Source organism: Bacillus sp. UNC322MFChir4.1 (assembly GCF_000746135.1).
Classification (GTDB): domain Bacteria; phylum Bacillota; class Bacilli; order Bacillales; family Bacillaceae_G; genus Bacillus_A.
This window is the reverse complement of record NZ_KN050812.1, coordinates 9338-124680: the sequence shown is the minus strand read 5'-3', so window position 1 is coordinate 124680 and position 115343 is coordinate 9338. Positions and strand designations below refer to the sequence as shown.

Sequence of the window (115343 nt, the reverse complement as noted above, 5' to 3'; positions counted from 1 at the left end):
ATTAAAATAGCAAAGCATACCTTTAGAGCATTTAATCTTAATAATCAAGTTATTTCTAGGTTGGACGACCCAACCAAAGTCGTATTTCCAATGGTGGAATTTGATCTATCCCATGAATATGATCCAACAACATCTACGTTTGTTCCTTCTGCTAACGGGGTATATTCCATTTGTGCTGGTCTATACATTGACCCACTTTCAGTAACTCAACCTCTTGATATGGCTATTCGGATTAATGGCGTATTAAAAACGTTTCTTTTTGGAGAACCTTCTGTAGAACCAGGAACTATAGTAATGGGGTGTAACATAGTGCGACTTTCCGCTGGAGATACAGTTGATATAATTATAGGTCATGGTTCGGACATCACTTTAGGCGGAGGTAATGATAGATTTTATTTCACAGCTTCTTTGTTTTAAAAATCCTATAAGGGGTAGAGATAGCATCCGGCGATTACGATATTATTCCCCAGTAAATGGTGAAATGACTTGAGAACCTAAGTGATGTCTCAAGTCATTTCACGTTATGTATGGTTTTATGCAATGTAAAAGCGGCAATGGTTTTAACTACCTTGCTGCTTTATTTTCCTTTTAGCTTGTTCTATTTTCCAAAGAACGAACTACAATATTAATAGACAGGCAGCAATGAGGAGGAGAAATCATGCGAAAAGTGATGAGTTGGACACTTTTTTTGTACGCTCTATTTGCATTATTTATATATTGGTACTTATTTGGATGGAGTCATGAGATCATACCGGAAGCGTATAAAGGAACGAGTGCAGATCCAGCAACATTTATGAATGCAAGGGAGCTAACGCTTAGTCAAGATTACTCGCGGGTAAAGGATTTATTATTTTTTTTAGCAACGCCGCTGCAATGGATTGTTTTATTATTTGTACTCATTTTCGGTGTATCAAAGCGGTTTGAACAATGGGCGAAAGATACAACGAAATTCCGCGTACTACAAATTGCGATTTATTTGTTTTATTTATCGCTTGTGACAACGGTGCTCGCATTGCCGCTGCAATGGATTGGTCATCAAATATCTGTTGATTACGGCATTTCAACACAATCAACAGCAAATTGGATAAAGGAGCATATACTTGATTTTTGGATCAATTTTTTGCTTATGTTTCTGATCGTGACGGTGCTATTATGGCTCATTAAAAAATATCCGAAACGCTGGTGGCTGTACGGCTGGGCGCTTTCTGTTCCATTCACGATCTTTTTAACATTCATTCAACCAGTAGTCATTGATCCGCTCTATAATGATTTTTCAACGCTGCATAATAAGGAGCTTGAGAAAAAGATTTTAACATTAGCGGACAAAGCGAATATTCCAACAGAGCATGTGTATGAAGTGGATATGTCAAAGAAAACAAATGCGTTAAATGCATACGTAACGGGAATTGGCTCAAATTCTCGCATCGTTTTATGGAATACGACGCTCGAGCAGTTAAAAGATAAAGAGATATTATTTATTATGGCGCATGAAATGGGTCATTACGTGATGAAACATATATACTGGGGTGTTGGAAGTTATATCGTTTTAACTTTCGTTGGTATGTACCTCATTAGCCGTATTATTCAAGCGTGTATTCGTAAATGGGGCGATACACTGCATATTTCTAAAATTGCTAGTTTCTCAGTTTTACCACTATTTTTCCTTGTCTCTTCGGTGCTTTCCTTTGCGGTAAGTCCTGCCACAAATTACGTATCGCGCGTTGAAGAAAGGGCAGCCGATCAATACGCATTAGACATGACAAAGGATAGTAAGTCGGGAGTTAAAACATTTCAATATTTATCGAAGACGAGCTTAAGTCAAGTGAACCCGCCGGCTCTGGTGAAATTATTCATGTACACACATCCGCCAATTTTTGAAAGAATTCTCACGTTTGAAGAATATAAGAAGAAATAGTCGTTAAGAACAAGAATTGTGTAAAAATGAAAAGAACAAGTAATTTTCTAGTATAAAGACTAGGAAGTTACTTGTTCTTTTTATATATCTATGGAGAATACAACATGCTTACTTTACCCCTTTTGTTTTAAACCTAGCATATGGCAGGAAAGGACCCTGACCGTTCCTATGCGCGGCCAGATGCTCTGGTCTCCTTCCTAAAGAAAGAGGTTTTTTAATAAGTATATAGTTTACAATGTAAATTTAGTATCTTGATCAGTTAGGTCATTATCAAATACATTAGCGGTACTAACCCCATTAAAGACTTTCAGTTCCTTTGCTGCATTTGATGATCCAGAACCATGATATTCTTTATTACGGAATTCAGGAGCTACATTGTATTTGTCTCCTAAATTTACAATCCCATTAATTCTTGAAATGACAATGCTGTCCACAATTGCAGGCATATTCTTCACCTCTTTTTTATTTTTAGTGTATGCTGCTTATTTTGAAAAAAAGATTGTTTATAAAAATTCCTTTCATTTTGCGAAAAATATTTTTTAACCCCCATAAAACTTATTTTTTCTCCGAATATGTATAGTGAAGAAAGCAAATGGAGGAAAAATGAGATGAAAAAGATACTATTAAAAGGAACTATGGTAACAATGATGGCATGCAGTCCATTTTTAATGGGAACGGCGGCGTATGCTAGCAGCAGCACAGACGCAGTAAAAACAACAGAGTCAGAAAAGCCGACTCTAGTGCAAGGAGATTTCTTCTATTTCGTAAAAACGATGGTCGAAGATATAAAAATGGCGCTTGCGAACAATGATTTAGCTAAGGCAAAGTTACTATCTGAACAAGCTAAGGAGCGAATTGCTGAAGCAGGCGTATTAATGCAAAAAGGGAAAGATGATTTTACAAAAGATACATTAGAGAAAGCAGCAGAAAACTTAGAAAAAGCGGACAAGCTTTCAGGAGAAACGAAACCGGAAGTAGAAAAGACTGCTGAAGCAAAGAAAGAAGAAGCAGAAAAAACTGCTGAAGCAAAGAAAAAAGAAGCAGAAAAGACTGCTGAAGCAAAGAAAGAAGAAGCAGAAAAAACTGCTGAAGCAAAGAAAGAAGAAGCAGAAAAAACTGCTGAAGTAAAAAAAGAAGAAGCAGAAAAAGCTGCTAAAGCAAAGAAAGAAGAAGCAGAAAAGGCTGCTAAAGCAAAGAAAGAAGAAGCAGAAAAGGCTGCTAAAACAAAAAAAGAAGAAACAAAGAAGCCAGCTCATAAAGAAAAAACAGAAGCAGAAAAAGTAAAAGTGAATATAGGAAACAATATCGAAGCATTAGCAAAAGCGCTTGATAAAGTGAAAAATCCGAAAGCAAAAGCTGCAATTATCAAAAATATAGAGAAGAGTTTTGCAAAAATTGCTGCTAAAATAGAGAAAGTGCAAGAAAAGCAAGCGCGTGCTGTTGCAAAGGAAAACAAGCCAGCAGAGCCAGCACAACCAGCACAACCAGCACAACCGGCACAACCAGCAGAGCCAGCACAACCGGCAAAGCCAGCAGAGCCAGCACAACCAGCACAACCAGCACAACCAGCACAACCAGCACAACCGGCACAACCGGCACAACCAGCAGAGCCAGCACAACCGGCAAAGCCAGCAGAGCCGGCACAACCAGCACATAAAGCTGTTGTTTCTCATGAGAATCATGGACAATCCAAGCAAAAGGAAAATCATGAAGATAACGGTAAAAAAGTTGGTCATGAAAAACATGAAGATAACGGTAAAAAAGTCGGTCACGAAAAACATGAAGAAAATCATGAAGATAACGGTAAAAAAGTTGGTCACGAAAAACATTAAGAAAAACAAGGGAATACTGTGGTAAAATGGTCACTTCATTAGTGACCGTTTTGTTATTTATAGCAGAGGGGAGGAGAGGGACTACCTGTGTTAAGTTTATTGATGAAAGTCGTAAAAAAAGCGGCAATAGAAGATGTAGTATTAAATATACAAAAAAATGAAGAGGATAAGGAAGCTTTTATCGCTCAGTATCGGCCTTTTATTCTAAAATCGATTTCGGCAGTCTGTCGCCGTTATATTACAGAACAGGACGATGAATATAGCATTGGACTGTTTGCATTTCATCAAGCCATTGAACAATATTCATATAAAAAAGGGAAATCTTTTCTTTCGTTTGCTGAGCTTCTTATAAAAAGAGATGTAATTGATTATATACGTAAGGAGTCTAGGCATAACCTCGTCTTTTTAAAAGAAGACCAGCAAGAGGAAACAATAGAAACGCAGACGGCGCTTACGGAATATATGAAAGAGATAGAGAACAGCAACCGGAAGGAAGAAATTCTTCATTTTCAACGTGTGCTATCTGAGTTTAAAATTTCGTTTACTGAGCTTGTGAAGGAGTCTCCGAAGCATCGTGATACGCGGGAGCATTTAATGGGAATTGTAAAGATTATTATAAAAGAGGAGAAAATGATAGAAGAGCTATTCCGAAAGAAAAAGTTACCTCTTAAACAAATTGAACCATATGTTAGAACAAGTCGCAAAACGCTAGAAAGACATAGGAAATACATCATTGCAATGTGCATTGTTTTTGTAAACAACTACATATATATTCAAGAATATATAAGAGGTGGGCAGGGGAATGAATAAAGGAATTGTGATGGATATAAAAAAACACAGCATAACTGTGTTGACACCGGACGGAGAATTTATTAATTGTAAGAAGAAATTAAACTCTTATATAATCGGACAGGAAATTGTATTTCATGAACAAGAAAAAAGAAAAATGCCTTTTTCAGTTCCTTCAATATTAAAACCGGCATCGCTTATGTTAGCTTGTTTTCTATGTGTTTTTTTATTTTTATTTAATCAGCCGAAAGAACAAGCGCTTGCCTATGTTTCTATCGATATTAACCCAAGCATAGAAGCGAGTGTGACAAAGGATCTTCGTGTTACGGAATTACGAGCTTGCAATGATGATGGCAAGCGAATTTTAAAAGAAATAAAAGGGTGGAAAAATGAGCATTTGCAAGACGTAGTGCGTACGATTGTAAAACAAAGCAAAGAAGATGGGTACTTAACGAGTGATAAGCAAGTTATGCTAACATCTGTTGCGAAAGAAAAGTCACTAGAGTCGCAGTTGCAGAAGGCTATGAAAGAGTTAAAAAGTGAGTATGACGCAAAACACGTTACAGTCATATATCAGGAAAGTACTATGCAGATCAGGGAGAATGCCCAAAAAGCAGGAGTCAGCACAGGGATTTATTTGAAACAGGAAAATGAGAAGAAGAAATCGTCTGTCTCGCCGGCATCGCCGCAAGTGCAGGAGGAACAACCTTCTGAAGTACATTCACAGCCGGAGTCATCAACTCATTCTGATTCGCCATCGAATTCCTCTTCTTCTGTGCAACAAGAAAGAAATGAGCCGAAAAGGCAACAAGAAAAAGAACGAGAACCAGCTCACGTGCAGCCGCCGCAGGAAAGAAATAACGGCCATAGAGAAGAAAATAATAAAGAACAAAAAAAGGAATATAAGGAACAGAAAAAAGAGGACATAGAGCAAAAAAAGGAACAGAAAAAAGAATATCACGAACAGAAAAAAGAACAAAAAGAGTATGAAAAAGGGCAGAAAGAACAACAAAAAGAAGATAAGCATGGAAATTCTTCAAAGCATGAAGAAAAAGAAAAGGGAAAACATAATCAGTAAAAAGGTATCTTTGTATACGAAGTAATTCCGTTCTCATAACACGGTAATTCATATTATAAATCCTATGCCTAATAAAAAAGCAACGCTTAGAAATCTATCATTCTGAGCGTTGCTTTTTTTGCGTCCCCGTTAGTTTAGTAAACTATTTTCATTTCAGGAAATACCTCTATTAAGTTATTACATCACCACGCAGCCGGATAGTACTCCTACTCAGGACTTTGTAGTTCGTCTTTTACAGGAATATGAAAAGTGCATATAAACCAATTTTGTAATATTGTTAAAAAATTCTAAAAAGTCCTTCCTTTTTGTTTTTTTTTGTTATATAATATAAACATAAAAACCAAAACTGTTATAAAACAGTTTGTAAAAAGGAGAGGCTAATATGTCGACGCAAACTTCGCGGGTTACACTCGTTGGAGAAGTATTACCGGCGTATTTGGAGATTTTGACACCAGAAGCACTCACATTTATTAAAGAGTTGCATGAGAACTTTAACGGACGCCGCAAGGAATTACTGCAGAAACGAGTGGAAAAACAAAAGAGAATTGATGCAGGAGAGTTGTTGCATTTTTTAGAGGAAACTGCAAATGTTCGGGCAGATGATTGGACGATTGCACCGCTTCCGAATGATTTACAAGATCGGCGCGTAGAAATTACCGGGCCAGTTGACCGTAAAATGGTTATTAATGCTCTTAATTCAGGAGCGCATGTCTTTATGGCGGACTTTGAAGATTCAAATGCGCCGACATGGCAAAATGCAATGGAAGGCCAAATAAATTTACGAGATGCAGTTAAGAGAACGATTTCATATACAAATGAAAATGGTAAGGAATATCGTCTCAATGAACGAACAGCTGTATTAATGGTGCGGCCTCGCGGATGGCATTTACAAGAAAAGCATGTGTTAGTAGATGGTGAAGAAGTATCAGCTAGTTTATTAGATTTTGGATTGTTCTTTTTTCATAACGCAAAGGAGTTAATGAAAAAGGGGAGTGGCCCATACTTTTACTTACCGAAAATGGAAAGTTACTTAGAAGCTAGGTTATGGAATGATGTGTTCGTATTTGCGCAAAAATACATTGGCATTCCAAATGGAACAATTAAAGCGACGGCACTGCTCGAGACGATTCACGCTTCATTTGAGATGGATGAGATGTTGTATGAGCTTCGTGATCATTCAGCAGGGTTAAACTGCGGACGCTGGGATTACATTTTTAGTTTCATAAAAACGTTTCGCAATCATGACCAGTTTTTACTTCCGGACCGGGCACAGGTGACGATGAGTGTTCCGTTTATGCGCGCGTATTGTTTACGCGTCATTCAGACGTGTCATCGCAGGGGGGCACCAGCAATTGGCGGAATGGCAGCGCAAATTCCAATTAAGAACAATCCGGAAGCAAATGAAGCAGCATTTGAGAAAGTGCGTGCCGATAAAGAGCGCGAGGCTTGTGATGGACATGACGGGACTTGGGTTGCCCACCCGGGACTTGTTCCTGTAGCGATGGAAGTATTTGATCGCATCATGACAACGCCAAACCAAATTTATCGAAAACGAGAAGAAATTTGTATAACAGAACAAAAATTATTAGAAGTTCCGGCGGGAACGATTACAGAAACGGGCCTACGTACAAATATTAGCGTCGGTATTCAATATATTGCATCGTGGTTAAGCGGCAGGGGAGCTGCACCTATTTATCATTTAATGGAAGATGCGGCAACTGCAGAGATTTCAAGGGCACAAGTGTGGCAATGGATTCGTCATAAGGAAGGGAAGCTTGAGGATGGAAGAAAGGTTACACTTGCATTAGTAGAGCAATTTAAAGCAGAGGAACTAGCCAAAATAGAGCAAGAGATTGGTAGTGATCGTTTTGAAAAAGGACGATTTGTCGAAGCTACGAAACTATTTACGAATCTAGTTCGAAATGATGATTTTGTATCATTTTTAACGTTACCGGGGTATGAAATTTTATAAAGGAGATGGAAAAAATGGGAAATGAAAGAATCGAACAATTACAAGAGAGCTGGGAAATGGATACACGCTGGCAAGGAGTAACACGTCCGTATTCTGCAGAGGATGTTATTCGTCTTCGCGGATCGGTTGATATTGAATATACGTTAGCACGTCGCGGTTCAGAAAAACTTTGGAATTCTCTTCATAGTGAAGACTACGTTCATGCGTTAGGGGCATTAACTGGAAATCAAGCAATGCAGCAAGTAAAGGCTGGGTTAAAAGCAATTTATTTAAGCGGCTGGCAAGTAGCGGCCGATGCGAATTTATCAGGTCATATGTATCCAGACCAAAGTTTGTATCCAGCAAATAGTGTACCGGCAGTTGTAAAACGGATAAATCAAACGCTGCAGCGTGCGGATCAAATTCAGCATATGGAAGGAAGCGGCGATGTTGATTACTTCGTGCCAATTGTTGCTGATGCAGAGGCGGGATTTGGCGGACAACTAAATGTATTTGAGCTGATGAAAGGAATGATCGAGGCAGGAGCATCTGGTGTTCACTTTGAAGATCAACTTTCTTCTGAAAAGAAATGTGGTCATTTAGGCGGAAAGGTATTGTTGCCAACACAAACGGCAGTGCGTAATTTAATATCAGCACGTCTTGCAGCAGATGTAATGGGAGTACCAACGCTCATTATTGCTAGAACAGATGCTGACGCAGCTGATTTAATTACAAGTGATATCGACCCTGTTGATCAACCATTTATTACGGGAGAAAGAACACCAGAAGGCTTCTTCCGAACGAAAGCTGGACTGGATCAAGCAATTGCGCGCGGCTTAGCGTATGCTCCGTATGCCGACCTTGTCTGGTGTGAAACATCAGAACCGAATTTAGAAGATGCAAAACGCTTTGCAGAAGCAATCCATGAAAAGTTCCCAGGAAAACTATTAGCTTATAACTGTTCACCGTCCTTTAACTGGAAGAAAAAATTAGATGATAAAACAATTGCAAACTTCCAAAAAGAAATTGCATCTTATGGATATAAATTCCAATTTGTAACACTTGCTGGCTTCCATGCTTTAAATTATGGCATGTTTGAGCTAGCACGCGGTTATAAAGAACGCGGTATGGCTGCGTACTCAGAGCTGCAGCAAGCAGAATTTGCAGCAGAACAGTACGGTTACTCAGCAACACGTCATCAACGTGAAGTTGGTACAGGATATTTTGATGAAGTAGCACAAGTCATTACGGGCGGAACTTCGTCAACGACAGCATTGAAAGGATCGACAGAGGCAGAGCAGTTTACACGATGATAAAAGAGAGGGGCAGCTTTCAAGGGCCACTCAAAAAATCCATTAAAAATAAGAAGATAACTCCTATTGTATATAGGGGGTTATCTTCTTTTTGATTTCTGTATATTGATAAAGCAGGCAATTTTTCATGTGTACTTTCACTATAGAATCAAACCAATGAAAGACTTTTGTAACATTTATGAAAGAGAAATGAAAGGTATTTAAACTAAAATAAATGTATCGGAATTGATTTTAGTTTAATTCGTAGTAAAAATCACATGTGACTTGCATTATAATTTCATGTTGCTAAAGAAGAATTGCTGTATGAGGAAAAGGGCACTGTCGGAAGGCATTGCTTTTTTAATATTAATATAATCTAAATATAAGGAGATAACGAATAATGAATAAAAACATCGTAGACATATCAAAATATAATGACAATATTAATTGGGACGTAGCTGCTCCGAATCTTGATTTAGCAATTTGTCGTGTGCAATATGGTTCAAATAAAGTAGATCATCTATATAAACAGCATGTGGAAAATTTAGAAGCACGTGGCATTCCTCACGCTGCATATGCATATGGTTGTTATGTATCTGTGGAAGATGCAATTGTAGAAGCAAAAGACTTTATGGCTCGCGTTAGTCCTAACGCTAAATTTCTAGTACTAGATGTTGAAGATGACACTTTAGCTAGTTGCGGTTCTACTAATCTAGCAAAAGCGTCACAAGCGTTCATTAATACTTGCAAAGCTGCAGGATGGAAAGTAGGTTTCTATGTATCTCATCATATGTATAAATCATATGGATTACAAAATGTAAAAGCTGATTTCCTTTGGATTCCTCGTTATGGAGCAAAACCTGCATATGCATGTGACTTATGGCAATATGCTGATAATGCAACAGGTGGTTATGTTGAAGGGATTGGGAATTGCGATGTAAACCGTTTAAATGGGGACAAGTCTCTAGAGTGGTTTACTGGTAAGGGAAGTAACAACAGTGCAGGAGATAATAAAGATGTTGTTTTACCTCCAGATTGGCAAACAAACAACTTGGGCGGTATCACTGTAACAGCGGATGTTGCGAATGTGCGAGAAAATGCATCTGCTAATGCAAAAGTTATGCGTCAAGTACAAAAAGGAAGCGGTCATGTTTACCTTGATTGGCATTATGATGGCTCTTACTTCTGGTACAAAATCGCGAATAATAACTGGTTACGTGCTGATGTTTGTAAAATCAACAAAGATGGAAAAAATAAAGGTGTCGTTTGGGTAAATGGTACTGATATCAACCTTAGAAAAGGTGCAAGTACTGGTGATGCTGTTGTTGAGAAGATTAATAAATCTGGAGCATATGATGTACATTATCGCCATGAAAATTGGATTTTCGTAAATGGTGGTGGATTGAAAACTGGCGGTTGGATGTATTTTGATGAGTCTTATGTAAGCTGGATTAGATAAATGAAGAAAGCCGCCCATTTTTAGTTGGGCGGCTTGTTCGTTAAGCTTGTGATGAAGGAAGATTAGCATGACTATAAGTGTTCCCACCCACTTCATTGAGCGCAGCTGCAATAAATGTAGTAATTAAGTCAGCTTTCGAGCTGGCTCTCTCTTTTATTACAAATATTTCAAAATAAAAAAATTGAAATTGTATATAAGATAATTTTATTTTTTATAGGAAGAGTATGTAGTTTCATTCTGTTATTCATACAGACGTATAAAAAGAAATTTTAATTTATTACTAATTAATTGTAAAAAAATTGAAAATATCAGGTATTTTACGTATAAAATGGTACAATTATCCATGTAGATAATTGCATGAAATTATCCAAATTTGACAAAGGAGAGGAAGAAAATGACTGGTAAAGTCGAAAGGTACACACCGCAGTACATTGTGAATTCAAAAACGATTGCACTGCTTCCAATCGTTTTAAATGATAAACGTATTGTAACGCGTGTGATTGAAGAAAATGATGAATTTTTTGTGTATCAAAAGCCACTTGAGATTGTGGAACAAAGTTGTCGTCAATATGGAGCTAGCTTTGGCGGACGAAAAGATGGTACAAAAGAATACACAGGCTTTACGCATAAAGCACCGATTGCAATTAGTCCTACAGATTATATCTATTTCTTCCCTACATTTTCTTACTCCCGCAAAGAATGTGCCTGGTTGTCGCATTTTCATATTGAAAATATAACAAAACTTCCACATGGAAATATTCTAATTGAATTCATTAATGGTCAAACAATTAAGCTAGAAGTATCTAAAAACAGCTTTGAAAATCAACGAAATCGAACAGCACAACTTCGAGCAGAATTTGAAGATAGAAAAAGAAAACAGGCGGCGACAAAATTTTTACTAGTGAATCAAAATGAGGTTTTAGAGTTAACGCCTGCATACGAAAAAATGTATCTTTTTAAAAAAGAAGATTGATAATATGAAGTGAAAATGAGCCAAAAGGCAAATAAGTGCCTTTTGGCTCATTACTTTTTTCCGTTATTGACAATATATCGGTACTTTTCACGATATATCGACCACTTTTTAGAATATATCGACGCTTTTCACAATATATCGGCGATTCGACACGATTTAAAGACCCTTCGACGGCATTCGACACAAAAGTAGTCGATCTGCCGAGCTGAAACAGATCCTGATCGGCTTTCCCCTCTAAAAAGAATTTTTTCCTTTATTAGCAGAACTTTTTTTCTGTTTTAAACAGTCATTATGTGAGATAATTTAAATATATATAAATCCATTTTAATTTTTCGACATCTCACTTTATGCGCGGCTAGATGGCTCGTCCATCTAAAAAGAAAAAGTGTTTTTATGTCATTTTTTAATTTGTATTTATATAGATGAGTCCCCAAAGCATATCTATTATCGTATAGTGTGCGTTCTACTATTTCTCAATCTCCCTAATAAAAATTTAACTGGGGCTTTATATATATTCATTTTAATTTGTCGACATGCTTGCTTTCTCCTTTTGTTTTAAATATTGCGTATGGTAGAAATGCGCGGCTAGATGCTCTCGTCTCCCCCCGAAAAAAGGAGATTTTTATGTTGGTTTTTTAACTTGTATATATAGTTATTTGTTCTACATAAATTAAACAAGATTTTTTGAAGGTGATGAAAAATGAAACCTATTAAACTGCTATTTTCTGTAACTGTAGCATCTATTACGTTATTAACCTCGGTTAATAGTGCGTTTGCTAATAGTACACTTATTATTCCAGAGTTACCTAAGGAACCATACCGCAATGGTATAGGCATGTACGAAGGAGTTATAGCACATTCAACTGCTACTCCTGAGGTACCGGCAATTAACATTCAACGTTTTCAGTCTCGTACATGGTCAAACGCTTTTGTTCATTATGTTGTGGATTGGGATGAGACGATTCAGACTGCGAGTACAAAATATCGTGCGTGGGGGGCAGGGCCAACTGCGAATGAAAGATTTGTTCAAGTTGAATTAAGTGAGACGAAAAATCCAGTAAAGTTTAAACGCTCGTACGATCGTTATGTAAGGCTGCTAGCGGAGATTTTACGTAACCGACATATTCATCCGTCTAAAGGGTTATTGACCCATAAAGATGTTACATATAAGTTCGGTGGTACTGATCATGAAGATCCATTAGCTTACTTAGCTAGTCACGGCGTATCGGAAGCGAAATTTCGTGCGGATGTGTTAAAAGCATATAATGGGAATGCTCTTTCAGGCGGGGCGAAAGTGCAGCAAATGAATAAGGCACAAGGTACGGTATATGTTAATAGAAATAATGTGAATTTACGTTCCGGCCCATCAACGAGTAATAGTATTATTCGGAAAGTGCAAAAGGGAGAAGTATATAAAGTGTCCGGGAAATCAGGAAACTGGTTAAATGTTGGCGGGAATCAGTGGATTTACAATGATGCATCGTACATTCGATACACGAAAAAATAATCGTTCTTTACATGTATTTGAACTCTTTTTTTCATAATGTAAGTTCTTAAAATAAAAGAATCGGCGCTCAATAAGCATCGATTTTTTTATTTTTATAAATTATGTTGTACATTCTTTTTTCAATATGGTATAGTCAATATATAGTTGAATACTTAAATCAAGCAATCCATATATTATCAAGTGCCGTGAAACTAGCGAGAAAAATTATGTATGTATTCTGTTTCGCATTTGGTAATGTGTGGATTCTTTTTTTATGTTGTGAAAACTAAACAATATATTTATTTTTAGGAGGAAGTTATTATGAAAACAGGTCAAGTAAAATGGTTTAACAATGAAAAAGGTTTCGGTTTCATCGAAGTTCCAGGCGAAAACGATGTATTCGTACATTTCTCTGCTATTACAACTGAAGGTTTCAAATCTTTAGAAGAAGGCGAAAAAGTTAGCTTTGAAGTAGAAGAAGGTAACCGTGGACCTCAAGCTAAAAACGTTGTAAAACTATAATCTTATAGATCATAGTAAAAAAGGATGGCATTTGCCATCCTTTTTTTTATTTGTAAAAGGATTTTTTCTAAGGAATATGGAAAATAAATATATATTTAGTTGTCAGATAGATTATTTCCCCTAATTGTTCAATAATGGTAAAGTATAACAAGAAAAAGTAAACGATCAATTTTTGTAACTACTCAGTCACTCTATGAAAAAAAGACAGAAAAGCAATTTTTTTAATGGCCTGGGAGGGACTGGCAATGCACCGGAGTTTCCTGCCACGTGCAAAGTTTTAAAACAAAGAAAGGCAATTATAATTCATTAGAGCAAGGTAAAGGGGTACATAGTAGAATGGATTTTCAAACAATTAAAGAATATTTCACAATAGAAAATATGGAACATTTGTTAAAGAGCTATCAAGCATTTGGTCCGTTAATTGGCATTGGACTTCCGATGATTGAAGCGTTTATTCCAGCTTTGCCACTCTTTTTATTTGTGATGGCAAATGCAGTTGCCTTTGGTTTATGGCTTGGCTTTTTTTATTCATGGCTCGGTTCATGTATAGGGGCAATGCTTGTGTTTTTTATCATTCGTCGTTTTGGGAGAAGTCGCTTTTTTGCTTTTGTAAATAGACATCCACGAGTTCGCAGTGCGATGACATGGATTGAGCGAAAAGGATTTGCACCCATTTTCCTTTTATTTTGTTTTCCGTTTACCCCGTCAGCGCTGATTAATGTAGTAGCGGGTTTGTCGCGTATTAGTAAGCGGCAGTTTATTTTAGCACTTTCACTTGGCAAACTTGTGATGATTTTCGTGTTAAGTTACGTTGGCCATGATCTTGCATCTTTTATGCATAAGCCGGTAAAAACAACAATCGTACTAGGTATCATTTTTGTTTTATGGTATGTCGGAAAGAAAATTGAAGTAAAGCTTGAACTGAGCAGAGACTAAACTTCGTAAGTGAGCGCACCCCTGTTATTGAAAAGAGAAAGGGATGTGGCATGATGAAGCGAAAGTGGAAAAAAGAAAGTATAGAGTGGATGAGAGTCATTTTAATAGGTGTTTTATTAGCTGTATTTTTTCGCACTTTTTTCTTTGCAACGTATGTTGTCGAAGGTAAGTCGATGATGCCTACGCTCCAAGATGGTAATATGCTGATCGTGAATAAAGTTGGCTATCAGTTTGGTGAATTGCACCGCTTTGATGTTGTTGTTTTTCATGCAAATGAACAGGAAGATTATGTGAAACGAATTATCGGACTTCCAGGTGACAAAATTGCCTACAAACATGATAAACTATATATTAACGGACAATTTATTGAAGAGCCGTATTTAGATGCATACAAAAAGCAAATTCATGGTAGACAGTTAACAGGAGATTTTACCCTAGAAGAGTTAACAGACGAACAGGTTGTTCCGCAAGGGTTTATCTTTGTTATTGGAGATAATCGTTTAGGAAGCTGGGATAGTCGTCACTTCGGATTTGTAAAAATAGAACAAGTTGTTGGAAAAGTTGATTTACGCTATTGGCCAATCAATGAAGTACAAACAAATTTCTCTAAAGGGTAATTCGAAATTTCGAATTACCTTCTTTTTCGGATAGATCTTGATTGATCGACGTTTACTTATAGAAAGGCGGGTTTACATGTCACTTCGATTTATAATAGGACGAGCTGGAAGTGGAAAGAGTACGATGTGTTTGCAAGAAGTGCAGCAAGAGCTGCAGCATCGTCCAAAAGGTGAAACGATTTTATATCTTGTGCCAGAGCAAATGACATTCCAAACGCAGCAAGCATTAATTAATGGAGACGTAAGCGGCTCGATTCGTGCACAAGTGTTTAGTTTTTCGCGGTTAGCGTGGAAGGTGCTTCAAGAAGTAGGCGGAGCAAGCCGCCTTCATATTGATGAATCTGGTGTGCATATGTTGCTTCGTAAAATTGTCGAGGCGCGTAAAGAAGAATTATATGTTTTTCAGAAAGCAGCAGAGCAAAACGGATTTTTTGAACAACTGGGCAGTATGATTACGGAATTTAAACGACACAATTTAACGCCGTCAAATGTGTATGCGATGTGGCAGGAATTAGAGGCTCATAGCAATGGCAATGAACAGAAACTGTTAGCGAACAAAATGTATGATTTGCAGCTTCTATATGATGATTTTGAACGAGCGTTAATTGGAAAATATTTAGATTCTGAAGATTATATGCAGCTTTTATTTGAAAAGCTTCCCTATTCAGAGTATGTGAAGGATAGCATCATTTATATTGATGGATTTCATACATTTTCACCGCAAGAGTTAGAAATTGTAAGGCAACTACTGCGATGCGGAGCAAAGATGACAATTGCACTCACGATTGATGAGCAGACGTTATCACAGCAAGTAGATGAACTGGATTTATTTTATCAAACGCTGGTTACGTATGAAAAAATCAAACAAGTAGCAAGTGAAGAGAAAATTGTTATTGAAAATACGATTTTCATGCGAGAAGAGCCGCGTTTTATGTCACCAGCACTTGCGCATTTAGAGGCGCATTTTGATTCTCGTCCGTATGCAGAGTTTCAAGGTGAGTCACACATTACACTATATGCTGCGGCTAATTTGCGGGCAGAAGTGGAAGGTGTTGCGCGCGAAATTCGCAGATTAGTAGCAGAAGAAGGGTATCGTTACCGTGATATCGCAGTGCTTCTTCGTAACGGAGAAAGCTATTACGATATGATGAAGACATTGTTTACTGATTATAATATTCCGTTCTTTATTGATGAAAAACGCCCTATGCTTCACCATCCATTAATTGAGTTTATTCGCTCTGCGTTAGAAGTTATTAGTGGGAATTGGCGTTATGACGCGGTATTTCGTTGTATAAAAACCGAACTGTTGTACCCGTTAGATGGAAATAAAGCGAAAATCCGTGATGAAATGGACGAATTTGAAAATTACTGTTTAGCGTATGGCGTGCGAGGGAAACGATGGACTTCGGAAGAGCCGTGGACATATCGCCGTTACCGTTCATTAGATGGTGTACATGGCGGTCAAACAGATAGCGAACGAGAAATGGAAGAAAAGATTAATCGTCTTCGTGAGATTGTTCGCACACCGATTATTCGTTTGCAAAAGCGATTAAAACGGGCAAGAGCGACAATGAGTATGTGTGAAGCAGTTTACTTATTTTTAGAAGAGCTAGACGTTCCGAAAAAATTAGAAGCGTTACGCCTGCAAGCAGAAGAGGAAGGGAATTTCTTATTTGCTAATGATCATGATCAAGTATGGGAACAAGTCATCACGCTGCTAGATACGTGCGTTGAAATGCTAGGAGACGAGAAGATGTCTCTGTCTATGTTTGTAAATGTGATGACAACAGGTTTAGAGTCGCTCCAGTTCGCGAATATTCCACCGTCTTTAGATCAAGTGTTAATTGCAAATATTGACCGTTCGCGTCTTTCAAATATTCGAGCAGCATTTGTAATTGGAGCAAATGAAGGGATTATTCCAGCGGCGCCATCAGATGATGGAGTATTATCTGATGAAGAACGAGAAGTACTTGTTTCAGCAGGAATCGAACTGGCACCAACAGCGCGGCAAAAGTTACTCGATGAACAATTTGTCATTTATCAAACAGTGACAAGGGCAGCAGAGAAGTTATATATTTCTTGTCCACTTGCAGATGAAGAAGGGAAGACGCTATTAACATCTAGCTTCATAAAGAAAGTGAAAAGAATGTTCCCATCTGCTGCTGAAATCTTTTTAACGAATGATGTCAATGATTTGTCTCATAGTGAGCAAATTTCATACGTTGCGACGCCAGAAGTGACACTTTCTTATTTAACGCAGCAACTCCAAAATTGGAAACGATACGGTTTTGAAGGGAATCTTTCTTTCTGGTGGGATGTATACAATTTTTATGTTACAACGCCGGAATGGAAACAAAAGAGCATTCGTGTGTTATCCAGTTTGTTTTACCGAAACCGGGCTCGTAAATTAAGCAACGCCGTAAGCGAGGAGTTATACGGTGACAAAATTAAAGGCAGCGTATCACGTATGGAGCTCTTTAATCGCTGTGCGTATGCTCATTTTGCGCAGCATGGCTTATCTTTAAAAGAACGTGATATTTTTAAATTAGATGCACCAGATATCGGGGAACTGTTCCATGCCGCTTTGAAAAAAATTGCTGATAAATTATTGAAAGAAAAGCGGACTTGGGCTGATTTAACAGTAAAAGAGTGTGAATATCTTTCCGTTACAGTGATTGAAGAATTAGCGCCGCTTTTGCAACGCCAAATTTTATTAAGTTCCAACAGACATCATTATTTAAAACATAAATTGCAGCAAATCATTTTCCGTACGTCACTTGTGTTACGAGAGCATGCAAAGTCGAGTGGATTTGTACCTGTTGATTTAGAAGTCGGATTTGGTATGGGCGGAACAAACTCGTTGCCAGCTATGAAATTTGGATTACCAAATGGTGTGGAAATGGAAGTGGTTGGGCGAATTGACCGCGTTGATAAAGCGGAAGATGAAACGGGCACGTTTTTACGTATTATCGATTATAAATCGAGTGCGAAAAAATTAGATTTAACGGAAGTGTATTACGGCCTAGCACTGCAGATGCTAACATATTTAGATGTTGTCACAACAAACGCAAGCAAATGGATGGAGCGTGGCGGAAATGTAAATCCTGCCGGAGTCCTGTATTTCCATATTCATAATCCAATTGTTGAAATGAAAGGCGACGTGTCAGAGGCTGAAATAGAACAAGAAATTTTAAAGAAATTTAAAATGAAAGGGCTTGTCCTTGGAGACGCTGATGTCGTGCGCTTAATGGATAACACATTAACGACAGGAAGCTCGAACATCATTTCAGCGGGTCTTAAAAAAGATGGCAGCTTTAGTGCTCGTTCTGATATTGCGAGTGAACAAGAATTTGATGTACTGCAAAAATACGTACATCGTACATTTGAAAACATCGGAACAGATATAACAGAAGGTGTCATCGATATCGCGCCGTATAAAATGGGGAACAAAACAGCATGTACGTTTTGTAATTTCCGCTCTGTTTGTCAATTTGACGAGTCGTTAGAAGATAACAAATACAGAGCACTGCAAGATATGAAAGATAGTGAAGCATTAGAGAAGATGAGAGAGGAGACCCAGTCATGATTCGAACTTGGCCAGCAAAACCAGAAGGAAGTCAGTGGACCGAGGATCAGTGGAAAGCAATCGTTGCGGATGGCCGTGATATTTTAGTTGCAGCTGCAGCTGGGTCGGGAAAAACAGCGGTACTTGTTGAACGTATTATTCGGAAAATGATTCGAGAGGACAATCCAGTTGATGTCGATCGATTGCTTGTCGTAACGTTTACGAATGCAGCGGCGCAAGAGATGAAAAACCGAATTGGAGAAGCGCTAGAAAAAGTATTGACCCTTGATCCAGTTTCGCCGCACATTCGCAAACAGCTGAGTCTTCTAAACAGAGCATCGATTTCGACAATTCATTCTTTCTGTTTACAAGTGATTCGAACGTATTATTATATGCTCGATGTTGATCCGCGTTTTCGCATTGCGAATGAAACGGAGAATGAATTGTTAAAAGAAGAAGTTCTCGATGACATATTAGAAGCAGAGTACGGCATGGAGAATAATGAGTTGTTTTTTGAACTTGTCGATCGTTACACGAGCGACCGCACTGACGATGATCTGCAGCGGATGATTTTGGCGCTTCATACTGAGTCAAGAGCGCATCCGGATCCGAACGGCTGGCTTGATAAATTAGTTGATGCATATAACGTCGAAGGAAAAACAATTGCAGATTTACAGTACGCTTCGTATTTATTAGAGGATGTAAAGGTGCAGTTGGAAACGGCAAAGCAATATATTGAAAAAGCGATTGAGCTTGCGATGTTACCAGACGGCCCAGCACCGCGCGTTGAAACGCTGCAGGCGGATCTTTTGTTACTTCAGAACTTGTCCGAAGCAGCTTACGGTTCTTGGACAAGCACATATGAAGCGATGCAAACTGCTTCTTGGCAAACGTTAAAGCGTATTAAAAAGAGTGATTATAATGAAGAGATTGTGAAGCAAGTTGATGGTTTGCGGAATAAAGCGAAAGATGAAGTAAAGAAACTGCATGAAGAATTATTTAGCCGTAGTCCAGAAAGTTTTTTACGCGATTTTCAAGATATGCACCCTGTGCTGCAAAAGCTTGTTAATCTTGTAAAAGTATTTACAGAACAGTTCCAAGCGATTAAGCGCGATAAAGGGATGGTTGATTTTACAGATTTAGAGCATTTTTGCTTACAAATTTTAAGTGAGCGTACAAATGAGGGAGAACTGCGTCCATCACCAGTTGCGTGGCAGTACCGTCAAAAGTTTACAGAAGTGCTTGTTGATGAATATCAAGATACAAATTTTGTGCAAGAATCGATTATTAAGCTTGTAACGAAAGATTCGGAGCAAGATGGTAATTTATTTATGGTCGGCGATGTGAAGCAAAGTATTTATCGCTTCCGTTTAGCAGAGCCAGGACTATTTTTAGGGAAATATAAACGTTTTACATCTGAAGGCATCGATGGTGGCATGAAAATTGATTTAGCGAAAAACTTCCGCAGTCGTCATGAAGTACTCGCAGGGACAAACTATATTTTTAAACAAATTATGGGCGAAGCTGTCGGAGAAATTGATTATGATGAAGACGCTGAGTTAAAGCTTGGAGCGAGCTATCCGGAAGGGGAGGATACAGCAGCAGAATTGCTGTTTATCCATCAATCTGATAGCGAAGCAACGGATGAAGAGGAAGGCGTTGAATTAGAAAAGGCGCAATTAGAAGCGCGCCTCATTGCCCAAAGAATAAAAGCAATGGTCGATTCTGGTTATGAAATATATGACCGAAAAACAAACGGCATGCGCCCTGTTACGTATCGTGATTTTGTTATTTTACTGCGCTCGATGCCGTGGGCGCCGCAAATTATGGAAGAGTTAAAACAGCAAGGTATTCCTGTGTATGCAGAGCTTGCGACAGGTTATTTTGAAGCGACAGAAGTGAATGTAATGATGAACTTGTTTCGCGTCATTGATAATCCGGCGCAAGATATTCCGTTAGCAGCTGTGCTTCGTTCGCCAATTGTTGGATTAACAGACGAAGAACTGGCGACGCTGCGTTCTCATGGGAAAAAGGGCTCCTTTTATGAAGTAATGCGCTCGTTTTTGCAAGGCGCACCTTTAGAGGAAGAGAAAGAATTGCATGAGAAAATATCATGGTTTTACGAGCATTTACAAGAGTGGCGTGAATTTGCGCATCAGCAGTCGCTTTCTGATTTAATTTGGAAAGTGTATCGTGAAACAGGTTATTATGACTTTGTGGGTGGTCTTCCCGCTGGTAAGCAACGCCAGGCAAACCTTCGCGTCTTATATGACCGTGCTCGTCAATATGAATCGACTTCATTCCGTGGTTTATTCCGCTTCTTGCGTTTTATTGAGCGGATACTAGAACGCGGTGATGATATGGGAACAGCACGTGCACTTGGTGAACAAGAAGATGTTGTGCGCATTATGACCATTCATAAAAGTAAGGGACTAGAGTTTCCAGTTGTATTTGTCGCAGGGCTTGGCAGACGTTTTAATACACAAGATTTAATGAAACGTTTCTTGCTGCATAAAGATTACGGATTTGGTTCGCAGTTTATTGATCCGAAAAAGCGTATTAAATATACGACATTATCGCAGCTTGCGATTAAGCGCAAAATGAAAATGGAGCTGATTGCCGAAGAAATGCGCGTTTTATATGTAGCGTTAACACGTGCGAAAGAAAAGCTCATTTTAATTGGAACTGTAAAAGATAAAGAAAAAGAAATCCAGAAATGGTTAGATGCCCGCGAACATACCGAATGGTTATTGCCGGATTATGTACGTGCCGGGGCGACTTGTTATTTAGATTGGATTGTACCATCATTATGCAGACATAAAGATAGCGACATGCTTTTGCAGATGGGACAAGGAAGTATTCCAGCTGATTTATACGAATATGATGCAAACTGGAAAGTAGAAGCGGTTGACGCGGCAGAGTTGCAAGCACCGGAGCCAATGAAAGAAGAAAAACAAGAGTTATTAGAAGCGCTCAGGGAGCAGAAAGCAGTTTCTCTTTGCAGTGAAAAGCAAGAGGAAGTGTATAAAAGGTTAACATGGCAGTACAGATTCGAAGATGCAGCAACGCACCGCGCCAAGCAATCTGTTACGGAAATTAAACGAAACTACCAATCGCAAGAGGGTAGTGATACGTCGTTTATTAAACGAGTTCGTGCACCAATTGAAACGCGTCCGCGTTTTATGGAGAAAAAAGGACTTACGTATGCAGAACGCGGGACGGCCGTTCATACGGTTATGCAGCATGTAAACTTAGCGAAAGCAATAACGATTGAAGTAATTCAAGAACAAATTGCGGAAATGGTAAATAAAGAGCTGTTAACATTTGAACAAGCAGAAGAAATAGCACCGGAAAAAATTGTTGCATTTTTTGAAACAGAACTCGGAAAACGATTATTAGCTGCAAAGCATGTAGAGCGCGAAGTACCGTTTACAATGATGTTATCAGCAGATGAAGCATATCAAGATTGGACAGATGAACAAGACGAATCTATCCTTGTTCAAGGGGTTATCGATTGTATGATTGAGGAAGAAGATGGCATCGTTTTAATTGATTTTAAAACAGATACAATTGAAGGGCGATTCCCAGGTGGATTCGAACAAGCGCGGCCAATATTAGAAGAACGGTACAAAACACAGCTTGCCCTTTATCGCAAGGCGTTAGAGAAAAGTCTACATCAATCTGTAAAAGAAACATATTTATATTTCTTTGATGGTAGTCACGTATTGCAAGTAGATTGATGGAAAATGAGAAAACGGAGGGAATCCCTCCGTTTTTTTGTTTTCCGCGCTATGCTGTTCCGATTTGATCTTGATCAGCTACATCGGAATCAAATGTATTTGTACCACTTACACCGTTAAATGTATTTAAAACAAATGCAACATTTGATGAACCGGATCCGTTGTAAGCTTTCGTATTTTCTTTTGGAGATACATTATAGAAATCTCCTAAGTTAAAAGAACCGTTACTATTTTGAACGACTAAATTTCCGACAAGAGACGGCATGTTTTCACCTACTTCAAATTCCTTTTATGGTACTATATGCGTTCTTGGTGAAAAGGTTCTTTTGTAACAAAGTGGCGAATTTGTAAAATGCGTGAGTTTGCAAATACGTAATCAATAGATCCAATATGAAGACAAGAGGCGTTTAGCATACTTTGAATGGTAATGCAGTCTACCTCGATAAAGGGATTTGTATTAATGACTGTCATTCGCACTTCGTTGACACGAGTTGGAATTGTAATTTTATCGTCGACAAATATTTTATATGCTTCCATGTCTCCTTCTTTAGAAATAAAGTTAGCAATTTCACGCTGGACGATAATCGCTCTAGTTTTTAATTCTGCATGATTTGAATCACCAACTTGAACAACAGAACTGAGTCCTAGCGTCATGACATCGGACTGATGAACAACGGAAATATGTCGAAACAAAACGAGCCCTCCTTATCGAGGAGTGGTAGGTACAGCGGTTACGAGTGGTACAAATGGTCCGCCTGTAACCGATTCAAACGGTGTATCTAAAATAGAAGATGAAATAATAAGGTTTGCATCGCCGACTAAGAATAAAGCAGACGAAGATATCCCAAGAGATCGAATATTTCCGACTTTGATTTCATGATTAATGACAGTAAAATTCATATGCACTTACTCCTTTCGGAAGTTACGTGGTATATGCTGAATAAAGGAAAGAAATGCTTTATCAATATCTTGTTTCATTGCTCGAATAATGACATCTTTCATATACTGCGGATTCGATGTAATTTCGGGATGCGGCTGTACTTGAGATAAATAGTACGGGAGACGATGTTCCATTTGTTGTTTTATATCATCAATCATCATTTGACGGTACATATCATCAAGAGGTGTTCGTTCTTCTTGCTCAAAATGAAGAATCCGGGTATACGCTTCTTCGTCTAGATAGCGATGCATTTCTTGAATGATGTCTTGATAAAAATCGGGATTTACTTGAGTTTCAGGATTTACTTTTAATGTTTCAGTCTCCACATCAAAGTCTTCAATTATTTCGCCCTTGCTCGTAAAAGGATTTAAACCAATATTTAATGTACCACTTAAAGTTTCGACTTTTAGTTGATCAAATTTATATTCGACTTTCCCAATTGAAGAAGATGGGCGCTGTTTTAGTTCTGCTATTTCCTCCGTTATTTGCGTTAGCTTTGTTTCTAAAATATTTATTCTTTCTTGTTGTTGTTGAATTACTTGTTGTAATTGTTGTAAATAAGTATACAGATCTTGATTCACTGCTAGAAGCCTCCTTTTTGATCTGGAGGGTATATTGGTATATGTCTATGATATTAGTCCGTTAAGAAGAACTAGGAGGGGGAGGGGAAACAGAAATAATTTGTCCCTGAGCTGTTAGCGGAGGGGTTGGTTGTGTAAATCCACCTGTATTCGAGAACTTTGATAATGTTTTTATACTACCTGCGCTTCCAATTTGAAAGACAGCTGAAGTTGTAAGGTTCTCTATTCTTATGTTTTTAATAATAATACTTTGGTGTACATACAGTTTCAATTTTTTTCCCTCCTTTAATAAGTAGCAGTGATTGGTTGATCGATTACATCATTATCGTTTACATTTGTTATGTTTTCGTAATTGTATATGGCTACCTGTTCTCCGACATTAAAAGAACCCGCTCCTGCAAATGCACGGGAATAACTAATGGGGCGAATGGCAAAAACATCTCCAATGTGAAATACACCACTTGATCCGACGTTAACAATATTAACGTGTCCAACCATTGCAGGCATAGAAAACACCTTTCATGTTAAAAGTTTTTGTATTTGTCCCTTTTTCATCTGAATGTCTATGATGGGAGTTTTACTCTATTATTGTATGGGCGTTTGTGCAAATATGTGTCTGTTATTTTCTAAATAAAAAACGCACACTCATTGGGAGTGCACGTCTGTATGTTGAGTTGGCATATCATCTATTTGTATGAGTAATATAACATTTAAGAGCCTGTCCAGCTCTTGACTACAACTAACCGTTTTTTGAGATGTCATTCCGTATCGTTTGGCCAAGTATTTCATCTTTTCGCGTTTTTTTTCAATTGCTTGCTCAAACATAGAATCGGCTCCGTCTCCTTATAAATTTTAGGTGTGTCTGTAGTACATATTATACAAACTTTCCATAAAAAAGAAACGTATTCGCTAAAAGAAGAAGGAATTCTACATATTTTGTCAAAAAAATTTTTCGAATATGTGAACATTAGAAAGAATATTGTAAATTAAAAATATTTTCGGGAGGATTTTTGTTAATAGGTGCGAATACAATTACAGTATGAATTTGAAGATGGGATGTGGAAATGTGCGGTTTGTGACAGCAAAAACAGATGAAAAAGTGTTTGTTGGTGTTATAGACGAAACATCACAAACGGTGTTGCATGTAAGAGAAGCGCAACGGAAAAAAGAGGAAAAGGTTACGATTCCTATTACGATGTTAGAATGCATTGACCGAGGAGAATCCTTTATTACAAAAGTAATTGAGATTGTCGAATGGGCGAAAGAACATTGCCAGGATGCTTATTATCCATTATCGGAAGTTAAGTTATTAGCTCCGATTCCAAGGCCAAGAAAAAATATTCTTTGTGTTGGGAAAAACTATTATGAACATGTAATCGAAATGGACAAAGAGGGAACCATTCCAGAAAATATTATTATTTTTACAAAGGCCCCGACAACTGTAATTGGCGAGGGGGATCAAATTTATAGTCATCCGCATGCGACAAATGAGCTTGATTATGAAGGTGAGCTTGCAATTGTGATTGGAAAGCGTGGAAAGGCAATTCCGAAAGAAGAAGCCTTGCATCACGTGTTTGGTTATACGATTGTAAATGATGTGACAGCCAGGGATATTCAAAAGAAGCATAAGCAATTTTTTCTTGGGAAAAGTTTTGATACATTTTGTCCAATGGGACCATCTATCGTACACCACTCAATGATTCATAATCCGAATGCGCTTCATATTGAAACGAAGGTGAACGGGGAAGTACGTCAATCTTCTACAACGGCAAATATGATGTTTTCCATTGAAGAAATTATCTCAATTATAAGTAAAGGTATGACGTTAGAGCCAGGTGATATTATTGCGACCGGAACACCAGCCGGAGTTGGAAAAGGATTTCAACCACCTCGATTTCTACATGCTGGCGATGAGGTTGCTATCACTGTAGAAAATGTCGGAACGCTTCGTAATGCTGTTAAATAATCCGACGCGTTCGCTGTATTTCTGGTTTATCCCCATTATTTTTGCATTGCATAATGCAGAGGAGTATTATTTTTTTCCGGAAATAAAGTATTTCCGCCCGGTTCAAATGGAAGAGAACATGCTACAATCCAAGCATTTTTTCCTAGCGATACTTATACTAACTGTTTTTGTGTGTGCGGTGGTATTAATACACAATCTGTTTTTGAAGAAGGTTACGTTATATGTGATCCTGTTTACACAGGCTATGATTTTTATGAATGGGATTGTTCATCTTGTTGGTGCGATTTTGAAGAGAGGATATGTACCTGGTCTCGGTACAGCTCTCTTTTTAGTCATTCCATTTTCATTGTTTTTGTTTTGGAGAGGAAATGTAGTTGGCTGGTGGAAATGGAAGCATGTTTGGATATCCTGTATCATCGGTATTTTACTCATGTTTCCTATTTTAGTTAGTCTGTTGTATATAATTAGAACCATTGTATAGCACAAAGAAGGTTGCCTTTTAACGGGCAACCTTCTTTATTATTAAGATAATACTTCTTTAATTTTTTCGAATGCCCATTGTAAATCTTCTTCAGAAATAACAAGAGGCGGAGCAATGCGGATTACATTTTCATGTGTTTCTTTACATAGTAAACCGGATGCTTTTAATTGTTCACAGTAAGGGCGTGCAGGTTCATTTAATTCGATACCGATAAATAATCCTCTTCCGCGCACGTCTGTAATCATTGGATTGTCAATTTCACGTAATTGATTTACTAGCTTTTCGCCTAATTGTAAAGAGCGTTCAGTTAATTTTTCTTCTAATAGTACCTCTAGAGAAGCAAGAGAAACTGCACAAGCTAGCGGATTACCACCGAATGTAGAACCGTGAGAGCCTGGCTCAAATACGCCTAAAACTTCGCGGCTTGCAGCAACGCAAGAAATTGGGAATACACCGCCGCCTAACGCTTTTCCAAGGATGTACATGTCAGGAATCACATTGTCCCAATCACATGCAAATAATTTTCCAGTACGGCCTAAGCCTGTTTGGATTTCATCTGCGATAAATAATACATTTTCTTCTTTACATACATTGTATGCTTCTTTTAAGAAACCTGCTGGTGGAATATTAATACCAGCTTCGCCTTGGATTGGCTCTAAAATAAATGCGGCTGTATTTGGTGTGATTGCTTCTTTTAATGCTTCGATGTCGCCGTAAGGAATCACAACAATACCTGGAAGCATTGGTCCAAATCCGCGTTTATATTCTTCATTAGATGACATAGATACAGCGCCCATTGTACGGCCATGGAAGTTATCTACGCACACAATAATTTCAGCTTTATTTTCTTCTACTTTTTTCACATCATATGCCCAGCGTCTTGCCGTTTTGATAGCAGTTTCGACAGCTTCAGCACCTGTATTCATTGGTAAAATCATTTCTTTATTAGTTAATTTTGCAACTTTTTCATACCAAGGGCCTAATTGATCACTGTGGAATGCACGTGATGTTAATGTTACACGCCCTGCTTGGTCAATAAGCGCTTGAATAATTTTTGGATGACGATGACCTTGGTTTACAGCAGAATATGCACTGAGCATGTCCATATAACGGTTGCCTTCTGGATCTTCTACCCAAACACCTTCAGCTTTCGCAATTACAATCGGAAGTGGATGGTAGTTAGTTGCTCCGTATGTTTCTGTTAATTCGATAATGTCTTTTGTTTGAATCATGCTAGTTCCCCCTTTTGTTTTTACAAGAAGTTTGTAAATACTCTAAATATTATATCATTTAAGTAAGGAAAAAGCTAAATATTTCCTCAAAAGAAATGAACGTGGTATCATGTAAAGTGAAAAAGTTTGTAAAAAAGAGGAGGAGATTGATATGGTACATATGCACATTACGGCATGGGCGCTTGGGGTTATTTTGTTTTTCGTGGCATATTCGATGTATACGAGTGGAAAACAGGCAAAAGGCCTGCACATGGTAGTTCGCTTGCTGTACATCTTAATTATTGCATCAGGGTTATTAGTTTACAAAAACGTGAACTGGATGCCGATGTTATATGGAATTAAAATGCTTGTTGGCATCTGGGTAATTGCTTCAATGGAAATGGTTCTTGTGAAAGCAAGTAAACAGAAAGCAACAGGGGCGTTTTGGACTCAATTTGTTATTGCGTTTGTAGTAGTATTATATCTTGGTTTACGATTACCGATAGGGTTTTCGCCATTTGCTTAATAGAAAAAATGAGGATGTTATCCCTTTGGTAACATCCTCATTTTTATTATTATGTTAATTTTGTAAATGTAACTCATTCCCATCCGTGTTTGTAAATTTAAATAAATCCTTATTATTTGTTGTGTAACGGACATAATGGTGATGGAGGGCACAAATCATTTCTTCATTATCAAATAAGAGAATGTTAACGCCTTCGCATGAATGTTCTCTAGGCTGGAAAGATAAAAAGTTGTGAGCATAGATGCAATCGTAAAGAGAGTAGCCCAGTGATTGTAATGCCTCCATGACAAGTGAAAAGGATGAATCTGAAAGCTCTTCGATCCATTCATGATAGCTTGTCAGTAACTTTTTTCGAATGCGAATTGTCTCACCGTTTTGCAGCGGATGATGTTCATTTGCTACTTGCAAAATGTTATGTTCATAAAAACGAGCGGGTAACCAATTATTGTTATATAAAATCTCAAATCCATCTTCAATCATATCTTCTAATAAAGAAGCTTCATCGCTTTCTTCGTCAAAAAATACCCATTCTTCGTTTATATATTCAACATTTCCAACTGTATGAGCACGCGGTTGACTATACAAAATATGTTTACGCTGTTTCATTCGTGTTCGCTCCTTTTTTAATAGAAGTTTCTGTTCTTGTTATAGACATTTCGGTCTTTCTTTATAACTAATGCACATACAATTAAAATTGGGCATAGAATAAGGTGAAACTTCCGTCAATGGTGGGCTTTATCTACCACTGATAGTTATCGGGCTTTTACGAGCAGTTGATCTCCGCTTATCTTCTTCGTTTCTCTTTTAATCTTTAAGTGGGGGTCTTATTGCCCACAAATAGCGGGGGAAAAACAGACTGCAGATATGAGATGAGAAAGGGTGATCGCAATGTGCGGTATTACAGGGTGGGTTGATTATACAAAAGTGTTATTGCAAGAAAAAGAAGCAGTAACGAAGATGGCAGAAACGCTCGCAAAAAGAGGCCCGGATGACACGAACGTTTGGCTTCAAAATCATGTTGCTTTTGGCCATAAACGGTTAATAGTTGTCGACCCAGAAGGCGGTAGACAACCGATGATGCGGGAGAAAAAAGAAGAACGATACGCCATTTGTTATAACGGCGAACTATATAATACAGAAGATATTCGGAAAGAATTGCTGCAAAGAGGTTATACATTTAAGGGACATTCTGATACAGAAGTGTTGCTCGCTTCTTATGTGGAATGGAAAGAACAGTGCGTCAATCATTTAAATGGTATTTATGCATTTGCTGTATGGGATGAACAGGAAGAAAAAGTCTTTATTGCGCGTGACCGATTAGGGGTAAAGCCGCTATTTTATAAACATGATTTTGGGCGATTATTATTTGGTTCAGAATTAAAAGCGATTTTAGCTCATCCTGATGTGAAGGCGGAGATTACGACAGAGGGATTAGCAGAAGTATTTGGATTAGGTCCGTCTCGAACTCCGGGGCATGGTATATTTGCTGGAATTGATGAATTACGCCCAGGTCATGCACTTACATTTTCGAAAGATGGTTTAAAAATTTGGCGCTACTGGAATGTTGTGAGCGAAGAGCACACACATAATTTTGAAGAAACGGTAGAACAAGTGCGGTTTTTATTGCAAGATGCCATTACAAGGCAGTTAGTATCAGATGTTCCGCTCTGTACATTTTTATCGGGCGGCGTCGATTCCAGCGCGATTACCGCATTTGCAGCGATGGCGTATGAACGAGAAGGGAAAGGGAAGCTTCATACGTATTCGATTGATTATGAAGATAACGAAAAATATTTTAAATCCAATGCGTTTCAGCCGAATTCAGATGCTCCGTATATTACGTTAATGACAGATACATTTGATACGATCCATCATCGCTGCGTGATTTCTAACGAACATTTAGCAAAATATTTAACTGAAGCGGTCATTGTTCGTGACTTGCCAGGGATGGCAGATATCGATTCTTCCTTACTATGGTTTTGCCGAGAAATTAAACAAGATTTTGTCGTAAGTTTATCAGGGGAATGCGCTGATGAAATTTTTGGTGGTTATCCGTGGTTTTACCGCGAAGATGATTTACAATCTAGTGCGTTTCCGTGGATGCGATCAACAGAGGCTCGTGAACAATTGTTAAAAACAGACTGGCGTAAAAAACTAAATTTGCAAGAGTATGTTCAGTATCGCTATGAAGAATCGGTGCGTGAAACCCCGTTGTTAGAAGGGGAAAGCATACTGGATACAAAAAGAAGGCAACTATTTTATTTAAATATGATTTGGTTTATGACAACACTGCTTGACCGAAAAGACCGAATGAGTATGGGCGCTAGCTTAGAAGTGCGTGTGCCGTTTGCTGATCATCGCCTTGTCGAATATGCGTGGAATATTCCTTGGGAAATGAAAATGTATAAAAACCGCGAAAAAGGTCTATTGCGCAAGGCGTTAGAAGGTGTCTTGCCAAATGATGTCTTATATAGAAAGAAAAGTCCATACCCGAAAACCCATAATCCATACTACACGAAGGCTGTCACTTCATGGCTACAAGAGCTATTAACGGATAAACAGTCCATTCTCCATGAATTATTTGATTACGACCAGTTGCATGGATTAATTGAAACAGGCGGCAGTGCATTTCAAACGCCGTGGTTTGGGCAGCTTATGACAGGCCCGCAACTGTTGGCGCATTTAGGGCAAATTCATGTTTGGTTTAAGGAATATGGGATAAATATTAAAGAGTAATAATGAATTGGAAAAATATGATAAAATATTCATAAGGTAGGCATCGCAACTATTTATAAAGTGAAACTTTAATCAGTGGGGGTTTTCTTCATCCCCCACTGATTATCAGCCCTCACCAATCGGGCTTTTACGGGCAGTTTATCTCCCACCTAACTTCTTAAGAAAAGCGGAAGCGGCTCGCTCAGAATCGCAGGACGCCCACGCCCCTGACAGAGAGGCGTTTTTTGCCTCGTCCGAGGGGGCGAAACGGCCGGAGATTCTAGCCGCTAGAGCTAGACTTTGCTTTCGCTGAATTTTGAGGTGGGAGTATTACTGCCCACGAATAGCGGGATAAACTTTGAAAACTCTTACCTTATTTTTCGAAATATATGAAAAGAGAGGTGCCGAAATATGAATAAAAATTATGTGTGGTTGGCGTTGCTTTTAAGTTTTTTAGTGGTAAAGCCATTTAGGTGGTTTTTCCTCACTCATTCATTATTCTTAGATATAATCTATACGTTAACGGAATTCGCTTTGTATTTCTTAGTAATACTACTAATACTTCGCTTGCTGCAATATGTAAAAGATAAATCAAGCAATGAAAAACAAATAATTGAACTACTGAAAGAAATTAAGAATGACATAGAACGTAAAAAGAAAGAAACAGAGAGCTAATTCTCTGTTTCTTTCTTTTTGTTCAAACAAAACCTACCTTGGTGAATTGTAATCCCTTATTACATTTGATATTTCTATATAATCGAAATGCGTTAGTATACGAGAGGAATATAAATTGTTATACTTTTCTTATAATTAGAAAACTTGGGGGAAGCGATGTGAAGAGGGAGTTAGGGAAATATTTTCTATGTTTCATATGTCTTTTGTTTGTATTTCAATTACCCATTCATGTGTCGGCGAAGGAAACGAGGCTGTGGGAAGATGAAATTGTGTATTCTATTATGATTGATCGTTTTAATAATGGTGATTCTAGAAATGACAAAGAGGTTGATACGAGTAATTTAGAAGCATATCAAGGAGGAGATATCCAGGGGATTATAAAGCGACTTGATTATATAAAAGAGATGGGCTTTACTGCCGTTTTGTTGTCGCCGCCAACTGCGAGTAGTAGTTATGATGGGTATCATCCAACTGATATAACAAAAATGAATGAACATTTTGGTGTGATGAAGGACATGCAGCAGCTCGTCCAAGAAGCGCACAAACGAGATATGAAAGTCATGTTTGAATTTGTAATGGATCATAAAGATGAAACGGGTACTATTAAATGTGCGAAACAGTGGATTAAGGAAACGGATGTAGATGGTTATCATTTCATACATAACGAAAATATTACGAAGGCATTTTTGAGTGAAGTGATTGCAGCTGTGCAGAGTATAAAACAAGACTTTTTTATAATAACGGACACGCAAATACAAGGAGGAAAAGGCGTATTTAATCAAGCTTATCAGCAGCGCATTACAGACGTGTTTACAAAGCCGAATCTTTCTATAAAGCCATTGTATGATGTGACAAAAAGCGGCGGTGCTAGTTTGGAAGGAACGTTTGTAGATAATAGCCAAACGGAGCGTTTTGTTAGAACGGCAAAAGAAAATAAACATTTTCCGCCGGCTCGTTTGAAATTAGCACTTGCCTATTTATATACATCACCGGGCATTCCGTTTGTATACTATGGCACTGAAATTGCGTTAGATGGAGGGAAAGTACCTGATAATCGTCGTTTAATGGATTTTAAAGTGGATGATAAGTTTTTGCAGTATATAGAGAAATTAGGAGACCTTCGCAAAACATTACCATCTCTTCGTTACGGAACATTTGAACTATTATATGATCAAGATGGTATGAGTGTAATGAAGCGCACGTATAAAGATGAGACAACGCTTATCGCGATTAATAACAGGACAGAATCAAAAAAGGTGGAACTTGCTGCAAATGAATTTGGGAAAGACCATGAGCTGCGCGGATTGTTAGAAGATGATCGGGTGCGAGAAGAGAACGGAAAATACTACATTGTGCTGAAAAGAGAAACTGCCAATGTATATGCACTTGCAGGGAAATCAGGGTGGAACTGGTCGTTTATTGCTGCTTTAGTAGGCGTGAATGTGTTATTTATCATCTTTCTTGTATTGGTAAAGAAACGAAAAGGAACTGAATCGTATTGAAATAGAGAAGAAGCTGACCAAAAAAATAAATTTTGGCCAGCTTCTTTTTATCCCGCTATTCATGGGCAGTAATACTCCCACCTCAAAATTCAGCGAAAGCATTGTCCAGCTCTAGCGGCTAGAATCTCCGGCCGCTTCCGCTTTTCTTAAGAAATAAGGTGGGAGAGAAACTGCTGACATGCGCCCGATTGGTGAGGGCTGATAATCAGTGGGGGAAGAACGCCCTGCTGATTAAAGTTTCACTTTATGTACGACTATCGGTAGTTAAGAAATTGTACGTCGATTGTTAAATCAGCTCCGCGTACAGCTGCGATAACTGCTTGTAGGTCATCACGGCTTTTTCCTGTTACACGAACTTGGTCATCTTGTACTTGTGTTTTTACTTTTAATTTTAATTCTTTAATAATGTTATTAATTTTTTTCGCATTTTCTTTATCAATGCCTTGTTGTAATTTTGCGCGTTGACGCACTGTACCGCCAGATGCGCTTTCAACTTTGCCGTAATCTAAGTTTTTGATTGGAACTTCACGCTTAATTAATTTTGAAATCAAAACGTCTTTTACTTGATCAAGTTTATACTCATCATCAGAAGTTAAAACGATTTCCTCTTTTTCTAATTTAATATCACTTTTGCTTCCTTTAAAGTCATAACGATTTTGAATTTCTTTTAATGCGATGTTAATCGCGTTTGTTACTTCTGGAAACTCTACTTTTGAAACGATATCAAAAGAACTATCTTTTGCCATAATAAGCACCTCCAAATTAAATTCCACTTCTACCCCGCCTTAACGGGCTGTAATATCCCGCTTAAAGTATAGCGGAAAATACATTCGTTGGAAAGGCGGGATAAACAGCCCATAAAGGCCCGATTGGTTCGACTAATAATCATTGAAGAAGACCACCTCAATGATTAAAGTCTCACTTTATTATAGAGAATTTTAGCGAGTTGGACAAATAAAGGAAAAAACGTGTATAATGAAACTTTGTTTGGAATGATAAAAAATGAACGAAAGCTATTATCGGTGCGGATGTTTTTACAGTGAGAAACAATGAAAATATCACCCGTTAGAATAAGATAAATTATATAGAAGGGAATTAATAACATGAAGTTACAACCAGGAGCGATTGAAGAAGTAACTGTTTTACGTGAAACAGAAATTGGATACATGGTCGGTTATGAAGAAGATGAAGTGTTTTTACATAAAAATGAAGTCGCTGGAGAGATTGAAGAAGGCGACATGATTGATGTGTTTTTATATCATGATCATCAAGAACGTTTAGCCGCGACGATGAAAACACCGCTTATTACAACGGAAGACTGGAATTGGGTAAAAGTTGTGGAAGTGAAGCCTCGTTTAGGTGTGTTTGTTGATATCGGTGTTTCGAAAGATATATTAATCCCGGCTGATGAATTTCCAATTTATACACCAGTATGGCCAGAAGAAGGCGATGAGTTATATTGTACATTAAAATTAACAAATCGCGGCCGTTTAATTGGTCTTCCAGCAAGAGATGCGGATATGCAAGAAATTGTCGTAGAAGCGACGCCATCTATGCGCAATAAAAATGTAAATGGTCGTGTGTACCGTTCGTTACAAGTAGGATCGTTTGTTTTAACAGATGAACATTTCCGTGCATTCTTGCACTGTTCTGAGCGCAAAGAGCAAGTGCGTATTGGAGAACGTGTAACAGGCCGTATTATTGATGTGAAAGAAGATGGAACAATTAATATTTCTCTTCTTCCTCGTAAAGAAGAAGGAATGGAAGATGATGCAGCGGTTGTTTATGAGTATATGGAAAGCCGCGGCGGCGCAATGCCATTTTGGGATAAGAGCCATCCAGAAGATATTCAGGAGCGTTTTCAGATGAGTAAAGCAGCTTTCAAGCGTGCTCTTGGTAAACTGATGAAAGAAGAAAAGGTTTATCAAGAAGAAGGTTGGACGTATTTTAAAAAGTAATATAAAAAGGAGCTGGCCAAAAGCGAAACTTTTGGCTAGCTCCTTTCATTTTTCGGTATGATTCAGCTCGGTGAATCGATTATTTTATGTCGAATATCGTCGAAGTGTCTTTATTTTGTGTCGAAGCGCCGATATATTTTAAAAAGCGCTGATATATTCGAAAAAGTGCTCGATATATCGGAAAAAGCGCCGATAAATTGCAAAGGAAGGTCCTTTTTTATGATTGCCCTAAACGAGTGAAGGTATCTTTTAAGTCATCGTCTTTTACTTTAATATTTTCTTTCTTTAGTTCGTCTAATAATACTTTTTGACGCCACGTATTATCTTGTATACGTTCGGCTTCAAGTGTTTTGCGAATGGAATCTTTTACGTCGTCGTATGGTTTTAAGTCTTTTTTGTCTGTTAATTTAATAATATGGTAGCCTTTTGCTGATTTGACAGGTTCACTTATTTCGCCGACATGTAATTTATAAGCAGCAGTTTCAAATTCAGGTACCATTTTCCCAGGGCCGAAGTAACCTAAATCTCCACCATTTTCTTTTGAAGCCGTATCTTCTGAATATTTTTTTGCTAATTCTTCAAATGATGCACCGCCATTTAGTTGTCTTTTTATATCGTTAGCTGTTTGTTCGTCGTTTACTAAAATTTGGCTAGCTTTAATTTCTGGTTTATACCTGGCTTTTATGTCTTTTTCAGTTATCGTTTGCTTGATCGCTTTGTCGATGGCTAAGCTAGAACGAATTTGTTTTTTTAAATCGTCTTCGTTTTTCATTCGATTACTTTCAAGGAACATTTTAAAATTATCGCCGGCTTGGTCTTTTACTTTTTTAAATTCCTTATCAACATCATCATCAGACACTTTATATTTTTTAATCATAATATCTTGTGCCATCATTTCGTAGAGCATATCTTTTCCGAAGCGCTCTTTTAACGCCTTATCAAATTCGCTTTTTGTTATCGTGCTCGTAGCAGAAGTAGCGATGGGATCGGAACCTTCTTTTGGATCGCAGGCGGCTAACATTAATGTGCCGAGCGTCGCTGCTGCAATGAATAATTGTCTTCGTTTCATGTACACACCTCATCCGAAAATTGTTATCTCTATTGTAGAAAAAGGAAGTGAACATGATGTGAATTTGAGATGACTTTTGTCGAAAGAAAAAGTACATCAACAAAAATGTTGATGTACAAAGAGGGCTTGTTCTTATGAAATAGAGGATTCGAGTTTAGAGTATAAGTGAAAAATGGTCTTTATAGATGATCCGTCTTTTTGGAGTAAGCGCGTTTTCCTTGCGCTATATTTTTTTGTTCTTCTTCATTTTTTTGCGTACGCTTTGCGTTGTTATCACGCGCTTTTTTGTCGTTGTCACTTGTATGAGGCATATGGTTCAACTCCCTTCATAACAGGTTGTACGTTTATCATTTCCGTTTTCGTTAAGACTATGTATAATGTATACGATGGAATTTATATAAAGGTGGGCTGGGAGATATGGACTTAAAACTGAACTATGCTGAGCTTACAAAAAAATTAGTCGTTGTTATCATTGCCGGTTTGTTAAATGCGATTGGAATGAACTTATTTTTAACACCAGCGAAAGTGTACGCTAGCGGTTTTGCAGGATTGTCGCAATTGCTTTCGCAAGTGTTAGGAGATTTTCTATCAATACATATTTCAACGGGAGTTCTTTTTAGCTTGTTTAATATTCCGGTTGTTATTTTAGCTTGGAAAAAAGTAGGGAAGTCATTTACATTCTTTAGTTTTTTAAGTGTCGTGTTTATGACGATATTTTTAGAAATAGTGCCAGTAAAAGCGGTATCTCATGATATTATTTTAAATGCCATTTTTGGAGGGTTAATTTCTGCGGTAGGTGTAGGGCTGGCTTTAAAATTTGGAGCTTCAACAGGTGGTTTAGATATCATTGCGATGATTTTATCTAGAGTGAAAGATAAGCCGGTTGGAACATATTTCTTCTTATTTAACGCGATTATTATTATCGCAGCCGGTTATTTATATGGCTGGGAAAAGGCACTTTATACGTTAGTGACTTTATATGTATCTTCGCGCATTATTGATGCCATACATACGCGTCATGTGAAAATTACGGCATTTATTGTAACGAAAAATGGAGCCGAGGTAAGCAAGGCAATTCATGAACGATTAGTTCGAGGGATTACTACAATTCCAGCAACAGGTGCGTTTACGAAGGAAAATAAAGAGATGTTAATGATCGTTATTACTCGTTATGAGTTATATGAATTAGAAAGAATAGTAAAAAAAGTAGATCCAGGTGCATTCACAAACGTTCTCGAAACGGTTGGGGTGTTTGGACAGTTCCGGAAAGATTAAGAAAAGAGGACCGCGTTTGGTCCTCTTTTTGTTTGTTCCTTTAGTCACAGCTCGTCGGTTGTGGAAATGTTTTGCAATTCCTCTTGCATTTCGCGCAATTGTACTTTTTCAGCAGTAGAAGAGTTTGTATAAGCAGACAGCAATGCATTTTTTGCTTGACTAACAAGTGCTTGCTGCTCGCTGTCATTAGAACAAGATACAGCTTGTGAGACGGCATCTCGTGCTTGTTGGAATAGTAAATTACCCATTAGAACCCTCCGAGTGAAGAGTTATTTCGTTCTTTTTCTGCTTCAGCTAATGTACCACGGTATGGGAATCTTGCGTCGTGTTTCATAACAGAATCTGATCCTTGTTGTACGAAACGTTTTGATTTGTTCTTTTTACCCATTCGTAATGCCCCCTTTTAGCAGAAAAGCATGGACACATTTGCTGTGTCTCCTATAGTATGTGCGCTTGGCGCGATACTATAAGCAGGGAATTTTCACCTTACAATCCAAGTGCCTCCTCTAAATAAAGAGCAATGCCGTCTTCTTCGTTTGATAATGTTATGTGATTTGCTAATGATTTTAATTCTGGAATGGCGTTCCCCATGGCAATTCCATGTCCGGCAAATTCAATCATTTCAAAGTCGTTATCTTCATCACCGAACGCGATGATACGTTCTTTTGGGATATTGTAGTGACTTGAAATTCTTTGTAAGCCAATTGCTTTATTTAACCCGCTTTTCACAATTTCAATAATCGGCCAAGGAGCTCCCCATTTGCGGTGATCGATTACTTCTGCATGTATATCCGTTAAATGTTGACGAATAGAATTTGACTTTGACTCATGTGCATCAATTAATAAACACGTTGGATGATCTTGTAAAATATTGAGTAAATCACCTGTGAAAATTTTTGGTGATCCGAACTCAAAAATATGTCTTTTGTCTTCATCAAGTTGTTTCATATACACATCATCAATTACTTCTGCGTAAATATTTTCTACTCCAAATTCCATACACGTACGAACGATTTCCTGCGCGGTAGCAAGTTCAAGTGGCGAGTGATGTGTTCCCCAGTTCATATCAAGTGGATGATGGACGTATGCACCGTTAAAATTTACAATCGGTGTATTTAAGCCAAGTTCTTTATAATATGCGTGACTCGCACGATATGGACGGCCCGTTGAGATCACAACGATGTGACCTTGTTCTTTTGCTTTGGCAATGGTCTGCTTTGTACGAGCTGAAATGATTTTTTGATCTGTAAGTAAAGTACCATCTAAATCTAATGCAATTAAATGTTGTTTTTTCATGCGTCTCACACCTTTTATAAAAAGTTTTTGTGTATATTCATCTTAATTCCTCTATGATTGCGCTGTCTACTATTTGTCATTGGTAATGAGAAAAGTCAAGTTTTTTTCTGAAAGTTCGAATATTGTTCCTTTCCATTTGTACAAATTGTGAAAGGGGTTACAATGTAGTGATAATCATGTTTATAATGAGAATGTAATCTTCTCGTATAAGTTGTTTGACTCTCCTTTGATGCTGGTCTTTATGGCCAGTTTTTTTTTGTTTCTACATATACTAATGTATCTCCTGCTAAAATGTGTAATTTCATTATATGAGCATGGTTTCCTAAACATAACAGTAAAGGTTTTGTAAAATGGGACATACTAAAGATGTAATGACGGAATGGAAGGAGAATGAATATGGGACAAAGTCATCGATTCCGAGCTGGTCAAAAAGCACCTAATGATGGTATCTATGTTGAAATTGGTGAAACAGGAAGCATGGTTAAAGATCCAAAAATGGTAAAGCTCTCTGCTGGAGATAAATTTCCAGGAGTTACAAATCAAAATAGACAATGGACATATAAACGAAGACCATAAGAAATCCCGCAGTTATAAGCTGCGGGATTTGTTGTGGTGAATAAGTAAAAAAAGGCAGGAAAGCATTTTTTTAAATGGTCTGGGAGGGACTGGCTATGTATAGGAGCAGTCAGGGCCTGTTTCTGCCACATGCAATGTTTTAAAACAAATAGAGGCAACGAGGTGTATTGCCATTTTTATCTTCGTAGCAGCAATCTATATGTTGGGAAATGAAGAGGAATTTTCGTAACTACTCAGTCACTCTATGAGAAAAAGGCAGAAAAGCATTTTTTTAAATGGTCTGGGCCTGTTCCTGCCACATGCAATGTTTTAAAACAAATAGAGGCAACGAGGTGTATTGCCATTTTTATCTTTGTAGCAGCAATCTATATGCTGAAAAATGAAAATGATTTTCTATAGGTAAGTGTATTTCTACTTACATCATCCCCCTTACCAAATTTCTAAATGAAATGTATGGCTGAGTCGTTATAAAAAAATAAGATCTCACAAAGTCTTCTCCGTTGAATAAAATAGGTGATTTATCGTATAATCAACTCAAAGGTCAAAAAAAGTCAAACTATAAAGGAGTTGTAGGTGCGATGGACTTAAATAGAATGACGACAAAAACACAAGAAGCGATTATGGGCGCACAATCAATTGCTACTAAGCATCATCATCAAGAAATTGATATTGTACATCTTTTAGCTTCGCTTCTTCAGCAGCAAGATGGATTAGCAATTCGTATTTTTCAAAAAATGAATGTAAATATAGATCAGCTCATGCAAGGGGTGGAACGATTATTAAAGCGAAAGCCATCGGTTACAGGTGGCGGCGCAGAAGCAGGGAAAGTGTATATTACAAGTGCGCTTCAGCAGCTGCTTGTGCGAGCTGAAGAAGAAGCAAAGCATTTACAAGATGATTATATTTCAGTGGAACATATTCTTCTTGCGTTATGCAATGAGAAGAATGTGAATGATATACGTGAATTATTTACATCGGTTCATATTACGAAAGAAGCGTTATTGCAAGCATTAACAGCAGTTAGGGGGAATCAAAGAGTGACGAGTCAAAATCCAGAAGTAACATACGAAGCTTTAGAAAAATATGGCCGTGATTTAGTAGCGGAAGTACGGCAAGGAAAAATTGATCCAGTCATCGGCCGTGATAGTGAAATTAGACGTGTGATTCGCATTTTATCGCGCAAAACAAAAAATAATCCGGTATTAATTGGTGAGCCTGGTGTTGGGAAAACAGCAATCGTTGAGGGATTAGCGCAGCGTATTGTCCGTAAAGATGTACCGGAAGGACTAAAAGATAAAACGATTTTTGCGCTTGATATGAGCGCGCTTGTTGCAGGGGCGAAATTTCGCGGTGAATTTGAAGAGCGTCTGCAAGCAGTATTAAATGAAATTAAAAAAAGTGAAGGAAATATTTTATTATTTATCGACGAGCTGCATACCATTGTTGGTGCTGGTAAAACAGAAGGGGCAATGGATGCTGGGAATATGTTAAAACCAATGTTAGCGCGCGGCGAGCTGCATTGTATCGGAGCGACAACGCTTGATGAATATCGCAAATATATTGAGAAAGACCCGGCATTAGAGCGCCGTTTCCAACAAGTATTAGCAGAAGAGCCGACAGTTGAAGATACGATTTCTATTTTGCGCGGTTTAAAAGAACGATTTGAAATTTACCATAGTGTGAATATTCATGACCGTGCTCTTGTCGCAGCTGCGACGTTATCGGATCGCTATATTTCTGATCGTTTCTTACCAGATAAAGCAATCGATTTAGTTGACGAAGCATGTGCAACGATCCGGACAGAAATTGATTCGCTGCCAACAGAGCTAGATGAAATAACACGCCGTATTATGCAGTTAGAAATTGAAGAGGCTGCGCTTAGTAAAGAAACGGACCATGCAAGTAGAGAGCGCCTGCAAACATTGCAGCGTGAGTTGTCGGATTTAAAAGAAAAAGCGAGTGGAATGCGGGCGCAGTGGCAAAAAGAGAAGGAAGAAATTCATAAAGTACGTGATTTGCGCGAAAGCCTAGAACGTTTGCGAAGAGAGCTAGAAGAAGCGGAAGGAAATTACGATTTAAATAAAGCAGCAGAGCTTCGTCACGGCAAAATTCCAGCTGTAGAAAAAGAATTGAAAGAAGCGGAAGAAGCAAGTGCAAATAAACAGCAAGATAACCGTCTTCTTCGTGAAGAAGTAAGTGAAGAAGAAATTGCGAATATCGTATCGCGCTGGACTGGTATTCCGATTGCAAAGCTCGTAGAAGGAGAACGTGAGAAGTTGCTTCGTTTAGAGCAAATTTTATCAGAGCGTGTTATTGGACAAGAAGAAGCGGTCGGTCTTGTGGCGGATGCGGTGTTGCGCGCTCGTGCGGGAATTAAAGATCCAAATCGTCCGATTGGTTCGTTCATTTTCTTAGGACCGACAGGTGTTGGGAAAACGGAACTTGCGAAAACATTGGCACAGTCATTATTTGATAGCGAAGAACAAATCATTCGAATTGATATGTCAGAGTATATGGAAAAGCATGCTGTATCTCGTTTAATCGGAGCGCCTCCTGGGTATGTCGGATATGAAGAAGGCGGACAATTAACAGAAGCTGTGCGCCGTAAACCGTATTCTGTCATTTTATTAGATGAAATAGAAAAAGCGCATCCGGAAGTGTTTAATATTTTACTGCAAATGTTAGATGATGGGCGTATTACAGATTCACAGGGGCGTACAGTTGATTTCAAAAATACAGTCATTATTATGACGTCCAATATCGGATCGCAATATTTACTAGAAGGATTAGGAGAAGATGGTTCGATTCAAGAAGAAGCAAGAAACCTTGTCATGGGCCAACTCCGTGGTCATTTCCGCCCAGAGTTTTTAAATCGAGTGGACGAAATTATTCTCTTTAAACCACTTACAACAAATGAAATAAAAGGTATTGTTGATAAAATTGTGAAAGAGCTGCAAAATCGTTTAACAGATCGCCATATTACAGTGGAACTTACAGATGCTGCAAAAGAGTTTGTTGTAGAGTCTGGGTTTGATCCAATGTACGGTGCGCGTCCTCTAAAACGCTACGTACAGCGGCAAATTGAAACGAAGTTAGCGCGTGCGCTCATTGCGGGCACGATTACCGATCATAGTCATGTATTGATTGAGGTAGTGAATAACGAGTTAGTTGTTAGAGTTCAATAAAAAAGAGTCCGGGTATCCGGACTCTTTTTTTTATTAATGCTGCTCTGCAGGTTCGTTTGGAATTAATGCTCCAAGTGCGATTACTAGTACAGTAATAACTACAGAAAAGATAGACGCTTGCCCAAAATCGTATGTAACACCTGGCGTCATTGCGCTAACTACGTAACTCATCATTTGCACAAGCAAGAACGACCAGAAAAAGGCCCAAATTACACGCATCTTTTTACACCTCTATTCGTTCAGTTTGTCTTTATTGTATCATAACTCGAAAAAGAATATAGAAAAAATATTTGTCGTTTTTGCAAAGCAAATTGCTCTTCATATCATACATTATAAAAGAGTGAAATTGATGTTGTCATATAAGGCGGGAGAAGAATGAGTATTACGGAACGTTTTTTCTTTTTAGAACAAGAGGCATGTGTAATTCATTTACCGGAAAAGCCGAATGGATTTGGGATATTGTTATTAGGTGACTATAATTACTTTATCGAGAATGGTACAAGTTTATGGCTGCAACACGCTGGGCGGTTACAGCTTTTAAACGAATTGCGGAAGAATGGCTATACAGTTTTTTCCTCTAATTTATACGGTAGACATTGGGGGAATGAACAGGCAGTTCGTTTAGCGAAGCGGTTGTATCATGTTGTTATGAAAAAGGAAATTTTGAACGGAAAGATTCATATCATAGCAGAGGGAATGGGTGCGCTTGTTGCTTTGCAAATGATGGCGCAATATCCAGAATGTGTGCGCTCTGTTCTTATGTTTAATCCGTGTCTTCATTTACCGGCACACGTTGAAATTGAAAAAGAGCACAAATTTTTTTATAAGCGGTTAATTCGTGAATTGATGCAAGCATATAATGCAACAGAAGTCGGATTACAACAGAAAATTGAGAAGAAAGCATTTCCGTATTTAGTATCTTCCGTTCCGGTCAAAATATTCGTATCTGCTCAAGAAAAAAAGGAACGAAAACAGTTACTCCGGGAATATGAAAAGAAACGTTTACAAGAGAATTCTCCAACTGCATTATCCTTTCATTTACAAGATGTAAAATATAAAATGGCGCAAAATGCATGTCAATTTTTTAAGTGGTATGAAGGTTTATAAAGCTCCTATACATAAGGAGCTTTTTATGTATGTGGGGAGGGAGATAAATTGAAACGAGTAGTTATCATTGGAGCGTTAACATTTGTAGGTTACCATCTTGTGCAGAAGTTTCTTAAAGAAGAAGTTGAGGTATATGCATTTGATTTTGATAATATGAGCAGTATGTCCAAGGTGAACGAGGAAAAATTATGTTTAATTGGTCGAAATGCATTGTTTATATACTCTTCACTACGAGATCGTGAAGGGTGGGAAGCGTTAGAGGAACACGAGATTGACGTTGTGTATTTTTGTTTATGTGAGCCAAATCAGCAAAGAGCTTTTCGGAATGAGCGTCTTATACTGCGATATGTAAAGAGTGTTGAAAGTTTGTGTAAACGAAAAGAAATAAATTGTATTATGCTCTCTTCCAAAAAGGTGAATCAAATTGATAGCAATGACAAAAACGGTTTGTTCTTTCAAACAATTGAAGGAGAAATAAAAAAAGGCGGAGCGGATTATTGTATACTACGTGTTCCGGCAGTATATGGACCGTGGCAACCGTCATTTATGGCATATCACCATATCATTCTAGCTCAATTAAAACAGCGAACGATTTCTCTTCCTATAGAAGAATGTACATGTGATCTATTGTATGTTGAAGATGTTGCGAACTATTTATATACGATTGGTCAAGAGAAGATGGAAATGAACATATATACTCTTTGCAGCGAAGAAAAAAATCGGTGGCAAAAAGGAATTGATATATTACAAAAAAGAGGAAGAGTTCAAGTGCAGAAGAAGGAGTGCCTAAAAGGTGATGAGGAAAAAAAGATAGTTGTTCCAAGTGAGTTTTCTTTAGAAAAGGGGATGCTGCGTCAAATTTCTCATATAAAACAATATAGGGAGTTATACGAGGCAAGTAACACGTGGTAAACTAGAAAAGAGAGTTTTGATGTGGAAAGGAAGATGAAAAATGAACGAAAAAAATATGCAGTTTTTACAAATCGCAATGAAATACTTACCAGAAGCAAAGGCGATTTTAGATGATAACGGCGTGGCGTTGGATATGGCTAAGGCACAGCCTGTGTTGGAGTTATTGATGAAGGTTATGGGCGAGGCGTATGAACTTGGGAAAGCGGATGTGAAAGAGTAGAATAAATATGAATTGAACAACAGACATAAAAACCGCCTTTTTTAGGTGGGCGAGAGGATCTGGCCGTGCATAGGTGCGGTCAGGGCCTATTTCTGCCCCGTGCGAGGTTTAAAACAAAGGGAGAAAGCAAGTAGCGTTCATGTTGTGTTCTGCATAACAGTGATTATTGCCGCTTTAAAATAAAGATTGATTAAATGCATATTCTTTATAATAAAGTTTGATTATTTCTACTTAAACTAGCGCCCTCTATTATTTAAGTGCTTTTTTTACTCATAAAATGGATTCCCATTTAATAAAATTCATCATACTCTGAACAAAAACTTTCTATTTGCTTATTTGATAGTTTAAAGAATGTATTCTGAGATACTTCTAAGACTAATGCTTGATCTTTTGTTAAACCTTGATATACACCTCTTATTATTCTTCCGGTAAGTCCATGTGACATCACTATCACTTTTTCTTTATTCTGTATAGAATGCAGCCATCCTGATACTCTCTTTACAACTGAATCATAGCTTTCTCCACCAGGGGAATTAAAATACCAATTGTAATTGTTCGTATTTTTCATAAGTTTTGGCCAAGATTCTTCAATTTCTTTTGTGGTTAGACCAGCCCATTTACCGACAGAGACCTCTTTTAATCGTTTGTCCATTATAACTTTGCTTTTATCGTAACCTATAACTTCACATATTATATCAGTACTTTGTTGCGCTCTTCCTAATGGACTGGAAATAAACTCCCACTCTCTAGGGTTGTCTATAAGTACTTTTAGCAATTTTGTATTTTTTTTAACTTGTTCAACGCCATCAGACGTTAGTGTTGAATCAAGTTCTCCCTGATATCGGCCTTTTACATTTAATTCAGTTTCTCCATGTCTAAGTAAGTAAATGATTTGTTTCAAATGCATCCCCTCCAAAGATTTAAAATCTAATACCTATTCTTCATTAAGTTAAACAACTTCTAACTTAATCTTAAACTAACCAGCCAGCTTGGAAAATTAAAATTTTCTCAATCACCCGTTTTTGTGAAGATTGAATGTTCGAAACTAAAATAAGTAGGGAGACGGTGCAGTGAGCGAAATAGATAAACAAAACAGATTAAGTAAAGAACCTTTTGCTTATCAAATAACGAAAAAAGGAACGGTAATAATCTATTACGGGGGTAAACAAATTAAAATTGTAAAGGGTAGGGAGGCAGAGCGTCTTATAGCAAAAATCAAAGAGGGTGACGATAATATAACAGCAGTACAGTTATTGTTAGCTAAAATTACGGGTAATTTTAAACGTGGTAATGAGAAATTAGGTAAAAATAAAAGAGAATAAACTAAGCCTTTACTTTGTAGTTCGCAAACAATGTTGGATGGTTTAACAATCGGGCACGATTATGGAACAACATATAAAGAGACCTTTCCGTTTTGATGGAAAGGTCTCGCTTTTTATTTGGCCACTTTATTTTTTCGTTTGAATTTACTTACTACTTCATACACAATTGGTACGATTAGTAATGTTAATAGGGTAGAGCTTGTTAGTCCTCCGATTACTGTGACGCCAAGGCCTTTTGAGATAAGGCCGCTTCCTTCGAATCCTAATGCAAGTGGAAGTAAGGCGCCGATTGTTGCGATAGCTGTCATTAAGATTGGTCGTAATCTTGTTGCACCAGCTTCTAATAATGCATCGCGCGTTGTAAAACCTTCGCGTTCTTTATGGATAACGCGGTCAATTAATACGATGGCGTTCGTAACAACGATACCGATTAACATAAGGGCACCAATCATTGCGGAGATGCTTAATGTTTCACCGGAAATGAGTAAGGCAACAACGCCGCCAATTATCGTAAATGGAAGTGAGAATAAAATCGCAAATGGCGCCAGTGCTCCGCCGAATGTTATAACAAGAACGAAGTATACAATCGCAATGGCAGCTAACATCGCTAAGCCAAGTTGTGTAAATGATTCTTGGATATCTTTCGATACACCGCCCATTGATACATCAATGCCAGATGGTAAGTTCAGTTTATCTACTTCTTTTTGAATGTTGCGAGTAGCTTTTGCAATATCGTCTGTCGTTGGTTTTGCGGTTACTGCTGCATATACGCGGCCGTCACGTCTTGTTACGGTATTAGACGTTTCTCCTTCTTTTACCGTCATAATATCTTTTACAGCCACTTCTGTACCTAGCGGCGTTTGTACTTTTCGATTTGTTAAATCATCGACGTTTTCGTAGTTTTGTTTGTTTACTTCAACATACACATTCATTTCTTTGCTGTCTTTTTTAACTGTTGTTAAGACAGGGCGGTCGTGAGAGTCGGAAAGTCCCATGCCAACTTGCGCAGCAGTTAGACCGAGTTTACTTAACTTCTCTTGATCTGCCACTAATGTGTATTCATCGTATGTTTTTGAAAGGCTTGAGTCGACATCTTTTAACGTTTTATCTTTTTTCATGATATTTTGAATGTCTTTTACGACAGGTTTAATTTCTTCTATATTATCGCCGTAAACGTATAACTTCATTTCATTGTTGCCCCCGCCAGATGAGAAGTCTTGGTTTTTCCATTCTCCTTTGTCCGTCATCTTTTGCAGGTCCTTCACAACTTTTTCTTTTTCTTTCTCAAAGTTCTTTGTATCGTTTTTGTATTGAACGAAGAATAATGCTTGGTTCGATTTACCTGGGCTCATCGGATTTTCTCCGCCAAGTGAGAACTGAATTGTATTTACATCTTTATTTTTCTTAAAATAATCTTCTGCTTTTGTTGCAATATTTTCAACATCTTGCATTGTTTGTCCAGGTTCTGGATTATAAGAGGCGATGACTGTTTTCTCTTCTTCAGATGGTAAGAAACTTACACCGACAATCGGAAGAAGTGCAATGCTACCTATTAATAATAAAACCGCAATGCTAGACGTAATTACTTTATGGTTTAATACCCACTCTAAAAGACGTTTATATCCATTAGCAAGTTTACTTGGCTTCTCTTCATGGTTATGTTGTTTTTCTTTCATGCTTTCTTTTTTAAATAAAGAATGTGCCATCATTGGAACAATTGTAACAGCTACAAGAAGAGATGCTAATAAGGCGAAAACAATTGTTAAAGCAAACGGTAAGAATAGTTCACCGATCATTCCTTTCACCAAACCGAGCGGTAAAAAGACCGCGATGGTTACGATTGTTGATGACATAATAGGAACGAACATTTCTTTCGTTGCTTCGCGAATTAAGTCTTTTCCTTTTAATTTTTCACCAGATAAAGCCATGCGCCGATAAATATTTTCAATAACAACGATGGAATCGTCGACAACGCGGCCGATAGCGACAGTCATTGCCCCGAGCGTCATGATATTTAATGTAATATCCATTTCTTTTAATACTAAAACGGCAATTAATAAAGAAAGTGGAATGGAAATAACCGAAATAAGTGTTGTTCGAATGTTACGCAAGAACAACATAATGATAATAACAGCGAAAATGGCACCGAAAATAGCTTTGTTTAACATTGTGCTAACTGATTTTTCGATTGGTTCACCTTGGTCAAATGTTGAAGTGATTTCGATGTTATCAAATTTCTTTTCAAAGTCATTTGCCTTGTTTTTTACAGCATTTACTACGTCAACTGTATTCGCATCAGCAGCTTTTACAACTTGCAGACTGATCGCTTCTTTTCCGTTTGTACGCGAGATGGATTCTGCCTTTCCAACTTGTTTAATATCGGCAATATCTTGCAGTGATACAGTTGGAATACCTAATGCTAGTCCCGCTGCAGCTGGATTCATACTAGGCTGCTGCGCCTGAGCTGGTCCATGCGAACTTCCTTGATTTGCAGAAGGGATAAGCGGAATCTTCATTTCTTTTAAAGCGTTCAACGTTGTAATATTGCCATCTACAACAACGGATTTTTCTTTATCTTTAAATGTATACATTCCTAGCGGCATCGAAACGTTAGAACCTTTAATCATATTCTTGACTGTCTCTTCGCTAAGGTTTAATTCTTTCATTTTCTCTTTGTTGAAGACGAGTTGTACTTCTTCTACTTGTTGACCGGAAATTTGCACATCGGCAACGCCGTCTAATCCTTGTAAGCCTGGAACGATATCTTTTTCTACTCGCTTTGTTAGCTGGGCAAGGGATTCATTTTTATTTGTGACACTTAATGAAATAACTGGAAAAGCATTGATGCTCAGACGAGAAATTTTTGGCTCTTTTACGCCTTCCGGTAAAGGGAAGTTAGCGAGAGCCTCTTTTACTTCTGTCTCTGCTTTTTCCATATTTTTATCAAAGTTATACTCTACTTGAATAGAAGACGCGTTTTGATAAGAAGAGGAGCTGACAACATTTACTCCGCTTAAATTTTGCAGCCTTTGTTCGATTGGTTTAGAAATCTTTTCTGCTACTTCAGTCGGAGTGGCGCCAGGATACACAGTTGTGACTGTCACAAGTGGTGTTGTGATGTCCGGGATTGTTTCCAACTTCATACGAAGACCAGAATAGATTCCGGCAATCGTAATAATAATCGTTAATAGCCAGACGGCAAACTTATTGTTTAACGAAAAGTTAATAATTTTGTTCATTTCTACTCTCCTTTTTATAAAAACTGACTAATCGGTCATAACAACCAAAGTATAAATGACCGATCGGTCAATAGTCAACGAAAAGGTAAAATACTGTGAACTACTTGCAATTTTTGACTGATGAGTCATAATTCTGATAAGAGTGTTTTTTTAGGAGAGAAAAATGATGAAGGAAAAAGAACGGTTAATTATTGAGGCAGCAATTAAATTATTTGCGATGAAGGGCGTGAATGCAACGTCTATTCAAGAAATTGCAACAGAATGCGGCATTTCAAAAGGTGCTTTTTATTTGCATTTTAAATCGAAAGATAACTTAGTATTGGCAGCGCTAGAGTATTACTACGATCAGATTCAAAATAAATTGATGGATTTCGAAAAAGAACCATTACTTCCGCGTGAGAGATTTGAAAAGCAATTGTACTGTCAGTTTTACGAATTACAACAAAAAAAAGAATTTATTATTATGTGTATGAGAGAAAATGTAATTCCTTTTAATAAGGAAGTAGAAGTGTTTATGAAGAGGATGAAATTAGAATCACATACTTTTTATCGAAACAATTTACTTTCTCTTTACGGGGAAGAGATTACCCCTCATCTTGTTGACTTAATTATCATACTAGAAGGAATATCAAATGCATATTTAGAGTTAATTATCTTTAATACGGTAAATTTAGATATACCGTATACGGCGAAGTTTATCTTAAAGAGAATCGATGATATCGTAGCGGGACTGCAACGTTCAAATGAAAAACCGGTTATTTTAGAACGAGAACTCAATCATTTTTTGTGTAATACGAATGTAATGAACGGACGTAAGGAAGAATTATTTATAAATGAAATTCTTCAGTTAAAACGTACGCTGGTAGATCAATTAGGAAATGAAGAATTAATTGTTACACTAGATGTACTAGAATCAGAAATGAAAACGGAGCATCCGCGCGTTCCGGTTGTTCAAGGGATGTTGTCTAATTTAAAACTGTATCCAGATTTGCGTGATTTTCGGGAAAGACTTGCGATGTACTATAGAATAACAAATTAATAATATATAGACAAAAGAGAATTTATCATTTAAAATTAGTACCAAGTCATAAGAATTGATATAAATCGGAGGGTTGCCCTGTGAATGTAGGCATTTTAGGGATCGGAAGATATGTGCCAGAAAAAGTTGTCACAAACCACGACTTAGAGAAAATAATGGATACATCTGATGAATGGATTCGAACAAGAACAGGAATTGAAGAAAGACGAATTGCTGATGATACAATAGATACTTCACATATGGCCGCGGAAGCTGCAAAAAAAGCACTTGAAGATGCAGGAATGAGCGGAGAAGAAATTGATCTTATTTTAGTTGCAACAGTAACACCAGACCGTTCGTTTCCAGCGGTTGCTTGTGTAGTTCAAGAAGAAATCGGAGCAAAGCATGCAGCAGCGATGGATTTAGGTGCAGCGTGTGCTGGTTTTATGTATGGAATGATTACAGCACAACAATTTATTCAAACTGGAACTTATAAAAATATATTAGTAGTTGGTAGCGATAAATTATCTAAAATTGTAGATTGGAATGACCGAAATACAGCGGTTCTATTTGGAGATGGAGCAGGCGCTGTTGTTATGGGGGCTGTTTCAGAAGGAAAAGGTATTCTTTCGTTTGAATTAGGAGCGGATGGAAGTGGTGGCAAGCACCTTTATCTAGATGAATATGTTATGATGAATGGCAGAGAAGTCTTTAAGTTTGCTGTTCGTCAACTTGGTGATTCATGTCTTCGCGTTTTAGAAAAAGTGAATCTTACGAAAGAAGATGTGGACTTTTTAGTGCCTCATCAAGCGAATATTCGTATTATGGAATCAGCGAGAGAACGGCTAAATTTACCGCAAGAAAAAATGAGCATGACAATTTCCAAGTTTGGGAATACGTCAGCTTCTTCAATTCCGATTGCGATGGTAGAAGAATTGCAAAACGGACGCATTCAAGATGGTGATCTCATCATATTAGTTGGTTTTGGCGGCGGATTAACATGGGGAGCAGTTGCTCTTCGTTGGGGTAAATAAGGACTGAGAGAAAAGGAGTGTATTTTGTATGGAAAAAAAGCGTGTTGTAGTTACAGGAGTAGGAGCAGTTACTCCAGTAGGAACGGATGTAAAAACTGCTTGGGAAAATATTAAAAATGGTGTATCTGGAATCGGACGTCTTACACGCTTAGATGCAGATCAATTTCCTGTGAAAGTTGCAGCGGAAATTAATGACTTTGATGTTGAAAAATATATTGATAAAAAAGAAGCGCGTCGTATGGACCGTTTTACACATTATGCATTAGCAGCATCAAAAATGGCTGTGGAAGATGCAAAGCTAGAAATTACAGAAGAAAACGGACCGCGTATTGGTGTGTGGATTGGTTCTGGAATCGGCGGTATGGAAACATATGAAGAGCAGTTCAAAATCTTTAATGAAAAAGGCGCACGCCGCGTTAGTCCATTTTTCGTACCAATGATGATTCCTGACATGGCTGCAGGCCAAGTGTCCATCGCATTAGGTGCAAAAGGGATTAATACATGTACAGTAACAGCTTGTGCATCTGGTGCACATTCTATTGGTGATGCATTTAAAGTGATTCAGCGCGGAGATGCAGATGCGATGATTACAGGCGGAGCGGAAGCACCGTTAACAAATATGGCGGTTGCTGGATTTTGTTCAGCGAAAGCATTAACATTTAGTGAAGATCCAGCAACTGCTTGTCGTCCGTTTGATAAAAATCGAAGCGGCTTCGTAATGGGAGAAGGAGCAGGAATTCTTGTATTAGAAGAATTAGAGCATGCGTTAGCGCGCGGTGCTCATATTTATGCTGAAATCGTTGGATACGGAGCGACAGGTGATGCATTCCATATTACGAGTCCAGCTCCTGGCGGTGAAGGCGGCGTCCGTGCGATGCGTCAAGCATTAGAAGAAGCGGGTCTACAGCCAGAAGATATTGATTATATTAATGCGCACGGTACAAGTACAGAATTGAATGAAAGATATGAAACGATGGCAATTAAAGAAGTATTTGGCGAGCAAGCATATAAAGTAGCGGTAAGCTCAACAAAATCAATGACAGGACACTTATTAGGTGCAGCTGGTGCGGTAGAAGCAATTATATCTGTGAAAACAATTGAAGATGGCATTGTTCCACCAACAATTAACTATGAAACACCAGATCCAGAGTGTGATTTAGATTGTGTACCAAATCAAGCAAGACAACAAAAAGTACGTGCTGTATTAAGTAACTCATTAGGTTTCGGTGGCCATAACGCAGCATTAGTATTTAAAGAGTATAAATAATAAATACAAATTGAAAAACCTTCTTTTTAGATGGTTGAGAGCACCTGGCCGTTCGTAGAAGCGGTCAGGGCCTTTTTCTACCACCCGCGAAGTTCAAACAAAGAGAGGGAAACGAGTGTAGACCACTTTTTGTTTTGCCTGGCGGCGATTTGTATGTTGAAAAACAAAATGGATTTATATAATAGAAATTCCATTAAATATATAGAATTTGAAAGGAAGATAACCGTCCATATAGTAGATGGTTATCTTCTTTTTTTATGGGCTTTTTCAATGACTTTGATGAAAATCTGCATTTTTTTATGCTTTCTTTCGTTTTTTTGCATATGTATGGAACAAAAGGAGAGTGGGAGAGATGGGAGTGGTCCAAACGGCAGAGTGGATGCGTACGCATTATCAAGAGCCGGAAAAAATTTGTGAGAAGTTTACAAAGTATATTCCGCTCCAGAAAGAAGAGGTGTATAGATTTCTTGTGTCAAAAGGAATGTTTCGCCCGGTAGCAGGTGGTGAGAAAGAAATAGACATATTGCAAAAAGAACGAGTATGGGAGCGATTGGCAGTAGAATATAAAAAACTACAGGAATGGTTAAACGGGCCTAATATACCGGTATTTACGCTGTTATCAAATCCGTATAATCGAACGATTCAACAAGAGTATAACGGTAAAACGGGATTAGCGATGCGAAATGCTTTGTTTTTATTTGTAAGTTCACAAAATTCAATTGCTGAGCTTAAGGCATTGCTTACTCATGAATATCACCATATATGCCGCATTCATGCAAGTGAGAAGAAAGAAGAAGCGTATACCATTTTAGATACAATGGTAATGGAAGGATTAGCGGAACATGCGGTGTATGAACGGCACGGAGAAAGTTACTATGCGCCGTGGGTGTCTTATTACAACAAAGAAGACGCGATTATGTTTTGGCGCCGATATATACAAGACAGGTGGGACATACAACGAGGATCGAGTGAGCATGATATATTGCTAAATGGACGAGGGTTATTCTATCCGAAAATGCTTGGGTATGCTATAGGGTTTTATATTGTAAAAGATTGTGCGTGGCGTAAGAAATGGGATACAACTTCTTTATTAGGAATGGATGCGAAAGCTATTTTAGAAGAGGCGTTGTCTTTTTATAATGCATGACCCAGCACTTCAAAATTCCAAGAGAACAATCAGTAGAGGATGAAGAAAAAATCCACTAAATAAGCATGAAAGATAGAGGATAATGAAGAAATTAATTAAGGAGAATATATTTCCTCTCTTGGAATAAATTTTACGAAATATGACCATAATGAGATTTACAAACAGTTGTGAAGTGAGGGGTAAGCAATGTTATATCTACATGATGTATGGGTAAATTGGTTTGAAGGTGAAGAAAATGGGTATAACGTCTGTCATTTTTATGAATGGCGCAAGGATGATACGATCGAATTGTTAGATCAAGTACCATTAGTAAAGGTAGATTCCACATTATATCATTACATCGAGAACGAATTACTAGAACTTCCGCAAAGACTAATGGAAGACGTACATCATAAGGCGTATATTCGAAAAAATCATGAACGGCTGCAGCAGGAGTATTGTTTTGTTGTATCAGATGGCAAAGGAATAATTGCAATTGATACAATTGGATACAACATTCCAATCCGAAAAAGTAGGTTGATTCCAAGACAAGAGCAAATGGTGTATGAAATGGTAGAAAACGTACAAGCAGAAACATATGATTTTGAAATGGAATCACCACAAAAGGAACATCATATTTTATCACCTTCCCCACATATGATGAATGGGTTAACACGGAAAGAACGACAATTAAAACAACTGCTCTTTATGGCGCTAGATCAACTACATACAACGAAAAATCCAGCGGAGATTCGCTATTGGTTTACAGAATGGGATCCAGCAGCATATCCAGCTGTGCAACATCTGCCATTCGAAGAAGTATGGAACCGCTTATATGAAGAAGCAAAGCACGGATGGTCAGATAAACATGAACAGCTCTGTGAACGACTAGTAAGAGGACAACCATTCTTCGAAAAGTTGTGGGAAATGGAAAATGAACAAAAGGTAAATTAAAAGGAATGATCCAAAAGGCACGGATGTGCCTTTTCGGATCATTCCTTTTTTGGTGACCACAGATATATCGGCGGAAATGATGTATGTATCGGCGCTATTTGAGATATATCGGCGGAAATGATACATTTATCGGCGCTTCGACACGATATAAAGACACCTCGACAAATTTCGGCATGAGAATGAACGATCTAGCTCCGGCGGCTAGAATCTCCGGTCGTTTCGCTCCCTCCCATTCTAAGCGAGCCGCTTCCGCTTTTTGATGATGTCTAGCTCCGCCTCCTAGCCCTTCCTGTCTAAGAACCTTCCGCACGAGAAAGTAAAAATCACTTTCTGTGCGAAAGAACCTTAGCCAACAGGGCTAAACAGTCGGCTCCGCTTTTCTTCTTATCTTCGTTTTCTACTTAATCCCATTGCGTTTTCAACTTTACGTAGTTGTTTCATTGCGACGCGGTTTGCTTTTTCAGCTCCTTGATCAAGGATTTCGTCTAGTTCAGGAGAGTTGATCAGTTCGTTATATTTCTCTTGAATTGGACGGATCGCTTCTACAACAACTTGTGCTAAGTCGCCTTTGAAGTCGCCGTATCCTTTACCCTCGTACGCAGCTTCTAATTCTTCTACTGTTTTTCCTGAGAAAGAGGAGTAGATTGTTAATAAGTTTGAAACACCTGGTTTATTTTCTTTATCGAATTTTACGATGCCGTCTGAATCGGTTACAGCACTTTTAATTTTCTTTTCGATCGTTTTTGGATCGTCAAGTAAACTAATCATCGATTTTGGATTTGGATCAGATTTACTCATTTTTTTCGTCGGCTCTGTTAATGACATTACTCGTGCGCCTACTTTTGGAACGCGAACTTCTGGAATTGTAAACACCTCGCGATAACGCTTGTTAAAACGTTCTGCTAAATCGCGTGTTAACTCCATATGTTGTTTTTGGTCCTCTCCAACTGGAACAATTTCTGTATTATATAGTAGAATGTCAGCTGCCATTAACGGCGGGTATGTTAATAAAGCGGCTGGAACAGACTCTCTTCCTTTTGCTTTATCTTTATATTGCGTCATACGCTCTAATTCACCGACATACGCAGTACACTGCATAATCCATCCAAGCTGAGCGTGTGCTGGAACTTCTGATTGTACAAACAACGTAGCTTTCTTAGGATCGATGCCGCATGCTACGTATAATGCAGCTAGACTACGAATATTTTTACGAAGCTGTACTTGGTCTTGCGGTACAGTAATTGCATGTTGGTTTACAATGCAGAAGTAGCAATCGTGTTCATTTTGCAGTTCTGTAAACTGCTTCATTGCTCCTAAATAGTTCCCAAGTGTAATGGTTCCGCTTGGTTGAATGCCTGAAAAGATAACTGACATATCATTTCCTCCTTGAAAAGATGTATTGTTTTTAATTTTTTATATTTCCGTCTAGAATCCGAACGTCTTGTGGTTTTGAACGAGCCGCTTCCGCTTTTCTTTGTCTAGCTCCGCCTCCTAGCCCTTCCTGTCTAAGAACCTTCCGCACGAGAAAGTAAAAATCACTTTCTGTGCGAAAGAACCTTAGCCAACAGGGCTAGACAGTCGGCTCCGCTTTTCGAGATGTCCAGCTTCAGCGGCTAGAATGGTCGGTGGCTTCGCGCCTTCCTGCGAGGTAAGAAGCACCTCTACGTCAGGAGCTCCATCCTCCTCCCATTCTGAGCGAGCCGCTTGCGCTTTTCGAATACAAAAAAGCCCATTCATCCCTGAAAATAGGGACGAATGGACCGCGGTACCACCCTAATTATTTTGCGAACGCAAAATCTCTTTATCCATTGTAACGTTGGATGTGACGCCAAAGCCTACTCCTGAAACGTTTCGGTTTGGTGCTCAAAAGCCCATTCCATATTGGACAATTACTTGTTCGCACCAAACACAAGCTCTCTGAAATTGCTTCAATATGTACTCTTCTTTCTCATTGCATACGTATAAAATTTTTGTACTATTATAACACATAATAAATAGTTTGCAAATTACTTAAGAACGGTGTAACTAATAATTGTTGATAATGTTCCTAATATGATACCAGTAATCACGATAGGGTATGTCCATACAAAGGAATAAGTTCGATATAATAGTTCTTTCGGATCGCGTTTTTCTTCTTCTTCAATTAAAGATTCAAACTTTTTATTGGACCGACCTAATTTTTTAAAAGCATATATTGTTACATTGAAAAAGCCGCGTTGAAATAGAAATACAAATCCTCCGATAATAATGAAGAGTAAAGCGATATAAAACATCATATTGACAAAATTTAATAAAAAAGAATTAGAAAATATAACAGCATATGCGCCAGAAATCGCAATTGTACTTCCTGTTAATATACTAATACGTGAAAAAAATGTATTCAAATGCTTCCCCTCCGCAAAAATATTACTAGAATTATTATACTATAAAAGTTATAATATGTACTATAAAGAATTTTTAGAAAAAAAATACGATTGCGCATTTTCCTTTAATTAGATAACTTCAATGTTAAGTCTTGTCTTTACAAAAAATATATAAAATACACTGTAAATTAAAAATTTTAACAAAAAAACAAAAAATTATATTCACAATCGTCTCATTCTATGTATAATGAAAATTGTAGAAACTTGGAGATTATTCTTTTAATTCTAAATCTTTACAGGTGAAGCTACATAATGCGCAATTGGAGAATTTCAAGATTTAATCTCATAAGTAAATAGTTTTTAGTAATAATGTGATTTATTCCATCGGTTTCAAGGGTATATGCCTATGATGGGCGTATGCTCTTATTTTTAAAGATAATAGTAAGAATATTTAAAACTATCTTATTGCTTTTGAAAAAATGGGGAGGTGCTATTTATGGGACGTTATACACTACAACGTTTCGTGTACATGGTCATTACATTATTTTTAATCACAACTTTAACATTCTTTTTAATGAAGTTGTTGCCGGGTTCTCCGCTTAAAAATCAGGAGAAGTTATCACCAGCACAAAAAGAAATCATTTTAGACAAATATGGATTAAATGATCCGCTACCAGTGCAATATGCACGCTACATGGGGAATTTAGCTAAAGGGGACTTAGGGGTATCATTTCAGTATGATAACCGTCCAGTAACAGAGATGATTGTTGACCGCATTGGTCCATCTGCACAATTAGGCTTTCAAGCAATTGTTTTAGGAACTTTTATTGGATTATTACTAGGTATTGTTGCAGCGTTACGTACGAATACATGGGCCGATTACGGGGCGACCTTTATATCGGTACTCGGGATGTCGGTACCAGGATTCGTTTTTGCGGCACTACTACAATATTATGTAGCGGTAAAATTAGGTTGGTTACCAGTAGCATTCTGGAAAGGATTTGAATACACAATCCTACCAACGATTGCATTATCAGTAGGTGTAACAGCAACAATTGCTCGTTTTGCACGTACAGAATTAATTGAGGTTATGCAAGCAGATTACATTTTAACAGCAAAAGCAAAAGGGATTAGTCAAAGTGTAATTATTGTAAAACATGCATTGCGAAATGCTCTTATTCCAATCATTACGGTTTTAGGTCCGATGGTCGCTGGTATAATGACAGGAACCCTTGTTATTGAGCAAGTATTTGCTGTACCAGGTTTAGGGGAACAGTTCGTTAAGTCTATTCCATTAAACGACTATACAATTATCATGGGTACAACAATGTTCTATAGTGCAATTTTCATTCTTGTTATCTTTATAGTCGATGTACTATACGGTGTAGTTGATCCTCGTATTCGTTTAGCGGGAGGGAAAAAATGATGAAAGATGTACAAAAAATATCGCCAGATTTATTTCAACCAGCAAATCGCAGCCATACGGATAATGAAGTTATTGCCCGCCCAAGTGTAAAGTTTTGGGAAGATGTAAGAAGACGCTTGTTTCAACATAAAGGCGCAGTTTTTGGGATGGTTATACTCGCTCTCATTACACTGTTAGCGATTTTTGGTCCAATGATGAGTAAATATTCTTATAAAGATCAAGATTTAAACCGTGCGAAAATACCACCGAAAATACCAGTTTTAGAGAACATTCACTGGTTGCCTTTTGATGGTGTAGACCAATATGGTGTAGACCAGTATGAGAAACGTGATATTAAAGATTATTTCTGGTTTGGTACAGATGATCTTGGTCGTGACATTTGGACAAGAACGTGGGATGGAACACGAGTATCTTTATATATCGCATTATTAGCAGCAGCAATCGATTTAATTATTGGGGTTGCATATGGTGGTATCTCAGCATTCTACGGAGGCCGTGTTGATAACTACATGCAACGTTTCGTTGAAGTATTAAATGGTATTCCGTACTTAATTATTGTAATATTAATGGTAATTGTAATGGATCCTGGTATTCTATCAATTACATTTGCGATGGCTCTTACAGGATGGATTGGAATGTCACGTGTTGTGCGTGGACAAGTATTGAAAATGAAAAATCATGAGTATGTATTGGCATCACGTACACTTGGAGCAACAAATACACAATTAATTGTAAGACATTTAGTACCAAACTTAATGGGTTCTATCATTGTTATGACGATGTTCACAATTCCAAGTGCAGTGTTTGGAGAAGCTTTCTTAAGTTTCATCGGTCTAGGAATTCAGCCACCGTTAGCATCATTAGGTTCTTTAGTAAGTGATGGATATAAATCAATTCAAACATATCCACATATGATGTTTATTCCAGCGTTTGTAATTAGTATGTTGATCTTAGCATTTAACTTATTAGCAGATGGTTTACGTGATGCATTAGATCCAAAAATGCGTAAATAAAGCGGGGAAGGAGATGGAATGATGAAAACTTTGTTAGAAGTAAAAGATTTACAAGTTTCGTTCGACACACATGCTGGTGAAGTACAAGCAGTGCGCGGAGTTACTTTTGATCTGAAAAAAGGAGAAACGCTAGCAATTGTGGGGGAATCTGGTTCTGGTAAGTCCGTTACGTCTAAAGCGCTAATGGACTTAATTCCAAAGCCACCAGGACGCATTAAGAATGGGGAAATTATTTTTGACGGCCGTGATTTAACGAAGTTGTCTGAAAAAGAAATGCAACAAATTCGCGGAAAAGAGATTGCGATGATTTTCCAAGATCCAATGACATCTTTAAATCCAACGATGACAATTGGTAATCAAATTATGGAAGGTCTTATTAAGCATCAAGGAATGAGTAAAGCTGATGCTCGTAAAGTTGCGTTAGAGCTGATCGACCTTGTAGGGATTCCGAATCCAGAAGCACGTCTTAAGCAATATCCGCACCAATTTTCAGGTGGTATGAGACAGCGTGTTGTTATTGCGATGGCGCTTGCTTGTAATCCGAAATTATTAATTGCCGATGAGCCAACAACTGCGCTTGACGTAACAATTCAAGCACAAATTTTAGAGTTGATGAAAGACATTCAGCAAAAAACAGAAGCGGCTATCATTTTTATTACGCATGATTTAGGTGTTGTTGCCAATGTAGCGGACCGCGTAGCTGTTATGTATGCAGGGAAAGTTGTAGAGATTGGAACAGTGGATGAAATTTTCTATAATCCGAAACATCCGTATACATGGGGATTATTAGCTTCTATGCCAAGCCTAGAAGGTGGGGAAGATGAATTATATGCAATTCCGGGAACGCCGCCAGACTTATTAAAGCCGCCAAAAGGTGATGCATTTGCAGCGCGTAATCCACAAGCGTTAAAGATTGACTTTGAAATGGAACCACCTTTATTCAAAATAAGTGATACGCATTATGCAGCAACGTGGCTGCTTCATGAACAAGCTCCGAAAGTGGAGCCGCCTGAAATTGTCCAAAGACGTATTCGACAAATGAAAGCGGGTGAACAGCATGACAAATAATCGTGAAAAATTAATTGAAGTGAAAAATGTAAAGCAATATTTTAACGTGAACGGCGGAGTTGTTAAAGCAATTGATGATGTGACATTCGACATTTACCGCGGAGAAACATTCGGCCTTGTAGGTGAGTCTGGTTCTGGTAAATCAACAACGGGAAGAACAATCATTCGTTTATATGACGCAACGGCGGGCGAAGTGTTGTTTGATGGGAATAATGTACACGGTAAAAAATCACGTGCGGAATTAAAGAAATTTAACCGTAAAATGCAAATGATTTTCCAAGATCCATACGCATCGTTAAATCCGCGTATGAGCGTTGGTGATATTATTGCAGAAGGAATTGATATTCACGGTCTTGCTAAAAACAAAGAAGATCGTATGAAGCGTGTGTATGAATTACTTGAAACAGTTGGTTTGAACCGTGAGCATGCAAGTCGTTTCCCGCATGAATTCTCTGGTGGACAACGTCAGCGTATTGGGATTGCAAGAGCGTTAGCAGTAGAACCGGACTTTATTATTGCCGATGAGCCGATTTCAGCACTTGACGTGTCAATTCAGGCGCAAGTAGTTAACTTATTGAAAAATCTACAAAAAGAAAAAGGCTTAACATACTTATTTATTGCCCATGATTTATCGATGGTAAAATATATTAGTGATCGCATCGGTGTTATGCATCACGGGAAAATCGTGGAACTTGCAACAAGTGAAGAGTTATACGAGCATCCAATTCATCCGTATACAAAATCACTACTATCAGCAATTCCGCTTCCAGATCCAGATTATGAGCGCAATCGTAAACGTATCGTGTACGATCCATCTCAGCATCAATATGGAAATGAAGAACCGCAAATGCGCGAAGTTCGTCCAGGACATTTCGTTCTTTGCTCAGAAGCTGAGTATAAGAAGTATAAAGAAATCTATCAATAAGAGAAACCGAGCACGTGGAAAATGTGCTCGGTTTTTCGTTGTTTAAAAAAATGAAAGTATTTTGTACAAAATATATATTATAAAAATCTTTAGATTATATTCAGATAATTTAAATTAATTTAAAAATAACAAAAAATCGATGGAAATATTGATACTAAAGCAAAGTAGAATAATGGGATGTTAACAGAAAATTTTTATAAAATAGAAAAATAAATATACAAATAATCAATTTGTATGTATAATATGAATTATTAGAACTTAATTACTTTTTATTATTTTCAATGAAAGAGCTAACATTTTGGAGGAGGGTATAATACATGAAGAAAAAGGTGCCGATGCTACTTGCATCAACATTGACAGTCAGCATGATTTTAGGGGGATGCGGATCTTCAAAAGATGATTCGAAGGCGAAAGCAAAAGGGGACACAAGTAATGCGAAGCAGGTAATCAATATGATTGAAACAGCTGAGCTTCCGACGATGGATACAACATTAACAACAGACTCAGCATCTTCAAGCGTAATGAACAATGCAATGGAAGGATTATATCGTCTTGGAAAAGATCAAAAGGTAGTTCCAGGTGTAGCTGAGTCGTATCAAAAATCAGAAGATGGAAAGAAATATACGTTTAAATTACGCAAAGATGCAAAATGGTCAAATGGCGACCCTGTAACAGCAAAAGATTTTGTGTACGCTTGGCAACGAGCAGTAAATCCAGATACAGCTGCAAAGTCTGCTTACATTATGTTTGATGTGAAGAATGCAGAAAAAATTAATATGAAACAATTGCCAGTAGACCAATTAGGTGTAAAAGCAGTTGATGATTATACATTCGAAGTAGAACTAGATAATCCGGTTCCGTATTTTGTGAATTTAACAGTATATCCACTGTTCTTCCCACTTAATGAAAAATTCGTAAAAGAACAAGGGCAAAAACATGGATTAGAAGCGAATACAACATTATATAATGGTCCATTTGTATTAAGTGAATGGAAACATGAGCAAAGCTACCAATTAAAGAAAAATCCATCTTATTGGGATAATAAAGCAGTTAAATTAGAAGAAGTAAACTTTAATATCGTAAAAGAAACAGGAACAGCAATAAATTTATATGAAACAAAAGCAGTTGACCGTGTTCTTTTATCGGCAGAATTTGTAGATAAATATAGAAAAGATAGCGGTTTTAAAACGACAAGTGATCCAACAGTATTCTTCTTACGTTTAAATGAAAAGAATCCTGCTTTAGCAAATAAAAATATTCGTAAAGCGATTTCTTTAGGGTTTGAGCGTAAAGGTATGATCAATACATTGTTAAATAACGGTTCAAAAGCAGCTGGCGGCTTAGTTCCGGAAGACTTTGTTAAGAGTTCTGACGGGAAGGACTTCCGTAAAGAAAATGGAAATCTTGCAAAAGTGGATCTAAAAGAAGCGAAAAAGTATTGGGAAGCTGGTAAAAAAGAACTTGGAAAAGACACAATTGAATTAACGCTATTAAACTCTGATACAGAATTAGCGAAGAAAATTAGTGAGTTTTTAAAGGGTGAATTAGAAAAGAATTTACCAGGCTTAAAACTAAATGTGAAAGTACAACCTTTTGCACAATTATTAAAATTAGAGAGCAGCGGTGATTACGATATTTCATATAGCGGCTGGGGACCAGACTACCCAGATGCAATGACATTCCTTGATTTATTTGTAACAAACGGTGCACAAAATAAAATGGGTTATTCAAATGCTAAGTATGATGAGTTGATTACAAAGGCTAAGAAAGAAGGATCTGATGTAAAAGGACGTTGGAATGACCTGTCGAAAGCAGAAAAAATCCTATTCGATGAAGCGGCGATTGCACCAATCTATCAACGTGGAAGAGCATTCTTAGAGCGTGAAACAATAAAAGATCTTTATGTCAATAAATATGGCCCAGAGTTAAGCTTTAAGTGGACTTCTGTAGGAAAATAGTACGTATGAAAAAGAAGCAGGATTCGAATCCTGCTTCTTTTTTAATACGTATGTTTTTTATAAATCCCTTTACCACCAACTTGATTCCAGCCCGTTTGCACTTCTGCAGATTTATTTACGAATTTCATTTTGTCTTTACGACCAAACAATTTTTCGCCAATCCCATTTGTAATAATTCCAATAGTTGCGGTGATCCCAATGACTAATGCTGCAACGATTACAAAATCAAGAAAAAAAGCTCCCATATGTAATCCCCCTTTGCACAAGTATATTTCTATTGTATGTCGAAAAAGACGAAAAATAAAGAATTGTTCAACAAAAAGAATGTGTTTGTAAAATTTGTATAGACAGCAGGAAAGTAGTTTGATAAAATAAATTGAGAACAGGTGTTCTTTTGTTTTGTACATATTTTTCTTACAAAATGCACATCTTTTGCATAACTTTTATGTATATTATGAATAAAAATTGTTGTATATTTCTGTTCTGTTCTATTGTATAATGATTATAGAAGTTACTTATTTAAAATAATTATTTTTTTAGAGAAGTTCGTTTATAAGTTTTGAAGTTCTTTATTTTTAGATGAGTAATACAAAATTTGTTTGAGTATCATTATAAAAATGTGAAATAGTACAGAATTTGTACTTTTTAAGGAGAGTGAGTAATGTATGGTAACACTATATAGTTCTCCAAGTTGTACGTCTTGTAGAAAAGCGAAATTATGGTTAGAGGAAAACCATATTCCTTATACAGAACGTAATATTTTCTCAGATCCATTATCGATCGAGGAAATTAAAGAGATTTTACGTATGACGGAAAGTGGAACAGATGAGATTATTTCGACTCGTTCTAAAGTTTTTCAAGAATTAAATATTAATTTAGAGTCTTTACCTCTTCAAGATTTATATAATCTTATTCGTGATTACCCAGGCATTCTTCGTCGTCCTATTATCATTGATGAAAAACGCCTACAAGTTGGTTATAACGAAGATGAAATTCGTCGTTTCTTACCACGAACAGTGAGAACGTTCCAATTACGAGAAGCGCAGCGCCTTGTAAATTAATATAATATGACAAAAGAACTGATTCCTAATCCTGATTGAGCAGAATGTGTGAATCAGTTTTTTTTTATTTTGTGCAAAGCAGATACTGTATATTTCGTCAAACGACCGATATTGTATGTAAATCCATTCCGATTTTTTCAACACTACAAGTTGGTGCTATGAAAAAACAACATACCCACCCCTTGCATTCTCCCTATGTTTAAAAGCCAGCCCGTGGCAGAAAAAAGCTCTGACCGTTACTGCGCAAGGCCAGCAGCTCACGCCCCCCTTAAAAAAGAGTTTTTTAGGTTTTTTCTTTATATTTACTAACCCTGTTCAGTGATAAATCGCTCAAGTATTCCGCAGCTTTACCTGGTTTACAACAACTCCAACTAGTAACACTGTAATCATAAAAAGAAAAGGAATGCTTGCTGTGAAAAGTGGTTTTGCCTCGAAAAATGTTCTAAGATTCTCTTCATGCATTACCATGCGACCGGCTGTGTAAGCTAAGATTGAAGCGCCGATATAAACGAGAAGAGGGAATCTTTCCATGCATAATAAAATAAGTTTACTTCCCCAAATAATAATAGGAATAGAAATGAGTAATCCGATAATAACTAATGTAATATCTCCATGAGAAGCTCCTGCGATTGCTAGTACATTATCAAATCCCATAACAAGATCTGCAAAAACGATTGTTCGTACAGCTTGGAATAATGTTGTCTTTGCCTTAATATTAGACATATTATGGCTATTATCTGTAAGAAGATTAATTGCAATGAAAGAAAGTAAAATGCCACCTGCTAATTGCAAAAAGGGAATATTAAGTAAATAAACGGCCATTATTGTGAGTAGGATCCGTAATACGATGGCTAAACCAGTTCCTAAAATAATTGCTTTATTCCGTTCTGCTTCTGGCAAGTTTCGGCTAGCGAGTGCAATGACAATGGCGTTATCGCCGCCTAATACAACATCGATACCAACGATGATAAAGATGGATGTGAGAAAGTCTAAATCCATTCAAATTGCCTCCATTTACTCAGTCCTAATAGGAAGAAATATCGTCTATTAGGAGCGGATTTGTTTTCATTCACGTCATATGTAACAGAAGGATTTTATTTAAGCATCGTAAGCTTGTTTCGTTTACATCATATGCAGGAAAAAAGAATATAGGACAATCAATTCCAGCGAAAGCATGTCCAATGTTTTTGGAAGGGAGAAGAGAGCGTAATAATTGGAATCCATTTTAATTTTTCAATATTAATAGTTGTTGCTATGAAGAAACAGCAAGCTCACTACTTGCATTCTCCTTATGTTTAAAATCCCGCCCAGGCAGAAATAGGTCCTGACCGCTACTATGCATGGTCAGATGTACTGGCCCACCTAAAAAAAGTGGGCTTTTCATTCAGTTTTCAATTCATACTTGCTGCTATGTTAACTCAAAAATTAGGTAAATAACTGTTTTTTTAGCAAATAAGGTGATTTTATTTCCATTCTGGCGCATCTTATCATAAAATGAGAGTACAAGATTCTAACTTTTTTTGTAATATGATTGGGGAGTCCCTTCATAACCATTCCAAATAGGAAGGGAGAGGTGCATTATGGATATTGAAAGAGTTAATGATCATACGATGAAATTTTATATCTCGTACATTGATATAGAAGACCGCGGATTTGACCGCGAAGACATTTGGTATAATCGCGATAAAAGTGAACAATTGTTTTGGGAAATGATGGATGAAGTGCGTGACCATGATGACTTTTTTATAGATGGGCCACTTTGGATTCAAGTGCAGGCGCTTGAAAAGGGAATTGAAGTACTTGTAACGAAAGCGCAGCTTTCAAAAGACGGGCAAAAACTAGAGTTACCAATTGGTCTTGATAAGATTATTGATATTCCTTTAGATGAGCAAATTGAATCGTTATTTGAACAGGAATTAGAAGAGGTAGGAGCCATTTTTAATGAAGATGGCACATTCGGTTTTTTAATTAAATTTGACGATTTTGAGCACGTTATTTCATTAAGTCATCGACTTATATTTGAAGAGGTAAAAGATGAGTTATATTCATTTGAAGACCGCTATTATGTATATGTCGAGTTTGATGAGGTAGTGCACGATGAAGAGGAGATTGACCGTATCTTAAGTGTGATCTTAGAATATGGAGAGGAATCTGCTTTAACAATTTATCGTGTTCGTGAATATGGAAAGCAAATTGTTGCTGAACGTGCACTTGAAACAATTCGTCAGCATTTTTCTCTTGGAATGTAGGCCGATTTCCTTATAATGAAATCGGCTTTTTAAATGCGTATATACGAACAGTGATTGTAAGTAAGGGGGGCGGATATGAAAAATACGTTGAAGCTATTGTTCTTTTTAATTGGTTTATTTATGGTATTTATTTCGTTGCGTTTATTTATTGATGTAACATTTTATTCAGATGTAATTGGCATTAAAGATATTTCGTTTTTAGGAATTATAAGTATTTTATTTACAATATCAGGGTTTTTAATTGGCTTTGTCATTTTTTTAGAAAATCGCCAGCCCTCGAAAACATTAACTTGGTTAATTGTACTTGGAATTTTTCCGGTAATTGGATTTTTTGCATATCTTCTGTTTGGACAAAATTTTCGAAGGAAACGAATGTTTCAAAAGAAAGCACTTCTAGACGAACAAGCATTTTTACAATATAAAGGGCATGAGTACGATCAAAATCGTATATTGAAAAAGCATGGACATCAAGAATTGTTATTTCGGTTAGCTGATCGGCTAGGGGCATTAAATATTTCGTTTCATACGGAAACGAAAGTATTAACAAATGGAAAAGAGACATTTCAAGCAATTTTAGATGGATTGAAAAAGGCAAAGCATCATATTCATATGGAATATTATATTGTGCGTGATGATAAAATTGGCACAAAAATTAAGGATATCCTTATCGAAAAAGCAAAAGAAGGTGTGGTCGTTCGATTTTTATATGATGCGGTAGGAAGTTTTAAACTTTCAAACACATATATTGAGGAATTGAACAATGCCGGCGTGGAAATGGTTCCGTTTTTTCCAGTACGGTTTCCGATTTTAAATGACAAAATTAACTATCGAAATCACCGGAAAATTATTGTTGTTGACGGAAATGAAGGATTTGTTGGTGGTTTAAATATCGGTGACGAGTATTTAGGAGAAAATAAATATTTTGGTTTTTGGCGAGACACGCATTTATATTTACGAGGCGAAGCAGTGCGAAGTTTACAACTTATCTTTTTACAAGACTGGTTTTATATGACGGGAGAAGCGGTATTAACTCCTGATTATTTACAGGTGGATGTTGTAAAAGGAGAAGGACAGGGAGGCGTGCAGCTCGTTGCAGGCGGACCTGATAATAAGTGGGAAACGATTAAACATTTATACTTTGCGATGATTGCTTCAGCGCGAAAATCAATTTGGATCGCAACGCCATATTTTATTCCCGATGATGATATTTTGTCAGCGTTAAAAGTAGCAGCTTTAGCAGGGATTGATGTTCGCTTGTTAATGCCGAGTAAACCAGATAAGAGGACTGTATTTTATGCGTCTCGCTCCTATTTTCCCGAATTGTTAGAGGCAGGCGTTAAAGTATATGAATATGAAAAAGGATTTTTACACAGTAAAGTTGTAATTGTTGATTCTGATATCGCATCAATTGGAACGGCAAATATGGATATGAGAAGTTTTCATTTGAATTTTGAAGTGAATGCCTTTTTATATGATACAAACAGTATTCGCAAACTTGTGACCGATTTTGAAGAGGACTTACAGGTGTCGAATGAAATTCATGTTGATCGTTTTAATAACCGTCGCCTTGTGATGCGAATTGTGGAATCGACATATCGTTTATTATCTCCGTTACTTTAAAGGCTCATGAAAATGAGTCTTTTTTTGTCCCGCTAATTTAGGGTAGTATATTTAAGCACTTCACGGCCCGATTGGTGGGAGCTTTCCTTCAGAAAAAAACCTAACTGAAGGAAGCTTCACTTTATTTCAGCAGGAACTTTTTCGTTGGTGTCGAATAGTCTAGTGCGGAAGAAAGGAATGATGTTATGTTTGTTGCAAAGAGAGAAAATGGAGAAGAAATTCATCTTCTTCATGGCTGGAAGGAAAAGCAACTAATGATGTTGCGGAAGAATGAGCGCTTTTTCTGTCCCATTTGTCACTTCGAAGTCCAGCTGAAATTAGGAAAACAAAAACAATGGCATTTTGCTCATAAGAAATCACATAACTGTAAAATTGAGTTTGAAAATGAATCGGCGTATCATATGCGGGGGAAAGAGCAGTTATATAGGTGGTTTCAGTCACAAGTTTGTTCGGTAAAATTAGAGCACTATTTACCAGCAATTCAGCAACGACCTGATTTGTTTGTCACAATTGATAATCGGCAAATTGCGATTGAATATCAATGTGCTACTTTATCAGAGCAGCAGTTGTTAAAACGAACAGAAGGGTATTGGAAAGAAGGGATTCAAATATTATGGATTTTAGGAGGGAATCAACTCAAACGTCACGGAGCATATTGGCTGTCACTTTCCTCTTTTCATTCCTGCTGTGTGCAATATCATCCCAATCCATATCTCCTCTATTTTTGCCCCGATGCAAAAGCTTTTTTCAAATGTAATCTTCTTTTACCTTTTTCCTCGTCTATCGTTTTTTCACATGCAATTTATTTTCCTCTTTCTATCACTACATTCAAAAACCTTCTTACAACATCACCTATTTCCATTGAACGTTTAGAAAAAGAGTGGATGAATAAAAAACAGCGCTTTAGGGCGAATAGCATTCATATGTGGAAACGGGCGAGCGTTCTTTTTTAGAGCTTCTTTATGAGCATCGCATATCCCTTTCTTGTTTTCCTGCTGAGGTCGGTGTTCCAGTACCGTCGCTTTTGGCATTTCGTACCCATCCTTTCATATGGCAAGCTTATATTTTAATTGAGCTATTAGGAAAATTTGCGGTAGGAGACTATTTTTCGTTGCATACTGTTTTTCAGTATGTTGACCGGCACATAGGGATTCGGAGGCGCTTTTTGCCATATTTCCCGCAAATATTTTGGCAGCAGGCAGTGAGAGAGTATATGCAATTTTTATGTGTAATTGGGGAAATTGAGCAAGTAGATGTTTACAAATATCGAAAACTGCGTTGTTTTATTGTTCCTAAAACAGAAGAGGAAGTGAGGAGATTTGATCGTTTATTTTTAACAGAATCTCTTATGCTTCTGAAAGCAAAATACAACATGAGTGAAGGGAAAACGGATATAATAGAAAAGTACCCAGAAGGAATTACATAAGAAGAATCGAATTGTACTATATAAATACGAATTGAAAAAATAACATAAAACCCTTTCCTTTTTTAGGTAGGCGGGAGCATCTGGCCATGCATAGCAGCGGTCAAGACCTTTTTCTGCCACAGGCGTGATTGTAAACAAAAGGAGAATGCAAGTAGCGGGTATGTTGTTTCTGCATAGCAGCGACTTATATGTTGAAGAATCAAAACGGATTTATGTAGGATCTGATTAAGGAGGGTTTATAAATGAATGAACAAAAAACAGCAAAGGCATTGCCGGCGCGTAGTGAAATTGAAGTAGAAAATACGTGGCGCTTAGAAGATATTTTCCAAACAGATGCAGAGTGGGAAACAGAATTTCAAGCGGTGAAAGAGCTATTACCAAAGCTGACGGAATTTAAAGGAAAACTTGGCGAATCAGCAGATGCATTGTTAGAGACGCTGCAGTATGAAGATGAAATATCAATGCGTCTTGGTAAGCTGTATACATACGCACATATGCGCTATGACCAAGATACAACAAATTCAGCTTATCAAGCGTTGAATGACCGCGCGACAAGTTTGTATTCACAAGTATCAAGTAGCATGGCGTACATTCTGCCAGAAATTTTAACAATCGCAGAAGAGACACTGCAATCATTTTTACAAGAAAATAAAGAACTAAAGGTATACGAGCATGCATTAGAAGAAATTACGCGTCAACGTCCTCACGTATTATCAGAGGCGGAAGAAGCGTTATTAGCTCAAGCTTCTGAGGTGATGAGTGCATCTAGTAAGACATTTGGTATACTTAATAACGCAGACTTGAAATTCCCATCTATTCAAGATGAAAATGGGGAAGATGTAGAAGTGACGCACGGACGTTATATTCAGTTTTTAGAAAGTGATGATCCGCGTGTTCGTCATGATGCGTTTCATGCAGTATATGAAACGTATGGAAAATATAAGAATACATTTGCGAGCACATTAAACGGTGCAATTAAACGAAATAATTTTTATTCTAAAGTCCGTAAATATGATTCTGCTCGCCAATCGGCGCTCAGCAATAATAATATTCCAGAGTCTGTGTATGATCAGCTTGTGGAAACAGTAAATGAAAACTTACATTTATTACATCGTTACATTGATATTCGGAAACGAGCACTTGGATCAGAAGAATTGCACATGTATGATCTATACACACCGCTCGTACCAGAAGTGAAAATGAACGTCACATATAAAGAAGCGCAAGATATTCTTTTACAATCATTACATGTACTTGGGGAAGAGTATGTAGAGATTTTAAAAGAAGCGTATGAAAATCGCTGGGTAGATGTATATGAAAATAAAGGGAAGCGAAGCGGTGCTTATTCATCTGGTGCATATGGAACAAATCCATATGTGTTAATGAACTGGCATGACAATGTAAATAATTTATTTACGCTGGCGCATGAGTTTGGCCATTCTGTGCATAGTTACTATACAAGAAAAACACAGCCTTACGTGTATGGCGATTATTCGATTTTCGTCGCGGAGGTAGCGTCTACATGTAATGAAGCACTTCTTAATGATTATTTATTAAAAACGACAGATGATAAGAAGAAACGTCTATATTTATTAAATCATTATTTAGAAGGTTTCCGTGGTACGGTATTCCGTCAAACTATGTTTGCTGAGTTTGAACATGTGATTCATCAAAAAGTGCAAGAAGGTCATGCTGTAACGCCAGATATGTTAACGGATATTTACTATGAGCTAAATAAAAAGTATTTCGGCGATAGCTTAGTGATCGATAAAGAAATTGGTTTAGAGTGGTCCCGTATTCCACATTTCTATTACAATTATTATGTATATCAATATGCAACGGGCTTCAGTGCAGCAACTGCTTTATCAAAACAAATTTTAGAAGAAGGTAAGCCGGCTGTAGAACGTTACATTAATGAGTTCTTAAAAGCAGGAAGCTCTGACTATCCAATTGAAGTATTGAAAAAAGCTGGTGTTGATATGACGTCATCAGAGCCTGTGAAGGAAGCAATGCAAGTATTTGAAGAGAAATTAAATGAATTAGAAGCACTTCTATTTGAAGAGAAGTAGACAGAAAACGAGAGTCGCATGACTCTCGTTTTTTTATCCCGCTATTCGTGGGCAGTAATACTCCCACCTCAAAATTCAGCGAAAGCATTGTCCAGCTCCAGCGGCTAGAATCTCCGGTCGTTTCGCCCCCTCGGACGAGGCAAAAAGCGCCTCTCTGTCAGGGGCTTGGGCGTCCTGCGATTCTGAGCGAGCCGCTTCCGCTTTTCTTAAGAAGTTAGGTGGGAGATAAACTGCCCGTAAAAGCCCGATTGGTTCAACTAATAATCAGTGGGGGATGAAGAAAACCCCCCACTGATTAAAGTTTCACTTTATTTAGAATCCTTTAAAACGTTTGTGGTTATTAAAATAAGATACAGTGAATATAATTGCTCCAAATAAAAGTGGAATTGCTAAAATAAGCGGAAACACTTGTAATAATGAGAGAACGTATAAACAAAAAAACAAAAAAATAATACAAAGGAGTAAGACAAGATAGGATTTTTTCAATGAAAACCCTCCTAAAAAGACTCTTTATATATTGTATTCTAAAATGAAAACGTTTAGAATGTGACAGAAATGTGAAATTCGACAAAAGAGGTTGTCAATTAACGTCGAATCTTGTAATATAATAAACGTGAACGAATTCACATACAAACATATACCCCTTTGTTTGAACGTGAAATTTCTCCCATCCCCTTTAATATTTTTATAAGCCGTAAAGAAAACGACCTAGTGTTTTACACTAGGTCGTTTTCCTTTGTAATCCATTTCCAATACCGTTCACATTTTCTATCAATCATGCGCACTTTCCTCTTCAATAACAATTTTTTCATTTCTCGTTCAGCTTCGTTTTCAGAGTAATTATAAATAAAGGCAATTTCTTTTGTTGACATAAACTGAACGTGCTCTAGGAATAGTTCTAGAGGAGGAAGAGGTTGCGGTTCGATGTTTTCTTTTACAATTTCTTTTAATACTTGTACGTATACATCGTAATGATAAATACCGCCAACTTTAATTCCTTCTTCGTTTGAATTCGCATGAAAGAACACGAGAGAAGGAATTTCGGTAATGTGCATTTCATTCGTAAATTTTAAATCACATTGAAATGCTTTTGTCGCACTTACAGAATGTAAATCTTGTTTAAATTCTTCCGCATCAATTCCACTTTGCTTTGCACAAGTAAGCAGCGTATCTATAGTTGGTTTCGCTATATTTTCAAGTAAAATAGACTCTTGTAGTTTTCGTAAAAATTTCGAACCTGCTTTTCGACCTTGTAGTTCTGCTGCTTTAATTGCAATTGAAGTGATATATGGAGTTGATGCACCGCCGTGTGTATATACTTTTCCATCGCAAGAAAACCCTTGTAAACTTGTTGTTCTCTCCCACACAAATCGAATATTAGCAGGTTTATTCCATTTGTGTGATGGGGAAATAGCCCCTTCTACTTTACCAGTAACGATGTGACGGAGTGAAAAGTATTTTCCATATTCGAGCCATAATTTAATTATGATTGGCTCAATTTCCCAACAATCTTTACAGAGTGGATCAATAAATAAATATGCTTCTACAGACTTTGGTTCACATCTTGAAAGAGAGATTGGTACAGTATGTCTTGTTTCCTGTTTATCCATTAAGCTTCACCTGTTTCAGGAGTATTAACCATGTGCTGTGCAGTTAATGTCAAACGCTCAAATACAAACTCACGAATCGGTCCATGTACATCAGTATCATCCATCGCTTGCTCCATACATGAGAGCCAGGCTTTTGCCCGCTTTGGGGTAATTTCAAATGGCAAATGACGAGCTCGTAGCATTGGATGACCATGCTCTTCTGTATAGAGGCTTGGTCCTCCTAAATATTGCGTTAAAAATTGTTTTTGCTTCCTAGCAGTTTCCGTTAAATCGTCTGGGAAGATGGGAGATAAGTCAGGGTGTTTACTGACATAGGAATAAAATGTATCAACTAATTTTGCAATGCCTTGTTCACCGCCAATTGCTTCAAATGGTGTCGTTGGTTGCTTGTTCATCCTTGTGACTCCTTTTTCCATCAAATATATATCTATCCCCGCTATTATTTGTAGTAAGACAAAGAGATAGGCAAGAGATACTGTAAGGTTTAATTTGTGAGAGCTTTCCTTTTGTGAGGAAAAGCACCTCACAAAAGGAAGTTTCACTTTATTGTAGCAACGGATTGTTATGAAGGGCAAATAAATAGCTCTCAATCAATCCTTTGCTAGTTTATTGCTCTTTTTGTTCTTTGGCAAGAAAAAAGCGTTGCACTTTATTTTTTGTATGTCGAACTGGAATATTATGTTTCTCTAAGAAAGAAGAAAATGCTGCTTGTCCAGCCTGCTCATCGCTTACTTCATATTCGATTTCGTAATCATCATGCTCGTAATAAAAACTATGATCGAATACGAGTGTACCGCATTCGAATGTTGTTTCTGCTCGTTCAGTTGTTAAGCTTCCCATATATTGTAGTGAAGAAACAGGGATTTGGAGGTTTTCTAATTGCTTAGAAACGGCACCCTTGATTAATGTATTTGTTTCAATCATATTGTTTGCTTCTTCTTCTGTTAAAGTTTGATGTGTCTCTAACAAGCCAATTTCTGCTGGCTGTTTTAGTGTTAGCGTATAGGTGTTGTTTTTATAGCGAATACGAAGGGCAGCACCTGCGTTTTTTAATGAAAATGCTGGTGTTTCGAAATAATGATTCACTTGTTTTGCGAATGTTGTAATGGAAAATGTGTGACATAAAGAATGGAATTCCTCTTTTGTAACCATATTTTTAAATTCAATCTCAATTTCTTGTTTCATATGTACGCTCCTTTTATGAAATATCTGTTAATCATTATCGCTTTTTCCTAAATTTCAATCAATGTTTTATTTGTTTCAGTGTATGTTATGTTACAATGAAAATGTTGATAATGACAGGAAGTATAATATGGAGGAGTTAAAGTATGCAAAATAAAATTCAAGTTAAGAGCGTAGAAAAAAGAGAGAATGCTCTTATTTTTTGTGCAGAAAATACAGAGTTATGTGTAGAAAAATTGAAGGCGCGTAGCCACGTACTTGTGGATTCAGATAATTTATCATTTTTATATATTTTAGAGAATGAAACAACCTTTATTTACATAAGCATCCCACATACGTGTTGGGAAGAATTAAAACACGCAATGAAGAACGATGATAAGATGTTTGTTCGTATTCAAGACGTTGAAATTGAGTTAGAACAAATGAAAGAAGAATTAGAGTATTTAATTGGAAATATTGAAGGAAATGCAAATTACGGTGAGGAACTCGTAAATGAAGTAGAAAAAGTGTTTCTATAAAGTGAAACTTTAATCAGTGGGGGGTCATCCTCCAATGATTATTAGTTGAACTAATCGGGCTTTTACGGGCAGTTTACCTCCCGCCTAACCTCTTTGCTTTTGCTGAATTTTGAGGCGGGAGTATTACTGCCCGTTAATGCGGGATAAAAGAAAGCTTTCAGTGAGATAAAAGAAACTGATTTGTTTTGGTGGTGGTTACATTGGATCGAAATTGGGAAGAATTTTTAGCTCCTTATCATCAAGCTGTAGGAGAATTAAAAGTAAAATTAAAAGGAATGCGTTCTCAGTTTGAAATGTTGGCCGAACATTCGCCGATTGAGTTTGTAACAGGCAGAGTCAAATCTGTTGCAAGTATTATAGATAAAGCAGAAAAACGAGACATTTCGCTCAGTCGTTTGCAAGAAGAGATGCAAGACATTGCCGGGCTTCGGATGATGTGTCAATTTGTTGATGATATTAAGCCGGTTGTAGAGTTTTTACGACAACGTAACGATTTTGAAATTGTGGAAGAACGCGATTACGTGACGCAAAAGAAAGAAAGTGGATATCGCTCCTATCACGTTGTTATTAGTTACCCTGTGCAAACGATTCGCGGAGAGAAAAAAGTGTTAGTTGAAATTCAAATCCGCACGTTAGCAATGAATTTTTGGGCAACAATCGAGCATTCTTTAAATTATAAATATCGTGGACGTTTTCCAGAAGATATTAAAGTGCGTTTGCAGCGCGCAGCTGAAGCAGCTTACTTATTAGACGAAGAAATGTCTTCGATTCGTCTTGAAATTAAAGAGGCACAAAAGATTTTTTCACGCAAAAAAGAATCGAAGGAAACAGAATAATAAACTAAAGGGTGTTGAGCGATGAAGTTTGCAATTATGTCAAAGGGAGATCAATCATCAAATGCGCTTACGAGTACGATGACAGAGTACTTACGTGATTTTGAACTTACAATGGATGAAAATGAGCCGGATATTGTAATTTCCGTTGGGGGAGATGGAACGCTGCTGCATGCGTTTCATCGCTACCAGGATCGGTTAGATAAAACAGCATTTGTCGGGGTGCATACCGGGCATTTAGGATTTTATGCAGATTGGTTACCGACAGAAGTTGAGAAGCTTGTCATTGCGATTGCGAAAACGCCTTTTCAAGTTGTTGAATATCCATTATTAGAGGTCATCATTCGTTATATGAATGGGACTAAAGAATCACAATATTTAGCGCTAAATGAAGCAACCGTAAAAAGTAGTGAAGGAACGCTTGTTATGGATGTAGAAATTCGCGGTGAATATTTTGAAACATTCCGCGGCGATGGTCTCTGTATTTCAACACCTTCTGGTAGTACTGCGTATAATAAAGCGCTGGGCGGTGCAATTATTCACCCGTCTTTGGAAGCGATTCAAGTTACGGAAATGGCGTCTATTAATAATCGCGTTTTCCGTACGGTTGGATCTCCGCTCGTATTACCGAAGCATCATACATGTGTGTTAAAACCAGTTACTGGAATGAACTTACAAATTACAATTGATCATTTAGCGATGGTTCACCAAGATGTCAAATCGATTCAATATCGAGTGGCAGATCAAAGAGTTCGATTTGTTAGGTTTCGCCCATTTCCATTTTGGAAGCGAGTGCGTGATTCATTTGTTGCGGATCAGTAAGAGGGAACTTATAGCAGCGGGAAAAGCACTCGCTGCTATATAAATACGATTTGAAACAAGCCCTTTCTTTTTAGAGAGGCGAGAGCGTCTGGCCGTGCATAGTGACGGTCAGGCCTTTTTCTGCCACGTGCAAGGGGTAAAACAAAGGAAGTAGAGGTTCGTTTGTTTCTGCGTGGCAGCGGCTTAGGTGTTGAAAAATCAAAATGCTAATTATGTTCATACGGGCGATTTTCCATTGTGAACACATCATTAGAGAGGGTTATGCAATTGAAAAGGTTTACGTTAACTTGGTGTATAGCAAAGGCTGATGAAGGAATGCTTATTCGAGAATTTTTGAAAACGAAAGGTATTTCAAAGGCAGCGTTAACGGATATAAAGTTTCGTGGCGGTGCGATTGAAGTGAATGAACATCATGTAAATGTGCGTCATGTTTTGCAAGACGGTGAAAAGTTAGCAGTTTGTTTTCCACCTGAGCAAAGAAGTGAAGGGATGTTAAGTGAGAATATCCCTCTTTCTGTTGTGTATGAAGATGATTCGGTCCTTGTTCTTAATAAAGAGCCTTATATGTCTACAATTCCGTCAAGAGAGCATCCGAGCGGGAGTGTAGCAAACGCTCTTTTGCATTATTATGATCAGCAAAGTCTTGCAAGTACAGTACATATCGTTACTAGGCTTGACCGGGATACATCTGGTTTAATGTTAATTGCCAAAAATCGTTTTATTCACCATTTGTTATCGAAGCAACATCAGCAAAAGCAAGTGAAAAGAACATACGAAGCGATTGTTCATGGAATCGTCGCAGAGGATAACGGAACAATTGATGCCCCAATTGCCCGAAAAGATGATAGTATTATTGAACGCATCGTGCGCGGGGATGGACAGCGAGCCGTGACTCATTTTCATGTGCAAAAAAGATGGAAAGATAAAACGCATGTAGCACTTCAATTAGAAACAGGGCGTACGCATCAAATTAGAGTGCATATGGCGCATCTTGGTCATACGTTACTTGGTGATGATTTGTACGGCGGGAAAACAGATGAAATAAAGCGGCAAGCACTGCATAGTACAAATTTAACATTTTATCACCCAATATTAGAAAAGCAACTGACATTTCATGCGGAGTTGCCTGAAGATATGAAAAAGCTGATGGAATAAGGGTTCCATCAGCTTTTTTTAGTCAATAGAGCGAAATTTCTCCGGTACAAACGGCATGGAAGAAGGAACTGAAACGGTCTCCATTTCTGGATAACGAAGCCCGGTTAATTTTCCGCCAAATACAGATCCCGTATCGATATTCACAGTATGATTGACGAAGCGAGGTTCTTGTACAGGTGTATGCCCATATACAATCCAAGCCTCCCCAGTATAATGCTTCGCCCAGTCACGGCGGACAGGAGAACCGTCAGGGTGTTTTTCACCTGTAATATCCCCGTATAAAACGAAAGTTTGCACTTTCTTATCGCTTCTTCCGATATAATCTTGGCGAATACCAGCGTGACAAACAACGAGTTTTCCGTTATCTAGCACGTGATAGAGCGGTGATTGTTCGTACAGGTCAATAAACTTTTTCTGAATAATCTTTTGATCGCGTGTGTTTAATGCCTCGTATTCTGCAACAGTTGTTTCTAAGCCGTGTGTTACTTGTACCTTGCGCCCAAGAAAGTAACGATATAATTTATTGCAATGATTCCCCGGGGCATAATATGCTTCTTTTTTATGTATGACAAGTTCCCACACAATTTCAATCATTCGAAGAGAATGGGGACCGCGATCTGTAATATCGCCTACGAAAGCAAGCTGCCGTTTTTGTGGATGAACAGGTAACCCGCTATCCCATGTATAACCAAGCTGTTTTGTTAATGATGTAAATTCCTCTAAACAGCCGTGAATATCGCCAATCACATCATATTTCATATGAGATTACCTCCTCTTTTTTGATTAGTATACCGCTAAGAGGGTAAGAAAAAAACCATATCACTTGGATATGGTTTAATCAAACATAAATTTCTTCGTTCGTGACTGTACGTTTAGAATGAAGCCGATTGCAATTAGATAGGTGACTAAGGAACTACCACCGTAGCTTAAAAGCGGTAATGTAATACCGGTAATAGGAAGTAGTCCAATTGTCATACCGATATTTTGGAATACTTGGAATGTAAACATTCCGATTGTTCCGGCGCATATATAACTGCCGTATGGATCGTTACTTTCTAATGCAATGTGAATCATACGATAAATCAGTAGGAAGAATAGTGAAATAACGACGCTTCCTCCTAAAAATCCAAACTTCTCAGCGATATTTGTAAAGATAAAGTCTGTATGAGGTTCAGGGAAATATACTTGTCCATTTTCCCAGCCTTTGCCGTACAATTCACCTGATCCAGTCGCTAAAACAGCTTGGGTTAACTGATAACCTTGTGTTGGGTATTCATAAGGCTGTAACCAACCATAGAAACGATCTAATTGATAATCTTGTAAAATATGTGATTTAAAGAATGCGGTGTGTGCAAAGTAAATATACACAAGTATCGCACCAACTCCAACAACAATACCAGCTAAACCGAAAATAAAGCGCCAGCGAACCCCAGATACTAAAATCATGGCAGCTAGCATTGCTGAAATTACCATCGTATTTCCTAAATCCGGTTCTTTTGCAATTAATAATAGCGGTGGTAAACTTGCGGCAAATATTTTTCCGAGTAAGAGTAAATCTTCTCGTGGTGTTCGAATTACATATTTTTCATTATGGTCTACAATAATACGGCCAACGACAAGAATTAAAAAGAGTTTCATGATTTCAGAAGGTTGGAAATTACCAAGTCCTGCCGGTAATTTATACCAAGCAGTTGCTCCTTTAATCGTTTGAGAACCAGGAATATGAAACTCAAGTCCAATAAGAAGAATCATTGCGAATCCGTATAAATACCAACAAATTTGCTTGTAACGGTCAAAGTCGATGACCATAACAGCAGCAATTGCGATCGCGCCAATTACATACCATTGGATTTGTTTAGCCACGAAGTTAACCTTTTGTAAATTTGGCGGTAAGGACGGCTGTGCACTTGCAATAGCAAAACAACTTACTGTAGCGATTGCTAGTACAATTAGAATTAAAACGTAATCTATTTGATATCGAGAATTTTTATCTTTCACCGTACTATATTCCTTTCTATTACTCATTGTTATTAAAAAAGACACTATTACCATCTTAGCTGATTTTTTGTTGTTTGCAAATATGTTGTTTAGATTTAGGGAGGCGAATGTCAGATGCGGGACGGTTTAATTTGGTGTTGTTATATTGGGATTCATATATGAGTAGAGATAATGCGTTAATTCATAATCATAAAATAAAAATGAAAAACATAAATTTTCTTTAGGGTTTCTTTTGCAAAAATTGTATTATTGCTGCCGCTTTCATAAGTAGTGGAACTCTATAGGAACATCAAAAATAGATAAAATAAATTATTAATACATTGTTAGTGAATCATGGTTTGGAAAAAAAGGAATCTCAATTTCCATTAATTGAAAGATAATTAGGGGGAGGGCTGTTTCTTGAACTGTTGAAAAAGGTAATTTTATTCGGAATTTGGCAAGAGGATGAATTGTATTTATCTGTTACGGTTCCAGTTCCGTATTATGTAAAAGAATATATATAAGCTCACTATTTAAAACTTATACAAGAAGTTAAACCGAATTATGAATCAAGCTTACAGGGGTTAGATTGGCCGGCTAGCACAGTATGGTTGGTCGCATGCAAATGAAGCAATTACAATCAGCACTGGAGACAGTCGTTAAAGAAAATATTGAAGAGAATTTTATTGAAACAGGTGTATGGCGCGGTGAATCATGCATTTTTATGCGTGATTTTTTTCAAGCATATGGTATAACGAACCAAAAAATATGGGTAGCGGATTCGTTTGAAGGATTACCAAGGCCCAATGTTAAGAAATATCCGCAAGATGCAGAGGACAATTTGTATATGTTTGATTATTTACGTGTTTCGTTAGAACAAGTACGAGAAAATTTCAAGAAATATGATTTGCTTGATGAGCAAGTTCAATTTTTGAAGGGATGATTTAAAGATACGTTGCCAACTGTATCTATTGAGAAGTTAGCGATTGCTTGGCTAGATGGGTGATCTTTATGAATCAACAATGGATAGGTTAACAAATTTGTACGATAAAGTAACAGAAGGTGGCTTCGTTATTATTGATGATTACGCTTTGCCAACATGTGAAGCGGCAGTTACTGATTTTCGAAAGGAGAGAAAGATTACAGAACGGCTCATTAAAATTGATCATTATGGAATGTACTGGAGAAAGGGAACGTCGTAAACTTCGGGTAGTTCGATGTATAAATAGCATGCGAGGGGAAGGGGCGTTTTATGTTAACAAGTATTGTTATGTTAACTCATAACCAACTCCATTACACAAAACAGTGTATTGATAGTATAAGGAAATATACAAAAAAAGAAAGTTACGAGTTAATTGTTATCGATAATGCATCAACAGATGGAACTGTAGAGTGGTTACAATTACAACCGGATATACTGCTTATGAAAAATACTACTAACGTTGGATTTCCGCGCGGTTGCAATCAAGGAATTGAAAAAGCGAAAGGCGACAACATTTTATTATTAAACAATGATGTAGTTGTAACGGAAAACTGGTTAACGAACTTATTAATTTGTTTATATGAACAGCCTGATACAGCGGCTGTAGGACCGGTAACGAACAGTGCTTCTTATTACAGTACAATTCCTGTTCCTTATACACATATAGAAGAGATGCAAGAGTTTGCTGCTATGTATAATCAAAGTGATGCAACGAAATGGGAAGAAAGAATAAAATTAATTGGCTTTTGTATGCTTATAAAGAGAGTGGTTTTAAATGAGATTGGTTTACTAGATGAACGGTTTACACCAGGCAATTATGAAGATGATGATTTATCGCTCCGAATGCGCCAAAAGGGTTATAGACTATATTTATGCCGTGATACATTTGTTCATCATTACGGAAGTGTGTCGTGGAAAGAAAATATTCCCCAATATTCTGCTTTATTGTATGCGAATGCGTTAAAATTTCAACAGAAATGGGGATTCCCGTCTAGTGATTTATTCATTCGTTTCGATTTATTACAACTGTCGGATATATATTACAAAGAAGGGATGAATGTCCTTCATATTGGTGCGGGGTGCGGTGCAACATTACTTGAAATGAAGTGGCGTTATCGAAATGGAAATTTCTTTGGTGTTGAAGAGAAAAAAGAAGCTGTAAATATTGCTGAATATGTAGCACCGACATTGCATGTGAAACTTAATGAATTAGAGGGCAAATTTCTAAATGAAAAGTTTTCTATTATCCTCCTTTCATGCCCTGTGTACCGAGAACATATGGTAGCAGTCATAAGAGGTGTTTCTCGTTTATTACATCGAGATGGTGTTCTCATTATGGCGTTTCCTAATTCGAATTACTACACACGAATTGAACAACGATTTCAACTTCAAGGGGAGAATGAGGAAGCTGAACAGAGTTATAATTTAGCAGAAATCATGATTTTATTAGAAAAAGAACAATTAAAAGTGATTAAAATTCAAGAATTGGGAGGCGATTTAGGAAGATGGTATGAGCAATATGCCTCCTTTTGCAACGCACTTATTGGTAGAATAGATGCACATTTAGTAGGGTATAGTTTAATCGTTTCACATGCATAACATAGATGACGGCGTATGCATAGGAGGGGAAGGGAATGGAAACAGAAGACTCCTCTTTATATCGAGAAAAGCATGATAATTATTATGAAGGTGCAAATCCTTATTTATTAAAGCATATTAAAGATGAGCAGAGAAAACGTTATTTATTACATGTGTGAACAACCGCATTCACAAACAGAAAAGAAAGGATTCACATAATGAAAGAAAAAACGATTTTGGTAGTCGTTTGTGTCAATAATGAAGAGCTCTTTACACAATGTGAAAGGCAAATTAAAAATATGTTTGTTCCGTCTGAATACCAAGTTCAAATATTGCCAATCTATCATGCTAAAGGTATGACAAATGCATATAATCAAGCAGCTTCATATCCAGCGAAGTATAAGGTGTATTTGCATCAAGATACATTTCTTATTGAACGGAATATTTTTACTAACCTTTTATCGATTTTTGCATCAAATGAGAAACTGGGACTAATCGGAGTAGCAGGCTGCCAACGTATGCCTGAAAATGGGATATGGTGGGAAGGAGAAAAGTTAGCTGGGCAAGTTATTGAGTATCGAAAAAGGAATTATCAATTATTAAGTTTTGAGACAGGTTTGTATGAACCGCAACTTTTTACTCCTGTTCAAGCAATAGATGGCTTATTTATGGCGACACAATATGATTTGCCATGGAGAGAAGATTTATTTGACGGATTTCACTTTTATGATGTTTCACAGTCATTTGAATTTCGCAAAGCAGGTTATTTAGTAGGGGTTTTTAACCAAATGCATCCATGGTGTCTTCATTATAATGGGGATGATTTTGATGTATTGGCATATGGAAAATATAGGAAAATATTTTTGCGTAATTATATGAATAGTTCATTTCCAGCATAAGGGAGTGATTGTGATGAAGGGGGTTATTTTAGCGGGAGGAACGGGATCAAGACTATATCCGATTACGAAAGTAACAAATAAACATCTCCTTCCAGTTGGGCGATATCCGATGATTTATCATTCAATATACAAATTAAAACAATGTGAAATTACAGATATTATGGTGATTACCGGAAGAGAGCACATGGGGGCTGTTGTGGATTTTTTAGGGAGCGGGGATGAATTTGGTGTATCGTTTACTTATCGCGTGCAAGACCGTGCGGGAGGAATTGCAGAGGCTTTAGGATTATGCGAGCATTTCGTTGCCATGGATCGAATGCTAGTTATACTTGGAGATAATATTTTTTCAGACGATCTTCGTCCATATGTAGAAGAATATATGAAACAAGAACAAGGGGCAAAAGTATTACTAAAAGAGGTAGAAAACCCTACAAGATTTGGCGTACCGTCTATTAAAAATGGAAAAATTATTAGAATTGAAGAAAAGCCGAAAGAACCGAAAAGTTCATATGCAGTTACAGGCATTTATATGTATGATGCACAAGCCTTTTCATATGTAAAGCAGCTAAAGCCATCAGCAAGAGGTGAGCTTGAGGTTACAGATTTGAACAATTGGTATTTACAAAAGGGACTTCTTACTTATAATACGTTAGGCGGATGGTGGACGGATGCAGGAACTCACACTTCTCTTCAAAGAGCGAATACGTTGGCAAGAAATATAGACTTTGGAAAACAGTTCAATGGAGAGTAGGTGAGTATATGAAAGTGATTGACACGTCTTTTCATGATGTGAAATTGTTAGAACTACATTTGTTTAAAGACGACCGAGGTTTTTTTATGGAAAGTTACAATAAAGAAACGCTAGAGAAGATTGGTATTACCTATTCATTTGTACAAGATAATATCTCTTCTTCTGCGAAGGCAGGTACGATTCGTGGTTTGCATTTTCAAAGGAAACCGAAAGCGCAAACGAAACTAGTTCAAGTTATACAAGGTGCTATTTATGATGTCATTGTTGATTTACGTAAAGAATCCCCTACTTATAAACGGTGGCAAGGTTATATTTTAAGTGAAGAAAATCGCCGGCAATTGCTCGTCCCAAAAGGTTTTGCTCATGGATTTTGTACGCTTGTTCCGCATACAGTTGTTATGTACAAAGTTGATGAGTACTATAGTGCTCTGCACGATAGCGGTGTATTTTGGAAAGATAAAGATTTGAACATTCCATGGCCGGTCAAAGAACCTACTTTATCAAAGAAAGATCAACTACTACCACTGCTTATTGAGTGCCAAGGTTGTTTTTAAATAGGAGAGTTGTCTATGAATATATTAGTAACAGGCGGAGCTGGATTTATTGGTAGTAATTTTGTTCATTATATATTGAAACAATACGATAATTACCATGTTATTAATTATGATGCATTAACATATAGTGGTAATCTTGAAAATTTACGTTCTATTGAGCGAAATCCTCGCTATATTTTCCAAAAAGGAATCATTCAAAATCGTGAGCTTTTAGAATATGTTGTTCAGAAATACAAGGTAGATGCTATTGTTAACTTTGCAGCCGAGTCTCATGTTGATCGCAGTATTGAAAATCCTATGCCTTTCTACGAGACAAATATAATTGGGACGGTAACGTTATTAGAGTTAGTCAAAAAATATCCTCATATTAAAATGGTGCAAGTCTCAACAGATGAGGTATATGGTTCATTAGGAGAAGTAGGGAAATTTACAGAACAAACACCGTTAGATCCGAGCAGTCCATATTCTTCTAGTAAGGCGAGTGCAGATATGATTGCTTTATCATACTATAAAACGTATCAATTACCTATTATCGTCACGCGTTGCTCTAATAACTATGGACCATATCAATATCCGGAGAAATTAATTCCACTTATGATTACAAATGCACTAGAAGGGAAGAAATTACCGTTATATGGAGATGGATTGAATATTAGAGATTGGCTTCATGTGAATGACCATTGTAGTGCAATTGATGTTGTACTGCATAAAGGGAAATTTGGAGAAGTATATAATATTGGCGGAGATAATGAAAAAACAAATATAGAAGTTGTAGAGCAGATTATGACGTTACTAAAAAGAGGAAGAGATGATATTCTTCATGTTAAGGATCGCTTAGGGCACGACCGCCGCTATGCAATTAACGCAAAAAAAATAAAACAAGAATTAGGATGGCAACCGGCGTATACGTTTAAAAAAGGGATAGAAGAAACAGTCCATTGGTATGAACAAAACGAGCAGTGGTGGCGACCATTAAAAGAAAAGTAAGGGGCTCGCAGATGAAAGAACGGATTATGATAACGGGAGCAAATGGGCAATTAGGGAGACAAATAGTAGAGGATTTTGGCTCGGGGTTGTATGAAATATATCCATTTGACAAGAAATCGTTAAATATTACTGACATGTCACAAGTAGAGCATGTGATGAAAACGATAAAGCCTCATATCATTATACATTGTGCTGCTTATACAAAAGTAGATCAGGCAGAAGAGGAACAAGATTTAGCTTATGTAACAAACGCAATTGGAACAAGAAATGTCACGGTTATGGCGCAAAGTTTAGGGGCAAAGTTTATTTATATCAGTACAGATTATGTATTTTTCGGCAGTAGAATAGAAGGGTATCATGAATGGCATATACCAGAACCAGTAAATGTATACGGTCTTTCTAAATATGCAGGAGAGGAATTTGTAAAAAGTTTTCATGATCAATACTTTATTATACGTACGTCATGGCTTTATGGAAAGAACGGAAATAACTTTGTGAAAACGATGTTACGGATTAGTGAAGAAAAAGAGCATATAGCTATTGTTTCTGATCAAATTGGATCTCCTACCTATGTAAAAGACTTAGTTCACGTGATAAAAAAAATCATGAATACATCATTATATGGAATATATCATGTATCAAATAGTGGATCGTGTTCTTGGTATGAATTTGCTAAGCAAATTTTTTCTTATGCAAATAAAAAAGTAAACGTCGTACCTATTTCAACCGAAGAGTTTGGGGCAAAAGCATTGAGGCCGAAATATTCAATTTTACAGAACAAAATGTTAAAATTAAATGGTTTTTCGCAAATGCCAACTTGGGAAGAAGGATTAGAGGGATTTTTTAGCGAAACAAAGAATCACTAGTGAAGGTGAGCTAGTGATTTTTGTTTGCCTTTACAGTATTTTATGTTAATATAAAAATAGTACCAGGTTCTAATAACAACTATAATGTATAAATATAGGAGGATAAATATATGGATCTTCTCAATGTAAAAGGAAAAAATATCGTTGTAATGGGTGTTGCGAACCAAAGAAGTATCGCTTGGGGCATTGCTCGTTCATTACATAATGCTGGAGCAAACTTAATTTTCACATATGCTGGTGAACGCTTAGAAAAGAATGTACGTGATTTAGCAGAATCATTAGAGGGACAAAAATCACTTATATTACCATGTGATGTAACAAATGATGAAGATATCGCGAGCTGCTTCCAAACAATTAAGGAAGAGGTTGGTGTTGTTCATGGACTAGCTCACTGTATTGCATTCGCAGAGCGCGATGATTTAAAAGGTGAGTTCGTTGATACATCTCGTAACGGTTTCTTATTAGCGCAAAATATTAGCTCATTCTCTTTAACAGCTGTATCAAGAGCAGCAAAAGAAGTAATGACAGAGGGCGGCAGCATCGTTACATTAACGTACCTTGGGGGCGAGCGCGTTGTATCAAACTACAACGTAATGGGCGTTGCAAAAGCATCGTTAGAAGCGAGCGTAAAATATTTAGCGAACGACTTAGGAAAGCATAACATTCGTGTTAACGCTGTTTCAGCAGGGCCAATTCGTACATTATCTGCAAAAGGTGTTGGCGACTTCAACAGCATCTTAAAACAAATTGAAGAACGCGCTCCACTTCGTCGTAACGTAACACAAGAAGAAGTAGGAAACACAGCGTTATTCTTATTCAGTGACCTAGCAAGCGGTGTGACTGGTGAGAATATTCATGTGGATTCTGGCTATCATATTTTAGGATAAGGTGTATGTTTTTCTGTAAGAAGAAAATAGAATTGATTTTTCGGAAGACAGGACATAAGTAAAAAAACGGTAAGAGTTCTATTCTTAGAACTTTTACCGTTTTTTTATTGAAACTGATTAGTGTGAGTTTGTGCAGTATCTAAATGCTTACAATCTTTCTAATCCTATCAATGTTAGAGTTAGTTAATTGTTATACTTACGCTTGCAAAGCCTGCGATAGTAGTAGCAAGACTAACTAAGGAATATACCTAATAATAGGCGTGTATGGAATCTTTATCTGAAATCGCATTCGATTTCTTCCCATGTCATATGAGTACGTAAAATATCATCTTCTATTAACTTACTTCCCATTTGGACTTCAATGAATTCTAAGTCAGTAATAGCACGTGCTCCATGCATTGTTCCAGCCGGAATGTAAATAACATCGCCAGGTTTTATCATTTTGAACTTTTCATCTATAATAAGTTCGCCTTCTCCTGCAATAATTGTCCAAACTTCTTCGCGCTTAAAATGCATTTGATAACTGAGATTTTTTCCAGCTAAAATTTTAAGCCTTTTGGTTAAAACTTCATTCCCATCTTTAAGTTTCTCGTAATCTAAAACACGGTAATTTCCCCAACGTTTTTCTTCATACATAGGTCTTGAATTCTCGTGATTAATAAGTTCTTTAATTTTTTCACTTTCCTGTTTATCAGCTATCAAAATACCTTCAGGACTTGCTATTATAATGCCATTGCAGATATTTGCAACAACAAGAGGAAGATTTAGTTCATTGATGATATGAGTATTAAGGGTATTTTTACTTAAAATCCCATTTCCGATAATTTTTGTATCCATAATTTCTGTAAGAGTATTCCAAGTTCCTAAGTCACGCCATGCTCCCTCATAGGGTATTACCACAATATCATCGCATTTTTCTACAACTTCATAGTCAAAGCTTCTTTGGGGAAGGGCGGAATATTGTTGTATAAGTTCTTCATACTGAACGGGTATTTTCATAGAAGTTAGGTATTGAATTAAAAAACCTAATTTAAAAGCGAATACGCCGCAATTCCAAAGAGCTTCTTGTTGAATAAGTTCTTTTGCCTTGCTTTGTAGTGGTTTTTCAATAAACTGGTTAACTTTCATATATGGAGGTATTTGTGCTGATGAAGAATGGCTAGGGGTAGTCGTAATATAACCATACTGTTCAGAAGGATGTGAAGGTCGAACGCCCATAAGTGCAAGTGATGCGTTTGAATATGTCAAAATTTGCTCAAGTTTCAGTAAGGATTCAAAGAAAGAATTTTCTACATACGCATCAACAGGCATGATACAAATAGTCTCATTACCATCAACATTTAGGACAGAGTGGAGATAGACTGATGCTAGAGCAATAGCGGGGAAGGTATCTCGTCGATCTGGTTCGACGATAAGAGGAAGTTGATTGTCAATCTGATTTTGAATAATATCAGTTTGTGATTTGCAAGTCGCGATATAAGTAGATTTTGTTAAACCGATAGATTGAACTTGTCCTACAATTCTTTGAATCATGGACTCCTGAACACCATGCTCGTTACGAAGTATTTTTAAAAATTGTTTGGATCTAGGGTCATTTGATAGTGGCCATAAACGTTTTCCTGATCCTCCAGATAGTAAAATAAGTTTCATATTATCCCAACTTTCTAGTGATATTAAATCTCGATGTTATGGGGTGTAGCAAGTAAAGTAAGTAGGGATTTTTATGCATATTTAATTTTTTTCGTACTCGCTCATCTTAAAAGATGAATGTTTCTTTGTAATAGTATAATCTTACTTCCAATCATATCTTTCTATTTATAAAACTCATCTTCAAAAATTTGTATTGTTCATATTTCTTTTCCTATGTTAATTCATTGTCAAAGCAGTTCTTTATACTTAAGGATTAAACGTTGTTTTGAAAAATTGAGCTTTATATTCCCTGTACTTACTGTTTAAGTTTACAAAATATAAAAATTTAACTTAATAAAATTATATGTTGCTTGTAGTCAATAGGTGATAATTTGTCCATAAAATAGTCATATTATCCCGATACTTTTGAGCGATTATCTTCCATCTTAAGAAGGAAAAAAGATAGGATGGGAATAACTGCTGGCATGTTCGCGGTTAGTTTAACGAATCATCAATGGGGGATCCCCCCATTGATGGAAGTTGTACTTTATCTATGTCTATTCAACAAAGTACATGTATAACGTTTTCGTTCTATTGTTAGTTTTATTCAACTTTTATTATATTGTTATTTATTCTTACAGAGAATTTATTTGAATTATTCAAGCTGAAATTTTAAGTTGTGGTTAAATTAGGTTAATTTTTCAACAATAAGGTTCGGTATTTCACAGGTATGAGTTCCATTCCATAATAAACGTATTTCTTTTAGGAGATCTGCATTTTCTGGCGAGATTTGTAAGGTTAAGTTTATGAAATTTTTTCCAGGTTTTACTTTAGAAATATCCTGTGAAGTTAATATATTAAACTGTGGACTCCATACTCCTATTGCAAAAGTGCCAATGGGTGAATTGTAATTTGTAGAGGAATTCAGTTCAAAAGAGAATAGATATTCGCCTGGATGCATTTTTCCAATATATTGCCCAATAAACATTCCAGGAGAGTCGATTCCTTGTTCCACTCTACGAGTTATAAATTGTCTTGTGTGGTCGTATACTAATTTTCCTGTAAACGAATTAATTTTTTCTGTGCTGAAGATAATTCGCTGTCCTAAAGCTATAGGTAAGTCCGTTTGAATGGAGTTGTCGCGAAAACAATCCTCCTGAGTAAGGTTTAAAGAAATTTCATGATTGTACTGTTGTTTCCTGTGAGCTACAATGTATGGTTGAATATTTTTTAAGAAGTTTTTGGCTCTTACTAAAGCTGCTTCTCTTTTGAATATATTTCCTAATATATTAGATTGATTATGAGCAAGTTTTTCTAATTCGGTAAAGTTATTTATTGTTTTAAGAACAAATTCTTTCATCTCTTCTGTGTCAGAACACATACCTATTGTTTTAAGGGCGGAATTGCTTATGCCATTGTCCCTTGCCTCTTGGGCAAGACCTGATTTTTCTAAAAATACTGTGGGAACTCCCATACTTAAAGCTTCAATAGGAGTGTAGTGCACATGATAGTTAGAACCGAGACCAAAGTAAACAAACATTCTACTTTCAGCAATCTTTGAATAAAAAAGATTGTCTTCTGTATGTCCAACTACTTTCTCCGAAATATCTTTGACTATATTCCTTGAGTTTTTTCCTAATACAATAAAAGGGATATTTGAAAATTTTCCGTTAAAATCTTTGAATATCTTATTAGCTGCTGGATTACCGTCCAAATATGAGATTGTAGTACTAATAAAGTTTTTAGAGTTTCTTCCTTTCCATTTGAACCCTAACCTTTTGTTGGAAACAAATGCATTTAGATAAAACTTATTTTTAGTAATTCTAGGATCTTCAGGAACGTCCAAGCTCTTTAGTATTGGGCACCATACATATTTATCTGTTTCTACTATCTTATCTATATTAATGTTTAATCTAGCCATTTCGTTTGTATAGGTAGTATAATCACCGTGACCAAATACCCTAAATATGATATATCCTTGATACCATTTTGTGATGTTTGCTAAAATATCTGGATAGTTAGAAATAAATATTATATCGAGCCATTGATTAATAAGTTTAGCTTCATCTGGATTTAATTCCCCTTTTTTTTCAAGTATGTTAATTCTTCTAATTTTTTCAACGATATTGGTAGGTAAGGTACAAGATTTTCGCCAATGAGGATACAATCTATCACTTTCATTGTCATAATTACTATCATACTTCAACCAAAAGGGGTCTCCTAAGCATGGGATTACCTCTGCTCCTGCCTCAATTAACAATGGAACTTCTTCGTATCTCAAAGTTTGATGAGTACACAACCAATACACTCTTGGGGAAAGCATATAAATAAGCACCACCTTAAAGAAGTTTTTATCACAAGATTTTTTATATTTCGACTATTTTGTTTAAAAATTAATTTACTGCTGAAAAGGAAATCTAACTTCACAGGAATATTTTCGTGTTTCAATATAAAGTGACTATTTTGGTTTTTAATTGATAATTAATTCGGTCATTAGCGTATAATATTCTTGTGCAATATCGCTCCAATTTCTCTTAAGTATGTGTTGAATTGCACTTTTTTGTTGTTCTAGCAAATTGTTATCGTGTCGCCATAGTTTCTGAATTGCGAGCATAATTTCATCTGTAGAGTAGGGGTTAAATGTTATAAATTTTTCGATATCTGTTATAACCTCTTCAACAACTTCAATCCTGCTCACTGCTACAGGAGTATCCATAATTAAAGACTCTAATAGCTGAAAAGGACAACTCCCTTCAAAAAGTGTTGGAACAATGGTTCCTATCGCATATTTATATAGAAGTGGAATATCATTTGGTTCAATCCTACCTAAAAAAATGACACTATCTCGTATATTTACGTTATTAGAATTGTTAAGTAGTGTTATAATTTCTTTCTCTTTAGGACCATAGCGAAAGTGATCAGTCAGAACTAGACTAAGGTTGGATGAAGAACCTTCAGTGATTTGTCGGAAGTTCAAAAAGGCTTCAATAAGTCGATCATGATTTTTATGTAGACGAATAACGGAAGGGTAAACAATATAGTTGTTATATAAATTATATTTATCCCTAAATAAAACTTCATTATATGAATCTATGACATCATATTCCTCAACTGGAGGTGCCAATCTAATGACATGAGTTTTTTCCTTAGGTAATTTCAAGAATTTCAATCCTTCATGATTTCTCGTAAAGATAGAATTAAAAACAACTTTTTTAGCTTTTTTAGCCACCTTTTTAGCGTTATCTGTAAATTTATCGTAGAACTCTGGCTGCCTTGTATATATATCCTTAAAATGCATATAAACTAAATCGTGTAAACAAGCGATAAAGGGTTTGTTTAAATTTAGCGCCAAATCCATACCTATATAAGGAACGATCCAAATATCCACATCAATATTTTCATTTACCCAGTCTACAGTTTCGAACTTTTGGATGGATAATCTGTTAGGAAAAGATAAAAAGGTCTTTTTGAATCCATTGTTAATATCTATATAGTTTTGTTTAGTAGTTACAACAGTTATAGTTACATTTTCATCATGACAAAGTAAACCTTCTGTTAATCGGATAATAAATCGTCCGATACCTTCTCCATCAAAATGTTTACCTACTTTCACTGAATATCCAAGAAAAAAACCAATTTTTACAGAAGGGACTTGGGAAGGTTGTTGAGTGTTTGGGGATATTAAAGTGTTGGACGTTACAATATCAGATTCTAAAAGCAGACGGCATTCTTTAGATAATAGAAAGTTTACCATTAAATGTTTTCTTTGAACGCCAGAAACTAAGTTATTCACGTGAATTTGAATTTCCTTTAAATCTGGAGATCGATTTAGGAATTGTTGGTATAGTGAATAGGTAAATTCCATATCATCCAAATTGTAAAACCTATAAATTAAATCGGAAATTAACCCTGGTTTCGTTGTCTCTGTTTTTTCTGATTGGGTGTGTTGTGTATATAGATTAAGTGCTTCTTTAGTTAGCATGATTTCTTTAATGATTTCTCTTCTTTGTGTGTGGGTTAGTTTTTTTCTATAGTAATTTAGCTCCTCATGCTGGGGCTTCCTGTATAGAATTTGCCTAAAAAGTTCATGAATAAACGCTTCTTCTGATAATCTAACTGCTTTTCGTAAAATATTAATGATTGTATCTGAAGGTGAAGTAGGATTATTCATCGTAGTCACTCCTTTATGACTTGAAAATTGAGTGATATATAAAGAATAATTTTTTATTCTTTGAAAGAGTTCTCATTTTTAGTAGAAATTTATAATTCATATTTCTTGTAGGTAGAAAAGATATATTGCCTTATATATAAATCCAAATTAAAAACCTGACATAAATCCCTTTTCTTTTTAGATGGTCGAGAGCGTCTGGCCATGCGTAGAAGCGGTCAGTTCCTTTTTCTTCCACGTGCGAAGTTCAAACAAAGAGAGAAAGAAAGTAGCAAGTTATTTTTTGTTTAGTATGGCGGCGACTTGTGTGTTGGAAAGTCAAGTTGGGTTTATATATAATAATTAAGTTAAGGAATATAAAAGACGTACTGTCTAATTATCTGTTTTTTATTACCGTCAATATTTACTTAATTACTAATGCATAGTGCGATTTTTTTGTTTGATAGTTATACTTGACGTTTTATTATATTCTTCTACAGCATTATTATGCTTTTTTTTTGAATGTACAAATTTCACTTTTTAGATAGTACTTATAGAAAGTTATGAGGCATATACTGAAAAAAATTAAGCGTAAGGAGATGACTTTTAGATGAATGAAGGACAGTCTAGCAAGAAAAGAAGTCCTTTATTATTATTTCTTCATATCCCTAAAGCTGGGGGAACTACATTGACAGATTTGATTTGTAGACAATATCCAAATAATATACATTATGATGTGAATATACAGGGAATACTTCCTCAAGGGGTACTTTCTTATAAAGAGCAATTAACAACTGCTGACACTTTATGTGGCCATTTTTTGTTTGGCATTCATCGTTACCTTTCTAGGCCCTTTACCTATATTACAATGTTGAGACATCCGGTTGAACAAGTAATCTCATGGTTTTATTTTGCTCATAAGAATTCAAACCAGTACAAAGAATTGTTTTTTGAAGAGACGATTGATGAGTATGTAAGCAACCCAAAATTTAATTATTCTACAGTCAATCTGCAAACTCGCTGTATTACAGGTAATGATGTTGCTGATTTGCAGATGGCGAAAGAGCATATTGAAAAATATTTTTCTGTGGTAGGGATTACTGAATTGTTTTCTGAATCTTTGTATATCATGAAAAAAGAATTCGGATGGAGGAATATTAATTATAAAAAGTTAAATGTTAATACAGAAAGACCTTTAAAAGAAGAAATTCCGCAGAAAGTGATTGATAAGATACTGGAAAAAAATGAGGTAGATGTGCAATTATATGATTATGCTAGAAAAAAATTAGAAAATAAGATTGCTTCCCTAGATACAAACTCAATTAAAGAATTGCGTTTGTTTAAAAGGAAACATAGGCTATAAAAATATATAAATTCAAGTTGAAAACCGAAATAAAACCATTCTTTTTCGATGGGTGAGAGCATCTGGCCATGCATAGAAGCGGTCAGGGCATTTTTTTGTCATATGCAAAACGAAACAAAGAGAGAAAGTAAGCGCAGCCGTCTTTTATTTCTATAGCCGCAATTTATGTGTTGGAAAATTAAATTGGATTTATATAGATATGCTTCTTTCTGTGTAGGAATTTGATGAAAGACTAGATTATTAATACACAGAAGGAGATGTTTTTTATAATAAAAAAGACCATAAGGTAAAAATTTAGTTAGTGAGAGATTTACTCTAAAAGTTTACAATAATGAGTGGTAAAAATATGAATGGTTTACCTATAAAAAAGCTAATGTCGGATAAAAAGATAAGAATATGTCATATTATTTGAGAGCTTAAAGCAGCATAGGATGATATGTAAGGATATTTGACTCAGTAAAGTATCCTTACATACATTTCAAATATAAAAACAAAAGGTTATATACAAATAGTTTTATTAATAATGTCATAATATTCCTTTGCGACATCGGCCCACCTTCGATTTAAAGCAGTGCTGATAGCAGATTTTTGCTGGTTTAACATTTGTTTTCCGTTTTTGCTTAACTCATATATTGCTTTTGATATTTCTTCAACTGAGTATGGATTAAATGAGAAAAAAGCAGGCATATTTGTAACTACTTCACTTGTAACTTCTATTTGGCTAGCAGCAATCGGGGTATCAAGTATAAGTGATTCGAGGATAGGGAAAGGGCAACTTCCTTCAAAAAGTGTGGGAACGATTGTCCCTAAAGCATATTCGTATAAGGAAGGCATAGTGTCTGACGGAACCCTATTAAGAAAGACAATACTGTTTTTTATTTGTTCATTAGTACAATGCAGATAAACATCTGGAAGATGAATGGGGCTATTACGGTAGTGGTCTGTAAACACTAATTTTAAATTAGAAGGTGGTTTCTCAAGGGATTGCTTGAATTTTATAAATGCCTCAATAAGAAGAGAATGATTTTTATGCGGACGAATAACCGATGGATAAACAATGTAATCGCCATATAATTTGTATTTATTTCTAAATGAGCTTTCATCATATATATGGTACGCAGTGTATTCTTCTACAGGAGGTGCCAATCTAACAACGTGAGTTTTTTCGATAGGTAGCTTTAAAAATTGTAACCCTTCATGGTTTCTTGTAAAGTTAGAAGAGAATACGATGACAGAAGCTTTATCGATTAATCTGTGGATAAAACGATCCAGACGGTAACAAAACTCATCCGTATTTCCTTGATAATATAATTCTTGAAAGTGTAAGTGAACTAAGTCGTGTAAACAAAGAATAATAGGTTTATCTAAATACATAGCTAATTCTAAGCCGACATATGGCACAATCCATACATCTACTGGCAATTCGGTATTAATGAATTCCATACTGTCAGATGCATAAAAGATAAGTCGCTCAGGGTATAAAAGCACGAGTTGTGAAAATAGATTACGAAGACTACTAAGATTTATTTTATTTGTTACAACATAAATTTTTATGGTTGGATCATACTTAAATAATCCCTCTGCTAATCTTGTACTAAATCGACCAATTCCTTCTCCTTCTAAATTGGCGGGATAAGCCAATCCTAGGAAAATTCCAATGTTTTTTATACTTTTGTTTTGATTTTGTTCTCTATTTTTTATATGCAAGTTACTGATAGAATTAGCGTCGGTTAATACTTTTTGAAATTCATTTGTTGTTAGTATTTTTTTTATTATCTCTATTCTTGATTGTTTTGTTTTTAAGCAAACTGATAACTGTTGGACTTCTGTTTTTATTGGATTACGAGCTAAAAATTCATTGTATAAAGCATGGATAAAGTGTAATGCATTTGATAGGAAGAATGAATGAATGAAGCTACTTATCGTTTTGGAAGCATTAGGAGGAGGAGAGGGAGGGGCTTTTTGACTGTATAAACCTATCGCCTCTCTGCTTGTCAGGATTGCGACTAAAATTTGTTTTTTGGCTACACCTTTCGCAAGTGTAGTGTAAAAATGAAAGAAACCTTTTTCGTCAGGTTCACGATGCAGTATTTGTCTATATAATTCCCATACAAAATCTTCATGATTAAGGGCCCATATTTGTCGCAATAATTCAATAATATTTTTACTGTTCGTTTGATTAAGTATGTTGCTGAAATCATTGTTTCTATTTCTTAATCTTACTATGTCCATCGTTCACATCTCTTTTCATCGTGGTGTATTTAGATGAAAGATAGCTGTAGCAAGGAGGTATTTCTATAGCTATTAATGGGATATGTTGTTTTTAAGCAAAGGCTCATTATAAGTTTAAGAGAGGGGCATATATCATTTTTTCATTCTTACCTCGCTTAATGCTTCTTTTATTTTTAAGCTAATATATCGAATGTCATCATCTGTCAGGTTTCCGTAACTTGGAACATTAATACCCTGAGCAGAAATACGATTTATTATAGGGAATTCTGATGTTTCCTGTAAATTTTGATAAGGAGGCAATGTATGCATAGGATAGAAAAAAGGTCTAGTTTCGATTCCTTTATCTTTTAAGCGATCCATTAACAAATTCCGTTCGTTTTCAGTAAAATCTCTACATAGTATGCTGAACATCCAGTATACATTTTTAGCCCATTCTTTTTCGATAGGTAATATGAGACGTTGATCATCTTTTAGATTTTGTATATATTGATTGGCGATTCTAATTCGTTGTTGAATATGCCAGTCAATGTTCTCGAGTTGTGCGCAGCCAATTGCTGCCTGAATGTTGGTCATACGATAGTTATATCCTATAACTGGAAACCAATACTTACGTTTTAAGTCTATTCCTTGTGACTTTAGAATTCGAATCTTTTCAGCTATGTGGTCATCATTAGTAGTAATCATTCCACCTTCACCTGTTGTAATAATTTTATTGCCAAACAAACTAAAAGTAGCACAATCACCAATTGCTCCTGTCATTTTTCCTTTGTATTGCGCTCCTATAGCCTGAGCAGCATCTTCTATAACAAATAAATTATATTTCCTTGCCAATTCTTTAATAGGGTCCATATCAGCTGGATGACCATAGATGTGAACAGGAATAATTCCTTTTGTATGCGGTGTGATTTTTTCTTCTATTTTCGCAGGGTCAATATTCCATGTTGTTGAATCAGAATCAATAAATATAGGAGTTCCTCCACAATAGACAACTGCATTTGCTGTTGCAACGAATGTAAAAGTCGGAATAATCACTTCATCACCTTCTTTAATGCCATATGCTAAAAGAGCAAGATGTAAAGCTGTTGTTCCGTTACTACAAGAAATAGCATGTTTCACACTGCAATACTGTGCAAATTGTTCTTCAAACTTTTGAATATAGGACCCGTTTGAAGATATCCAATTAGAATCGAGGCAGTCTATGACATATTGTTTTTCATTTCCATTTAATATAGGACTAGCGATAGGATAAAATTTTGTCATCAAAATGTCCTCCCTACATAAAAATAAAGTTAAAGTTAAAGTACAAGTCAAGAGGGATAGGCAATATAAAAAAGTTATAAAATCAAAGCTCATAATCCTTTTCTTTGCTGTTGTTGTCGTTCTAAATCGCTATCGACCATCATTGTAATTAGTTCTTTAAAATTCACTTCTGGTTTCCAGCCTAATGCTTTTTTCGCCTTTGCTGGATTTCCTAATAGAAGATCTACTTCAGCGGGTCTCATAAATTTTGGATCTTGAATGACATGATCTTCCCAGTTTAATCCGACGTAATTAAAGGCAGTCTCAACTAATTCTTGGACAGTATGAGTTTCCCCAGTAGCGATAACATAGTCATCTGCATGACCTTGTTGAAGCATGAGCCACATCGCCTTAACGTAATCTCCTGCATAGCCCCAATCCCGCTTCGCATCTAAGTTGCCTAAATGGAGTTTATCTTGCAGTCCCAATTTAATTTTAGCAACTCCATCTGTTACTTTTCTTGTAACGAACTCTAAACCGCGGCGAGGAGATTCATGATTAAATAAAATTCCTGAACATGCAAAACTATCATAGCTTTCTCGATAGTTCACAGTAATCCAATGTCCGTATACTTTAGCCACTCCATAAGGGCTTCTTGGATAAAATGGAGTTGTTTCTTTCTGGGGAGTTTCCACTACCTTTCCGAACATTTCGCTACTAGATGCTTGATAAAATTTAGCATCTGGTTTGGTAAGCCGAATCGCTTCAAGCATATTTGTAACTCCAAGGGCAGTTATTTCCCCTGTATAAATAGGTTGAAGCCAAGAGGTTGCGACAAAAGATTGGGCGGCCAAATTATATACTTCATCTGGATTGGAAACTTTAACAGCTTGAATTAAGGAAGCTAAATCACGTAAATCTCCTGAAAGAAATTCAATCTCGTCTTTTAGATGTTTAATGTTTTCATCGTTTTCTGTTGCAGTTCGTCTTTTTAATCCATAAACTTTATAGCCTTTATTTAACAATAATTCTGCTAAATAAGAACCGTCCTGGCCTGTAATTCCAGTAATGAATGCTTGTTTCATATTTTCACCCCATGCTGTATATAATCAAAACCTTTATCTCCTTTAATCATATGTTTCATATACCTTGACTGCTACTGAAACACCGTTTATTTTCATCATTACATGAATAAGATAGGCAGTATGGAAGAACTCAGTAAAATAGAGAGGCGAAACAATTTTACAATTATTGTTTCGTCTCTCTAGAATAATGAATAGATGATTTATACATTAAATAAATCTTAGTTCTGTCAATCGTTTTTTAATCATGTTTCCAATCACATTTGGTGAAAAATAGGTCATTATGGTCTCTTGTCCTTTCCTTGCGATAAGATTACACTGTGTTTGATTGGAGATAAGTTGGCGCATCAAATAAGCTGCATGCTCAATATCTGGCTTAGCCCATACTTGGTAATGTTTGTAAGGACCGTAATTTCGTTTTATTGGGACGAGGGCATAATTGACAGGATAAGAATTATCTGCGTTCATAAAATCAGTATTACCAGACCAATTTGTACCAATTACTGGTTTTCCTAAATACATTGCTTCTGCTAGTACCAGTCCAAATCCTTCAGAACGGTGTAAAGAGACAACACAGTCAACTGATTGAATTAAGGCATTTACTTCTCCTCGAGTTAATGATTGATTAATAAGATAAATATTACGATTATCTTGAATTAGATGCTGAATCTGTTTCACTTCTGCAAGATTATTATTTGAATTATTGATTTTTAAAACAAGCCCAACGGAAGGATCATCCTTAGAAAACGCTTTTTGAAATGCTTGAATAGATGCAACTGGATTTTTGCGTTGTTGTATACTTCTAGGATCATACATGGAAAGAAATAAAAAGCGATCTGTTGGTAAATTAAAGTATTCACGACTTATACCTTCAGGGCATTCTACTTGGATGCAATGCGGGATACGAATTACAGGAAGGTTTGTTTTTTTGGATACAGCTTCTAGTACAAAAGATGAGGGAACCCATACTTCATCGACAAGTTTGAAGCTGGTATACCATTCCCTGGGAAGCTCTGGAAGCTCCCAATGCCAATAACCAATATTGTAGCGACCATTAAAAAATTGATACCCAAGCTGTTTATGAGCGGTTGGAAATATATCTGGATTCATATGAAAAATATTCACATCGTGGGTAGGAGCGGTTATTTCTTTATGTTTCCAAGAGAAATCTAATGATTTTACATGTGGAAGCGAATAATTAATAATACCAAATGGAATGTTGGCACTTTGGATGGACTTTGCTGCGAGGCGACAAGATTCTCCTAGTCCAAATTCAGCACGTGCGTATCCTACTAAATTAATGCCTTTTTTTAATGGCGTTTCTTCAGTCTTTTGCATTGCTTCGCTTCATTCCTTTCATCAGCACCTCCGCCACTTCAGGACGAGTAAACTCAGACGGCAAAGTTTGTCCGTTACGAAGTATTTCTCTAACTTGGGTACCACTTAAAATAACACGATCAGTATTAGAATGTGGGCATGTTTTGACAGAAGCCATGCTCATACACTTTTTACAATAAAAACTGTGTTCGAAAAATAGTGGTTGAATTCCAATTGCAATGAGATCAAAATTACGAAAGATTCTTTGGGCGTCGTACGTTCCGTAATAATTTCCTACACCTGCATGATCGCGGCCAACAATGAAGTGTGTACAACCGTAATTTTTTCTTACAAGCGCATGCATAACGGCTTCCCGAGGACCTGCGTAACGCATAGCGGCAGGGTAGATAACGAGGCGGGTGCGGTTAGCTGGATAATAGTTCTTCAGTAATACTTTATAGCTTTCCATTCGAATATCTGCAGGGATGTCATCTTTTTTTGTTTCTCCGACAAGTGGATTCAATAATAACCCGTCAACGATTTCAAGTGCTGTTTTTTGTAGATATTCATGTGCACGATGCACAGGATTTCGTGTTTGAAACCCAACGATAGTTTTCCATCCTAAATCATAAAACATATTTCTTGTTTCTTTTGGATCCATATGAAAATCTTGGAAATTTTTGTGTGAAGGTTTATTTAATAAAGAAATAGGTCCAGCTATATATATATCACCTTGTTCATATAATTTTTTTACACCTGGATGAGCAACTTCTGTTGTACCAAATACGAGCTGTGCTTCTTTTTGTTTATCATAATGAAACATATCTGTTATTTGCATAAATGCATAAGGAATCTTATCTTCTCCGTAAAGAATCACTTCAGTTCCAATACGCAAATCTTTTGCTTCATCTTGTGTGATAGGTAAAGTGATAGGAATTGTCCATGGCAGTCCATTTTTTAAATGCATAGTCATTAAGACGCTTTCATAATTATTTCTATCCATAAAACCGATGAGCGGACTAAAGCCGCCGTTTGCGATTAGTTCAATGTCAGAAATACTCCAAGCAGAGATCGTTAAAGAGGGGAGTTCGTTTACTTTATTTAAATATTCTTCACGCTCCGCTCCTTGTAATTCACGGTTAATTAGTATACCCCCATGAGGAAAAATTGTATCTATTGGACAGTCCATCATAATCCTCCTTAAATTGATAAGTAGTGATGTTTTTTGAGAAAATCTACGACTTGTATCGCGCATGCTTCAGCTGAACAACGATTAGAATCAAGAGTAATTTCTGGATTAAGTGGTTTTTCATAAGGAGAGGAAATTCCGGTAAATTCGATAATTTCTCCACTTCTAGCTTTTTTATATAAGCCTTTTGGATCTCTGTTTTCGCAATTTTCTAGAGAGCAGTCGATATAAACTTCAATAAACTCGTCAGGATGTACATTATTTCTAACCGCTTCACGATCGTTGCGGTACGGTGAAATAAATGTTGCCAACACGATAATGCCACAGTCTACAAACAATTTTGATACCTCACCTACGCGGCGGATATTCTCTTTGCGATCTGCTACTGAAAAACTAAGATCTTGGTTTAATCCTTTTCGGAGATTATCTCCATCAAGAATATAAGTGGAAATTCCTAATTGATGCAGCTTACTTTCAACGATATTGGCAATTGTGGATTTTCCAGATCCTGATAAACCTGTAAACCAAACAATGCAGCTTTTATGTTTATGCAAATTTTGTCGATCCTTTTTTGTAATTGAAAAGTGATGATAATATAAATTTGTTTGTTTTTCCAAAAAAATTTCTCCTTTCATATAAAGTAAAAAATGATTTAGTAATTAAGAACGTTTTTGACAATACAAAGTTAGTTTGTGTTTGTTTTATTTACATATAAAACGGCCAAAAGTATGGGATGAGTAGGACAGAAATAATCATGAAAAGGAAACCAAGCGGGAGACCTATTTTAAGAAAATCTATGAATTTATAGCCACCTGCTTGATAAACAATTAAATTTGCTTGATATCCTGTAGGTGTAGCGAAACTAGCAGAGGCAGCGATTGTAATAGCTATAATAAAAGGTTCGGGACTTAAAGACAGTTGTTTAGCAACGGAATAAGCAATAGGGAAAATGAAGGCAGCTGCCGCCGTGTTTGATAAAAATTCCGTACTAATCCATGTGAGTAAATAAATGATAGCAAGTAATGCTGTTGGACTAAATGTTGCGGTTTCGTCTACGAGTGTGTTAGCGAAGTAATTTGCGATTCCTGTTTTCTCCAAGGCGCTTGCCATTCCAAGAGATGACCCAATCATGATAAGTAAGCGTAAATCTATATACTTTCTTACTTCTTGTACTGAAATGGACTTTGTAATGAATAATAAGATAACACTTAAAAAAGAAGCAGTTAAAATCGGTAGAATCCCTATTCCTGCACATAATATCATGAGAAGGAAGATAAAAAGAGGAATAAAGGAGGTCATCTTTTGATTTCTAGAAGGATTTTTAGTGGAACCAGTTTCGTGGGAAAGAAAGTAAAAATCATTAGAGTATTGATTCTCTATAAAAAATTTGTTTTCGGATAAAATATATAAAATATCTCCCGTTTTTAACCGAATAGACCCTATTTTTGAGAGGATTCTTTTACCGTTCCGAAAAACAGCAATTACAACAGCGTTGTATTTTGAGCGAAACTGAATTTCTTTAACGGTTCGATTGGATAAACAAGATTGTTTGGATATTACTATTTCTGAAAGAGTGATGTCATTATTGGAGGAGTTTTCGAGACTTAATCTAGAACTGAGGTGTAATGTAAAACCCTCAACTTTTTCCAAGTTGGAAATGGTAGAAATGTCTCCTGTAAATAACAAACAGTCACTTTGATTTAGTATATAATCTCCAGAAATTGGGATTATTATGTTTTCGTCTCTCATAACTCCAATTAAATATAAGCCTGCAAGGTTACGTAAGTTCGCTTGCTTAATTGTTTTTCCTATAAGTGGGCAACTTGATTCAACTTGAACTTCTCCTAAAAATGCATTTTTATTCTCTTCATCTATTTTGCTTCCTTTTTTGTATTCAGGAAGGAGTTTGCTTCCTATAAACACCATAAATAGAATGCCGATTACAGTACATGGGATGCCGATGATTCCTAATTCGAACATAGAAAGTCCATGATTACCTTGTTTTTTTAGTAATGAGTTTACAACAATATTTGTAGATGTGCCGAGCAATGTACACATCCCCCCCATACTAGCTGCATATGCTAAGGGAATTAACAGTTTTGACGGAGCTAGGCCGATTTTTTGCGCCCAATTTTTTATTATTGGTGTAAGAATTACTATAATTGGTGTATTGTTAATAAATGCGGAGAGACTAGCTACAGGTATCATCAACTTAAGAATTGCTTTTTTATGACTTCTCTCATGACCGATTATTAACCGTGGAATTTGTTTGATGAAATCGTTCTTATTAACGGCAGAAGCTATAATTAATAAGGCTCCAATTGTTAATGTTCCTTCATTTGAGAACCCATCTAAAGCCTCAGAGGGAGCTAGGACTCCAAACATCATTAAAGAAACTAGTCCGCTGAACATAACGATATCAGCTGGAAATTTTTCGCACATTAAAACTATAAATGTAATAAAAATAATGAGGAGTGTAATTATACCGTGAATGGTCATATGATTCACCTATTCATAAATTGTTTTAACTGAGGGATATTGAACATGTAAAAGATAGAACAATAACATCTTGGTTAAATCACTTAAAGGAGAGTAGCTTAGATTAGTGCCTTAATACTTTATCGTACCTTTACTTTCGTTATAGAATGCATAGATGAAAAAACCGTAACTATATACCCCAATGTTTTATCAATTCCATTATATAAAACAGTCATTATCTTTATATGTTATTTTTAGTGAATTGACACTGTTTTTGTGAACTTATACATTTGTAAGCTAGATTTGTAGGAAAGGACTTAGTATTTTTTATTAAGTATGAAGGAATTGAGTTTAATTTAGAATTTTCCGGAAACTTATTTCGATAATAACTTTGTATAAATTATATCAATACTTGAAAATGGTGAGCAGACATCCTTAAACTTTATTTTTTAGTTCTGCCTTCTTGAAATTCTACATAGCTATTGCGGAAAAGGTTTTATTCTTACGTTGAAACATTAGAAAGGCTGTGGAATTTATAAAGGTATTTAGTCTACTAGAAAATAACAAATAGTATGGCAGTTAAAAGGTGACAAGCAGTATAAAGTATCTGTCAGTTCTATTTAATTAAGAATATTTTTGATTGAGTGAACACATGAATACTTTATGAGTAAAACGATTGACTGTAGAGGGGGGATGATTTTTGAATCCAAAAGTGTCAATTATTCTTACTAGTTATAATAAACCTGCATTAGTGGGGAAAGCGATTGAAAGTGTGTTAAGACAAACTTTAGATGAATGGGAACTTTTTATAATGGATGATCATTCGAATGAAGAAACAGTAAATGTTATTAAACAATATTTAGATGACCCAAGAATCACTTATATAAATAGCTTCATAGAGGACGAGGAACGTTATAAAAAGACGAGGTATGCCGTACTTATCAATAAAGCTATTCCGTTAACAAAAGGAACGTACATTTCTTATTTAACAGACGACACCGTCTATGTTCCGAAGAGGTTAGAAGAAATGGTATCTTTTTTTAATATAAATGCCAAGATAGATATTATTTATTCTTCTCAACAAGTGAAATTTGTAAACAACCAATTGAAGCTCCTTTCCGAAAGAGTAAGCAGAGCTCAGCATGTACTATATCAAGCAGCTAACGTTGTTGATCACTGTTCAGTTATGCATACACGTGCAATTTTAGAGAAAGTTCGGGAGAAGTATGGGGAATATTGGGATGAAAGTCCTGTTCATTGGTTTAATGGAGATGCGGATTTCTGGGAGAAATTAAACACTTTTCAGCCATTCCATCCTATCGATGTAGTGCTTGATATAACATACAAAACACCTTACTCTATTCAAAATCTATATAATAATTTACCTATAAAAATTCCGAATGGGACTTTGATAAAAGGGGAGAATCCACAGGTTTTTCTGATTGATCAGCAGCAAAGAAGGCTCATTACAAATGAGATGTTTACGTATTTTAAGTATAACTTAAAGAAGATAGTTATGATACCGGATTCTTTTTTATATAGATACGTAGAAGGTCCGCCTATTGATAAGCCAACTATTATTCCAAATTTACGTATTATTCAAAGTGAACAAAATAAATTTTTCTACCTCGAAAATAATAAAAAACGACCGATAATGAATGTTTTAGCTTTTCGTAAATTCAAATTTTCTTTTTATGAAGTTATTAAAATAAACTCAACTTTACTAGATCATATACCTCAAGGATTACCGATCTATCCTATTTTATCGCAGAATACTTGCTTGCCGGAAAATAAGGTATTTATATATAATAAACAATGTTCCATTACAATGAATTGTAAGCTTCATCTTATTGATAAAAAAATATTGAAAAAGCTTAATCTTTTAAATGATTGCATATATGTTTCAAGAACTGAGATGGAGAAATTTGAAAAAGGAGAACCAATTAGTTTGTATCTTACCAGATTTCTTAAATAGCACCGGCAGTTTTACTTTTTATAAAATTGTTAATTCCCCCTCTTACTCTCAATTTTGATTTCACAGTTATACAATATCCTTTGCTTCTTGCAACCACCGGATTTTTATTCCGCTATTCGTGGGTAGTAAGACCGCCACCTCAAGCTTCAGAGAAGAGCGAAGAAGATAGATGGGGGCTAACTGCTGGAATGTGTCCGATTGGTTTAACTAACCATCAGTGGGTGATGAAGAAAATTCCCACTGATGGAATTTTTATTTTATAGAAAGTGAAAAATCATCGGTAATACAACCGATGATTTTTGATTTAGAGGTTAAATAAATTAGTTATGCTATGGGCCTGAATAACTATATGCACATAGAAGGAAAGTTATAAAACCGTTTTTGAAGCAGTCTTAATTATGTTCTTAACTCGATGACCAAATGTATGTTGCTCTATCACTATTTTTCGAGCTTTTTGGGCGATGGTCTTCCTTTGCTCTTCGTCATCCATATAGATACCTAATTTGTGTAAGCAATCCTCGTAATCTAGATAAGATATCATTTCTTCTTCGGTAAAGAAGGAACGAAGATCGGGCTTTTCTTCTATTAGTTGAAAAGCCCCACAGGATGCAATATCAAATGTTCGGTTATTTATACTTTCGCTAATAACTCCATGCGTATTTTGGTTAAGCCAAAAATTGTGAGTTCGATGAGGATTTAATACAATTTTCGCTCCATTATAATAATAAGAGATCTTTTGTGGTTCAATCCATGTATCTTTAATGATAACTCTCGGGTTGTCTCTCCATTTTTTTTGTAGTCTGTTATACCAACCTTTTCCAACGAGTGTTATTTGATGTTTAGTATTTTCTAAAAGAAAATGAATAAAATTTACCCTTGTAGGATATGGGTATCCTACAAGAAGTAAATCACTTTTGTGTATATTTTCAACAGGAAGGGGCTTAAAGATTGTTGCATTTGTTCCTAATGGCAAATGGAAGACATCTGGATGAATAGATTGATAGTGCTTGAGAGCACCATTATCAATGGTAAAAATATAATCAAACCTATGAATCATTTGAATAGTTTTATCAATATAAAAAGGATCCTCGGTCAGCCAGCATGCCAGTTTGATATCATTTTCTTTTAAATATTGAATAGCTGATAAGGAGAGGTGATCTCCTAATATTGTTAAAACCAGTTGGGGCTGAAAATTAGCAACAATCATTTTTAACTTCTCTATACTCTCTAATGGATGAAAGTGAAGCCATTCATAATCACTGTTACTTAGCCCAGCTTTTATACCTTGATCAAAATATTCGTAAATTCTTGGGTAGCCGGAAGAGATATATAATAATTTCACCATGCACCACCAATTAGAGTTTTGCTTCATAAAAATCTCTTGAGCAGTTGTTACTGAAAATTTATATTAAAAACGATCTTCTTGTTCTCCAAAAATTACTGTTGAGGCTGTTGGCCGATCGCCACCGCCTCCTGGAATTTCTGGACTGTACGAGACACTTTCAATATCGTTACAGCCGATTTGCAGAATAATAGTAGAACTTGGAGTTGTCATGTCTTCCTCTAGTAATGTAACTACACAACTTTGTGGGTCAAATAATGCAAAAGTAGCAGGTCCATACATATGACCTGATTTACCTACAATGGTTACAACAGTTCCTGGGGGTAATGTAGAGAATATAAAGCATGCGCTTCCATCACATGTTTGTGCCATAGATAAATATTTCCTCCTTTTAATTCATATAATGTTTTAGGGTTCATGATGAAAGATGTACAATTTTATTAGTTGATAAGACAATGGTCTCTCTAAATAAGAAAATTCTTGGAGAGAGGACATTTTCTATAAATCCTTTGAAACTATTAATGAAGCAATCTAGGCTTAAGCAGCCTAGACCGATCATATATTGAATTGTAACAGACATAGCTGAACCCATTATATTTGGAATAGTACATATAATAGAAATTTAGAAGTTAGTTAAGTAGTTAAACAACTTGTACCGCTCGTAGAGAAGCGAATTGAACCTGTGCAGAATCTAAGTCTAGTTTGTCCCAGATAACATCAACGCCAATGATAGTACCAGTAGTTGCTTTGAAAAGAACAGAGCCAGTTAATATACCGGCATATCGACCTGTAAATCCACCGCCTCCAGTACCTGGAATTGCTTCTACAGTTGAGTCTGCGACCCTAGAGAATGAACCAGGAATTTGAGAAGGAACGGTAGTAGAGGTTAATACTCCAGTGAAATCGACTAAGTCAGGGGGAATAACTGAAAAAGGGATATTGAAAGTTACAGTATAGTCGATTTGATATACCCCAGGTACGTTAATCAATAATCCATTCGTTGTATTTACTGTGTTATTTAGTGGACCGCTTGAAGGGAAAGTTATAGTATTTGTGCCATTAGCAAGTGTTTGTGCTACTTCAGTAAATATAAATCCATATGCTGGAGGAGGCGGTGCGGGGAAGTCGACAGGAAATGACGGAGGGCAATTGAAATGGTTATTCATTTTTTCACCTCTTTTAAGTTTCTTAATACATTTAATGAAATAACAAGCTAAATTGTTATGGATAAGTCCCTATTTTTTGTTGAAAATGGGGACTTATCTGTTGATGTAGGCGTAGCAAGGGGGGGATGAATTTAGCGGGGAACCGTATAAGGGTGCTGGAGAATTTATAAAAACATTCATGTTGCACTAATGTACGCTCAATTTTAAGAAGTGTTTGATCGCTCAATTTTTCATATATTATTCATAAAACTTTGTATTTTGTTCTACATATGAAGCTATATTCGGAGGTAATTGTTTTATTTTGGCTTCAAGACATTTCTGAGCAGTGCGGCCTAAATTGCGTTTACTTTCATTATAATAAGCGCATATGGAAATTTCATAATCAAAAAGATAATCATAGACGTGATAATCTACAAATAGAATATCGTCTTTCGGAAAAGGTATTTCTTTCCCGTGCAATGCATACATCAAACTGACGTTATTTTTAGATTTATATCGATATAGTTTTGCAATGTGGTATAAAGGTTCAGCTCTACTAGGTCTGTATTCCCAAGAATTTTGAAGATAAATAGTCGCAAGGGCAAAAAACTGTTCTTCCTGATCAACGAGGTTAGTTATTATGGATTGATCAAGAACTGAATTCTCTTTTATGGATTCTTGGATTAATTGTTCGCGTTTGAAAGAACATTGATCAGCTAAGCGTTCGTAACAGAGACCTATTTTGAATAAGGAGTAAAATACTTCTTCTTCCCATCCACCAGCATCCACTCTTTTTTTATACCATATGATAGCTTCCTCTAATTCATTGAGAATAGATAATGTTTGTGCTAAGTAGAACATGTATCTAATTTTTAAATAAATTGGTGTTGATTGATTATTAATCCCTTCTAAAAGTAAACGTTTATCCCGTTCGAATTTATCACTTCTACTGCCGCCGTCTGCTTGATCGTAGATAATTAAGCTATCGAGCTTTCCGGTTGTATAAGAGGAAGTCCCTTGATTAACCCCTAATTTAGAATAGTCTATATCCCAATATTCATGTGTAACTCCAACAGATGCCCATGGTAAAGATGTCTTGAGAAGGCGACTCAGCCAATATTTAATGTTGCTATCATATTGCATAGTAAGGTAATGATCCTTATTTAAGGTACACTTATCAAAGTCAGACTGAACCTCTAAGATCATATCAGCATCAAGTAGCAATAAATAATCAGCTTCTGGATACGTTGCTTGGGCTAACTGTACAGCTAAAGTTCGATTATATCCAAAGTTTTTAAAAGGTTCATGATGCACAGTACCAAGTATATTATTTTTGTTGCACCAATTTTTAATGATTTCAGGTGTACGATCAGTCGAACCCGTATCACAAATCGAAACAAAATCAATAATTGATTTCGCAGAATCTAAACATCTTTCTATAATTTTTGATTCATTTTTTACAATCATACAAAGGCATAATTTCTTTTCTGATTTTTTGTGTGAAAGTGTTTTTGATATCTCTCTTACCATTATCTTTTCTCCTCTCTATCAAGCTAATAAAGATTGTATTAGCACATGTAGATATGAGTGTAGAGCATTCGAGCGAATAATAGAGGTACGTTAGATTTATCATATGCTGTAAACATAATCTATGTGAAGGTAGTGGGCAGTTCATTTCCAATGTTAAGTATTCATAATAAAGAAACGAAAATCATAAATAATTATTATAAGTAATTTTCTTGTATATAAATATAAATTCAAATAAGAAATGAGTTAATCGTCTTTAGTGACATACGAGGAAGTGAAGAACGTGAAAAAAATTGTTGTTTTTGGCTCAGGGGGTCATGCCAAGGTTGTTATTGATGTCATTCGACGAGCTGGAGATTATGAGATTTATGGAATAGTTGATGGCTATCGTTCACAACATGAAGTGGTTTACGGTTATGAAGTAATAGGTGATGAATCCAATCTATTATCTGTTAAAGATCATATTCAAGGGGGAATTGTAGCTGTAGGAGATAATTGGATAAGAAGGGGAATAGTGGAGAAAGTAAAGGCTATTATTCCAGAGTTTCTGTTTATTTGTGCTATTCATCCATCTGCTATTATTAGTGAAGATGTAATTATTAGTGAAGGAACGGTAGTAGCGGGCGGAGCTGTAATTAATAGTAACGTGCGAATAGGAGCACACTGCATTGTTAATACAAATTCTAGTATAGATCATGACTGTGTAATTGATAATTATGCGACTATCGCACCAGGTGCTACTTTGGGAGGGAACGTTAAGATTGGGGATTATTCTGTTGTTTCTTTAGGAGCAAATGTAATTCATTCCATTACAATAGGAGAGCATACTGTAATTGGTGCCGGTGCGACAGTTGTAAAAGATATCGGCTCTTATGCACTTGCGGTTGGCGTACCAGCAACAAAAATAAAATCTAGAGAAAAGGGAGATAAATATTTATAAGTTCAGAGGGAATTCAGACCATTTCCTGGAAAAGGAGCTGACTCAAAAGATATCTATATTTCTTTTGAGTCAGCTCCTTTTTTATTTTTTAAAGCTTTCGTCATAATTGTTTATTATCACTATGAGAAATTTTTTTGAATTAAATGGGAAAATAATTTATTAAGGGATATGGTAAGTGACTATATATGAGTCATGACCTTGTTGTGGCAAAACATGTATAGTTCACATAAATTGTAACAACATTACTTTTTTTGAAAACGGTATTTAGGAGCTAGTAGTTGTGTGATAAGAGGGTGCCATAATTACAAGGTAATTTATGATCGTATATGAAATGATTCCGAAAACCTAAATATTTTACTTAAAGTAGAATTAGAGCGAAATTACATATGTATAGAAGGGAGAATTGATAATACTGGTAACATAGAACTATTATGAATGAACGTTCAAATTATGAAAGGAGGCTGAGTATTATCAAAATTAAAAAGTTCTCTAAACCCATTTATGTTACTTCCCCTTTTCTTCCTCCATTTCAAGAGTTTTCTCGTTTAATAGAACAAATTTGGGAAAATCGATATTTAACAAACAATGGACTGCTGCATCAACAATTTGAAATGGAAGCAAGGAAATATTTGGGTGTTGAAAAGAATACACTATTTGTAAATGGGCATATGGCACTTGATATTGCAATTAAATCTTTGCGGTTAACAGGAGAGGTGATTACAACCCCTTTTACATTTGCCTCAACAACCCACGCCATTTCCATGAATGGATTAATTCCAGTATTTTGTGATGTAAATAAACATGATTATAATTTAGATGTTTCAAAAATTGAATCGTTAATTACTGAACATACTTCGGCAATTATACCCGTACATGTTTTTGGCACTCCTTGCGATGTTTATGAAATTGAAAGAATAGCAAAAAAATATAATTTAAAGGTTATATATGATGCAGCCCATGCTTTTGGTGTAAAAGTAGACGGAAAAGGAATTGGGGTATTTGGCGATATATCTATGTTTAGTATGCATGCAACAAAGGTTTTTCATTCTATTGAAGGTGGAATACTTACTTATCATGATGAAACATTATCAGAAGCATTAAATCAGTATAAAAATTTTGGGTATAAAAGTTCGGGAGAGGTTAGCTTAGTCGGTTTAAATGCTAAAATGAACGAATTTCAAGCGGCGATGGGTATTTTGAATCTCCGACATATAAACGAAGAAATAAATAGAAGAAAAAAAATAACAAGTATGTATCGTAATCAATTAAAAAGCATTCCAGGTATTCGTTTTATAGAAGAAATGGAGAATGTCCAATATAATTATTCGTATTTTTCCATAGAGGTTGATGAAGCGATCTATGGACTAGATCGTAATCAATTATATGAACGTTTAATGTCGTATAACGTATTTACAAGGAAATATTTTTCGCCATTAACAAGTGATTTTATCTGTTATAAAGATCAGTATGATTCAGGGAAAACACCAATTGCGAAAGAAATAGCAAATAAAGTTTTAGTATTGCCGTTATACGGTGAATTACAAGTTGGAGATGTAGAAAAAATTTGTATGATAATTAAAACAATCCCGGAACTAGTTGAATTGGAATGGGAGAAGGATTAGGAGGCAGTAAGAAAAAATGTTTAGGGAGGGATTGTGATTATGAGCAATTTAGATAGTAATAAACAAATAGATAAGGTAATAAATTATGCCAATTCTCGTCCAAAAGTAAATGTTATTATTGCAGCTTACAATATGAAAGAGTATTTAAAAGAAACTGTCGATAGTGTGTTACGTCAAGATTATCCCAATTTAGAAATTATTGTTGCTGATGATTGTTCAATTGATGGTACACAAGATATGATGAAACGATATGACGAGAATCCGAAAGTTAGATATATTCGAAATGAAGTGAATTTAGGTTCGAGGATGAACGGCCGAAAATTACTTCATGAACATGCAGATGGTAAATATATATTGTGTATTAATCACGATGATTATCTTACGCAAAATAATTATATTAGTAAGGCTGTAGCGTTGCTTGAAGAAAATCCTAATGTCTCACTTGTTTTTGCGAATTTACATTTTTTTGATGTTGATTCAGGAGACCGCAGACCAATTACACAAGATATACCTACGATTACAAAAGGTAGTGATTACTTTTTAAACTATGAAACTGGTAGTTATCCTCATATAACAAGTACATTAACATCAGTATTTAGAAGAGAAGACGCTATTCGCATGTGCTGCTTTATGGAAAAATCAGAATGCCAAGATCTATTTTTGTATTTGAAATTAATGTTAATTGGTGATATTGGATTTATTGCAGATCATGTCGGTGTGTATCGTTTCCATAAAAATAGTTTAAGTTTTAACATGCCAACTGAGGGTGATTATGGAACGATTGAAGATCTTGAAGAATTATATGTTAATGCATTAGAGCTAGGTTTAGATAAAAGTCAATTAGCTGAGTGGTTAACTATACGAGTATATAAATATGTGAATTGGCGCTTTGAAATAATGTGGTTCAATAATCAAAAAAGTAATGCATTACAATTGCTAACGAGTATTTCAGAAAAGCATCCTCTTGTATTTTATTGGATTACAAATCGTCTACATTGGGAATAGAAGTATAACGCTTAATTTTTAATGGAAGAAAGTGCAATCTACATGAAAAATAGATATAAGGTGGAGAGAGTGAGTGGAAAAGTTCAACCTATTGTTAATTATTAGAAACTACAGTAAGTGGATTCATACGGCACCTTTTTATCTTCAAGAAGAACTTTCAAAAATTACAAACTTATTTGTTTGGAATGAAGATGGTGACATTTCTAATATTCTTAATACTATTCATTTTAAACCTGATTTTATATTAATCTACTTATTTGACACAGAGGCGAATGCACCAAAAATTACGGGACTTCGTAATTTAAAAATTCCATATGGAATATATATAGAAGATTTACATCACAATCCTGCTAAAACATATGCTGCAATAAAACATGAAAACGTTGAAAATATATTTACGTGTTATAGAGATGCTTTTCATAAGTTTTATCCTGATTTTTCTGATAAAACCAAATGGTTTCCTCATCATGTCAATACTGAAATCTTTAAGGACTATGGTCAAAAAAAAGATATTGATATGCTATTAATGGGAGCAGTCATTCCGTATTATTATCCGCTAAGATGTAAAATCCTCGAAACTTATCAAAATGAAGCAAATTTTCTATATCATGGACATCCAGGCTATAGAAATATTGATAATGAAGAATTTCAAAACGTATTTGTTCGCGAAAGTTATGCAAAGGAAATAAATAGGGCGAAATTATTTTTTACTTGTAATTCAATATATGGATATACAATTCTAAAATACTTTGAAGTATTAGCATGTAACACTTTATTACTTGCTCCAAGTTCAGATGAGATTTTAGATTTAGGTTTAAAGCCAGGGGTGCATTTTGTTGAAATAGATGAAAATAATTTTATAGAAAAGGCAAATTATTATTTGACACATGACGAAGAACGAGAAGAAATTAGTAAGAATGGATTTGAACTCGTACAAGAAAAGCATTCAACTACTCAACGGGCTCAACAACTAAAAGAGATGATTCATGAAATATTAAAAGGAGGATAACCATTTGAAGGTCTTAGTTACAGGCGGAGCGGAAGTAATTTCTACTTATGTTTCGGAAAATTAAAATGAATATATATAAATCCAAATTAAAACCCTGACATAAACCCCTTTTCTTTTTAGATGGTCGAGAGCGTCTGGTCATGCGTAGAAGCGGTCAGGCCCTTTTTCTGCCACGTGCGAAGTTCAAACAAAGAGAGACAGAAAGTTGCAGGTTATTTTTTGCTTGGCATGGCGACAACTTGTATGTTGGAAAGTCAAGGTGGATTTATATATAATTTATTTCATGCTTCCTTAATATTGCGAAATGAGCTCTCATTCTCATAAGAAATGTTACATCCTCATCATAATGTTCAAGATTAGTATTGAAAGATAGAAAAGGCTTAGAAATAAAAACAGGCTGTGGAGAAGGATTATCCACAGCCTACTTTTGTTGAGGCATTATAGCTTTAGTAGTCAATTGTAATGCCGGCACTTGCATAACCTGTCACAGTCGTAACAAGCCCCAACGTACTGACTGAAGTTACAGTGAAGACCATTAATAAACGATCCCCAGCATTTACAGATGCAGTCAATCCAGTAAGAGAATTAAAGAGATTTTGGAAAGTTCCAATTGGTCCTGTAATGTTTGGATTTAAAGTGACAAGAGTAGAAGGAATTGCATCGAAATCATTGTCGTTAGGATTCGTATTTCTATATACCTGCGCCCGAACTGTTGCACTAGTGCCAAGGTTGATAATTGCTATAGCAGAAAGGTGTGCATAGACTGATGTGATTGTGCCATTACGTGGAACCACAAATGATTCATTTGCTATCCCAGCAAGTGGTAGCGTTAAAGTAGTATTTGGATCGGCACCTAAAATACCTACACCAGGAACAAAAGATCCAAATCCAATTAGACTTCCAGTACCTAGCAATCCACCAGCAAGAGTAGTCAGCACAGCGGGACCACCTGATGCGAATGGAATGATAGAAGCAGGTCCAGTCGGCCCAGTCGGTCCAGTCGGCCCAGTCGG

The 115343-nt window shown here is 36.4% G+C and carries 103 protein-coding genes, 4 pseudogenes and 1 other annotated feature; of the genes and pseudogenes, 63 read left to right on the top strand and 44 right to left on the bottom strand.

Features of this window, described 5'->3' with window-relative positions; genetic code table 11:
* The first annotated feature begins 90 nt into the window (after window positions 1-90).
* Both BR72_RS25095 and BR72_RS22530 read left to right on the top strand, forming a co-directional pair.
* Window positions 91-417 carry a hypothetical protein gene (locus BR72_RS25095; RefSeq protein ID WP_051957397.1) on the top strand — a complete coding sequence of 109 codons (327 nt, stop codon included), beginning with the start codon at window positions 91-93 and terminating at the stop codon, window positions 415-417.
* 241 nt (window positions 418-658) lie between these two features.
* Complete coding sequence (locus BR72_RS22530; RefSeq protein WP_035437361.1) at window positions 659-1915, top strand: M48 family metallopeptidase; 1257 nt, start codon at window positions 659-661, stop codon at window positions 1913-1915.
* 230 nt (window positions 1916-2145) lie between these two features.
* On the opposite strand, the gene BR72_RS22525 is transcribed toward BR72_RS22530, so the two are convergent.
* The gene (locus tag BR72_RS22525) at window positions 2146-2361 is read right to left on the bottom strand and encodes a spore germination protein (protein ID WP_035437358.1); all 216 of its coding nucleotides are present in this window, start codon (window positions 2359-2361) and stop codon (window positions 2146-2148) included.
* 162 nt (window positions 2362-2523) lie between these two features.
* Here BR72_RS22525 and BR72_RS27240 point away from each other — a divergent pair, with 162 nt between their 5' ends.
* From BR72_RS27240 to addA, 13 genes and pseudogenes are all read left to right on the top strand, one after another.
* Window positions 2524-3747: a DUF5667 domain-containing protein gene (locus BR72_RS27240; protein WP_231559753.1), complete on the top strand. Its 1224-nt coding sequence runs from the start codon at window positions 2524-2526 to the stop codon at window positions 3745-3747.
* A 102-nt stretch (window positions 3748-3849) separates the two neighbouring features.
* Window positions 3850-4557 carry an RNA polymerase sigma-I factor gene (sigI, locus tag BR72_RS22510; protein WP_051957405.1) on the top strand — a complete coding sequence of 236 codons (708 nt, stop codon included), beginning with the start codon at window positions 3850-3852 and terminating at the stop codon, window positions 4555-4557.
* Complete coding sequence (locus BR72_RS22505) at window positions 4550-5614, top strand: anti-sigma factor domain-containing protein (RefSeq protein ID WP_051957396.1); 1065 nt, start codon at window positions 4550-4552, stop codon at window positions 5612-5614. The genes sigI and BR72_RS22505 overlap by 8 nt, the downstream gene beginning before the upstream one ends.
* Before the next feature lie 382 nt (window positions 5615-5996).
* The gene (gene aceB, locus BR72_RS22500; RefSeq protein WP_035437351.1) at window positions 5997-7586 is read left to right on the top strand and encodes a malate synthase A; all 1590 of its coding nucleotides are present in this window, start codon (window positions 5997-5999) and stop codon (window positions 7584-7586) included.
* A 14-nt stretch (window positions 7587-7600) separates the two neighbouring features.
* Complete coding sequence (aceA, locus tag BR72_RS22495) at window positions 7601-8878, top strand: isocitrate lyase (RefSeq protein ID WP_035437348.1); 1278 nt, start codon at window positions 7601-7603, stop codon at window positions 8876-8878.
* 379 nt (window positions 8879-9257) lie between these two features.
* On the top strand, window positions 9258-10316 hold the full coding sequence (locus tag BR72_RS22490) for a GH25 family lysozyme (protein WP_035437346.1): 1059 nt from the start codon (window positions 9258-9260) through the stop codon (window positions 10314-10316).
* Between the two features lie 394 nt (window positions 10317-10710).
* Entirely contained in the window at window positions 10711-11289 is a 579-nt protein-coding gene (locus tag BR72_RS22485; protein ID WP_035437343.1) for a competence protein ComK, read from the top strand.
* A gap of 700 nt (window positions 11290-11989) precedes the next feature.
* A pseudogene (locus tag BR72_RS22480) lies at window positions 11990-12784 on the top strand (N-acetylmuramoyl-L-alanine amidase); the annotation flags it as partial.
* Window positions 12785-13096: 312 nt separating this feature from the next.
* Complete coding sequence (locus BR72_RS22475; protein ID WP_035437341.1) at window positions 13097-13297, top strand: cold-shock protein; 201 nt, start codon at window positions 13097-13099, stop codon at window positions 13295-13297.
* A 336-nt stretch (window positions 13298-13633) separates the two neighbouring features.
* Window positions 13634-14233, top strand: coding sequence for a TVP38/TMEM64 family protein (locus tag BR72_RS22470; RefSeq protein WP_035437585.1), 600 nt, complete (start codon window positions 13634-13636; stop codon window positions 14231-14233).
* Between the two features lie 53 nt (window positions 14234-14286).
* A complete protein-coding gene (gene lepB, locus BR72_RS22465; RefSeq protein WP_035437583.1) occupies window positions 14287-14850 on the top strand; it encodes a signal peptidase I in 564 nt (187 codons plus the stop codon).
* Between the two features lie 76 nt (window positions 14851-14926).
* Entirely contained in the window at window positions 14927-18436 is a 3510-nt protein-coding gene (gene addB, locus BR72_RS22460) for a helicase-exonuclease AddAB subunit AddB (protein ID WP_035437338.1), read from the top strand.
* Window positions 18433-22155, top strand: coding sequence for a helicase-exonuclease AddAB subunit AddA (addA, locus tag BR72_RS22455; RefSeq protein ID WP_035437336.1), 3723 nt, complete (start codon window positions 18433-18435; stop codon window positions 22153-22155). The genes addB and addA overlap by 4 nt, the downstream gene beginning before the upstream one ends.
* A 49-nt stretch (window positions 22156-22204) precedes the next feature.
* Here the strand turns inward: addA and BR72_RS22450 are convergent, their stop codons facing one another.
* The 7 genes from BR72_RS22450 to BR72_RS22420 all read right to left on the bottom strand — a co-directional run bounded on the left by BR72_RS22450 (window position 22205) and on the right by BR72_RS22420 (window position 24501).
* Window positions 22205-22420 (bottom strand): spore germination protein, encoded by a 216-nt coding sequence (locus tag BR72_RS22450; RefSeq protein WP_020059858.1) that lies wholly within the window; start codon window positions 22418-22420, stop codon window positions 22205-22207.
* 32 nt (window positions 22421-22452) lie between these two features.
* Window positions 22453-22848 (bottom strand): spore germination protein GerPE, encoded by a 396-nt coding sequence (locus BR72_RS22445; protein WP_035437333.1) that lies wholly within the window; start codon window positions 22846-22848, stop codon window positions 22453-22455.
* A gap of 12 nt (window positions 22849-22860) precedes the next feature.
* Complete coding sequence (locus BR72_RS22440; RefSeq protein WP_035437330.1) at window positions 22861-23055, bottom strand: hypothetical protein; 195 nt, start codon at window positions 23053-23055, stop codon at window positions 22861-22863.
* 6 nt (window positions 23056-23061) lie between these two features.
* Complete coding sequence (gene gerPC, locus BR72_RS22435; RefSeq protein WP_035437327.1) at window positions 23062-23676, bottom strand: spore germination protein GerPC; 615 nt, start codon at window positions 23674-23676, stop codon at window positions 23062-23064.
* A 61-nt stretch (window positions 23677-23737) separates the two neighbouring features.
* The gene (locus BR72_RS22430) at window positions 23738-23947 is read right to left on the bottom strand and encodes a spore germination protein GerPB (protein WP_035437325.1); all 210 of its coding nucleotides are present in this window, start codon (window positions 23945-23947) and stop codon (window positions 23738-23740) included.
* A 14-nt stretch (window positions 23948-23961) separates the two neighbouring features.
* Window positions 23962-24183 carry a spore germination protein gene (locus BR72_RS22425; RefSeq protein WP_035437322.1) on the bottom strand — a complete coding sequence of 74 codons (222 nt, stop codon included), beginning with the start codon at window positions 24181-24183 and terminating at the stop codon, window positions 23962-23964.
* Window positions 24184-24321: 138 nt separating this feature from the next.
* On the bottom strand, window positions 24322-24501 hold the full coding sequence (locus tag BR72_RS22420; protein WP_035437320.1) for an aspartyl-phosphate phosphatase Spo0E family protein: 180 nt from the start codon (window positions 24499-24501) through the stop codon (window positions 24322-24324).
* A 226-nt stretch (window positions 24502-24727) separates the two neighbouring features.
* Here BR72_RS22420 and BR72_RS22415 point away from each other — a divergent pair, with 226 nt between their 5' ends.
* Window positions 24728-25642, top strand: coding sequence for a fumarylacetoacetate hydrolase family protein (locus tag BR72_RS22415; RefSeq protein ID WP_035437580.1), 915 nt, complete (start codon window positions 24728-24730; stop codon window positions 25640-25642).
* Window positions 25611-26123 (top strand): HXXEE domain-containing protein, encoded by a 513-nt coding sequence (locus BR72_RS22410; RefSeq protein ID WP_035437318.1) that lies wholly within the window; start codon window positions 25611-25613, stop codon window positions 26121-26123. The genes BR72_RS22415 and BR72_RS22410 overlap by 32 nt, the downstream gene beginning before the upstream one ends.
* A 41-nt stretch (window positions 26124-26164) precedes the next feature.
* Here the strand turns inward: BR72_RS22410 and BR72_RS22405 are convergent, their stop codons facing one another.
* A complete protein-coding gene (locus BR72_RS22405) occupies window positions 26165-27355 on the bottom strand; it encodes an ornithine--oxo-acid transaminase (protein WP_035437315.1) in 1191 nt (396 codons plus the stop codon).
* Window positions 27356-27506: 151 nt separating this feature from the next.
* Here BR72_RS22405 and BR72_RS22400 point away from each other — a divergent pair, with 151 nt between their 5' ends.
* Window positions 27507-27860 carry a YisL family protein gene (locus tag BR72_RS22400; RefSeq protein WP_035437312.1) on the top strand — a complete coding sequence of 118 codons (354 nt, stop codon included), beginning with the start codon at window positions 27507-27509 and terminating at the stop codon, window positions 27858-27860.
* A 54-nt stretch (window positions 27861-27914) separates the two neighbouring features.
* Here the strand turns inward: BR72_RS22400 and BR72_RS22395 are convergent, their stop codons facing one another.
* Complete coding sequence (locus BR72_RS22395) at window positions 27915-28466, bottom strand: DUF2777 domain-containing protein (protein WP_035437310.1); 552 nt, start codon at window positions 28464-28466, stop codon at window positions 27915-27917.
* Between the two features lie 282 nt (window positions 28467-28748).
* Here BR72_RS22395 and asnB point away from each other — a divergent pair, with 282 nt between their 5' ends.
* The 3 genes from asnB (at window position 28749) to BR72_RS22380 (ending at window position 32752) form a co-directional block, all read left to right on the top strand.
* Entirely contained in the window at window positions 28749-30596 is a 1848-nt protein-coding gene (gene asnB / locus BR72_RS22390) for an asparagine synthase (glutamine-hydrolyzing) (protein ID WP_035437307.1), read from the top strand.
* 390 nt (window positions 30597-30986) lie between these two features.
* Window positions 30987-31250 (top strand): hypothetical protein, encoded by a 264-nt coding sequence (locus BR72_RS22385; RefSeq protein WP_035437305.1) that lies wholly within the window; start codon window positions 30987-30989, stop codon window positions 31248-31250.
* 158 nt (window positions 31251-31408) lie between these two features.
* Entirely contained in the window at window positions 31409-32752 is a 1344-nt protein-coding gene (locus tag BR72_RS22380) for an alpha-amylase family glycosyl hydrolase (protein WP_051957395.1), read from the top strand.
* A 254-nt stretch (window positions 32753-33006) separates the two neighbouring features.
* On the opposite strand, the gene BR72_RS22375 is transcribed toward BR72_RS22380, so the two are convergent.
* Window positions 33007-33498, bottom strand: a complete 492-nt coding sequence (locus BR72_RS22375) for a YajQ family cyclic di-GMP-binding protein (protein WP_035437303.1) — start codon at window positions 33496-33498, stop codon at window positions 33007-33009.
* 357 nt (window positions 33499-33855) lie between these two features.
* Here BR72_RS22375 and BR72_RS22370 point away from each other — a divergent pair, with 357 nt between their 5' ends.
* Window positions 33856-34710, top strand: coding sequence for a CvfB family protein (locus BR72_RS22370; RefSeq protein ID WP_035437300.1), 855 nt, complete (start codon window positions 33856-33858; stop codon window positions 34708-34710).
* A gap of 217 nt (window positions 34711-34927) precedes the next feature.
* Here the strand turns inward: BR72_RS22370 and prsA are convergent, their stop codons facing one another.
* Complete coding sequence (gene prsA / locus BR72_RS22365) at window positions 34928-35779, bottom strand: peptidylprolyl isomerase PrsA (protein ID WP_035437297.1); 852 nt, start codon at window positions 35777-35779, stop codon at window positions 34928-34930.
* A 179-nt stretch (window positions 35780-35958) separates the two neighbouring features.
* Window positions 35959-36090 carry a DUF3941 domain-containing protein gene (locus BR72_RS26015; RefSeq protein WP_081904971.1) on the bottom strand — a complete coding sequence of 44 codons (132 nt, stop codon included), beginning with the start codon at window positions 36088-36090 and terminating at the stop codon, window positions 35959-35961.
* 106 nt (window positions 36091-36196) lie between these two features.
* Here BR72_RS26015 and BR72_RS22360 point away from each other — a divergent pair, with 106 nt between their 5' ends.
* Window positions 36197-37054, top strand: a complete 858-nt coding sequence (locus tag BR72_RS22360) for a YitT family protein (protein ID WP_035437295.1) — start codon at window positions 36197-36199, stop codon at window positions 37052-37054.
* 44 nt (window positions 37055-37098) lie between these two features.
* On the opposite strand, the gene BR72_RS22355 is transcribed toward BR72_RS22360, so the two are convergent.
* From BR72_RS22355 to BR72_RS22345, 3 genes are all read right to left on the bottom strand, one after another.
* Window positions 37099-37302: a DUF3813 domain-containing protein gene (locus tag BR72_RS22355; protein WP_035437294.1), complete on the bottom strand. Its 204-nt coding sequence runs from the start codon at window positions 37300-37302 to the stop codon at window positions 37099-37101.
* Window positions 37302-37442, bottom strand: a complete 141-nt coding sequence (locus BR72_RS22350; RefSeq protein WP_035437292.1) for a hypothetical protein — start codon at window positions 37440-37442, stop codon at window positions 37302-37304. Before BR72_RS22350 ends, BR72_RS22355 begins: the two co-directional genes overlap by 1 nt.
* Before the next feature lie 98 nt (window positions 37443-37540).
* On the bottom strand, window positions 37541-38350 hold the full coding sequence (locus tag BR72_RS22345) for a Cof-type HAD-IIB family hydrolase (protein ID WP_035437290.1): 810 nt from the start codon (window positions 38348-38350) through the stop codon (window positions 37541-37543).
* 396 nt (window positions 38351-38746) lie between these two features.
* On the opposite strand from BR72_RS22345, the gene BR72_RS22340 reads away from it, so the two are divergent.
* On the top strand, window positions 38747-38926 hold the full coding sequence (locus tag BR72_RS22340) for a YjzC family protein (RefSeq protein ID WP_035437288.1): 180 nt from the start codon (window positions 38747-38749) through the stop codon (window positions 38924-38926).
* A 578-nt stretch (window positions 38927-39504) separates the two neighbouring features.
* A complete protein-coding gene (gene clpB, locus BR72_RS22335) occupies window positions 39505-42111 on the top strand; it encodes an ATP-dependent chaperone ClpB (RefSeq protein WP_035437286.1) in 2607 nt (868 codons plus the stop codon).
* A 33-nt stretch (window positions 42112-42144) separates the two neighbouring features.
* Here the strand turns inward: clpB and BR72_RS22330 are convergent, their stop codons facing one another.
* Complete coding sequence (locus BR72_RS22330) at window positions 42145-42330, bottom strand: YjzD family protein (RefSeq protein ID WP_035437283.1); 186 nt, start codon at window positions 42328-42330, stop codon at window positions 42145-42147.
* 156 nt (window positions 42331-42486) lie between these two features.
* Here BR72_RS22330 and BR72_RS22325 point away from each other — a divergent pair, with 156 nt between their 5' ends.
* The 3 genes from BR72_RS22325 to BR72_RS22315 are packed head-to-tail and all read left to right on the top strand — an operon-like array spanning window position 42487 to window position 44350.
* Window positions 42487-43218, top strand: coding sequence for a lipase family protein (locus tag BR72_RS22325; protein ID WP_035437280.1), 732 nt, complete (start codon window positions 42487-42489; stop codon window positions 43216-43218).
* 48 nt (window positions 43219-43266) lie between these two features.
* The gene (locus BR72_RS22320; RefSeq protein WP_035437277.1) at window positions 43267-44130 is read left to right on the top strand and encodes an NAD-dependent epimerase/dehydratase family protein; all 864 of its coding nucleotides are present in this window, start codon (window positions 43267-43269) and stop codon (window positions 44128-44130) included.
* Between the two features lie 40 nt (window positions 44131-44170).
* A complete protein-coding gene (locus BR72_RS22315; protein ID WP_035437274.1) occupies window positions 44171-44350 on the top strand; it encodes a ComZ family protein in 180 nt (59 codons plus the stop codon).
* Window positions 44351-44639: 289 nt separating this feature from the next.
* On the opposite strand, the gene BR72_RS22310 is transcribed toward BR72_RS22315, so the two are convergent.
* Entirely contained in the window at window positions 44640-45257 is a 618-nt protein-coding gene (locus BR72_RS22310; RefSeq protein WP_231559752.1) for a histidine phosphatase family protein, read from the bottom strand.
* Window positions 45258-45420: 163 nt separating this feature from the next.
* On the opposite strand from BR72_RS22310, the gene BR72_RS22305 reads away from it, so the two are divergent.
* Entirely contained in the window at window positions 45421-45672 is a 252-nt protein-coding gene (locus BR72_RS22305) for a hypothetical protein (RefSeq protein WP_035437269.1), read from the top strand.
* Window positions 45673-45785: 113 nt separating this feature from the next.
* Here BR72_RS22305 and BR72_RS22300 read toward each other — a convergent pair whose 3' ends face one another.
* A complete protein-coding gene (locus BR72_RS22300) occupies window positions 45786-48911 on the bottom strand; it encodes an efflux RND transporter permease subunit (protein ID WP_035437267.1) in 3126 nt (1041 codons plus the stop codon).
* 166 nt (window positions 48912-49077) lie between these two features.
* On the opposite strand from BR72_RS22300, the gene BR72_RS22295 reads away from it, so the two are divergent.
* From BR72_RS22295 to BR72_RS22275, 5 genes are all read left to right on the top strand, one after another.
* A complete protein-coding gene (locus BR72_RS22295; RefSeq protein WP_035437264.1) occupies window positions 49078-49950 on the top strand; it encodes a TetR/AcrR family transcriptional regulator in 873 nt (290 codons plus the stop codon).
* Window positions 49951-50030: 80 nt separating this feature from the next.
* The gene (fabH, locus tag BR72_RS22290; protein ID WP_035437261.1) at window positions 50031-50963 is read left to right on the top strand and encodes a beta-ketoacyl-ACP synthase III; all 933 of its coding nucleotides are present in this window, start codon (window positions 50031-50033) and stop codon (window positions 50961-50963) included.
* A 28-nt stretch (window positions 50964-50991) separates the two neighbouring features.
* Window positions 50992-52230 (top strand): beta-ketoacyl-ACP synthase II, encoded by a 1239-nt coding sequence (gene fabF / locus BR72_RS22285; RefSeq protein ID WP_035437258.1) that lies wholly within the window; start codon window positions 50992-50994, stop codon window positions 52228-52230.
* A 352-nt stretch (window positions 52231-52582) separates the two neighbouring features.
* Window positions 52583-53377 (top strand): DUF2268 domain-containing putative Zn-dependent protease, encoded by a 795-nt coding sequence (locus BR72_RS22280; RefSeq protein ID WP_035437255.1) that lies wholly within the window; start codon window positions 52583-52585, stop codon window positions 53375-53377.
* Between the two features lie 186 nt (window positions 53378-53563).
* Window positions 53564-54310: a YjbA family protein gene (locus BR72_RS22275; RefSeq protein ID WP_035437252.1), complete on the top strand. Its 747-nt coding sequence runs from the start codon at window positions 53564-53566 to the stop codon at window positions 54308-54310.
* Window positions 54311-54694: 384 nt separating this feature from the next.
* Here the strand turns inward: BR72_RS22275 and trpS are convergent, their stop codons facing one another.
* Both trpS and BR72_RS22255 read right to left on the bottom strand, forming a co-directional pair.
* Window positions 54695-55684: a tryptophan--tRNA ligase gene (gene trpS / locus BR72_RS22265; protein WP_035437247.1), complete on the bottom strand. Its 990-nt coding sequence runs from the start codon at window positions 55682-55684 to the stop codon at window positions 54695-54697.
* A gap of 370 nt (window positions 55685-56054) precedes the next feature.
* Window positions 56055-56271: a binding site (T-box leader), on the bottom strand.
* Window positions 56272-56316: 45 nt separating this feature from the next.
* Complete coding sequence (locus BR72_RS22255) at window positions 56317-56586, bottom strand: DUF3899 domain-containing protein (RefSeq protein ID WP_081904981.1); 270 nt, start codon at window positions 56584-56586, stop codon at window positions 56317-56319.
* 583 nt (window positions 56587-57169) lie between these two features.
* On the opposite strand from BR72_RS22255, the gene opp3b reads away from it, so the two are divergent.
* From opp3b to BR72_RS22230, 5 genes are all read left to right on the top strand, one after another.
* Window positions 57170-58099 carry an oligopeptide ABC transporter permease gene (gene opp3b, locus BR72_RS22250; protein WP_035437241.1) on the top strand — a complete coding sequence of 310 codons (930 nt, stop codon included), beginning with the start codon at window positions 57170-57172 and terminating at the stop codon, window positions 58097-58099.
* The gene (gene opp3C / locus BR72_RS22245) at window positions 58096-59112 is read left to right on the top strand and encodes an oligopeptide ABC transporter permease (protein ID WP_035437238.1); all 1017 of its coding nucleotides are present in this window, start codon (window positions 58096-58098) and stop codon (window positions 59110-59112) included. The genes opp3b and opp3C overlap by 4 nt, the downstream gene beginning before the upstream one ends.
* A 21-nt stretch (window positions 59113-59133) precedes the next feature.
* The gene (locus BR72_RS22240) at window positions 59134-60180 is read left to right on the top strand and encodes an ABC transporter ATP-binding protein (RefSeq protein ID WP_035437235.1); all 1047 of its coding nucleotides are present in this window, start codon (window positions 59134-59136) and stop codon (window positions 60178-60180) included.
* The gene (locus BR72_RS22235) at window positions 60170-61105 is read left to right on the top strand and encodes an ABC transporter ATP-binding protein (protein WP_035437234.1); all 936 of its coding nucleotides are present in this window, start codon (window positions 60170-60172) and stop codon (window positions 61103-61105) included. The genes BR72_RS22240 and BR72_RS22235 overlap by 11 nt, the downstream gene beginning before the upstream one ends.
* Window positions 61106-61422: 317 nt before the next feature.
* Window positions 61423-63063, top strand: coding sequence for a peptide ABC transporter substrate-binding protein (locus BR72_RS22230; RefSeq protein ID WP_035437232.1), 1641 nt, complete (start codon window positions 61423-61425; stop codon window positions 63061-63063).
* Window positions 63064-63104: 41 nt separating this feature from the next.
* Here the strand turns inward: BR72_RS22230 and BR72_RS22225 are convergent, their stop codons facing one another.
* Window positions 63105-63308: a hypothetical protein gene (locus BR72_RS22225; protein WP_035437230.1), complete on the bottom strand. Its 204-nt coding sequence runs from the start codon at window positions 63306-63308 to the stop codon at window positions 63105-63107.
* A 420-nt stretch (window positions 63309-63728) separates the two neighbouring features.
* Between BR72_RS22225 and spx the strand changes: the two genes are divergently transcribed.
* Window positions 63729-64124 (top strand): transcriptional regulator Spx, encoded by a 396-nt coding sequence (gene spx / locus BR72_RS22220; protein WP_035437228.1) that lies wholly within the window; start codon window positions 63729-63731, stop codon window positions 64122-64124.
* A 330-nt stretch (window positions 64125-64454) separates the two neighbouring features.
* Here spx and BR72_RS22215 read toward each other — a convergent pair whose 3' ends face one another.
* On the bottom strand, window positions 64455-65123 hold the full coding sequence (locus BR72_RS22215) for a TerC family protein (protein WP_035437225.1): 669 nt from the start codon (window positions 65121-65123) through the stop codon (window positions 64455-64457).
* Window positions 65124-65704: 581 nt separating this feature from the next.
* On the opposite strand from BR72_RS22215, the gene mecA reads away from it, so the two are divergent.
* The 4 genes and pseudogenes from mecA to pepF all read left to right on the top strand — a co-directional run bounded on the left by mecA (window position 65705) and on the right by pepF (window position 71488).
* Entirely contained in the window at window positions 65705-66373 is a 669-nt protein-coding gene (gene mecA / locus BR72_RS22210; protein ID WP_035437223.1) for an adaptor protein MecA, read from the top strand.
* Window positions 66374-66448: 75 nt separating this feature from the next.
* On the top strand, window positions 66449-67993 hold the full coding sequence (cls, locus tag BR72_RS22205) for a cardiolipin synthase (RefSeq protein ID WP_035437220.1): 1545 nt from the start codon (window positions 66449-66451) through the stop codon (window positions 67991-67993).
* A 185-nt stretch (window positions 67994-68178) separates the two neighbouring features.
* Window positions 68179-69419: pseudogene (locus tag BR72_RS22200) on the top strand (competence protein CoiA).
* Window positions 69420-69661: 242 nt separating this feature from the next.
* Window positions 69662-71488: an oligoendopeptidase F gene (gene pepF, locus BR72_RS22195; protein ID WP_035437216.1), complete on the top strand. Its 1827-nt coding sequence runs from the start codon at window positions 69662-69664 to the stop codon at window positions 71486-71488.
* 312 nt (window positions 71489-71800) lie between these two features.
* Here the strand turns inward: pepF and BR72_RS26875 are convergent, their stop codons facing one another.
* From BR72_RS26875 to BR72_RS22180, 4 genes are all read right to left on the bottom strand, one after another.
* The gene (locus BR72_RS26875; RefSeq protein WP_090995533.1) at window positions 71801-71974 is read right to left on the bottom strand and encodes a hypothetical protein; all 174 of its coding nucleotides are present in this window, start codon (window positions 71972-71974) and stop codon (window positions 71801-71803) included.
* 230 nt (window positions 71975-72204) lie between these two features.
* Window positions 72205-73098 carry a ClpXP adapter SpxH family protein gene (locus tag BR72_RS22190; RefSeq protein ID WP_035437213.1) on the bottom strand — a complete coding sequence of 298 codons (894 nt, stop codon included), beginning with the start codon at window positions 73096-73098 and terminating at the stop codon, window positions 72205-72207.
* Window positions 73098-73493 carry a globin domain-containing protein gene (locus tag BR72_RS22185; RefSeq protein ID WP_035437210.1) on the bottom strand — a complete coding sequence of 132 codons (396 nt, stop codon included), beginning with the start codon at window positions 73491-73493 and terminating at the stop codon, window positions 73098-73100. Before BR72_RS22185 ends, BR72_RS22190 begins: the two co-directional genes overlap by 1 nt.
* A gap of 211 nt (window positions 73494-73704) precedes the next feature.
* Window positions 73705-74283 (bottom strand): CYTH domain-containing protein, encoded by a 579-nt coding sequence (locus BR72_RS22180; protein ID WP_035437207.1) that lies wholly within the window; start codon window positions 74281-74283, stop codon window positions 73705-73707.
* A gap of 143 nt (window positions 74284-74426) precedes the next feature.
* Between BR72_RS22180 and BR72_RS22175 the strand changes: the two genes are divergently transcribed.
* From BR72_RS22175 to BR72_RS22160, 4 genes are all read left to right on the top strand, one after another.
* A complete protein-coding gene (locus BR72_RS22175; protein ID WP_035437205.1) occupies window positions 74427-74798 on the top strand; it encodes a UPF0738 family protein in 372 nt (123 codons plus the stop codon).
* Between the two features lie 200 nt (window positions 74799-74998).
* Window positions 74999-75634 (top strand): GTP diphosphokinase, encoded by a 636-nt coding sequence (locus BR72_RS22170; protein ID WP_035437198.1) that lies wholly within the window; start codon window positions 74999-75001, stop codon window positions 75632-75634.
* A 21-nt stretch (window positions 75635-75655) separates the two neighbouring features.
* Window positions 75656-76453: an NAD kinase gene (locus BR72_RS22165; protein ID WP_035437195.1), complete on the top strand. Its 798-nt coding sequence runs from the start codon at window positions 75656-75658 to the stop codon at window positions 76451-76453.
* A gap of 267 nt (window positions 76454-76720) precedes the next feature.
* Window positions 76721-77608: an RluA family pseudouridine synthase gene (locus tag BR72_RS22160; protein ID WP_035437192.1), complete on the top strand. Its 888-nt coding sequence runs from the start codon at window positions 76721-76723 to the stop codon at window positions 77606-77608.
* A gap of 18 nt (window positions 77609-77626) precedes the next feature.
* On the opposite strand, the gene prpE is transcribed toward BR72_RS22160, so the two are convergent.
* Window positions 77627-78367 (bottom strand): bis(5'-nucleosyl)-tetraphosphatase PrpE, encoded by a 741-nt coding sequence (gene prpE / locus BR72_RS22155; RefSeq protein WP_035437190.1) that lies wholly within the window; start codon window positions 78365-78367, stop codon window positions 77627-77629.
* Window positions 78368-78442: 75 nt separating this feature from the next.
* Entirely contained in the window at window positions 78443-79606 is a 1164-nt protein-coding gene (locus BR72_RS22150; RefSeq protein WP_035437187.1) for an FtsW/RodA/SpoVE family cell cycle protein, read from the bottom strand.
* A gap of 392 nt (window positions 79607-79998) precedes the next feature.
* Between BR72_RS22150 and BR72_RS22145 the strand changes: the two are divergent.
* The 9 genes and pseudogenes from BR72_RS22145 to fabI all read left to right on the top strand — a co-directional run bounded on the left by BR72_RS22145 (window position 79999) and on the right by fabI (window position 87089).
* Window positions 79999-80787: pseudogene (locus BR72_RS22145) on the top strand (TylF/MycF/NovP-related O-methyltransferase).
* Between the two features lie 50 nt (window positions 80788-80837).
* Window positions 80838-81929: pseudogene (locus BR72_RS22140) on the top strand (glycosyltransferase); the annotation flags it as partial.
* 272 nt (window positions 81930-82201) lie between these two features.
* Window positions 82202-82324: a hypothetical protein gene (locus BR72_RS27235; RefSeq protein WP_442852853.1), complete on the top strand. Its 123-nt coding sequence runs from the start codon at window positions 82202-82204 to the stop codon at window positions 82322-82324.
* Window positions 82325-82363: 39 nt separating this feature from the next.
* Window positions 82364-83044 (top strand): glycosyltransferase family protein, encoded by a 681-nt coding sequence (locus BR72_RS22135; RefSeq protein ID WP_035437184.1) that lies wholly within the window; start codon window positions 82364-82366, stop codon window positions 83042-83044.
* A gap of 13 nt (window positions 83045-83057) precedes the next feature.
* Window positions 83058-83795: a sugar phosphate nucleotidyltransferase gene (locus BR72_RS22130; protein ID WP_035437181.1), complete on the top strand. Its 738-nt coding sequence runs from the start codon at window positions 83058-83060 to the stop codon at window positions 83793-83795.
* 8 nt (window positions 83796-83803) lie between these two features.
* On the top strand, window positions 83804-84349 hold the full coding sequence (gene rfbC, locus BR72_RS22125; RefSeq protein WP_035437178.1) for a dTDP-4-dehydrorhamnose 3,5-epimerase: 546 nt from the start codon (window positions 83804-83806) through the stop codon (window positions 84347-84349).
* Between the two features lie 15 nt (window positions 84350-84364).
* Window positions 84365-85336 (top strand): dTDP-glucose 4,6-dehydratase, encoded by a 972-nt coding sequence (gene rfbB / locus BR72_RS22120; protein ID WP_035437175.1) that lies wholly within the window; start codon window positions 84365-84367, stop codon window positions 85334-85336.
* An 11-nt stretch (window positions 85337-85347) separates the two neighbouring features.
* Window positions 85348-86202 (top strand): dTDP-4-dehydrorhamnose reductase, encoded by an 855-nt coding sequence (gene rfbD / locus BR72_RS22115; RefSeq protein ID WP_035437173.1) that lies wholly within the window; start codon window positions 85348-85350, stop codon window positions 86200-86202.
* 110 nt (window positions 86203-86312) lie between these two features.
* On the top strand, window positions 86313-87089 hold the full coding sequence (gene fabI / locus BR72_RS22110; protein ID WP_035437171.1) for an enoyl-ACP reductase FabI: 777 nt from the start codon (window positions 86313-86315) through the stop codon (window positions 87087-87089).
* 273 nt (window positions 87090-87362) lie between these two features.
* Here fabI and BR72_RS22105 read toward each other — a convergent pair whose 3' ends face one another.
* The 3 genes from BR72_RS22105 to BR72_RS22095 form a co-directional block, all read right to left on the bottom strand.
* The gene (locus BR72_RS22105) at window positions 87363-88739 is read right to left on the bottom strand and encodes a sugar phosphate nucleotidyltransferase (RefSeq protein ID WP_035437169.1); all 1377 of its coding nucleotides are present in this window, start codon (window positions 88737-88739) and stop codon (window positions 87363-87365) included.
* A gap of 667 nt (window positions 88740-89406) precedes the next feature.
* Window positions 89407-90924: a hypothetical protein gene (locus BR72_RS22100; RefSeq protein ID WP_156107974.1), complete on the bottom strand. Its 1518-nt coding sequence runs from the start codon at window positions 90922-90924 to the stop codon at window positions 89407-89409.
* Window positions 90925-91188: 264 nt separating this feature from the next.
* Entirely contained in the window at window positions 91189-92889 is a 1701-nt protein-coding gene (locus tag BR72_RS22095) for a DUF4214 domain-containing protein (protein ID WP_035437165.1), read from the bottom strand.
* A 586-nt stretch (window positions 92890-93475) separates the two neighbouring features.
* Between BR72_RS22095 and BR72_RS22090 the strand changes: the two genes are divergently transcribed.
* The gene (locus BR72_RS22090) at window positions 93476-94228 is read left to right on the top strand and encodes a sulfotransferase family 2 domain-containing protein (protein WP_035437161.1); all 753 of its coding nucleotides are present in this window, start codon (window positions 93476-93478) and stop codon (window positions 94226-94228) included.
* 498 nt (window positions 94229-94726) lie between these two features.
* Here BR72_RS22090 and BR72_RS22085 read toward each other — a convergent pair whose 3' ends face one another.
* The 7 genes from BR72_RS22085 to BR72_RS22055 form a co-directional block, all read right to left on the bottom strand.
* On the bottom strand, window positions 94727-96460 hold the full coding sequence (locus BR72_RS22085) for a DUF4214 domain-containing protein (RefSeq protein WP_051957394.1): 1734 nt from the start codon (window positions 96458-96460) through the stop codon (window positions 94727-94729).
* 132 nt (window positions 96461-96592) lie between these two features.
* Complete coding sequence (locus BR72_RS22080; RefSeq protein ID WP_035437158.1) at window positions 96593-97720, bottom strand: DegT/DnrJ/EryC1/StrS family aminotransferase; 1128 nt, start codon at window positions 97718-97720, stop codon at window positions 96593-96595.
* An 89-nt stretch (window positions 97721-97809) separates the two neighbouring features.
* The gene (gene gmd / locus BR72_RS22075) at window positions 97810-98784 is read right to left on the bottom strand and encodes a GDP-mannose 4,6-dehydratase (protein ID WP_035437155.1); all 975 of its coding nucleotides are present in this window, start codon (window positions 98782-98784) and stop codon (window positions 97810-97812) included.
* Window positions 98785-98991: 207 nt separating this feature from the next.
* On the bottom strand, window positions 98992-100119 hold the full coding sequence (locus BR72_RS22070) for a glycosyltransferase family 4 protein (RefSeq protein WP_035437153.1): 1128 nt from the start codon (window positions 100117-100119) through the stop codon (window positions 98992-98994).
* Window positions 100106-101287 carry a sulfate adenylyltransferase gene (sat, locus tag BR72_RS22065; protein WP_081904969.1) on the bottom strand — a complete coding sequence of 394 codons (1182 nt, stop codon included), beginning with the start codon at window positions 101285-101287 and terminating at the stop codon, window positions 100106-100108. The genes BR72_RS22070 and sat overlap by 14 nt, the downstream gene beginning before the upstream one ends.
* An 11-nt stretch (window positions 101288-101298) precedes the next feature.
* Complete coding sequence (gene cysC / locus BR72_RS22060; RefSeq protein WP_231559751.1) at window positions 101299-101904, bottom strand: adenylyl-sulfate kinase; 606 nt, start codon at window positions 101902-101904, stop codon at window positions 101299-101301.
* An 88-nt stretch (window positions 101905-101992) separates the two neighbouring features.
* Window positions 101993-103786, bottom strand: coding sequence for an SLC13 family permease (locus BR72_RS22055; RefSeq protein ID WP_035437145.1), 1794 nt, complete (start codon window positions 103784-103786; stop codon window positions 101993-101995).
* 679 nt (window positions 103787-104465) lie between these two features.
* On the opposite strand from BR72_RS22055, the gene BR72_RS22050 reads away from it, so the two are divergent.
* On the top strand, window positions 104466-105740 hold the full coding sequence (locus BR72_RS22050; protein ID WP_035437143.1) for a glycosyltransferase family 2 protein: 1275 nt from the start codon (window positions 104466-104468) through the stop codon (window positions 105738-105740).
* A 367-nt stretch (window positions 105741-106107) separates the two neighbouring features.
* Here BR72_RS22050 and BR72_RS22045 read toward each other — a convergent pair whose 3' ends face one another.
* The 4 genes from BR72_RS22045 to BR72_RS22030 all read right to left on the bottom strand — a co-directional run bounded on the left by BR72_RS22045 (window position 106108) and on the right by BR72_RS22030 (window position 109757).
* The gene (locus BR72_RS22045; RefSeq protein WP_035437572.1) at window positions 106108-107082 is read right to left on the bottom strand and encodes a CgeB family protein; all 975 of its coding nucleotides are present in this window, start codon (window positions 107080-107082) and stop codon (window positions 106108-106110) included.
* Window positions 107083-107148: 66 nt separating this feature from the next.
* Window positions 107149-107454: a CGEA protein gene (locus tag BR72_RS22040; RefSeq protein WP_442852852.1), complete on the bottom strand. Its 306-nt coding sequence runs from the start codon at window positions 107452-107454 to the stop codon at window positions 107149-107151.
* A gap of 269 nt (window positions 107455-107723) precedes the next feature.
* Complete coding sequence (locus tag BR72_RS22035) at window positions 107724-108248, bottom strand: hypothetical protein (RefSeq protein ID WP_035437141.1); 525 nt, start codon at window positions 108246-108248, stop codon at window positions 107724-107726.
* 237 nt (window positions 108249-108485) lie between these two features.
* Window positions 108486-109757, bottom strand: a complete 1272-nt coding sequence (locus tag BR72_RS22030; RefSeq protein ID WP_035437137.1) for a glycosyltransferase — start codon at window positions 109755-109757, stop codon at window positions 108486-108488.
* Window positions 109758-110037: 280 nt separating this feature from the next.
* Here BR72_RS22030 and BR72_RS22025 point away from each other — a divergent pair, with 280 nt between their 5' ends.
* The 4 genes from BR72_RS22025 (at window position 110038) to BR72_RS22010 (ending at window position 114330) form a co-directional block, all read left to right on the top strand.
* Window positions 110038-110694: an acetyltransferase gene (locus BR72_RS22025; protein ID WP_035437135.1), complete on the top strand. Its 657-nt coding sequence runs from the start codon at window positions 110038-110040 to the stop codon at window positions 110692-110694.
* Between the two features lie 431 nt (window positions 110695-111125).
* Window positions 111126-112316, top strand: a complete 1191-nt coding sequence (locus BR72_RS22020) for a DegT/DnrJ/EryC1/StrS family aminotransferase (RefSeq protein ID WP_051957393.1) — start codon at window positions 111126-111128, stop codon at window positions 112314-112316.
* Window positions 112317-112355: 39 nt separating this feature from the next.
* Complete coding sequence (locus BR72_RS25090; RefSeq protein WP_051957392.1) at window positions 112356-113321, top strand: glycosyltransferase family 2 protein; 966 nt, start codon at window positions 112356-112358, stop codon at window positions 113319-113321.
* A 73-nt stretch (window positions 113322-113394) separates the two neighbouring features.
* Window positions 113395-114330, top strand: coding sequence for a glycosyltransferase family protein (locus BR72_RS22010; RefSeq protein ID WP_035437133.1), 936 nt, complete (start codon window positions 113395-113397; stop codon window positions 114328-114330).
* Window positions 114331-114776: 446 nt separating this feature from the next.
* Here BR72_RS22010 and BR72_RS22005 read toward each other — a convergent pair.
* Window positions 114777-115343, bottom strand: a 567-nt coding sequence (locus BR72_RS22005; RefSeq protein WP_331280407.1) for an exosporium glycoprotein BclB-related protein, incomplete at its 5' end; no start/stop codon positions are given.

Excerpts from the sequence above, each read along its gene's own strand:
- BR72_RS22330 (WP_035437283.1), bottom strand. The coding sequence starts at position 42,330 with ATGCGTGTAATTTGGGCCTTTTTCTGGTCGTTCTTGCTTGTGCAAATG.
- BR72_RS22505 (WP_051957396.1), top strand. The coding sequence starts at position 4,550 with ATGAATAAAGGAATTGTGATGGATATAAAAAAACACAGCATAACTGTG.
- BR72_RS22070 (WP_035437153.1), bottom strand. The coding sequence starts at position 100,119 with ATGCAAAAGACTGAAGAAACGCCATTAAAAAAAGGCATTAATTTAGTA.
- BR72_RS22055 (WP_035437145.1), bottom strand. The coding sequence starts at position 103,786 with ATGACCATTCACGGTATAATTACACTCCTCATTATTTTTATTACATTT.
- BR72_RS22030 (WP_035437137.1), bottom strand. The coding sequence starts at position 109,757 with ATGGTAAGAGAGATATCAAAAACACTTTCACACAAAAAATCAGAAAAG.
- BR72_RS22355 (WP_035437294.1), bottom strand. The coding sequence starts at position 37,302 with ATGGGTAATTTACTATTCCAACAAGCACGAGATGCCGTCTCACAAGCT.
- opp3b (WP_035437241.1), top strand. The coding sequence starts at position 57,170 with ATGGGACGTTATACACTACAACGTTTCGTGTACATGGTCATTACATTA.
- BR72_RS22095 (WP_035437165.1), bottom strand. The coding sequence starts at position 92,889 with ATGAATAATCCTACTTCACCTTCAGATACAATCATTAATATTTTACGA.
- BR72_RS22080 (WP_035437158.1), bottom strand. The coding sequence starts at position 97,720 with ATGACAAAATTTTATCCTATCGCTAGTCCTATATTAAATGGAAATGAA.
- rfbB (WP_035437175.1), top strand. The coding sequence starts at position 84,365 with ATGAATATATTAGTAACAGGCGGAGCTGGATTTATTGGTAGTAATTTT.
- BR72_RS22315 (WP_035437274.1), top strand. The coding sequence starts at position 44,171 with ATGAACGAAAAAAATATGCAGTTTTTACAAATCGCAATGAAATACTTA.
- BR72_RS22490 (WP_035437346.1), top strand. The coding sequence starts at position 9,258 with ATGAATAAAAACATCGTAGACATATCAAAATATAATGACAATATTAAT.
- BR72_RS22325 (WP_035437280.1), top strand. The coding sequence starts at position 42,487 with ATGAGTATTACGGAACGTTTTTTCTTTTTAGAACAAGAGGCATGTGTA.
- sigI (WP_051957405.1), top strand. The coding sequence starts at position 3,850 with ATGAAAGTCGTAAAAAAAGCGGCAATAGAAGATGTAGTATTAAATATA.
- BR72_RS22470 (WP_035437585.1), top strand. The coding sequence starts at position 13,634 with ATGGATTTTCAAACAATTAAAGAATATTTCACAATAGAAAATATGGAA.
- spx (WP_035437228.1), top strand. The coding sequence starts at position 63,729 with ATGGTAACACTATATAGTTCTCCAAGTTGTACGTCTTGTAGAAAAGCG.
- BR72_RS22040 (WP_442852852.1), bottom strand. The coding sequence starts at position 107,454 with ATGGCACAAACATGTGATGGAAGCGCATGCTTTATATTCTCTACATTA.
- BR72_RS27240 (WP_231559753.1), top strand. The coding sequence starts at position 2,524 with ATGAAAAAGATACTATTAAAAGGAACTATGGTAACAATGATGGCATGC.
- BR72_RS22280 (WP_035437255.1), top strand. The coding sequence starts at position 52,583 with ATGGGAGTGGTCCAAACGGCAGAGTGGATGCGTACGCATTATCAAGAG.
- BR72_RS22255 (WP_081904981.1), bottom strand. The coding sequence starts at position 56,586 with ATGATGTTTTATATCGCTTTACTCTTCATTATTATCGGAGGATTTGTA.
- addA (WP_035437336.1), top strand. The coding sequence starts at position 18,433 with ATGATTCGAACTTGGCCAGCAAAACCAGAAGGAAGTCAGTGGACCGAG.
- prsA (WP_035437297.1), bottom strand. The coding sequence starts at position 35,779 with ATGAAACGAAGACAATTATTCATTGCAGCAGCGACGCTCGGCACATTA.
- mecA (WP_035437223.1), top strand. The coding sequence starts at position 65,705 with ATGGATATTGAAAGAGTTAATGATCATACGATGAAATTTTATATCTCG.
- addB (WP_035437338.1), top strand. The coding sequence starts at position 14,927 with ATGTCACTTCGATTTATAATAGGACGAGCTGGAAGTGGAAAGAGTACG.
- sat (WP_081904969.1), bottom strand. The coding sequence starts at position 101,287 with ATGGACTGTCCAATAGATACAATTTTTCCTCATGGGGGTATACTAATT.
- fabI (WP_035437171.1), top strand. The coding sequence starts at position 86,313 with ATGGATCTTCTCAATGTAAAAGGAAAAAATATCGTTGTAATGGGTGTT.
- BR72_RS22275 (WP_035437252.1), top strand. The coding sequence starts at position 53,564 with ATGTTATATCTACATGATGTATGGGTAAATTGGTTTGAAGGTGAAGAA.
- BR72_RS22190 (WP_035437213.1), bottom strand. The coding sequence starts at position 73,098 with ATGGATAAACAGGAAACAAGACATACTGTACCAATCTCTCTTTCAAGA.
- BR72_RS22370 (WP_035437300.1), top strand. The coding sequence starts at position 33,856 with ATGAAGTTACAACCAGGAGCGATTGAAGAAGTAACTGTTTTACGTGAA.
- BR72_RS22400 (WP_035437312.1), top strand. The coding sequence starts at position 27,507 with ATGGTACATATGCACATTACGGCATGGGCGCTTGGGGTTATTTTGTTT.
- BR72_RS22240 (WP_035437235.1), top strand. The coding sequence starts at position 59,134 with ATGAAAACTTTGTTAGAAGTAAAAGATTTACAAGTTTCGTTCGACACA.
- BR72_RS22020 (WP_051957393.1), top strand. The coding sequence starts at position 111,126 with ATGAATGAACGTTCAAATTATGAAAGGAGGCTGAGTATTATCAAAATT.
- BR72_RS22090 (WP_035437161.1), top strand. The coding sequence starts at position 93,476 with ATGAATGAAGGACAGTCTAGCAAGAAAAGAAGTCCTTTATTATTATTT.
- opp3C (WP_035437238.1), top strand. The coding sequence starts at position 58,096 with ATGATGAAAGATGTACAAAAAATATCGCCAGATTTATTTCAACCAGCA.
- lepB (WP_035437583.1), top strand. The coding sequence starts at position 14,287 with ATGAAGCGAAAGTGGAAAAAAGAAAGTATAGAGTGGATGAGAGTCATT.
- BR72_RS22295 (WP_035437264.1), top strand. The coding sequence starts at position 49,078 with ATGAAGGAAAAAGAACGGTTAATTATTGAGGCAGCAATTAAATTATTT.
- BR72_RS22130 (WP_035437181.1), top strand. The coding sequence starts at position 83,058 with ATGAAGGGGGTTATTTTAGCGGGAGGAACGGGATCAAGACTATATCCG.
- BR72_RS22440 (WP_035437330.1), bottom strand. The coding sequence starts at position 23,055 with ATGAATTTTACTGTCATTAATCATGAAATCAAAGTCGGAAATATTCGA.
- BR72_RS22405 (WP_035437315.1), bottom strand. The coding sequence starts at position 27,355 with ATGATTCAAACAAAAGACATTATCGAATTAACAGAAACATACGGAGCA.
- BR72_RS22525 (WP_035437358.1), bottom strand. The coding sequence starts at position 2,361 with ATGCCTGCAATTGTGGACAGCATTGTCATTTCAAGAATTAATGGGATT.
- BR72_RS26015 (WP_081904971.1), bottom strand. The coding sequence starts at position 36,090 with ATGCCTCATACAAGTGACAACGACAAAAAAGCGCGTGATAACAACGCA.
- BR72_RS22485 (WP_035437343.1), top strand. The coding sequence starts at position 10,711 with ATGACTGGTAAAGTCGAAAGGTACACACCGCAGTACATTGTGAATTCA.
- BR72_RS22165 (WP_035437195.1), top strand. The coding sequence starts at position 75,656 with ATGAAGTTTGCAATTATGTCAAAGGGAGATCAATCATCAAATGCGCTT.
- BR72_RS22035 (WP_035437141.1), bottom strand. The coding sequence starts at position 108,248 with ATGAATAACCATTTCAATTGCCCTCCGTCATTTCCTGTCGACTTCCCC.
- rfbC (WP_035437178.1), top strand. The coding sequence starts at position 83,804 with ATGAAAGTGATTGACACGTCTTTTCATGATGTGAAATTGTTAGAACTA.
- gmd (WP_035437155.1), bottom strand. The coding sequence starts at position 98,784 with ATGAAACAAGCATTCATTACTGGAATTACAGGCCAGGACGGTTCTTAT.
- pepF (WP_035437216.1), top strand. The coding sequence starts at position 69,662 with ATGAATGAACAAAAAACAGCAAAGGCATTGCCGGCGCGTAGTGAAATT.
- cls (WP_035437220.1), top strand. The coding sequence starts at position 66,449 with ATGAAAAATACGTTGAAGCTATTGTTCTTTTTAATTGGTTTATTTATG.
- BR72_RS22475 (WP_035437341.1), top strand. The coding sequence starts at position 13,097 with ATGAAAACAGGTCAAGTAAAATGGTTTAACAATGAAAAAGGTTTCGGT.
- BR72_RS22235 (WP_035437234.1), top strand. The coding sequence starts at position 60,170 with ATGACAAATAATCGTGAAAAATTAATTGAAGTGAAAAATGTAAAGCAA.
- BR72_RS22410 (WP_035437318.1), top strand. The coding sequence starts at position 25,611 with ATGTCGGAACGCTTCGTAATGCTGTTAAATAATCCGACGCGTTCGCTG.
- BR72_RS22105 (WP_035437169.1), bottom strand. The coding sequence starts at position 88,739 with ATGAAACTTATTTTACTATCTGGAGGATCAGGAAAACGTTTATGGCCA.
- prpE (WP_035437190.1), bottom strand. The coding sequence starts at position 78,367 with ATGAAATATGATGTGATTGGCGATATTCACGGCTGTTTAGAGGAATTT.
- BR72_RS22360 (WP_035437295.1), top strand. The coding sequence starts at position 36,197 with ATGGACTTAAAACTGAACTATGCTGAGCTTACAAAAAAATTAGTCGTT.
- asnB (WP_035437307.1), top strand. The coding sequence starts at position 28,749 with ATGTGCGGTATTACAGGGTGGGTTGATTATACAAAAGTGTTATTGCAA.
- BR72_RS22395 (WP_035437310.1), bottom strand. The coding sequence starts at position 28,466 with ATGAAACAGCGTAAACATATTTTGTATAGTCAACCGCGTGCTCATACA.
- BR72_RS25095 (WP_051957397.1), top strand. The coding sequence starts at position 91 with ATGGTGGAATTTGATCTATCCCATGAATATGATCCAACAACATCTACG.
- aceA (WP_035437348.1), top strand. The coding sequence starts at position 7,601 with ATGGGAAATGAAAGAATCGAACAATTACAAGAGAGCTGGGAAATGGAT.
- BR72_RS27235 (WP_442852853.1), top strand. The coding sequence starts at position 82,202 with ATGGAAACAGAAGACTCCTCTTTATATCGAGAAAAGCATGATAATTAT.
- BR72_RS22135 (WP_035437184.1), top strand. The coding sequence starts at position 82,364 with ATGAAAGAAAAAACGATTTTGGTAGTCGTTTGTGTCAATAATGAAGAG.
- BR72_RS22225 (WP_035437230.1), bottom strand. The coding sequence starts at position 63,308 with ATGGGAGCTTTTTTTCTTGATTTTGTAATCGTTGCAGCATTAGTCATT.
- BR72_RS25090 (WP_051957392.1), top strand. The coding sequence starts at position 112,356 with ATGAGCAATTTAGATAGTAATAAACAAATAGATAAGGTAATAAATTAT.
- BR72_RS22415 (WP_035437580.1), top strand. The coding sequence starts at position 24,728 with ATGGGATGTGGAAATGTGCGGTTTGTGACAGCAAAAACAGATGAAAAA.
- BR72_RS22350 (WP_035437292.1), bottom strand. The coding sequence starts at position 37,442 with ATGGGTAAAAAGAACAAATCAAAACGTTTCGTACAACAAGGATCAGAT.
- BR72_RS22345 (WP_035437290.1), bottom strand. The coding sequence starts at position 38,350 with ATGAAAAAACAACATTTAATTGCATTAGATTTAGATGGTACTTTACTT.
- BR72_RS22450 (WP_020059858.1), bottom strand. The coding sequence starts at position 22,420 with ATGCCGTCTCTTGTCGGAAATTTAGTCGTTCAAAATAGTAACGGTTCT.
- BR72_RS22530 (WP_035437361.1), top strand. The coding sequence starts at position 659 with ATGCGAAAAGTGATGAGTTGGACACTTTTTTTGTACGCTCTATTTGCA.
- BR72_RS22185 (WP_035437210.1), bottom strand. The coding sequence starts at position 73,493 with ATGAACAAGCAACCAACGACACCATTTGAAGCAATTGGCGGTGAACAA.
- BR72_RS22375 (WP_035437303.1), bottom strand. The coding sequence starts at position 33,498 with ATGGCAAAAGATAGTTCTTTTGATATCGTTTCAAAAGTAGAGTTTCCA.
- BR72_RS22180 (WP_035437207.1), bottom strand. The coding sequence starts at position 74,283 with ATGAAACAAGAAATTGAGATTGAATTTAAAAATATGGTTACAAAAGAG.
- BR72_RS22215 (WP_035437225.1), bottom strand. The coding sequence starts at position 65,123 with ATGGATTTAGACTTTCTCACATCCATCTTTATCATCGTTGGTATCGAT.
- trpS (WP_035437247.1), bottom strand. The coding sequence starts at position 55,684 with ATGTCAGTTATCTTTTCAGGCATTCAACCAAGCGGAACCATTACACTT.
- aceB (WP_035437351.1), top strand. The coding sequence starts at position 5,997 with ATGTCGACGCAAACTTCGCGGGTTACACTCGTTGGAGAAGTATTACCG.
- BR72_RS22420 (WP_035437320.1), bottom strand. The coding sequence starts at position 24,501 with ATGTTTGAGCAAGCAATTGAAAAAAAACGCGAAAAGATGAAATACTTG.
- fabF (WP_035437258.1), top strand. The coding sequence starts at position 50,992 with ATGGAAAAAAAGCGTGTTGTAGTTACAGGAGTAGGAGCAGTTACTCCA.
- BR72_RS22340 (WP_035437288.1), top strand. The coding sequence starts at position 38,747 with ATGGGACAAAGTCATCGATTCCGAGCTGGTCAAAAAGCACCTAATGAT.
- BR72_RS22085 (WP_051957394.1), bottom strand. The coding sequence starts at position 96,460 with ATGGACATAGTAAGATTAAGAAATAGAAACAATGATTTCAGCAACATA.
- BR72_RS22175 (WP_035437205.1), top strand. The coding sequence starts at position 74,427 with ATGCAAAATAAAATTCAAGTTAAGAGCGTAGAAAAAAGAGAGAATGCT.
- rfbD (WP_035437173.1), top strand. The coding sequence starts at position 85,348 with ATGAAAGAACGGATTATGATAACGGGAGCAAATGGGCAATTAGGGAGA.
- BR72_RS22230 (WP_035437232.1), top strand. The coding sequence starts at position 61,423 with ATGAAGAAAAAGGTGCCGATGCTACTTGCATCAACATTGACAGTCAGC.
- BR72_RS22310 (WP_231559752.1), bottom strand. The coding sequence starts at position 45,257 with ATGCATTTGAAACAAATCATTTACTTACTTAGACATGGAGAAACTGAA.
- BR72_RS22385 (WP_035437305.1), top strand. The coding sequence starts at position 30,987 with ATGAATAAAAATTATGTGTGGTTGGCGTTGCTTTTAAGTTTTTTAGTG.
- BR72_RS22300 (WP_035437267.1), bottom strand. The coding sequence starts at position 48,911 with ATGAACAAAATTATTAACTTTTCGTTAAACAATAAGTTTGCCGTCTGG.
- BR72_RS22425 (WP_035437322.1), bottom strand. The coding sequence starts at position 24,183 with ATGCCTGCAATGGTTGGACACGTTAATATTGTTAACGTCGGATCAAGT.
- clpB (WP_035437286.1), top strand. The coding sequence starts at position 39,505 with ATGGACTTAAATAGAATGACGACAAAAACACAAGAAGCGATTATGGGC.